General features: G+C 70.5%; 100 protein-coding genes, 1 tRNA gene and 1 pseudogene (1 of these 102 running past the window's edge). 56 read left to right on the top strand and 46 right to left on the bottom strand.

Annotated features, from left to right (window positions below):
* A protein-coding gene (locus AB0M36_RS08815; protein ID WP_364154547.1) for a hypothetical protein crosses the window boundary here: on the top strand, window positions 1-87 show its final stretch. 276 nt of this gene lie to the left of the window's left edge; only the last 87 of its 363 coding nucleotides appear in the window; the start codon falls outside the window, past its left edge; its stop codon occupies window positions 85-87.
* A 164-nt stretch (window positions 88-251) separates the two neighbouring features.
* Here the strand turns inward: AB0M36_RS08815 and AB0M36_RS08810 are convergent, their stop codons facing one another.
* On the bottom strand, window positions 252-1,550 hold the full coding sequence (locus AB0M36_RS08810) for an Ig-like domain-containing protein (RefSeq protein ID WP_364154545.1): 1,299 nt from the start codon (window positions 1,548-1,550) through the stop codon (window positions 252-254).
* A 554-nt stretch (window positions 1,551-2,104) separates the two neighbouring features.
* On the opposite strand from AB0M36_RS08810, the gene AB0M36_RS08805 reads away from it, so the two are divergent.
* Complete coding sequence (locus tag AB0M36_RS08805) at window positions 2,105-2,728, top strand: hypothetical protein (RefSeq protein ID WP_364154542.1); 624 nt, start codon at window positions 2,105-2,107, stop codon at window positions 2,726-2,728.
* 3,174 nt (window positions 2,729-5,902) lie between these two features.
* Here AB0M36_RS08805 and AB0M36_RS08800 read toward each other — a convergent pair.
* The 6 genes from AB0M36_RS08800 to AB0M36_RS08775 all read right to left on the bottom strand — a co-directional run bounded on the left by AB0M36_RS08800 (window position 5,903) and on the right by AB0M36_RS08775 (window position 10,850).
* Window positions 5,903-6,901: a UTRA domain-containing protein gene (locus AB0M36_RS08800; protein ID WP_364154539.1), complete on the bottom strand. Its 999-nt coding sequence runs from the start codon at window positions 6,899-6,901 to the stop codon at window positions 5,903-5,905.
* Complete coding sequence (locus tag AB0M36_RS08795) at window positions 6,861-7,784, bottom strand: DMT family transporter (protein WP_364154537.1); 924 nt, start codon at window positions 7,782-7,784, stop codon at window positions 6,861-6,863. Before AB0M36_RS08795 ends, AB0M36_RS08800 begins: the two co-directional genes overlap by 41 nt.
* A gap of 11 nt (window positions 7,785-7,795) precedes the next feature.
* The gene (locus tag AB0M36_RS08790; RefSeq protein WP_364154535.1) at window positions 7,796-8,575 is read right to left on the bottom strand and encodes a GntR family transcriptional regulator; all 780 of its coding nucleotides are present in this window, start codon (window positions 8,573-8,575) and stop codon (window positions 7,796-7,798) included.
* 647 nt (window positions 8,576-9,222) lie between these two features.
* Window positions 9,223-9,294: transfer RNA gene (locus AB0M36_RS08785), tRNA-Arg, on the bottom strand.
* Between the two features lie 75 nt (window positions 9,295-9,369).
* Window positions 9,370-10,041, bottom strand: a complete 672-nt coding sequence (locus tag AB0M36_RS08780) for a DUF305 domain-containing protein (RefSeq protein WP_364154532.1) — start codon at window positions 10,039-10,041, stop codon at window positions 9,370-9,372.
* Window positions 10,041-10,850, bottom strand: a complete 810-nt coding sequence (locus AB0M36_RS08775; protein WP_364154529.1) for a DUF3105 domain-containing protein — start codon at window positions 10,848-10,850, stop codon at window positions 10,041-10,043. Before AB0M36_RS08775 ends, AB0M36_RS08780 begins: the two co-directional genes overlap by 1 nt.
* A gap of 96 nt (window positions 10,851-10,946) precedes the next feature.
* Here AB0M36_RS08775 and argS point away from each other — a divergent pair, with 96 nt between their 5' ends.
* The 5 genes from argS (at window position 10,947) to thrC (ending at window position 16,800) form a co-directional block, all read left to right on the top strand.
* Window positions 10,947-12,611 carry an arginine--tRNA ligase gene (gene argS, locus AB0M36_RS08770; protein WP_364154527.1) on the top strand — a complete coding sequence of 555 codons (1,665 nt, stop codon included), beginning with the start codon at window positions 10,947-10,949 and terminating at the stop codon, window positions 12,609-12,611.
* Window positions 12,612-12,614: 3 nt separating this feature from the next.
* Window positions 12,615-14,000, top strand: coding sequence for a diaminopimelate decarboxylase (lysA, locus tag AB0M36_RS08765; protein WP_364154525.1), 1,386 nt, complete (start codon window positions 12,615-12,617; stop codon window positions 13,998-14,000).
* Window positions 13,997-15,310 (top strand): homoserine dehydrogenase, encoded by a 1,314-nt coding sequence (locus tag AB0M36_RS08760; RefSeq protein ID WP_364154523.1) that lies wholly within the window; start codon window positions 13,997-13,999, stop codon window positions 15,308-15,310. The genes lysA and AB0M36_RS08760 overlap by 4 nt, the downstream gene beginning before the upstream one ends.
* Before the next feature lies 1 nt (window position 15,311).
* On the top strand, window positions 15,312-15,680 hold the full coding sequence (locus tag AB0M36_RS08755; RefSeq protein WP_364154520.1) for a VOC family protein: 369 nt from the start codon (window positions 15,312-15,314) through the stop codon (window positions 15,678-15,680).
* Between the two features lie 70 nt (window positions 15,681-15,750).
* A complete protein-coding gene (gene thrC, locus AB0M36_RS08750; RefSeq protein WP_364154518.1) occupies window positions 15,751-16,800 on the top strand; it encodes a threonine synthase in 1,050 nt (349 codons plus the stop codon).
* Window positions 16,801-16,856: 56 nt separating this feature from the next.
* On the opposite strand, the gene AB0M36_RS08745 is transcribed toward thrC, so the two are convergent.
* Entirely contained in the window at window positions 16,857-17,324 is a 468-nt protein-coding gene (locus AB0M36_RS08745; protein ID WP_364154515.1) for a MarR family transcriptional regulator, read from the bottom strand.
* Window positions 17,325-17,434: 110 nt separating this feature from the next.
* Between AB0M36_RS08745 and AB0M36_RS08740 the strand changes: the two genes are divergently transcribed.
* Together AB0M36_RS08740 and AB0M36_RS08735 are read left to right on the top strand one after the other, a co-directional pair.
* Window positions 17,435-20,686, top strand: a complete 3,252-nt coding sequence (locus AB0M36_RS08740) for an efflux RND transporter permease subunit (RefSeq protein ID WP_364154513.1) — start codon at window positions 17,435-17,437, stop codon at window positions 20,684-20,686.
* A gap of 108 nt (window positions 20,687-20,794) precedes the next feature.
* Window positions 20,795-22,057, top strand: coding sequence for an MFS transporter (locus tag AB0M36_RS08735; RefSeq protein ID WP_364154510.1), 1,263 nt, complete (start codon window positions 20,795-20,797; stop codon window positions 22,055-22,057).
* Here the strand turns inward: AB0M36_RS08735 and AB0M36_RS08730 are convergent.
* Window positions 22,027-22,500 (bottom strand): hypothetical protein, encoded by a 474-nt coding sequence (locus AB0M36_RS08730; protein ID WP_364154508.1) that lies wholly within the window; start codon window positions 22,498-22,500, stop codon window positions 22,027-22,029. The genes AB0M36_RS08735 and AB0M36_RS08730 overlap by 31 nt on opposite strands.
* A gap of 99 nt (window positions 22,501-22,599) precedes the next feature.
* On the opposite strand from AB0M36_RS08730, the gene thrB reads away from it, so the two are divergent.
* The 3 genes from thrB to AB0M36_RS08715 all read left to right on the top strand — a co-directional run bounded on the left by thrB (window position 22,600) and on the right by AB0M36_RS08715 (window position 27,220).
* A complete protein-coding gene (thrB, locus tag AB0M36_RS08725; protein WP_364154505.1) occupies window positions 22,600-23,535 on the top strand; it encodes a homoserine kinase in 936 nt (311 codons plus the stop codon).
* A 299-nt stretch (window positions 23,536-23,834) separates the two neighbouring features.
* A complete protein-coding gene (rho, locus tag AB0M36_RS08720) occupies window positions 23,835-25,904 on the top strand; it encodes a transcription termination factor Rho (RefSeq protein ID WP_364154502.1) in 2,070 nt (689 codons plus the stop codon).
* Between the two features lie 161 nt (window positions 25,905-26,065).
* Entirely contained in the window at window positions 26,066-27,220 is a 1,155-nt protein-coding gene (locus AB0M36_RS08715; RefSeq protein WP_364154500.1) for a nitric oxide synthase oxygenase, read from the top strand.
* On the opposite strand, the gene AB0M36_RS08710 is transcribed toward AB0M36_RS08715, so the two are convergent.
* Genes AB0M36_RS08710 through AB0M36_RS08700 form a run of 3 tightly spaced genes read right to left on the bottom strand, consistent with a single transcriptional unit; the run spans window position 27,217 to window position 29,821 of the window.
* Window positions 27,217-27,849 (bottom strand): RNA ligase family protein, encoded by a 633-nt coding sequence (locus AB0M36_RS08710; RefSeq protein ID WP_364154497.1) that lies wholly within the window; start codon window positions 27,847-27,849, stop codon window positions 27,217-27,219. The genes AB0M36_RS08715 and AB0M36_RS08710 overlap by 4 nt on opposite strands.
* Entirely contained in the window at window positions 27,849-28,745 is an 897-nt protein-coding gene (locus AB0M36_RS08705) for an AAA family ATPase (RefSeq protein WP_364154496.1), read from the bottom strand. The genes AB0M36_RS08710 and AB0M36_RS08705 overlap by 1 nt, the downstream gene beginning before the upstream one ends.
* A complete protein-coding gene (locus AB0M36_RS08700; protein WP_364154493.1) occupies window positions 28,742-29,821 on the bottom strand; it encodes an RNA ligase in 1,080 nt (359 codons plus the stop codon). Before AB0M36_RS08700 ends, AB0M36_RS08705 begins: the two co-directional genes overlap by 4 nt.
* 226 nt (window positions 29,822-30,047) lie before the next feature.
* Here AB0M36_RS08700 and rpmE point away from each other — a divergent pair, with 226 nt between their 5' ends.
* Both rpmE and prfA read left to right on the top strand, forming a co-directional pair.
* Complete coding sequence (rpmE, locus tag AB0M36_RS08695) at window positions 30,048-30,272, top strand: 50S ribosomal protein L31 (protein WP_364154491.1); 225 nt, start codon at window positions 30,048-30,050, stop codon at window positions 30,270-30,272.
* Window positions 30,273-30,338: 66 nt separating this feature from the next.
* A complete protein-coding gene (gene prfA, locus AB0M36_RS08690) occupies window positions 30,339-31,430 on the top strand; it encodes a peptide chain release factor 1 (RefSeq protein WP_364154488.1) in 1,092 nt (363 codons plus the stop codon).
* Here prfA and AB0M36_RS08685 read toward each other — a convergent pair.
* Together AB0M36_RS08685 and AB0M36_RS08680 are read right to left on the bottom strand one after the other, a co-directional pair.
* The gene (locus AB0M36_RS08685; protein ID WP_364154486.1) at window positions 31,414-32,781 is read right to left on the bottom strand and encodes a PQQ-binding-like beta-propeller repeat protein; all 1,368 of its coding nucleotides are present in this window, start codon (window positions 32,779-32,781) and stop codon (window positions 31,414-31,416) included. The genes prfA and AB0M36_RS08685 overlap by 17 nt on opposite strands.
* A gap of 16 nt (window positions 32,782-32,797) precedes the next feature.
* Window positions 32,798-34,303 (bottom strand): GGDEF domain-containing protein, encoded by a 1,506-nt coding sequence (locus AB0M36_RS08680; RefSeq protein ID WP_364154483.1) that lies wholly within the window; start codon window positions 34,301-34,303, stop codon window positions 32,798-32,800.
* 96 nt (window positions 34,304-34,399) lie between these two features.
* Here AB0M36_RS08680 and prmC point away from each other — a divergent pair, with 96 nt between their 5' ends.
* From prmC to AB0M36_RS08660, 4 genes are read left to right on the top strand one after another with little or no spacing between them, the layout of a single operon-like run.
* Window positions 34,400-35,275 (top strand): peptide chain release factor N(5)-glutamine methyltransferase, encoded by an 876-nt coding sequence (gene prmC, locus AB0M36_RS08675; RefSeq protein WP_364154481.1) that lies wholly within the window; start codon window positions 34,400-34,402, stop codon window positions 35,273-35,275.
* A gap of 37 nt (window positions 35,276-35,312) precedes the next feature.
* A complete protein-coding gene (locus tag AB0M36_RS08670; protein ID WP_364155390.1) occupies window positions 35,313-35,957 on the top strand; it encodes an L-threonylcarbamoyladenylate synthase in 645 nt (214 codons plus the stop codon).
* A gap of 2 nt (window positions 35,958-35,959) precedes the next feature.
* Window positions 35,960-36,586, top strand: a complete 627-nt coding sequence (locus AB0M36_RS08665) for a phosphotyrosine protein phosphatase (protein ID WP_364154478.1) — start codon at window positions 35,960-35,962, stop codon at window positions 36,584-36,586.
* Entirely contained in the window at window positions 36,583-37,518 is a 936-nt protein-coding gene (locus tag AB0M36_RS08660) for an L-threonylcarbamoyladenylate synthase (protein ID WP_364154476.1), read from the top strand. The genes AB0M36_RS08665 and AB0M36_RS08660 overlap by 4 nt, the downstream gene beginning before the upstream one ends.
* Before the next feature lie 1,918 nt (window positions 37,519-39,436).
* Here the strand turns inward: AB0M36_RS08660 and AB0M36_RS08655 are convergent.
* On the bottom strand, window positions 39,437-40,897 hold the full coding sequence (locus tag AB0M36_RS08655) for an SDR family oxidoreductase (RefSeq protein ID WP_364154474.1): 1,461 nt from the start codon (window positions 40,895-40,897) through the stop codon (window positions 39,437-39,439).
* Between the two features lie 80 nt (window positions 40,898-40,977).
* Here AB0M36_RS08655 and glyA point away from each other — a divergent pair, with 80 nt between their 5' ends.
* From glyA to AB0M36_RS08590, 13 genes are all read left to right on the top strand, one after another.
* Window positions 40,978-42,267 carry a serine hydroxymethyltransferase gene (glyA, locus tag AB0M36_RS08650; RefSeq protein ID WP_364154472.1) on the top strand — a complete coding sequence of 430 codons (1,290 nt, stop codon included), beginning with the start codon at window positions 40,978-40,980 and terminating at the stop codon, window positions 42,265-42,267.
* Window positions 42,264-42,767 carry a hypothetical protein gene (locus AB0M36_RS08645; RefSeq protein WP_364154469.1) on the top strand — a complete coding sequence of 168 codons (504 nt, stop codon included), beginning with the start codon at window positions 42,264-42,266 and terminating at the stop codon, window positions 42,765-42,767. The genes glyA and AB0M36_RS08645 overlap by 4 nt, the downstream gene beginning before the upstream one ends.
* A gap of 210 nt (window positions 42,768-42,977) precedes the next feature.
* Window positions 42,978-43,211, top strand: a complete 234-nt coding sequence (locus AB0M36_RS08640) for an AtpZ/AtpI family protein (protein ID WP_364154466.1) — start codon at window positions 42,978-42,980, stop codon at window positions 43,209-43,211.
* 20 nt (window positions 43,212-43,231) lie between these two features.
* Window positions 43,232-44,014, top strand: a complete 783-nt coding sequence (atpB, locus tag AB0M36_RS08635) for a F0F1 ATP synthase subunit A (RefSeq protein ID WP_364154463.1) — start codon at window positions 43,232-43,234, stop codon at window positions 44,012-44,014.
* 70 nt (window positions 44,015-44,084) lie between these two features.
* Window positions 44,085-44,327, top strand: a complete 243-nt coding sequence (locus tag AB0M36_RS08630; protein ID WP_364154460.1) for an ATP synthase F0 subunit C — start codon at window positions 44,085-44,087, stop codon at window positions 44,325-44,327.
* Between the two features lie 24 nt (window positions 44,328-44,351).
* Window positions 44,352-44,900 (top strand): F0F1 ATP synthase subunit B, encoded by a 549-nt coding sequence (locus AB0M36_RS08625; protein ID WP_364154458.1) that lies wholly within the window; start codon window positions 44,352-44,354, stop codon window positions 44,898-44,900.
* Entirely contained in the window at window positions 44,897-45,718 is an 822-nt protein-coding gene (locus AB0M36_RS08620; RefSeq protein WP_364155388.1) for a F0F1 ATP synthase subunit delta, read from the top strand. The genes AB0M36_RS08625 and AB0M36_RS08620 overlap by 4 nt, the downstream gene beginning before the upstream one ends.
* Before the next feature lie 81 nt (window positions 45,719-45,799).
* Window positions 45,800-47,449, top strand: coding sequence for a F0F1 ATP synthase subunit alpha (atpA, locus tag AB0M36_RS08615; RefSeq protein ID WP_364154455.1), 1,650 nt, complete (start codon window positions 45,800-45,802; stop codon window positions 47,447-47,449).
* A gap of 3 nt (window positions 47,450-47,452) precedes the next feature.
* The gene (locus AB0M36_RS08610) at window positions 47,453-48,382 is read left to right on the top strand and encodes a F0F1 ATP synthase subunit gamma (protein ID WP_364154452.1); all 930 of its coding nucleotides are present in this window, start codon (window positions 47,453-47,455) and stop codon (window positions 48,380-48,382) included.
* Window positions 48,379-49,824 (top strand): F0F1 ATP synthase subunit beta, encoded by a 1,446-nt coding sequence (gene atpD, locus AB0M36_RS08605; RefSeq protein ID WP_364154449.1) that lies wholly within the window; start codon window positions 48,379-48,381, stop codon window positions 49,822-49,824. The genes AB0M36_RS08610 and atpD overlap by 4 nt, the downstream gene beginning before the upstream one ends.
* A gap of 300 nt (window positions 49,825-50,124) precedes the next feature.
* Complete coding sequence (locus tag AB0M36_RS08600) at window positions 50,125-51,177, top strand: LCP family protein (RefSeq protein ID WP_364155387.1); 1,053 nt, start codon at window positions 50,125-50,127, stop codon at window positions 51,175-51,177.
* Window positions 51,178-51,289: 112 nt separating this feature from the next.
* Window positions 51,290-51,571, top strand: a complete 282-nt coding sequence (locus tag AB0M36_RS08595; RefSeq protein ID WP_364154446.1) for a F0F1 ATP synthase subunit epsilon — start codon at window positions 51,290-51,292, stop codon at window positions 51,569-51,571.
* A 9-nt stretch (window positions 51,572-51,580) separates the two neighbouring features.
* A complete protein-coding gene (locus AB0M36_RS08590) occupies window positions 51,581-52,048 on the top strand; it encodes a DUF2550 domain-containing protein (RefSeq protein ID WP_364154444.1) in 468 nt (155 codons plus the stop codon).
* Window positions 52,049-52,142: 94 nt separating this feature from the next.
* Here the strand turns inward: AB0M36_RS08590 and AB0M36_RS08585 are convergent, their stop codons facing one another.
* Both AB0M36_RS08585 and AB0M36_RS08580 read right to left on the bottom strand, forming a co-directional pair.
* Entirely contained in the window at window positions 52,143-53,054 is a 912-nt protein-coding gene (locus AB0M36_RS08585; protein WP_364154442.1) for a hypothetical protein, read from the bottom strand.
* A 28-nt stretch (window positions 53,055-53,082) separates the two neighbouring features.
* Window positions 53,083-53,661 carry a cob(I)yrinic acid a,c-diamide adenosyltransferase gene (locus AB0M36_RS08580; protein WP_364154440.1) on the bottom strand — a complete coding sequence of 193 codons (579 nt, stop codon included), beginning with the start codon at window positions 53,659-53,661 and terminating at the stop codon, window positions 53,083-53,085.
* A 41-nt stretch (window positions 53,662-53,702) separates the two neighbouring features.
* Here AB0M36_RS08580 and murA point away from each other — a divergent pair, with 41 nt between their 5' ends.
* Complete coding sequence (gene murA / locus AB0M36_RS08575) at window positions 53,703-54,989, top strand: UDP-N-acetylglucosamine 1-carboxyvinyltransferase (RefSeq protein WP_364155385.1); 1,287 nt, start codon at window positions 53,703-53,705, stop codon at window positions 54,987-54,989.
* A gap of 23 nt (window positions 54,990-55,012) precedes the next feature.
* Window positions 55,013-55,552, top strand: a complete 540-nt coding sequence (locus tag AB0M36_RS08570; RefSeq protein WP_364154437.1) for a hypothetical protein — start codon at window positions 55,013-55,015, stop codon at window positions 55,550-55,552.
* A 15-nt stretch (window positions 55,553-55,567) separates the two neighbouring features.
* On the opposite strand, the gene AB0M36_RS08565 is transcribed toward AB0M36_RS08570, so the two are convergent.
* The gene (locus AB0M36_RS08565; protein WP_364154435.1) at window positions 55,568-55,924 is read right to left on the bottom strand and encodes a hypothetical protein; all 357 of its coding nucleotides are present in this window, start codon (window positions 55,922-55,924) and stop codon (window positions 55,568-55,570) included.
* A 136-nt stretch (window positions 55,925-56,060) separates the two neighbouring features.
* Between AB0M36_RS08565 and AB0M36_RS08560 the strand changes: the two genes are divergently transcribed.
* A complete protein-coding gene (locus tag AB0M36_RS08560) occupies window positions 56,061-56,918 on the top strand; it encodes a 3-hydroxyacyl-CoA dehydrogenase family protein (RefSeq protein WP_364154432.1) in 858 nt (285 codons plus the stop codon).
* A gap of 4 nt (window positions 56,919-56,922) precedes the next feature.
* Here AB0M36_RS08560 and AB0M36_RS08555 read toward each other — a convergent pair whose 3' ends face one another.
* The 6 genes from AB0M36_RS08555 to AB0M36_RS08530 are packed head-to-tail and all read right to left on the bottom strand — an operon-like array spanning window position 56,923 to window position 64,010.
* Complete coding sequence (locus AB0M36_RS08555; protein WP_364154429.1) at window positions 56,923-57,705, bottom strand: ABC transporter permease; 783 nt, start codon at window positions 57,703-57,705, stop codon at window positions 56,923-56,925.
* On the bottom strand, window positions 57,702-58,556 hold the full coding sequence (locus AB0M36_RS08550) for an ABC transporter ATP-binding protein (RefSeq protein WP_364154426.1): 855 nt from the start codon (window positions 58,554-58,556) through the stop codon (window positions 57,702-57,704). Before AB0M36_RS08550 ends, AB0M36_RS08555 begins: the two co-directional genes overlap by 4 nt.
* A 15-nt stretch (window positions 58,557-58,571) precedes the next feature.
* Window positions 58,572-59,306, bottom strand: coding sequence for a hypothetical protein (locus AB0M36_RS08545; RefSeq protein WP_364154424.1), 735 nt, complete (start codon window positions 59,304-59,306; stop codon window positions 58,572-58,574).
* The gene (locus AB0M36_RS08540; RefSeq protein WP_364154421.1) at window positions 59,293-61,938 is read right to left on the bottom strand and encodes an FtsK/SpoIIIE domain-containing protein; all 2,646 of its coding nucleotides are present in this window, start codon (window positions 61,936-61,938) and stop codon (window positions 59,293-59,295) included. The genes AB0M36_RS08545 and AB0M36_RS08540 overlap by 14 nt, the downstream gene beginning before the upstream one ends.
* Window positions 61,939-61,995: 57 nt before the next feature.
* On the bottom strand, window positions 61,996-63,387 hold the full coding sequence (locus AB0M36_RS08535) for a hypothetical protein (RefSeq protein WP_364154418.1): 1,392 nt from the start codon (window positions 63,385-63,387) through the stop codon (window positions 61,996-61,998).
* 11 nt (window positions 63,388-63,398) lie between these two features.
* Window positions 63,399-64,010 carry a DUF4126 domain-containing protein gene (locus AB0M36_RS08530; RefSeq protein WP_364154416.1) on the bottom strand — a complete coding sequence of 204 codons (612 nt, stop codon included), beginning with the start codon at window positions 64,008-64,010 and terminating at the stop codon, window positions 63,399-63,401.
* A 59-nt stretch (window positions 64,011-64,069) separates the two neighbouring features.
* Between AB0M36_RS08530 and nucS the strand changes: the two genes are divergently transcribed.
* Complete coding sequence (nucS, locus tag AB0M36_RS08525) at window positions 64,070-64,729, top strand: endonuclease NucS (RefSeq protein WP_364154413.1); 660 nt, start codon at window positions 64,070-64,072, stop codon at window positions 64,727-64,729.
* A 1-nt stretch (window position 64,730) separates the two neighbouring features.
* On the opposite strand, the gene AB0M36_RS08520 is transcribed toward nucS, so the two are convergent.
* From AB0M36_RS08520 to AB0M36_RS08495, 6 genes are all read right to left on the bottom strand, one after another.
* Entirely contained in the window at window positions 64,731-65,012 is a 282-nt protein-coding gene (locus AB0M36_RS08520; protein ID WP_364154410.1) for an NUDIX hydrolase, read from the bottom strand.
* 4 nt (window positions 65,013-65,016) lie between these two features.
* Window positions 65,017-65,784, bottom strand: a complete 768-nt coding sequence (locus AB0M36_RS08515) for a hypothetical protein (protein WP_364154407.1) — start codon at window positions 65,782-65,784, stop codon at window positions 65,017-65,019.
* 37 nt (window positions 65,785-65,821) lie between these two features.
* On the bottom strand, window positions 65,822-67,012 hold the full coding sequence (locus AB0M36_RS08510) for a benzoate/H(+) symporter BenE family transporter (RefSeq protein WP_364154405.1): 1,191 nt from the start codon (window positions 67,010-67,012) through the stop codon (window positions 65,822-65,824).
* A gap of 66 nt (window positions 67,013-67,078) precedes the next feature.
* Window positions 67,079-68,575: a DUF6297 family protein gene (locus tag AB0M36_RS08505; RefSeq protein WP_364154403.1), complete on the bottom strand. Its 1,497-nt coding sequence runs from the start codon at window positions 68,573-68,575 to the stop codon at window positions 67,079-67,081.
* Complete coding sequence (locus AB0M36_RS08500; RefSeq protein ID WP_364154400.1) at window positions 68,572-69,210, bottom strand: ATP-binding cassette domain-containing protein; 639 nt, start codon at window positions 69,208-69,210, stop codon at window positions 68,572-68,574. The genes AB0M36_RS08505 and AB0M36_RS08500 overlap by 4 nt, the downstream gene beginning before the upstream one ends.
* A gap of 23 nt (window positions 69,211-69,233) precedes the next feature.
* Window positions 69,234-70,727 (bottom strand): aldehyde dehydrogenase family protein, encoded by a 1,494-nt coding sequence (locus AB0M36_RS08495; RefSeq protein ID WP_364154398.1) that lies wholly within the window; start codon window positions 70,725-70,727, stop codon window positions 69,234-69,236.
* 57 nt (window positions 70,728-70,784) lie between these two features.
* Between AB0M36_RS08495 and AB0M36_RS08490 the strand changes: the two genes are divergently transcribed.
* Together AB0M36_RS08490 and AB0M36_RS08485 are read left to right on the top strand one after the other, a co-directional pair.
* The gene (locus AB0M36_RS08490; RefSeq protein ID WP_364154396.1) at window positions 70,785-71,111 is read left to right on the top strand and encodes a hypothetical protein; all 327 of its coding nucleotides are present in this window, start codon (window positions 70,785-70,787) and stop codon (window positions 71,109-71,111) included.
* A 29-nt stretch (window positions 71,112-71,140) separates the two neighbouring features.
* The gene (locus tag AB0M36_RS08485) at window positions 71,141-71,941 is read left to right on the top strand and encodes an alpha/beta hydrolase (RefSeq protein WP_364154393.1); all 801 of its coding nucleotides are present in this window, start codon (window positions 71,141-71,143) and stop codon (window positions 71,939-71,941) included.
* A gap of 43 nt (window positions 71,942-71,984) precedes the next feature.
* Here the strand turns inward: AB0M36_RS08485 and AB0M36_RS08480 are convergent, their stop codons facing one another.
* The 3 genes from AB0M36_RS08480 to mce all read right to left on the bottom strand — a co-directional run bounded on the left by AB0M36_RS08480 (window position 71,985) and on the right by mce (window position 75,756).
* Window positions 71,985-73,505 carry a Laminin subunit beta-1 gene (locus AB0M36_RS08480; RefSeq protein ID WP_364155384.1) on the bottom strand — a complete coding sequence of 507 codons (1,521 nt, stop codon included), beginning with the start codon at window positions 73,503-73,505 and terminating at the stop codon, window positions 71,985-71,987.
* 223 nt (window positions 73,506-73,728) lie between these two features.
* Complete coding sequence (locus tag AB0M36_RS08475; RefSeq protein ID WP_364154390.1) at window positions 73,729-75,048, bottom strand: DivIVA domain-containing protein; 1,320 nt, start codon at window positions 75,046-75,048, stop codon at window positions 73,729-73,731.
* A gap of 279 nt (window positions 75,049-75,327) precedes the next feature.
* The gene (gene mce / locus AB0M36_RS08470) at window positions 75,328-75,756 is read right to left on the bottom strand and encodes a methylmalonyl-CoA epimerase (RefSeq protein ID WP_364154387.1); all 429 of its coding nucleotides are present in this window, start codon (window positions 75,754-75,756) and stop codon (window positions 75,328-75,330) included.
* Between the two features lie 179 nt (window positions 75,757-75,935).
* Between mce and AB0M36_RS08465 the strand changes: the two genes are divergently transcribed.
* From AB0M36_RS08465 to AB0M36_RS08455, 3 genes are all read left to right on the top strand, one after another.
* Window positions 75,936-77,123, top strand: a complete 1,188-nt coding sequence (locus tag AB0M36_RS08465) for an acetyl-CoA C-acetyltransferase (RefSeq protein WP_364154384.1) — start codon at window positions 75,936-75,938, stop codon at window positions 77,121-77,123.
* Window positions 77,120-78,145 (top strand): methylmalonyl Co-A mutase-associated GTPase MeaB, encoded by a 1,026-nt coding sequence (meaB, locus tag AB0M36_RS08460; protein ID WP_364154381.1) that lies wholly within the window; start codon window positions 77,120-77,122, stop codon window positions 78,143-78,145. The genes AB0M36_RS08465 and meaB overlap by 4 nt, the downstream gene beginning before the upstream one ends.
* A 137-nt stretch (window positions 78,146-78,282) precedes the next feature.
* Window positions 78,283-79,842, top strand: a complete 1,560-nt coding sequence (locus tag AB0M36_RS08455) for a GGDEF domain-containing protein (RefSeq protein WP_364154378.1) — start codon at window positions 78,283-78,285, stop codon at window positions 79,840-79,842.
* Between the two features lie 12 nt (window positions 79,843-79,854).
* On the opposite strand, the gene AB0M36_RS08450 is transcribed toward AB0M36_RS08455, so the two are convergent.
* Window positions 79,855-80,505 (bottom strand): Pr6Pr family membrane protein, encoded by a 651-nt coding sequence (locus AB0M36_RS08450; protein ID WP_364154376.1) that lies wholly within the window; start codon window positions 80,503-80,505, stop codon window positions 79,855-79,857.
* Between the two features lie 98 nt (window positions 80,506-80,603).
* Here AB0M36_RS08450 and AB0M36_RS08445 point away from each other — a divergent pair, with 98 nt between their 5' ends.
* The 3 genes and pseudogenes from AB0M36_RS08445 to AB0M36_RS08435 form a co-directional block, all read left to right on the top strand.
* Entirely contained in the window at window positions 80,604-82,277 is a 1,674-nt protein-coding gene (locus AB0M36_RS08445) for a methylmalonyl-CoA mutase family protein (protein WP_364154373.1), read from the top strand.
* A 120-nt stretch (window positions 82,278-82,397) separates the two neighbouring features.
* A complete protein-coding gene (locus tag AB0M36_RS08440) occupies window positions 82,398-83,345 on the top strand; it encodes a tetratricopeptide repeat protein (RefSeq protein WP_364154370.1) in 948 nt (315 codons plus the stop codon).
* 18 nt (window positions 83,346-83,363) lie between these two features.
* A pseudogene (locus tag AB0M36_RS08435) lies at window positions 83,364-84,260 on the top strand (arginase family protein); the annotation flags it as partial.
* 541 nt (window positions 84,261-84,801) lie between these two features.
* Here AB0M36_RS08435 and AB0M36_RS08430 read toward each other — a convergent pair.
* Window positions 84,802-86,724: a penicillin-binding transpeptidase domain-containing protein gene (locus AB0M36_RS08430; protein ID WP_364154368.1), complete on the bottom strand. Its 1,923-nt coding sequence runs from the start codon at window positions 86,722-86,724 to the stop codon at window positions 84,802-84,804.
* 213 nt (window positions 86,725-86,937) lie between these two features.
* Here AB0M36_RS08430 and AB0M36_RS08425 point away from each other — a divergent pair, with 213 nt between their 5' ends.
* A complete protein-coding gene (locus AB0M36_RS08425) occupies window positions 86,938-91,911 on the top strand; it encodes an NAD-glutamate dehydrogenase (protein ID WP_364154366.1) in 4,974 nt (1,657 codons plus the stop codon).
* 139 nt (window positions 91,912-92,050) lie between these two features.
* Here the strand turns inward: AB0M36_RS08425 and AB0M36_RS08420 are convergent, their stop codons facing one another.
* Window positions 92,051-92,866, bottom strand: coding sequence for an alpha/beta hydrolase (locus tag AB0M36_RS08420; protein ID WP_364154363.1), 816 nt, complete (start codon window positions 92,864-92,866; stop codon window positions 92,051-92,053).
* A 342-nt stretch (window positions 92,867-93,208) separates the two neighbouring features.
* Window positions 93,209-93,964, bottom strand: a complete 756-nt coding sequence (locus AB0M36_RS08415; RefSeq protein WP_364154360.1) for an MFS transporter — start codon at window positions 93,962-93,964, stop codon at window positions 93,209-93,211.
* A 40-nt stretch (window positions 93,965-94,004) separates the two neighbouring features.
* Here AB0M36_RS08415 and AB0M36_RS08410 point away from each other — a divergent pair, with 40 nt between their 5' ends.
* Window positions 94,005-96,161 (top strand): heavy metal translocating P-type ATPase, encoded by a 2,157-nt coding sequence (locus AB0M36_RS08410; protein WP_364154357.1) that lies wholly within the window; start codon window positions 94,005-94,007, stop codon window positions 96,159-96,161.
* A 400-nt stretch (window positions 96,162-96,561) separates the two neighbouring features.
* On the opposite strand, the gene AB0M36_RS08405 is transcribed toward AB0M36_RS08410, so the two are convergent.
* The 4 genes from AB0M36_RS08405 to AB0M36_RS08390 all read right to left on the bottom strand — a co-directional run bounded on the left by AB0M36_RS08405 (window position 96,562) and on the right by AB0M36_RS08390 (window position 100,487).
* Complete coding sequence (locus tag AB0M36_RS08405; RefSeq protein ID WP_364154355.1) at window positions 96,562-97,533, bottom strand: TetR family transcriptional regulator; 972 nt, start codon at window positions 97,531-97,533, stop codon at window positions 96,562-96,564.
* Window positions 97,514-97,939, bottom strand: coding sequence for a DCC1-like thiol-disulfide oxidoreductase family protein (locus AB0M36_RS08400; RefSeq protein WP_364154352.1), 426 nt, complete (start codon window positions 97,937-97,939; stop codon window positions 97,514-97,516). The genes AB0M36_RS08405 and AB0M36_RS08400 overlap by 20 nt, the downstream gene beginning before the upstream one ends.
* Complete coding sequence (locus AB0M36_RS08395) at window positions 97,936-98,862, bottom strand: hypothetical protein (protein WP_364154349.1); 927 nt, start codon at window positions 98,860-98,862, stop codon at window positions 97,936-97,938. Before AB0M36_RS08395 ends, AB0M36_RS08400 begins: the two co-directional genes overlap by 4 nt.
* 104 nt (window positions 98,863-98,966) lie before the next feature.
* A complete protein-coding gene (locus AB0M36_RS08390; RefSeq protein ID WP_364154347.1) occupies window positions 98,967-100,487 on the bottom strand; it encodes a glycoside hydrolase family 3 N-terminal domain-containing protein in 1,521 nt (506 codons plus the stop codon).
* Between the two features lie 163 nt (window positions 100,488-100,650).
* On the opposite strand from AB0M36_RS08390, the gene AB0M36_RS08385 reads away from it, so the two are divergent.
* The 5 genes from AB0M36_RS08385 (at window position 100,651) to AB0M36_RS08365 (ending at window position 104,907) form a co-directional block, all read left to right on the top strand.
* The gene (locus AB0M36_RS08385; protein WP_364154344.1) at window positions 100,651-101,832 is read left to right on the top strand and encodes an ROK family transcriptional regulator; all 1,182 of its coding nucleotides are present in this window, start codon (window positions 100,651-100,653) and stop codon (window positions 101,830-101,832) included.
* Between the two features lie 88 nt (window positions 101,833-101,920).
* On the top strand, window positions 101,921-102,736 hold the full coding sequence (locus AB0M36_RS08380; RefSeq protein WP_364154341.1) for an ABC transporter ATP-binding protein: 816 nt from the start codon (window positions 101,921-101,923) through the stop codon (window positions 102,734-102,736).
* Between the two features lie 11 nt (window positions 102,737-102,747).
* Window positions 102,748-103,647 (top strand): ribokinase, encoded by a 900-nt coding sequence (locus AB0M36_RS08375; protein ID WP_364154339.1) that lies wholly within the window; start codon window positions 102,748-102,750, stop codon window positions 103,645-103,647.
* A 25-nt stretch (window positions 103,648-103,672) separates the two neighbouring features.
* Window positions 103,673-104,233 (top strand): SigE family RNA polymerase sigma factor, encoded by a 561-nt coding sequence (locus AB0M36_RS08370; RefSeq protein WP_364154336.1) that lies wholly within the window; start codon window positions 103,673-103,675, stop codon window positions 104,231-104,233.
* Between the two features lie 2 nt (window positions 104,234-104,235).
* Window positions 104,236-104,907 carry a hypothetical protein gene (locus AB0M36_RS08365; protein WP_364154334.1) on the top strand — a complete coding sequence of 224 codons (672 nt, stop codon included), beginning with the start codon at window positions 104,236-104,238 and terminating at the stop codon, window positions 104,905-104,907.
* 51 nt (window positions 104,908-104,958) lie between these two features.
* On the opposite strand, the gene AB0M36_RS08360 is transcribed toward AB0M36_RS08365, so the two are convergent.
* Window positions 104,959-105,327, bottom strand: coding sequence for a hypothetical protein (locus AB0M36_RS08360; protein ID WP_364154331.1), 369 nt, complete (start codon window positions 105,325-105,327; stop codon window positions 104,959-104,961).
* The gene (locus tag AB0M36_RS08355) at window positions 105,324-105,788 is read right to left on the bottom strand and encodes a DUF6232 family protein (protein ID WP_364154329.1); all 465 of its coding nucleotides are present in this window, start codon (window positions 105,786-105,788) and stop codon (window positions 105,324-105,326) included. The genes AB0M36_RS08360 and AB0M36_RS08355 overlap by 4 nt, the downstream gene beginning before the upstream one ends.
* Before the next feature lie 90 nt (window positions 105,789-105,878).
* Between AB0M36_RS08355 and AB0M36_RS08350 the strand changes: the two genes are divergently transcribed.
* From AB0M36_RS08350 to AB0M36_RS08335, 4 genes are all read left to right on the top strand, one after another.
* Complete coding sequence (locus tag AB0M36_RS08350; RefSeq protein ID WP_364154327.1) at window positions 105,879-106,652, top strand: enoyl-CoA hydratase-related protein; 774 nt, start codon at window positions 105,879-105,881, stop codon at window positions 106,650-106,652.
* Window positions 106,653-106,719: 67 nt separating this feature from the next.
* Window positions 106,720-107,253 carry a hypothetical protein gene (locus tag AB0M36_RS08345; RefSeq protein WP_364154325.1) on the top strand — a complete coding sequence of 178 codons (534 nt, stop codon included), beginning with the start codon at window positions 106,720-106,722 and terminating at the stop codon, window positions 107,251-107,253.
* A 35-nt stretch (window positions 107,254-107,288) separates the two neighbouring features.
* Complete coding sequence (locus AB0M36_RS08340; protein WP_364154322.1) at window positions 107,289-108,989, top strand: Hsp70 family protein; 1,701 nt, start codon at window positions 107,289-107,291, stop codon at window positions 108,987-108,989.
* A 64-nt stretch (window positions 108,990-109,053) separates the two neighbouring features.
* Window positions 109,054-110,676: an acetolactate synthase gene (locus AB0M36_RS08335; protein ID WP_364154319.1), complete on the top strand. Its 1,623-nt coding sequence runs from the start codon at window positions 109,054-109,056 to the stop codon at window positions 110,674-110,676.
* A gap of 9 nt (window positions 110,677-110,685) precedes the next feature.
* Here the strand turns inward: AB0M36_RS08335 and AB0M36_RS08330 are convergent, their stop codons facing one another.
* From AB0M36_RS08330 to AB0M36_RS08320, 3 genes are read right to left on the bottom strand one after another with little or no spacing between them, the layout of a single operon-like run.
* Window positions 110,686-111,021 (bottom strand): PLDc N-terminal domain-containing protein, encoded by a 336-nt coding sequence (locus tag AB0M36_RS08330; RefSeq protein ID WP_364154316.1) that lies wholly within the window; start codon window positions 111,019-111,021, stop codon window positions 110,686-110,688.
* A 57-nt stretch (window positions 111,022-111,078) separates the two neighbouring features.
* Complete coding sequence (locus AB0M36_RS08325) at window positions 111,079-111,393, bottom strand: DUF202 domain-containing protein (RefSeq protein WP_364154314.1); 315 nt, start codon at window positions 111,391-111,393, stop codon at window positions 111,079-111,081.
* Window positions 111,390-111,731 (bottom strand): DUF202 domain-containing protein, encoded by a 342-nt coding sequence (locus tag AB0M36_RS08320; protein WP_364155382.1) that lies wholly within the window; start codon window positions 111,729-111,731, stop codon window positions 111,390-111,392. The genes AB0M36_RS08325 and AB0M36_RS08320 overlap by 4 nt, the downstream gene beginning before the upstream one ends.
* Before the next feature lie 425 nt (window positions 111,732-112,156).
* On the opposite strand from AB0M36_RS08320, the gene AB0M36_RS08315 reads away from it, so the two are divergent.
* Window positions 112,157-112,936, top strand: a complete 780-nt coding sequence (locus AB0M36_RS08315; protein ID WP_364154312.1) for an electron transfer flavoprotein subunit beta/FixA family protein — start codon at window positions 112,157-112,159, stop codon at window positions 112,934-112,936.
* Between the two features lie 14 nt (window positions 112,937-112,950).
* Entirely contained in the window at window positions 112,951-113,910 is a 960-nt protein-coding gene (locus tag AB0M36_RS08310) for an electron transfer flavoprotein subunit alpha/FixB family protein (RefSeq protein WP_364154309.1), read from the top strand.
* Window positions 113,911-114,104 lie beyond the last annotated feature (194 nt).

The following is a 114,104-nucleotide window of genomic DNA, read 5'->3' as shown; positions in this document are numbered from 1 at the left end:
ATGTGGTGGCTGCACCGCCGCCGGTCAGCCCGCAAGGCCGCCCGGGCCGGTGCCGGTGGCTGCGCGAGCGGCAACTGCGGCTGCTGACCCGGCGCCTGGCCGGACGAGTCTGCTGCGATACCACTGTGACGATCATCCACTCGCTGCTGCTGTTCACTATCGCCGCGGTGGCCGAGATCGGCGGGGCCTGGCTGGCTTCGACGGTCAGGAACGCTGCCACGAGGCGATCCACCGTCGGCCGTCCATCGGTGTCAGCGGTACCAGGTGCGGGTCGCGGTCGTCGTCGAGTTGCCCGCCTTGTCGTAGGCGCGCAGCGCGACGGTGAACTTCTTGCCGTACCTGCTGGGCATGATCGAGAAGCTGTACGCCGACGTAGTGTCGCGGGCTACGACCTTGCCGTTGATCAGCAGCTCAACCCGGCTGACGCCATTGCGGTCGCCGGCCGATGCGTCGAGCTTGACCGTGCCGTTCACCTTAGCTTTGTTCACCGGCCCCTTGGTGACCTTCAGTGTGGGCTTCGTGTTGTCGACGATGACCACCCGGTGGGCGGTGGTCGTGTTGCCCCAAAGGTCGGCCAGGTGCCAAGTGAGGGTTTTTTTGCCATCGGGGCCCGCCGGGATCGACGAGGTGTACGGAGCCGTGCGGTCCGCGATCGCGCCGGCCAGAGACACCCAGTCAATGCTGGTCGCGTCTGTCGCCTGCACGGTGCTGGTGATCCGTGAGCCGCGGACGAGGGCGAGGTTCGCTGGCGTGATCGAGGTGACCCGGGGACTGTCAGCGTCGATGACGATGGGCAACTCGGTGACCGAGGCATTGCCCCACGGGTCCCAGGCGCGCACCTCGACCGGCACGGTACGACTGCGGGCGCCGAAGTCGTAGCGCAGTGTCCGGTCCGTCGACCGGAGCGCACCCTCTACCCACCACTCGATGCGGCTCAGCCCGGTGACGTCCTTGACGCTCGCATCCAAATAGTTCACACCGCGGGGCCAGGGGTCTCCCCATCCCGCCGAGCCCGAGCGGTACAGGGAGATCTGCGGACCCTGCTCGTCTACCCGGTAGCGGCCGGTGAACTGCGAGAGGTTTCCGGCCCGGTCGGTCACCGCGAATCGGACCTGGCCGGAGTGACCCCTCGTGTCCCAGGCCAGCGTCCACGGCGCGCTGGTCGCCCGGGCGATCTCACCGGAGGCGTCACTCAGCACGACCTGGACAACATCGTCCGGCACGGCGGCCGTGATCGTGGTCGGACCGTGCACGGCGGCGGTGAGCCCCGGAGTGAAGTTCGCGGACGGGCGCTCGGTGTCGACATGGACCCGGGTCTTCGCCTCACCGATCACCCCCGCCGCGTCATATGCCCGGACGGTCACGTCCGCGTCGAGGTCGTTCAGGGCGGGCGGTGGGTACAGGACCACGGGAAACGGCTTGGTCTGGGACCTCGCGACGATCTTGTCGCCGACCAGCACCTCGATCTTGACGGCGTCGGACCGCACCGCGGGGCGCACGATCTGCTTGATGCCGATCAGTTGGCCGTCGGCAAGCCCCGTGGAGCTCACGGCCGGCGCCGTGTCGGCAGCAGCCTGTGTCGCTCCTGTCACGATCAGTGATCCGACAAGCCCGGCTAGCGCGGCAGAACGTGCTTTACCCATGACCGAGCCCCCATGAAATCCTTGATGTCGCGCCGACAGTACGGGACCGATCCGCCGAAATCGATCATCCTTCCGGAGCGGGAACTATCTCGGTCCGGCCTACTAACCTCCAACGTTTTCGCAGCTCATTCCCCCTCGAGGACAGGAGGCACGGTGGCAAGCCAGAGACAATGTCAACCGCTGCGAGACGCGGACGCCAGCAACTGCCTCGGCCCGCAACAGCCACCTAGATGATCTTCGCTAAGCGCGGGAGCCGTACTTCGACGCCGCGAAGAAGCGGATCGCGGATGCGCTTGGGATTGTTCCTGGCGCGAAATCTCGGGGACAGCGACCCGAATTCAGCCTCCGACCGGTCGTGAGCGGCAGAAGATCGACGGCGGCCCGTCGGCCTCAAGCGTGGCAGGCCGCCGCCGCAAGATATTCAAGACCTCTCGACCATCGTCCAGTCGAAGCCTGAGCAGGTGCACTATCTGCGAGGCTTCATGGCCGCCCACTTCCCGTGTGGCGAATACGTCCGCGAGCCGGAGGGACCTCAGACGCACCGGATCTACCGATGGAAGCTAACCAGTGAGTTCTGGTGCGGCCTTGCATCGCGATCAAAGGCAAGCAAAGACGACGCCCTGAATTTCGTGTTGAGTCTGTCGGTATCGCAGCGCGAGGCGTTCGTCCGCGGGTTCCTATCTGCCGACGGCACGCGCGACCCGCGCACGCAGAACGACAAGCTTGGGTACGCAGCGTTCCAGGTGTCCGGACCGGTGGCCGAAGCGATCAAAGTTGCCGCCTACCTGGTGGGTTACCGGCCCGACACGAGGGTGAAGACCGAGTTCGACTCAGATCGGTTCGGCATGCAGCCGATGGAGCACATCGGGTTCCGTACGCCGATCGTCAAAGGGCGGAACCTTCCCGTCGTCGGCACGCGTACGGCTGACGTGTGGGGTCCCACCACAACGCTTGGAACCTGGACTGCGCGCCAGGACCAGGAGATTTTCCTGACCGGCAACAGCGGCCGGGCCGTCGACTGGATGGGTTACAACCAGGACCGGCTCGCGCGTCGTTCCTGGCCGCGCGGCGTCCGCTCGAGCTGATCCACCGCACCCGCAACCACGACTAGTACATGCTTTGATTGCAGAGGTCGAGCAGCTACATGAGATCGCCAGCGCCATCGAGAAGCTTGGCGGGCCAGCGTCGCGCGGGTGGCCAATTGGGTGACGATCGCAGCGAACATCGATGGACGGTCGTGGACGCTGACGAATTGTATGCGCTGCTCACCGTACACAAAGGCCGAGGTCGCAGGTGGCTGTTCGTTGCCTGGGGGTCAAGGGGTCGCCGGGCAGACGTCCGCGGGCCGGGGTTTCGCGATCGAGGTCAACGGACGTCGAGCCGGTCTACTGGCTGCTGGGAGGCGACGGTTTCGCCGCTGGGCTCTGAGTAGGCCTCGTGTCGAGCCTGAGCTGACCGATTCCAAGAATCGTTCGTCGACGTGGTGCGGTCCTGATCCGGCTGAAGCTTGCCTGGCGCCTTTCAGCGCTAGCTTCGTAGGTCAACTGAACGACCGCCAGCGGAGGAAGCTTCTTCGGGAGATGAGGGCTGCTACCCGTGAGCCCGTGGAACATCAAACGCACCGTTTGAGAAGGATGAATTAAATCCGGGCCCCTGCCAACCCATCCGACCGCGGACCAGTTGATTCCGGGTCTCCAACCGATCCACGCTGCCTCTTGGTGCAGCCCGTCAATCCGCGTATCGACAATGGGTGCGTTTGAGTCATTAATGATGTAGATGACCGTGCGACCTGCTTCCGCAGCGGCCCATACACGCACAGAGTTCCGCTCCGCCCGCCGCCGTCGCCCTACTTCGGTCATGTAGACCGTAAGGGCGACTATCGCCGCAGCTACTGTGCCGAGGGCTTCGAAGGCGCCCCACCCAGGCCATGACCAGAACCCTACGGACCACATGACTTTGACCATAATGGATGTGGCGCAACAGTAGCCGGGCTCTGGCAGCAACGGTGACAGCAGCCGGCCCGGTCGATGACGATCAGACCCAGGCAGCGATGGACGCCTGTCCGAGAGGTCGCGGCCACGGACGTACGACGCCGGACGAGTCGCCCAAGACTTACAAGCGAGGGCTCGTGTCTTTTCGGCTGGCCGCGCTGGCTGCCACACTTGGGCCTATGCCGAGGTCGCTACAGGACTGGTGGGACGAGCTGTCGACCGTTGATCAGCTGGTGTTGGTCCGGGCCCCTGGGACCGCAATCCCGTTCCACTCATCGTCGTCCAAGTGTTGCAAGGCTCGGAATGCAGGTTCAGAGCGGGCCGTGGCGGCTCCGTGAGGAGCACGGGCGGTTCTACTGGCATCCCAAGCTTCAGCGGTTTCTAGGGAACGTGCAGGCTTCGTCGATGAGATGCAGCGTCGAAGAGGCATGGCGTGACGCACGCATGCCGGGTGGTTGCAAGGCGTATGCGGCAGGTCGGGAAGGTTCCGCAGTAACCCGTTGACCAAGAGGCATGTTGACACAATGTGCAGATCAAGTATCCGGCCGTAAGCAGGTTCGCGCTCCTCGTCACCTTCGCGGTCCTCGGGTTTGTCGCCACGGCCGTGGTGGTCGGCGTGAGCTACGCGTCTTGGGGGTCTTCCGGTCCTCCAGGAATCCAAGGCCCTCCGGGTCCGGCAGGTCCCCAGGGTGTTCCTGGTTCCCCTGGACCAGCCGGTTCCCCCGGCGTCAAGGGCAAGACGGGCCCGAAAGGTGACCGAGGGCCTCGCGGGCCGGTGGGGCACGTATGAATCGTCGCGAGCTTGCGGCACTTGCCCTGGCTACGATCGCCTGGGGAGCTTTCGCCGGCGTGTCTCTGGTGACATTCTTCGGGACTTTGCCGCAGGGGCACCGTGGCTCCACTGGCTTGCCAGGCGTCCAAGGTCCGGCCGGTGTTCCCGGACCAGCCGGATCGAGGGGACCCCAGGGGCCGATCGGTGCGAAGGGACCGCGTGGTGACCGCGGCTCGATGGGCCTGTGCGATCCCGAGGCGCTCTTTCCAGACGGGCTCTACCCGTGCTCCGACGTCGCATCGGAAATCGATGCTGAAGCGATCTGCGGAGGGGGACAGGTAAACCATCCTCGCTACGATGAGCTGTGTGGGCCTCCTCCCGAGTAGGCCCTTGAGGTACTTTCCAACGGAATTCTGCAAGTAAGTGCGACAAAGCGACGACTGGACCGTCGTCGTGATACGGACGTTTGATGGACCGGCTTCTAGCCCACACCCCCTACGGCACTTCGGCGCCGAACGGAACTGAGTGACAATCACCCGAGCCCTTGCCGGACGTGCATGGACGAGCCTGGGCAGTTGTAGCAGCTCAGAGCGCGTATCGGTCCTGGCGTGACCCCTCCATCTGCCTGGGGGTCAAGGGGCCTCAGCATCCGTGATCATCAAGGCTAGGGCATCGCCTAGCTTCACGGCTTCGTCAAACGTTAGCCGTGCCGAACAACTGGTTCCCATCATCGCTGAGGTGACTGAAATCAATGTCGTCCCATCCACCTGCTGTACCAGGGCGACAGTGACCGTTCCTCGGATCTGACGGGGGTCTGCTGGTAGGCCGGTTTCTCCGACTGTGATCTGCCGGGGCTTCACAGCAACACCCGGCCACGCGCGATCAAGGCAGCACCGTGCGTTCCTGCGCGATAAGGACATCAACGGTGACCGTGAGATCTCGCCACTCGTCCGCTGTCAGCCATAGTGTGACCGCCTGAGCTCCGGTGACCGCCTCCACCACGACGAGAGTCTGATCTCCGTGGCGGCCCTGCATCCGCGCCAACTGTGCCCGCAACTCCCCGCTCGTTGCGTGCCCAGAAGCGATTACCGGAGAAAGGTGGCCACCGCGACCAAGGGCATGACATCCCAGCTCTGCCCGCCCGTCCGGCACGCACCATCCGGGATGTTGTCCAGAGAACCACGCCGTCGAAGCCGGCGACGTCACAAGATGCTCCAGGCAATGACGGTTCCGATCACGAGCAGGCCCGGGATGAGCGCAAGCAACCTCCACATCGTTCCGCGTCGTGGCGGCAGAATCACCGGCACCGTGTCCCCGTCGCTGAGTCGATCGCAACTGTTCCAGTGCGCTGCGGTGGCCGGACGCTGGCTGGGCTCTTGGTTCATGGTCGATGCACTCCTCGGTATGCCGTGAACGTGCGATGCCTGCTCAGACTTGCCGACTCACGGGTGGGAAAGGAGGCTCTGACTGTCAGCCATGCAATGGCGGACGAATGGTCAGTCTTCTACTGGCATCTCGTAATTGATGACAGTCAAGTCCGCTCGCATGGCGAAGCGGGTGACCTCGAACGGACGGCCATCTCCGTCGAAGCTCGTGTGTAGGACTTCGAGCACTGGCACCCCTGGAGACATCTTCAGGCTGGTGGCCTCATCTGGCTTGGGTAACCGGGCCAGGACGCACTCTCGGATTCGGACGACCGGGTATCCGAGATCCTCAAGGCGGGAGTAGAGCGAGCCGTGGCCCAGCGCCCTGGCGCTGACCATGGACGAGGGACCGGCGATGCTCACCGGGATGTAGGTGATTCCGATCTGGATGGGCTCGTCGTCGGCGTAGTACAGGTTCTCGCGGCGGATGACAGGCTCTCCTGGCCCAATCATCAGCCTCTCGGCGATATCGGCCGGCGCCGGTTGCTTGCCTACGGATCGGCACTCCGTACGCGGCGTGCGACCTTGCCGGAGAACCTCCATCCGGAACGGCGACTCCCCGCTCTCCTGGCGCATGCGGCGGGAGTATCGACTCGCCCCTAATCGGATCAGCGGAGGCCGGCTACGTACAAACGACTCATAGAGCCAGGTCGCGACATGAGCCCACCGCCCGGCAACACGTCGGGCGTCCAGGCCGCTGCTTGCTGACCATGCCGAACGGGCCATGGCTTCAAGGTCATGTCGGTGAGCTTCGAGCAGTCCCAACGCAACGGTCAGCGGACTTTGGTCGTCCTCGTCAGGCTCGTGATCGGTGATGAGCTCGACCAGTGCACCGTCCGCGCTCAACGCCGTGTCGAGCGCCGAGGCGACGTCCCGGGTTGGCTGTTTGTGCCCCGTTTCCAGGTCCCACAGGTAGCTGTGCGAGTAGTGGACCCTCCGCGCCAGCTCCCGCAATGACAGCCCACGGTCGCACCGAAGGTTCCTCAGCCGGCCCGGAAAGCGGCATCGACGCTGACCATCGCGCTCGGCCTCAACGCGGTGGGGAGCCGGCCTTAGCCGGCTCCGGCTCATCGTTCGTCGGGCGTCCGGGACGGCGTTGGACGAGGGCAACGCCACCGAGCACCACGACCATTCCGGCGATCATCGGAAGGGTGACCGCCTCCTTGACGACCAGGGCGCCGAGCACGACCGCGACCACCGGTAGCAGGTACGTGGTGGTGGAGGCGGCGGTCGGTCCCTCATCCCCGATGAGTCGGTAGTTGAGCACGTAGGCGAGGCCGGTACCGAGGAATCCGAGGATCAGCAGGCTGGCGACCGCATCGAACCGCCAGTGTGGGGCGACCAGGCCGCCGAGAGGTAGCGCCAGCACCATCAAGGCGGCGCCGGCCGAGAGCTGCGTGGCGGACAGCATGATGGGTGGGATTCCTCGGTTGGTGAGGAACTTGCCCATGTAGACGTAGGAAATTCCGTAGCTGGCTGACGCGGCCAGGATCGCCAGGCCGCCCCAACTGGCGATCTCGTTGGCGGCCTCCCAAGGCGTGAAGATGAGCAGCGTCCCGGCGAAGCCGAGCGCCAGCCCGGCGCCACGGCGCAGGCTTACGGAGCGGTCGGTGCCGGCGAGGAACGCGACCAGGACTGTCCAGAGCGGCGTGGTGGCGTTGATGACGCCAGCAACATTCGATCCCACGGTCCGCTCACCCACGCCGAAAAGCGTGTACGGGATGGCGTTGGCCACCAGTGCGGCTACGAAAAGGTGTGCCCACGTCGTGCGGCCGGTCGGGAGACGCATGCCGCGTGCCAGGGCGATGGGCATAAGGACCAGGGCGCCGAGAGTCAGTCGGATCAGCACGATCTGGGTGGGGGAGAAGCCGCGGAGTGCCAGCTTGATCCAGAGGAATCCGGAGCCCCAGAGCAGGGCGAGCAGGACGAGTCTTGCCAGGCTGCTGCGGCTCATGACGCTGCCTTTCAGTCTTCCACGGGCATGTCGTAGTCCAGGCCGTTGAGATCACCGCGCATGACGAACCTCGTCACTTCGAACGGTTGATGCTGTGCGTCGAGACTGGTGTGCACCACCTCGATGACGGGCACACCGGGCGGCATGCCGAGTCCGGTGATCTCCTCCGGATTCGGCATTCGTGCCGAGATCTCCTCACGAATACGCGTGATGGGATATCCCAGCTCCTCGAAGCGGGCGTAGATGCTGCCTTTGCCGAGCGTCTTCTCCGACGCCAGCGGCGAGTCACCAGCGACGTTGACGGGGATGTAGGTAACGCCGAACTGCACGGGTTCGTCGTCGGCGAAATACCAGTTCTCTCGGCGCACGACTGATGTCTGTGGGGCGAGGCCGAGACGATCGGCGACATCGGCGGGCGGTTGTTCCTTCGTCACGGATCGGCATTCGGTTCTGGGAGTGCGGCCCTGCTTCATGACCTCGATGCGGAACGGGGAGAGTCCCGTTTCCGCGCGTAGGCGTCGGGAGTATCGGTTCGCCCCGAGGCGCATGAGGGGCATGCGGGGACGGACGAAGACGCCCCGCCCGTGCTGGGCGACGACCAGGCCCTCACTTTGCAGGATGCTGATCGCCTCGCGGGCGGTGTTGCGCGCGGTGCCGTACCGGGCGGCAAGGTCCCGCTCGGAGGGCAGCTTGCCGCCGGCCGGCAGGTCACCGCTTTCGATGCTGGAGCGCAAGTCATCGGCTATGCGCCGGCTGGGAAGCCTCTTGTCGGGATCGGGCTGCTGGTTCATCGCCTCTGCCTGCCTGCTCGGAGTCTCCGAGCCGGCAGCGTATCGCAACTGGCTCAAGCCAGCACTTGCCAGGCATCATTGCCGGGCCAAACTGGCTCAAGCCAGCTGGACCGTTGGAGGCAACGCTGACTTGGGTGAAGAGGAACGCCCGCTCCGTCTCGGCGCTCGCCAACCCGGTCCTTCACTCGGTGCTGGATGGCCTTACCGTGCGGTTGGGCGGCAAGCCGGCGGCGCCGAGCGTGGTCAGTCGCCGCCGCCGTCGAGAAGAGGTTCCTCGACGCCAATCCCATCCCGGTTCTGAAATGGACCGCTCCGCGGAAGGGGCACGGTATAGACCGAACAGCCCGCCAGGCTGGATCGCGTCACGGCCGTGAGCTTGGCCGCGTATCTGCCGCGGACGGCCGTAGAGAACCGGTGACGGCCGGACACGGCCGGGCACAGCCGGACTGATGAGCAGAGCCGCCGACCCGTGTTAGCGCTGGTCACCAGCTCCATTGGCGCAGGCAGATCATGATGTCCAATTTGCGCGACCCGGCGGGATCCAACCAAGCCCGCCCCCCGGCGTGGGGTCTGGGGCTCGGGCCCCAGGTAGAAAAACAAGCGCCCCAGGTCCGCGTTCTTCAGCGGACATGGAGCGCCATAGCTTGTGCCCCCGGCAGGATTCGAACCTGCGCTTTCGCCTCCGGAGGGCGACGCTCTATCCCCTGAGCTACGGGGGCTCAGCGGGTGAAACTCTAGCAGGCCGCCCCGAAGCGCCGCCAATCGGTTCCGCGGCGCGTCGGGGCCGGCTGGTTTCAGGTTTGCTGGATCCGTTTCAGCATGGAGTCGATCAGGTTGATCTCGCTCTGCTGGCCGTTCACCATGGTGTCGGCGAGGTCGGTGACGTTTTGCTCGTCGGACTGCTTGAGGATCGCCTGGGCCATGTGGAGGCCGCCAAGGTGGTGCTGGCGCATGAGGGTCAGGTACTGGATGTTGAGGTCCTTGCCGGTGGCCTTGCGCAGGGTGGCCAGTTGGTCGGGTGTCGCCATGCCGGGCATCAGGCCGTTGCGGACCGAGCCCTGTGCTTCCGGCATCCAGGCCATCGCGGGTTGGGAGCCGGTTGGGCTCAGGTTCCAGTCGCGGAGCCAGGCCAGCATGGTGCTGATCTGGCCGTGCTGGGTCAGGGCGATGTCGCCGGCGAGGGTGACGACGTAGGTGTCTGTCGAGTTCGCGTGGGCGATCATCGACATTTCCACGGCTTGGGCGTGGTGGGTGCTCATGTCGCGCAGGAAGCCGGCCTCGGCGGAGTCGTCCTTGGGGGTGCCCAGCGTGGGGCCGAGGAAGCCGATGGCGGCGCCCACCAGGAGGCCGAAGGCCAGCACGAGGGCCAGCCAGCCCGCCCCGAACCGGCGGGTGCCGGTTCGGGAGGGGCTGTCGGTCCGGTCGGCGGTGGGGGCCGCCGGGTCCGGGTCCGTGGAGACGGTCATCAGCTGCCCTGCTGGCCCATGCCGGCGCCGGGGGCGGTGGCCGCTACCGGGCCCGTGGTGGTGTTGCCGCCGGAGCAGGCCGCGTTGGGTTCCTTGGTGGCGTTCAGGCGCAGGTCCTTGATGAACTGGTCGATGCGGTCGTCGTCGGCGCTGTCGACCTTGAGCTGGTAGCCCCATGCCTGCAGCGAGACATTCTTGTCCAGGCTGGCGACGGGGCTCATGAGCATGTAGTCCTTGCCCTCGACCCGCTTCTGGAGCTTGCTGACCTGGTCGGCGCCGAGTCCCTGCTTGTACGTCACCCAGACCGCGCCGTGCTCGAGGCTGTGGACCGCGTGCTCGTTCGCGATGGGCTCCGGGTAGACGTCGCCCATGCAGTTCTGCCAGACCTGGTTGTGCGCGCCGCCCACCGGCGGGTTCATCACGTAGGTCTGGGGGCCGTCCTTGTGTTCCTGGGAGTCGATCGCCGGGTTCTTCTGCTCCCGGTAGTTGACGATTCCCTCGATGTCGGCGGCGCGGTCTTCCCAGTTCCGGCTGCCCTTGACCGTGGCGATCACGGCGTAGGCGATGATGCCGGCGGCGATGAGCACGACGGCGCCCGCCACCGCGATCGGGCCCCAGTTGCGCCCTCCGCTGACCTTGACCGGCTGGATCGGCTTGCCTTTGCCGCCCTTGCCCTTGGTGCCGGGGCGCGGGGCGCCCGGCTTGCCGCCCGGCTTGGCGCCGCCCGCGGGCGGCTTGCCCTGTCCCGACGTCTTGTCGACCTTCACGGTGGACGGGACCCGCTCGGGCCCCGGTGTGCTCATACTCATCGTGCCTCGTCAATTCGTGAAGTTGGTCGGGCCGGGCCTGTGCGCAGGCCCCGGTACGCCGCCGGGCGCCAAAGTCTACCCGGATAGCATGGCTCAGTGACTCCCGCTGACCTCGCTGCCACCGTTCTCACAGCTGCGCGTGCCGTATTCGTCACCCGTGGCCTCGACGTCTCCCTGTTGCCGGAGTCGACGACGGTGGAGCGACCCCGAAATCCCGAGCATGGCGACTATGCCTCGACGATGGCCATGCAGCTCGGCAAGAAGGCCGGCGTGGCGCCGCGTGAGCTGGCCACCGCGCTTGCCGACGAGCTGAGCAGCCGTCCGGGGATCAAGTCGGTGGAGATCGCCGGTCCGGGGTTCCTCAACATCCGGCTCGACGCCGCCGCGGCCGGGGTGCTGGCGCGCGACGTGGTGCTGGCGGGGCAGGAGTACGGACACACCGACCGGCTCGCCGGTCAGCGCATCAACCTGGAGTTCGTCTCCGCCAACCCCACGGGTCCCGTGCATATCGGTGGGGTGCGGTGGGCGGCCGTCGGCGACGCGCTGTCGCGGCTGCTGCGGGCCTCCGGCGCCGAGGTCGGCACGGAGTACTACTTCAACGACGCCGGCTCGCAGATCGACCGGTTCGCCAAGTCGCTCTACGCGGCCGCCCGGGGGCTGCCGGCACCGGAGGACGGCTACGCCGGGGCGTACATCGCCGAGATCGCCGGCGCCGTTGTCACCGCGGCGCCGGGCGTGCTGGAGTTGCCCGAGGACGAGGCGCTCGAGACGTTCCGGGTCGAGGGCGTCACGCTGATGTTCGCCGAGATCAAGCAGTCGCTGGGCGAGTTCGGCGTGCACTTCGACACGTACTTCAACGAGAAGGACCTGCACGACCGCGGCGAGCTCCAGGAGGCGCTCGACCGGATGCGCGAGCAGGGCCACGTGTACGAGTCCGACGGCGCCACCTGGCTGCGTACGACCGACTTCGGCGACGACAAGGACCGGGTGCTGCGCAAGTCCGACGGGGACTGGACGTATTTCGCCGCCGACTGCGCCTACTACCTCGACAAGCGCAAGCGGGGCTTCGAGAAGGTCGTCATCATGCTGGGCGCCGACCATCACGGCTACATCGGCCGCATGAAGGCGATGGTGGCCTGCTTCGGCGACGATCCCGCGGTCAACCTGGAGATCCTCATCGGCCAGCTGGTCAACCTGGTCCGCGACGGCGAGCCGCTGCGGATGAGCAAGCGCGCCGGCACGGTGGTGACCCTGGAGGACTTCGTCGACGCCCTCGGTGTCGACGCCGCGCGGTATGCGCTGGCCCGCTATTCGTCCGACTCGCAGATCGACATCGACATCGACCTGTGGACCCGGGCGAAGAGCGACAACCCCGTCTACTACGTCCAATATGTCGCCGCGCGGTCCGCGAGTGTCGCCCGGCAGGCGGCGACGGTCGGGCTGACCCGTGGCGAGCCGGGCGACTTCCGGCCCGAGCTGCTCGTGCACGAGAAGGAGAACGACCTTCTCAAGGCGATCGGCGAGTATCCGGCGGTGGTCGGCAGCGCCGCCGAGCTGCGCGAGCCGCACCGGGTGGCCCGCTACCTCGAGGACCTCGCCGGCGACTATCACCGGTTCTTCGACAAGTGCCGGGTCACCCCGATGGGTGACGAGGCCATCACCGACCTCCACCGGGCGCGCCTGTGGCTGAACGACGCCACCCGAACGGTGATCGCGAACGGTTTGGGACTGCTGGGCGTCTCCGCCCCCGAGAGGATGTAGATCATGCGGGCACACGAGGCCGGGGCGCTGCACGGCGAGATGGGCAACCGGGGGCCGGCGTGGCTGCGGATGCCCGAGGACGTGAACGCGCTGGTGCCGCAGCTGTGGCCGCGCACGGTCACCCGTACCGAAGAAGGCGCTCTCGAGGTCGGCGGCGTGAGCGTGCTCGACCTGGCGGCGGAGCACGGCACCCCGGCGTACCTTCTCGACGAGGCCGACCTGCGGGCGCGCTGCCGCGACTTCGCGGCCGCGTTCGCCGGCGCGGACGTCTACTACGCGGGCAAGTCGTTCCTGTGCAAGGCCGTGGTCAAGGTGATCGACGAGGAGGGCCTCTTCCTCGACGTGTGCTCCGGTGGTGAGCTGGCGGTCGCGTTGTCCGTCGGCTTCCCGGCCGAGCGCATCGGCTTCCACGGCAACAACAAGTCGCTGTCCGAGCTGCGCCGCGCGCTGGAGGCCGGCGTGGGCCGGATCATCCTGGACTCGTTCCAGGAGATCGAGCGGCTCACCGAGCTGGCTCGCGAGACCGGCAAGCGGCCGGCCGTGCTCATCCGCGTGACGGTCGGCGTCGAGGCGCACACCCACGAGTTCATCGCGACCGCGCACGAGGACCAGAAGTTCGGCTTCTCGCTGGCCGGCGGTGCCGCGTTCGAGGCGGCGGTCCGGGTGCTCGACGAGGGCGTGCTCGATCTGCGCGGCCTGCATTCGCACATCGGCTCGCAGATCTTCGACACCTCCGGCTTCGAGGTCGCCACCCGGCGGGTGCTCGAGTTGCAGGCGCAGATCCGCGACGCGCGCGGTGTCGAGCTGCCCGAGCTGGACCTCGGCGGCGGGTTCGGCATCGCCTACACGACGCAGGACGATCCGTCGACGGCCGGCGAGCTCGCCAAGCGGATCAACAAGATCGTCGACGCCGAGTGCGCGGCCGAGAAGCTGCGGCGGCCCAAGCTCTCCATCGAGCCGGGCCGGGCCATCGTGGGACCGGCCGTTTTCACCCTGTACGAGGTGGGCACGGTCAAGGACGTCGACGGCATCCGCACGTACGTCAGCGTGGACGGCGGGATGAGCGACAACATCCGGACAGCCCTCTACGACGCCTCGTACTCCGCCACCGTCGCCGGCCGGGCCTCCCAGGCGCCGCCGATGCTCGCCCGCGTCGTGGGAAAGCATTGTGAATCCGGGGACATCGTCGTGAAGGATGAATTCCTGCCCGCCGACGTGCAGCCCGGAGATCTTGTTGCGGTGCCCGGCACGGGGGCGTACTGCCGGAGCATGGCGAGCAACTACAACCATGTGCCCCGCCCGCCGGTGGTCGCCGTCCGTGACGGTGCCTCGCGGGTGATCGTCCGCCGGGAGACCGAAGAAGATCTGCTCGCATTGGATGTGGGATGAGTTCTGGTAAGCCTGCGGTTCGTCTGGCCCTGCTCGGCTGCGGCACGGTGGGCAGCGAGGTCGTCCGTCTCCTGCACGCCCAAGCCGAGGATCTGACGGCCCGGATCGGGGCGCCGCTCGAGCTCGTCGGCATCGCGGTGCGCCGGCTGGGCCGCGAGCGCGGCGAGCTGCCCGTCGACCCGGCGCTGTTCACTACCGATGCGCTGGGCCTGGTCAAGCGCGACGACGTCGACGTGGTGATCGAGGTCGTCGGCGGCATCGAGCCGGCCCGCTCCTGGCTGACCGAGGCGCTGCGCGGCGGCAAGAGCGTGGTGACAGCCAACAAGGCGCTGCTCGCCGAGGACGGCGCTACGCTGCACGACGCGGCGGCCGAGGGCGGCGCCGACCTCTACTACGAGGCGTCCGTGGCGGGCGCGATCCCGCTGCTGCGACCGCTGCGCGAGTCGCTGCACGGGGACAGGGTCACCCGCGTCACCGGCATCGTCAACGGCACCACCAACTTCATCCTGTCGTCGATGGACGCCACCGGCGCCGGCTTCGGCGAGGCGCTCGACGAGGCCACCGAGCTGGGGTACGCCGAGGCCGACCCGACCGCCGACGTCGAGGGCTTCGACGCCGCCGCGAAGGCCGCCATCCTGGCCTCGCTCGCGTTCCACACCCGGGTGACCGCCGCCGACGTCTTCCGCGAGGGCATGACCGGCGTCACGGCGGCCGACATGGCCAGCGCCAAGGAGATGGGCTGCACGATCAAGCTGCTGTGCCTGGCCGAGCGGGGAGCGGACTCGTCGGGGAGTGAGTCGGTCAGCGTCCGGGTGCATCCGGCGATGATTCCGCGCAGCCACCCGCTGGCCGGCGTCGGCGACGCGTTCAACGCCGTCTTCGTCGAAGCCGAGGCCGCGGGGCAGCTCATGTTCTATGGCAGGGGAGCCGGGGGCACCCCCACCGCCAGCGCCGTGCTCGGCGATGTGGTGGCGGCCGCCCGCAACCGGTTGTCGGGAACCCGCGCGCCGAGCGAGAGCGCGTACGCCCATCTGCCGATCCGACCGATCGGCGAGGCGGTGACCCGTTACCACGTCAGCCTGGCCGTGGCCGACCGCCAGGGTGTGCTGGCCACGGTCGCGGGCGTCTTCGCCCGGCACGAGGTGTCGATCGCGACCGTGCGGCAGTCCGGCCGGGACGAGGACGCGATGCTCGTCATCGTCACGCACGGCGCGCCCGACGCTAATCTTGCGGCCACCGTGGAGGATTTGCGCGCGCTCGACATCGTCCGGTCGATCGCGAGCGTGCTCCGTGTCGAGGGAGGGGCCTGACATGCTCGATCACGTCGGTTTTCAGTGTGCGGATCTGGCCGCGAGCGCGGCTTTCTATGACCGGGTGCTCGCTCCGCTGGGCGTGCGCCGGATGATGGACTACAAGGTCGCCATGGGGTACGGCGTCGACTTCCCGGACTTCTGGATCGGCGAGCACAACTCGGGGGAGGGCTTCCGCGAGTCGCACATCGCGTTCAAGGCCGCCGACCGCGCGACCGTCGACGCGTTCTTCGCGGCCGCCGTGGAGGCGGGCGCCGAGGTGCTGCACGCGCCGGCGGTCCACCCGGAGTATCACGAGAACTACTACGGCGCGTTCGTGCGCGACCCGGACGGTAACAACGTGGAGGCCGTGTCCCACGGTCCCGCATAGTGGATGTGCAGTCTCGCCATTCGGCAGACTGAGGCATCCTTAGGCAAGTCTGCGGCGGAGAGGAAAGACCATGTGGCGGGGACTGATCGAGGCGTACCGTGACCGGCTCCCGGTCTCGGCGACTACCCCGGTGGTCACGCTGCACGAGGGCAACACGCCGCTGGTGCCCGCTCCCGTGCTGTCGCGCCGCACGGGTGCGGAGGTCTACCTCAAGGTGGAGGGCGCCAACCCCACCGGCTCGTTCAAGGACCGCGGCATGACCATGGCCGTGTCCAAGGCGGTGGAGGAGGGCTCCAAGGCGATCATCTGCGCCTCCACCGGCAACACCAGTGCGTCCGCGGCCGCTTTCGCCGCCCGCGCCGGCCTGACCTGCGCGGTGCTCGTGCCCCAGGGCAAGATCGCCCTGGGCAAGCTGGCCCAGGCTCTGGTGCACGGCGCCAAGCTGTTGCAGGTCAACGGCAACTTCGACGACTGTCTCGCGCTCGCCTCGAAGTTGTCCCAGGACTACCCGGTGTCGCTGGTCAACTCGGTCAACATCTTCCGGCTGCACGGCCAGAAGACGGCCGCGTTCGAGATCGTGGAGGCGCTCGGGACCGCCCCGGACATCCACTGCCTGCCGGTGGGCAACGCGGGCAACATCGCGGCGTACTGGATGGGCTACTCCGAAGACCACCAGGCGGGAAATTCCAAGGTCCTGCCGAAGATGTACGGCTTCCAGGCCGCCGGAGCGGCGCCGCTGGTCACCGGCCAGGTGGTGCCCGAGCCGTCGACCATCGCCACCGCGATCCGCATCGGCAACCCGGCCAGCTGGACCAAGGCGCTCGACGCCCGGGACGCCTCCGGCGGGCTGATCTCGGCGGTGACCGACCGGGAGATCTTGGCGGCGTACCGGCTGCTGGCCCGCGAGGTCGGCGTCTTCGTCGAGCTGGGCAGCGCGGCCAGCGTGGCGGGCCTGCTGCAGCAGGCCGAGGCGGGCGCGATCCCCGCCGGCGCGACGGTGGTCTGCACGGTCACCGGGCACGGCCTCAAGGACCCGGAGTGGGCCATCTCCACGGCCCCGTCACCCACCACGATCCACAACGACGTCCTGGCCGCCGCCCGCGCCCTCGACCTCGCCTGACCGCCCCTACCGCGTTCGAGGACGCCGTGGCCTGACCGCCCCTGCCGCGCCGGCCCCTACCGCGGGCCTGAGGGAGCCTGCGCGGGGGAGTCCTCGGCGGCGACCCGGACCATCGCCAGCATGGCGTCGCGTACCGTGCGCAGCTCTTCGTCGGTGAGCTTGCGCAAGAGCCTGGCGTGCTTCTCCGCGCCCGCGGTGATGATCTTCGACATCAGGGCCTGACCGGCCGGGCTCAGGCTGATGCGCCGCACCCGGCGGTCGTGCGGATCCTCGGTGCGTGCCACGAGATCCTGGGCCACCAGCCGGTCGATCATGCCGCTCAGCGTCGCCAGGCTCACCCCGAGCAGCCCGGCCAGCTCGCGGCCCGACGTGTCGCCCAATCTGAAGAGAAGCAGCAGAATCTTGAGCTGCGACATGGTGAGCTGGGACGTGAAGAGCGGATCCGAGCGGTCGTACGCGAACAGGTGCTGGAGCTGCTGTTGGGCGCCCATGATGTCGGCGATGAGTCGTTCGTTGTCGACCATCGCACCTCCCGCCTCGTGCGCCGATCGCCGCGGGACATCGACCCCGGCGAAAATCATTTGTTCGCGTCAGGCAAACTATATGCCTTAGACGAACTTTCTCGGGGGAGCACATGTCATTCCTGACCAGGCTCAGTCTCGCTAACCGGGGGCTGGTCGCCCTCATCGCGGTGGTGATCACCGGCTTCGGCGTCTACGCCATTCCGTCCCTCAAGCAGCAGCTCCTGCCGTCGCTGGAATTCCCCGGCGCGTTCATCGGCGTGGTCCTGCCGGGCGCCAGCCCGGAGATCATGGAAGAGCAGGTCACCAAGCCGATCGAGGACGCGGTCAAGGGCGCCGACGGTCTGGACACCATCCAGTCGACCACCCGCGAGGGCTCGGCCACGATCCTCGTCCAGTACGAGTTCGGCACCGACCTCGACAACGCGATCAACCAGCTCACGACCTCGGTCAACCGGATCCAGCCCACGCTCCCCGACAACGTCGAGCCGACGATCTTCGCCGGCGGCACCGACGACATCCCGGCAATCGTTCTCGCCGCGACCGGCGGCTCCGGCCAGTCCGACCTCGCGCAGCGGTTGCAGCGCAACGTCGTACCGGAGCTCAACGCGATCGACGGCGTGCGTGACGTGCAGATCACCGGGACCCGCAGCGAGCAGATCCTGATCAAGCCCGACCTCGCCAAGCTGGGCGCCGCCGGCGCCGATCCCCGCGCCATCGCCACCCTGTTGCAGAACAACGGCATCTCCGTCCCGGCCGGCGCCCTCACCGCCGACGGTCGCTCGCTGAGCGTGCAGGTCGGCACCCCGATCACCTCGGTGGACCAGCTCCGGGAGCTCTACCTCAACGGCAGCAAGGGTCCGGTCAAGCTCGGCGAGGTCGCCACGGTCACCAGCGAGCTCGCCACGGCGACCTCGTTCACCCGTACGGACGGCGTCGAGAGTCTGGGCCTGGCGGTCACCGCCGCCCCCGACGGCAACGCGGTCGCGATCTCGCACGCGGTCCGGGAGAAGCTCGCCGACCTGCAGACCGCCTCCGGTGCCAAGCTCACCGTCATCACCGACCAGGCGCCGTTCGTCGAGCGCTCCATCGAGAGCCTGACCACCGAGGGCCTGCTCGGCCTGGTCATGGCCGTGATCGTCATCCTGGTCTTCCTGCTGTCGGTGCGGTCCACCCTGGTCACCGCGGTGTCCATCCCGCTGTCGGTGCTGATCGCGCTCATCGGGCTGTGGATCGGCGACTATTCGCTCAACCTGCTCACCCTCGGCGCGTTGACCATCGCGGTCGGCCGCGTCGTGGACGACTCGATCGTCGTGCTCGAGAACATCAAACGCCATCTCGGGTACGGCGAAGCGAAGGTGCACGCGATCATGTCCGGCGTGAAGGAGGTCTCCGGTGCGGTGACCGCCTCGACGCTGACCACGGTCGCGGTGTTCGCCCCGATCGCCCTCGTCGGCGGCTTCGTCGGGCAGTTGTTCGCCCCGTTCGCCATCACCGTCACCGTGGCGCTCATGGCCTCGCTGTTCGTGTCGTTGACCGTCGTGCCCGTGCTGGCGTACTGGTTCCTGCGCCCCGCGGCCGGCGGCAGCGAGTCCGAGGCCGTGCGTCTCGCCGCCGAGGAGAAGGAGCTCCGCAGCCCGCTGCAGCGCTCCTACCTGCCGATCATCCGCTGGGTCACCCGCAGCCGGATGACCCGCTGGGTCACGGTGGCGCTCGGCGTGGTGGTGCTGATCGGAACGATGGTGCTGGCCGGCAAGCTCGAGACCAACTTCCTCGACGAGTCCGGCCAGGACACCATCACCGTCAACCAGGACCTGCCGGTCGGCACCAGCCTCGCGGTCACCAACGACGCCGCCAAGAAGGTGGAGGCCGTGCTCGCGGCCCGGGGCGACGTCGAGACCTACCAGGTGACCGTCGGCAACGGCGAGTTCAACCCGTTCGTCGGCTCCGGCGGTGCCAGCGGCGCCAGCTTCAACGTCTCCCTCAAGGATGACGCCGACGCGGTCAAGATCTCCGACGAGCTGCGCGAGAAGTTCAAGGGCATGACCGACGTCGGCGAGGTCACCGTCGGCGGTGACAACGGCTCCGGCTTCAACGCCAACGAGCTCGCGGTCGTCGTGCAGGCCGCCGACCAGAAGACCCTCGCCGAGGCGACCAAGCTGGTCGAGCAGGCGATGGCCGGCACCAAGGACGTCGCCGACGTGAGCACCTCGCTCGCCGCCAGCGTGCCCCGGCTGGAAGTGGTCGTGGACCGGGCCGAGGCGGCCCGCCGTGGCCTGACCGAGGCCGCCGTCGGCCAGGCGGTCGCCGGATCGTTCCGCTCGGCACCGGCCGGGCAGATCACGGTCGACGGGGCGAGCCGGGATGTGGTTGTCACGCTGGGCGCGCCGCCCGCCGACGCCGCCGCCCTGCGCAAGCTGCCGATCACGACGCCGGCCGGCCAGGCCGTGCCGCTGGACACCCTCGCGGACATCAAGGAGGTCGACGGTCCGGAGGAGGTCACCCGGATCGACGGCGACCGCAGCGCCACGATCAAGGGCACCGCCACCGGCTCCAACGTCGGCGCGACGACCAAGGACCTGACGAAGCGGCTCGACGCGCTCAAGCTGCCGGGCGGGGCGAAGAAGACGATCGGCGGCGTCAGCCAGGAGCAGGCCGAGGCGTTCGCCGACCTCGGGCTCGCGGTTCTCGCCGCCATCGCGATCGTCTTCGTCATCATGGTGGCGACGTTCCGCAGCCTGCTCCAGCCGCTGTTGCTGCTGATCTCGATTCCGTTCGCGGCCACGGGCGCGATCGCGTTGCTGCTCGCGACGGGCACCCCACTCGGTGTGCCGGCCTTGATCGGCGTCCTCATGCTGGTCGGCATCGTGGTGACGAACGCCATCGTGCTGATGGACCTCATCAACCATTACCGGGTCGCCGGCATGGGTGTGCAGGAAGCGGTCATCGAGGGCGGCCGGCACCGGCTGCGCCCGATCCTCATGACGGCCATCGCGACCATCTTCGCGCTGCTGCCGATGGCGATGGGGCTGACCGGAGAGGGCGGCTTCATCTCACAACCGCTGGCCGTCGTCGTCATCGGTGGCCTGGTGAGCTCCACGTTGCTGACGCTGGTGCTGGTGCCGACCCTTTACACGATGGTGGAGCACACCAAGTTGAAGGGTCGCGAGCGGCGGGAACGCCGGCGGGCCCGCAAGGCGGTCGAGGCCAGCGGGGCGTCGGACCAGCCGCCGGCCGCCGACCGACCCGACGCGCCGAAACACGCGGCGGCCGGGCCCGAGGACCCGGTCGCGGTGACAAATCTGGCGACGCCGGACTCCAGCGGCGGTGCGCACGAGGCGCCGGCGGGCAACCCGGCACACTGACCGGCCGTTCGTGGACCTGACCGGGTGACCGGTCGGGCCGCGGACCCTTACCAGCGGCGGTACTGGCCGCTCCGGCATGCGTCGGGGCGGCCGGTACTGTTCGCGTACGTGGCAACTCCGCTCTCGGTCCTTACCCGCAACCGCGACTTCCGCCGCCTCTTCGCCGCGGAGCTGGTCGTCTTCGGCGCCGACTGGTTCGTCATGGTGCCGCTGCTCGTGTTGCTGCCCGAGCTGACCGGCAGCGGCGTGTGGGGCGCGCTCGTGCTCGCCGCCGACACCGGGATCACCGCGGTGCTGTTGCCGTACGCGGGCACGGTCGCCGACCGCCGCGACCGTCGAACGATCCTCATCGCCGCCAACGTGGCCGCGCTCGTCGCCACGTCGCTGCTGTTCCTGGTCCAGTCGGCGGCCACCGCCCCGCTCGCCCTCGTCGCCATCGGCGCGGTCGCCGTGGCCAAGGCGTTCTACTCCCCGGCGGCGTCGGCGGCGCTGCCGAACGTGGTCGATCCCGAGGACCTCGCCGCGGCCAACGCGGTGGCCGGCTCGGCGTGGGGCACGATGACGATCGTCGGCGCGTCCCTGGGCGGCATCGTGAGCGGCGCGTTCGGGCCGTACGTGAGCTTCGGGGTGGCCGCGGTCGGCCTGCTGGCGGCGGCCGTCCTGACGTTCCTGATTAGGCGGCCGTTGCAGGCCCCGCGGGACGCGTCGGCCCCGACGCCCCGTGCCTGGCACGCGCTGATCGAGGCGCTGCGTTACATCGGTGGCCGGCCACGGATCCGGGCGCTGGTGACGGTGAAGTCGGCGGTCGGGCTCGGCAACGGGGTACTCACGGTCTTCCCGCTGCTCGCCGGCCTCTACGGGGCGGGCTCTATCGGCACGGGTCTGCTGTTCGCCCTGCGCGGGGCCGGCGCTCTGATCGGCCCACTGGTGATGCGGCGGGTGCTCGACCACCGCTCCTGGCTCCTACCCGGCCTGGCCCTCTCCATGGGCCTCTATGGCCTCGGCTACCTCGGCGTGGCGTTCGCGCCGTGGTTCCCGCTCGTGCTGGCGCTGGTCTTCGTGGCCCACTTCGCCGGTGGCACCAACTGGGTGCTGTCCAACTACGCGTTGCAGGGCGAGGTGCCGGACCGGCTTCGCGGACGGGTCTTCGCCACCGACATGATGCTGGCGACGCTGGCGATCTCGGTCAGCCAGCTCGGTGCGGCCCTCTTTGTGGACCACGTCGAACCGCGGGTCATCCTGATCGCCTGCGGCCTGATCACGCTGCTCTACGCGATCGGCTGGCGGGCGGCGACCCGCAACCTGTCCCTGGCGGACACCTCCCCGCCGGTGGAGGACGCCTACGAAGGACGGGCCCAGTCGGTCGACTGATCGGTCGTGGGCGGCTGATGACCGGCCGGACCCTGAACCGGGAAAGCGGTATTCTCCGGCGTCAGCGCCGACGGCACCGGTGCGCCGAAGGGCCCGGGCGTCGGCGCGCCGCCGGCTTGCGCGCGGGCGAGCACCGCGGCGATGAGCACAGCGAGGCCGGCTGCCGACAGAAGGGTGACCACGATACTCACCACCCTGGTCAGCCTCAGGTAATCCTGCTGCTCGAGATATACGGGGGAATACATGAGCAGCGGGAACGCGAGGTCCCAGAGCAAGCTGAGCAGCTTGCTCACCAGCAGCACGCTCAGCCCCAGCCGAGCTAGCGTCACACTGCGTGGTCCCAAGCGGGCGCGTCGGGCCGAGAGCAGGGCGAGCCCGGCGATCAGCACGGCCAGCAGCGGCGAGTGGCCGGCGATGGTCAACAGCACGAACTCGAGAGTCATGACTGCGACCGTAGCGGAGGCGTACGACGTTTCGGAGCCCCGCATTCGGTCGGGGCGGCTGGTGACGCGCCGTCATTGATCAAGGCCTAGCATGTGGCGATGGGCCTGACCTTCGTCTCCGAGCCGGTGCGGGTGCGGACCCCGGCCACCAGCGCCAACCTCGGCCCGGGCTTCGACGCGCTGGGTCTCGCGCTCAGCCTCCACGACGACCTGTCCGCCCGCGTGGCCGGTGACCGTTTCACCGTCGCCGTGTCGGGGGAGGGCGCCGGCGATCTGCCGGACGACGAGTCCCACCTGGTCGTGCGGGCGATGCTGCGCACGTTCGACGAGCTGGGCGGGCGGCCTAGCGGAGTCGCCGTCGAGTGCGTCAATCGGATTCCCCAGGCGCGTGGGCTCGGCTCCTCCTCCGCCGCGATCGTCGGTGGCGTGCAGCTGGCCCGGGGTCTGGCCAAAGGACAGCTGTCCGACGCCGACGCGTTGCGGATCGCCGCCGAGTTGGAGGGGCACCCCGACAACGTCGCGCCGTGCCTGCTCGGTGGCTTCACCATCGCCTGGACGGAGGCCTCCGGGGCGCGGGCCGTGCGGTTGGGCACCGCTGAGGGCGTACACCCGACGATCTTCGTTCCGCAGGAACGCGGCCTGACCTCGACGGCGCGGGCGGCGCTGCCGCCGAGCGTGCCGCACTCCGACGCCGCGTTCAACGCCGGGCGGGCGGCGCTGCTCGTGCACGCGCTCGGCGCCGACCCCAGTCTGCTCTTCCCGGCGACCGAGGACCGGTTGCACCAGGATTACCGGGCCGAGGCGATGCCGGGCACGGCCTCACTCGTCGCGTCGCTGCGGTCGCTCGGTGTGGCTGCCGTGGTCAGTGGGGCGGGGCCGACCGTGCTGGCATTGAGCCCGATTCCGGCCGATTTTAGCCCTGGATCGGCGTGGCGCGCCGAGACGTTGAGCGTGGATGTCGACGGAGCCCTTGCCAGAGGGAGTATGGTGGAACACGCCGAGCGGGACCCTGTTGCCGCAGGTCGTCAGAGTTGACTACGCTCAAGACCTAGCACAGCCGCGAAGCAAGCGATCTCTGCGGTTCGGCGCGCACCCCCGAGACATATGCCGATCTGGCTCGTCTCAATTCTTTTCAAGGCACACGCCGAGCAGCAGGTCATCAGATCGCTGCACTCGCCGAGACCTACCCGTCAATGGACGATGGGTCGGGAAACCGTCGAGCTGCCGTGCTGCAAAACTCCCGCCCCGCAGTTGCGAAGCGGGTTCCGAGGGCACCCGGCCACCAGGCTGCTGCAGACCCGGGTGGTCTTGGCTTTTTCGACGGAAGGAATCCATTGAGCGACACCACCGACGTGACGTCGGGTGTTTCTGACGTCGCTGACGACGGCGCCACCACCGCGGCTGTCACCAAGCGCCGCCGCGGCGGCACCGGGCTGTCCGCGATGCTGCTGCCCGAGTTGCAGAGTCTCGCCGCCTCCCTCGGCATCTCCGGCACCGCCCGGATGCGCAAGGGTGAGCTGATCGCCGCGATCTCGGAGCGTCAGAGCGGCGGGGCTCCGGCCGCCGCCGAGAACACTCCGCGCCCGCGCCGCAGCAACGGTGCCGCAGCGGCATCGGCAAACGCCGCTCCAGCGGCCGAGCCGGCCCGCACCGAGTCCGCCCCGGCCTGCGCGCCCGCCGCCACCTCCGCGGCCGGGCAGCAGGCCCCGGCGGCCGCACAGTCGGCCCCCGCGGCCGCGCAGTCGGCTCCCACGGCCGCGCAGTCGGCTCCGGCGGCCGGGCAGTCGGCCGGCGCTCCGGCGACCGAGCAGGCTCCCGCCACCGAGCAGGCCGAGCCCGAGCAGGGCCGCCGCAGCCGGCGCGACCGCCAGGAGCGTCCGGAGCGGCAGGAGCGCGAGCCGCGCGAGCAGGGCGACACCCGCACCGAGAGCGCCGAGAGCGGCGATCGGGCGGAGCGCACCGACCGGCCCGAGCGCGGCGATCGCAACCGCGACCGGCAGCGCAACCAGCAGCGCCCCGAGGGCGGCGACCGCAATGACCGCGGTGACCGTAACGACCGTGGTGACCGCAACGACCGGGGACCGCGCAACGACAGCCACGACGACGACGACAACGAGAACGGCGAGGGTGGCCGGCGCAGCCGGCGCAGCCGCTTCCGGGACCGTCGTCGCGGTCGGGACCGCGACGGGGAAGCCGTTCGTGAGGGCGGTCGCGAGAGCGGCGGCCGGGACGGCGGCCGCGAGCCGCACGTCAACGAGGACGACGTCCTCGTGCCGGTGGCCGGCATCCTCGACGTCCTCGACAACTACGCGTTCGTGCGGACGACCGGTTACCTCTCTGGCCCCAACGATGTCTATGTGTCGATGTCGCAGGTCAAGAAGCACGGGCTGCGCCGTGGCGACGCCGTCACCGGCGCCGTGCGGGCCGCCGCGCGCGACGGTGGTGGTGGCGACCAGCGGCGCGACAAGTACAACCCGCTGGTGCGTCTGGACACCATCAACGGGATGGAGCCCGAGGAGGCCCGCCGCCGCCCCGAGTTCTACAAGCTCACCCCGCTCTATCCGCAGGAGCGGCTGCGGCTGGAGACCGAGGCGCACATCCTGACCACGCGCGTCATCGACCTGGTGATGCCGCTGGGCAAGGGCCAGCGTGCCCTGATCGTCTCGCCGCCGAAGGCCGGTAAGACGATGGTGTTGCAGGCGATCGCCAACGCGATCACCCACAACAACCCCGAGTGCCACCTGATGGTCGTGCTGGTCGACGAGCGGCCCGAAGAGGTCACCGACATGCAGCGCTCGGTCAAGGGCGAGGTCATCGCGGCCACGTTCGACCGGCCGCCGCAGGACCACACCACGGTCGCCGAGCTGGCGATCGAGCGGGCCAAGCGCCTGGTCGAGCTGGGCCACGACGTGGTCGTGCTGCTCGACTCGGTGACCCGGCTCGGCCGGTCGTACAACCTGGCGGCGCCGGCCTCCGGCCGCATCATGTCCGGTGGTATCGACTCGACCGCGCTCTACCCGCCGAAGCGGTTCCTCGGCGCGGCGCGCAACATCGAGAACGGTGGCTCGCTGACGATCCTCGCGACCGCGCTGGTGGAGACGGGCTCGATGATGGACACCGTCATCTTCGAGGAGTTCAAGGGCACGGGCAACGCCGAGCTCAAGCTCGACCGGAAGATCGCCGACCGGCGGACCTTCCCGGCCATCGACATCCACCCGTCCGGCACCCGCAAGGAAGAGATCCTGCTCGGCAAGGAGGAGCTGGCGATCGTCCACAAGCTGCGCAAGGTGCTGAGCTCGCTGGAGTCGTCGGCGGCGTTGGACCTGTTGCTCGACCGGCTCAAGCAGTCCCGGACGAACATCGAATTCCTGATGCAAATTGCGAAGTCGACTCCGGGGGAGTGAGTAATTTTCCCGATGTCGGTTAAGTAAGGGTCAAAAGCACCCGAAAAGGGGCGGTCACCGCAAGGTGGCCGCCCCTTTGTCGCACATCGAGTGCGATTCGTCTCGTAAGGGGTCGTGCGAACCTCCGGTATCACCTACTCGATTTGGGGGAGGGGCGCTCGATGATCGTGCCTGGTTACCGGGACAATCCGCCGACTCGGTGGGACCCCGTCGCTCCTGTCGATCCGAACGAGGCGGAGGAATTCCTGCGCCAGTGCTACCTGGAAAATCCGCGGCTCGGCCCGGTCGAGCCGCGGCTGGCCATCGTTCGCGCGCAGATCGCCGCCACCGGCACCTACGTGCACACCCCCGACGAGCTCTCCTATGGCGCCAAGATGGCCTGGCGCAACTCGAGCCGGTGCATCGGCCGGCTCTACTGGCGCAGCCTGGTCGTCCTGGACCGGCGCCGCGCCCGGACCGCCGACGAGATCTTCTCCCTGCTCGTGCACCACCTCCAGGCCGCCGGTGGCGCACAGCGGGACGGTGGCAAGATCCGCCCGGTCATCAGCATCTTCGCCGCGGCGCAGCCGGGCCAGCCGTACGCGAAGGTCTGGAACGAGCAACTCGTCCGCTACGCCGGCTACCGCACGGACGGCGCCGTCGTGGGCGACCCGCGGATGGCCGACTTCACCGCGGCGATGCAGGGATTCGGCTGGCAGGGCAAGGGCGACGCGTTCGACATCCTCCCGCTCGCCGTGCAAGTTCCCGGAGAGTCCGTACGCCTCTACGAACTCCCGGAACGCGCGGTCCTCGAGGTTCCCGTCAGCCACCCCGAATTCGGCTGGTTCGCCGAGCTGGGCCTGCGCTGGCACGCGGTTCCGGCCATCTCCAACATGCGCCTGACCATCGGCGGCGTGAACTACCCGCTGGCACCCTTCAACGGCTGGTACATGGGCAGCGAGATCGGCGCCCGCAACTTCGCCGACGCGGACCGCTACAACATGCTGCCGACCGTGGCGGAGCGCATGGGGCTCGACATGAGCAGCGAGTCCACCCTGTGGCGCGACCGCGCCCTCGTCGAACTCAACCGCGCGGTGCTGTGGTCCTTCGAGAAGGCGGGCGTACGGATCAGCGACCACCACACCGAATCGCAGCGCTTCATGAGCCACCTGCGCAACGAGGAGAAAGCGGGCCGTCCCGTGCCCGCCGACTGGACCTGGATCGTCCCGCCAATCTCCGGAGGCATCACGCCGGTCTTCCACCGCTACTACGCGGAAATGGACCTGCGCCCCAATTTCTACCCACTAGAGAACACGTGCCCGTATTCGCAGAACTAGGCGAATTCGTTGACGGCGAAATCGTCGCGGTGGCGCCACGAGGCGTCCGTGCGGACGTGCTCCGCGCGTACCCATTTGAGGAGCTTGACGCTGAATTCGTCGGCCGGGATGCGGCCGGCGCTGCGCACGACGAAGCCCTCGGATGTCTCGGGCGTGTGCCGCCGCGCCCATGCCGAGCGCGCCTCGCTCAGGCTGCCGCCGCGGTAGAGGACCGGCACCACGGGCAGTTCGAGGCGCTGCGCCCAGTCGACCGTGTCGTCCCAGCCGAGCAGCGTGCCGGTCTCGTCCCAGATGCCGAAGACGATGAAGACGCCGGGCAGATCCCGGTAGGCGATGCTGCGCCGCGCCCACATGGACTCGCCGCAGACCCGCCAGTCGTCCGGGATCCGGTACGCCGTCATCGCCCACAGTGCCTTCGCCGGCCGGTCCCACGGCTGGGTGCCGGAGTCGAGGGACCGGGCGTACATGGCGTCGCGGGTGAAGGTGAGGTTGCCGCCGTCGAGCTTCTCCGTCACGACAAGCTCACCGTCCAGCCAGGACAGATCCTGCTGCACCTTGTCGTCGTCCGTGGCTCCGGGTGAGTCGGGCAGGTGGAAGGTCCGCGGATACTTTCCCGCCTGCCCGCTCATCAGAAGTCCCCCTCCGCCACCTGGAACACGGTCAGCCCCAGGGCACGCCACATGCGCACGACCTGCTGCCGGTCGTCGAAGACGCCGACGACCCGCCAGCGGTCCCGGATCTCCTCGTCGAAGATCTCCCGCTTGACGATCGCGTCCTTACGCGAATCGCCCTCGGGCCGCATGAAGAGTCCTTCGTACGGCACGCCGACGTAAAGGTCCAGCCAGGCCTCGGTCTCCGCCCGGCAGACCGCGTCGCGACCGGAGCAGAAGACGACGGCGTGGCCGGCCGCGTGCATCGCCCGGACCGCCGCGATGACGGCCGGGTTCGGCAGGTCCGAGCCGACCCGGGACCAATCGAAGGGGCTGCGGTCGTGCATCAGCGCGACCGTGCCGTCGATGTCGACCAGCACGACCGGCGGCAGGTCCTCCTCCGGCGCGTAGACGATCCCGGGGCCGCCCGGGTCGACCCACGGCACGGGCAGCGGCAGGTTCTTGCCGGCCAGGTAGCGCTCGTGCATGCGGCGGATCGCCGCCTCGCCGACCCGGTCGTCCGCCGCGCGCTCGGCGTCGCGGCGTACGCATTCCTCGACGGGTACGTCGGTGAAGTCGTGCACCTCGAACGTCGCCTGGAAGCGCGCGGCGAGTTCGGCCCACTCGCGGACCGTCTTGTTCCGCAGGTTGGTGTCGTCGACGATGACGTCGCTCCGCGAGCGCAGCAGCGCCTCGACGGCCGCTCGCTGGGCCTGGGTCACCTGGGCCTCGGCCCGTTGGGTGAAGAGCCGTTCCCCGTGCAGCATCCGCCGCAGGTCGTCGCGGTTGACCCGGACGACCTGGGGCTGGAGCTTGCGCGCGAACGTGGTCTTGCCCGAGGCGGGCAGTCCCCGCGTGATCAGCAGTCTGGTCATTCCTCACTCACCTGGTTTCCACCGGGGGTCACGTCGCCGGCCGGCTTGGCGAGCTGCCACAGGCCGGGACGGTAGTCCCTGCCGTCGAGGCGCAGGAACAGCGCGGCCCGGTGCCCGCTGCGCACAGCCTGGGCCGCGAACTCGCGCCGTCCCCAACCGTCGGGAAGCTCGCCCACGATCGCCGCGAACTCCTTCTCCACCTGGGCGGCCATCTCCTCGACGGCCGCCGTCAGTGCCGTGGCGACCTCACGAACCCACGCGTGGAATTCGTCGGGCAGCGGCGCCGTCAGCGCGTCCAGGTCGCCGCCGCAGGCCAGAACCTCCCATACCGTACGGGCGGTGAGCCCCGTCACGAGCTTGTGCAGCCGGACGTACTCGGCGTACTTGATCTTCACCCGCTCGTCGGTGTCGAGCAGGTGCACCACGAGCCCCTCGCGTCCGTCGCGCGGCTCGGCGGCCAGCGCCTCGGCGAAAGTGGCGTAAGCGAACGAGTCCACGCGCGGCCCCGGCCAGTCGGGCACGGCCGTGGGGCCGAACGTCCGACCGGTCGCGATCTCGACGGCGCCGAGCAGCACCAGGTCGTCCATGCCTTCGTAGTCGACGACGATCCGGTTCTCCGGGTAGATGATCTCTACCAGCACGGTGAACCCGGCCGGCGGTGCGAAGCTCGCGTACCGGGTGCGGAGCAGGCGCGTCGCGTGCACGGCCTGATCCGAGGCGAACGACCCCCGCGTCGCCACCGCGAGCTCGTCGCCGTCGCGATAGATGATGCCGAGCGACCCGTCCGCCTTGTCGGTCACCGCCACCGGGGCGTCCGGTCGCAGCGCCGGCGCGTGCCCCTCGGTGTGGTTGAAGAACTTGGGCAGGGGACGCGCGAGCACCGTGCCGGTGGTCGGATCCACCACGAGACCGCGGCACGCGAGGGTCACCGGGGTCCATGCGGCGGCGTACTGGCAGGACTCCGTGTAGTTGTAGATCACGTACGGGCGCGACGGGTGGCGCTGCTTGCGTACGTGCCCGTTTTCGACCGCGGTGGTCAGTCCGACCGGGTCGAGGACGTCGGCGAGCAGCGTCATGGCACGTTCCTTTCCGGGTGGGAATGCTCCGAGGGCCGCTCACGTTATCGACCACGGACCCGTCATCTCGCCTGGTTTTTTGATCGAAGTTGGGTGGGCAGGCCTCCTGATTTTCAGTTGGGGTCTGTGACATGGCAGACTGGTCCATCGGCCAGCAAAAGGTTCCGGTTCACGCCCCGAGCACCCGGCGACCCGGCGACCGCTTATCGAGAGAGACCGAGAAGACATGAAGAGCGGAATCCACCCGGAGTACACGACGACCGAGGTCGTCTGCTCCTGCGGCAGCACCTTCACGACCCGCAGCACCGCCAAGGGCGCCGAGATCCGCGTCGAGACCTGCAGCGCGTGCCACCCGTTCTACACGGGCAAGCAGCGCGTGCTGGACACCGCGGGCCGGGTCGCCAAGTTCCAGGCGAAGTACGCCAAGATCAACGCCGGCAAGAAGAAGTAACTGCCGCAACGGCGCCCGGTTCCGCGATCCCGCGGGGCCGGGCGCCGTTGGTATGTAGGGGGAACCGTGAGCACTGACCGGCTGTCCACGCTGCTGAACGAGTACGCGCAGCTCGAAAAGCAGATGGAGGATCCCTCCATCCACTCCGACCAGGCCCTGGTGCGCCGGGTCGGGCGACGCTTCGCCGAGCTGGCGCCGCTGAACGCCGCACACACCGAGCTCGAGGCCGCCCGTGCCGACCTGGCCGCGGCCCGGGAGCTGGCCGCCGAGGACCCCTCGTTCGCTTCGGAGGTCGAGGCGGTCGCCGCCATGCTGCCGCCGCTGGAGGAGAAGCTCGGCGAGATGCTGATCCCGAGGGATCCGCACGACGCCAAGGACGTCATCGTCGAGATCAAGGCCGGCGAGGGCGGCCAGGAGTCGGCGCTGTTCGCCGGCGACCTGCTGCGCATGTACACCCGGTACGCCGAGCGCCGCGGCTGGACGGTCGAGGTCATCGACGCGCAGGAGTCCGACCTCGGCGGGGTCAAGGACGTCTCCGTGGCCGTCAAGACGAAGGGCCTGCCCGAGGGCGGCCACGGGGTCTGGTCGCGGCTCAAGTGGGAGGGCGGCGTGCACCGCGTCCAGCGGGTGCCGGTGACCGAGTCACAGGGCCGCATCCACACCTCCGCGGCCGGCGTGCTCGTGCTGCCCGAGGCGGAGGACGTCGACGTGCAGATCGACGCGGGCGACATCCGGATCGACGTGTTCCGCTCGTCCGGGCCCGGCGGCCAGTCCGTCAACACCACCGACTCGGCCGTGCGCATCACCCACCTGCCCACCGGCATCGTGGTGAGCTGCCAGAACGAGAAGAGCCAGCTGCAGAACCGCGAGCAGGCGATGCGGATCCTGCGGGCCCGGCTGCTGGCCGCCGCCCAGGAGGAGGCCGACGCCGCCGCCTCCGACGCGCGCAAGGCGCAGGTCCGCACGGTGGACCGGTCCGAGCGCATCCGGACGTACAACTTCCCGCAGAACCGGATCACCGATCACCGCATCGGCTACACCGCGTACAACCTGGATCTGGCGCTGGGTGGCGAGCTCGACGGGGTGCTCGACGCGCTCGGGGAGGCCGACCGGGCCGCCCGCCTGGCGGGCGGGTCGGAGATCAGCCGACGTCCGTGACCGTGAGGCGTCCGTCGGTGGTGACGCAGGCGAGCAGGGCGTTCGCGACCTGACATCTGTCGTCCAGGACGGGCGCCATCACGCCGAGCAGCTGCACCTTGCCGGTGGGGTCGACCACACCGAGGGACGTCCGGTCCACCGGCTGGGAGGCGCGGGCCAGCAGATAGGGCTTGCTCTGTGGGTTCGAGTAGTCCCACACCACGGTGCCGATGCCCAGCTCGGCGACGTGCTTGCCGGTCGCGCTGTCGATCAGGGTGTTTCGGATGTTGGCCCGTTCCTCGGAGATGCCGTCGGACGCGTCCTCCGAGAGGACGAGCATGCCGCCGGGCAACGGCAGCCCATTGGTCCCCCCGGGGACTTTCCAGCGCAGTGCGCCGGTGTCCCGCTCGTAACCGGAGGTGCCTTCCGGACCGTTGACGCACAGCACCGGGCCGCAGGGGTAGAAGCCGCCGTAAGAGCGTGCCTCGACGCGCCATTTGCGCCGCATCGTCTCGGTGTCGTACGCCGTGAGCGAGCCCTTGCCCCGCTCCACACTCTCGACATACAAAGTGCGGCTTTCCAGGATGACCTGACTGTAGGACTCGTTCGACCCGTCCTGACCCAGCCACGGCACCACAGCTCCGGCCACGAGCCGCCCGTCGGCCATGTTGTAGACCTTCACCTCGCCGCGCTTGCTGACGGTGGCCAGGCGCTCGGCCGCCGGGTCCAGCGTGCTGCCGACCGCCAGGGTTTCCGTGCCAGCGCCCGGCAGGGCCCAGAGCCGCGCTCCGTCGCGCAGCCTGACGCCGTGCAGGGTTCGCATCTCGACGCCGTCGTCGGCTCGCTCGACGAGCAGAACGCGCTCGTTGTCGACGGCGTTGGCCTCGCCGGGCAGCTTCCAGACCTGCCGGCCGGTGGCCTCGTCGAGAGCGACGGTCTCGCTGGGGAACTCGTAGGAGGACTGGCCACCGTCCGGCTCGTCGATCTCCACGGTCCGGTTGGCGCCGGGCATCAGCACCATCCCGGACCCCACCGAGCTCATCCAGGACACGCCGATCAGCTGCTTGTTCGTCCAGCGCACCTCACCGTCTCGCGCGCCGTACGCGGTGAGCTTGCCGGTATCGCTGCTCAACACGTAAACCTGGTCGGAGCCCATGGCGAAGGTCTCGCCGCCGTCCTGGAACGCGATGCTCCAGAGCCGCTGGGGGCTGTGCGACACGGGCAGCGCCGAACCGGCGAGGGTCAGCAAGCAGAGCGCCGCGACCGCCGCCACGAGCAGCCGCCGGAGATCGACACGGCGCAGCGGCCGGCGAGCCGGCTCGACCGGGCGATCCCCGTCGTCCGTGATGAGCCCGAGCTCGATGACCGTCATGCCAGGCAGCGTACGGCTAAGCGGGCGAGCGTCGGCCCGCCGCCTCGGCGAGCGCGGCGCTCAGACCGTGCGCCTGGGCGCCGACCTCCGACCAGCCGGCGGCCAGCCCGATCGGGGTGCCGGGGACGAGGACCTGCCAGTTCTCGCCGGCCGCGGCCGCGCTGATCCGGCGCGACACCTCCGCCGCCTGGGTGGAGCCGGCGCCGGGCAGGACCACCACGAACTCGTCGCCGGCGAAGCGGGCCACGAAGTCGCCTCGGCGCATGACCCGGTTGAGAATTCCGGCGACGCGCTGGAGCACCAGGTCGCCGCAGTGCCGTCCGTGGCGGGCGTTGACCGAGCTGAAGCCGATGAGGTCGCAGACGCCGATCGCCGCGCTCTCGCCGCGCGACAGCATCGCCGCGACATAGCGTTCGAGCTGCCTGCGGTTGGGCAGGCCGGTGAGCGGGTCGGTGAGGGTCTCGTCGCCGTAGCGGCCGACGTCGCGATGCGTTTCCTGGGCGTCGAGGCGGGCCGAGACCCCGTCCAGGTAACCGTCGCGGAGTCGGTCGATGCGCTGGGCGGCGAGGCGGAAGGCGTACCGGTCGGCCCGGTGTGCGGCTTCGTGGTCACCGGCCGCGGCGTGGCAGATGCTGCGCAGTCGGGCCGGCTCGGCGGGCCCGAGAATCTCCTGCGAGACCGGTACGGCATCGAGCTTGTGCAGCGCCTCCGCGGGCCGCCCGGCGGCGATGGCCAGGCAGACCCCGCCGAGGTGGCGCAGGTCGCGCGAGCGGACGCTGTCGCCGCCACCGGTGAACAGGCTCGTGACGTCGGTGTCGGTGCTCTCGCCGAGCGCGGCGCGGCGGGCGAGCGCGTAGCCGTACACGGGGCGGCTGCTGGGCCGCAGCCGGGCGTCGGCCCCGGTCGCGACGTAGCGGGTGAGCTCGGCGTCGATGTCGCGCAGCACCCGCAGGCAGCCGTCGGTGTCGCCCTGATGGTCGAGCGCTACCGCGTTGCGCAGCCGGATGCCGGGGGCGGCGAAGAGCTCCGGCGCCATGCCGCCGGCCGCGCCGACCTGGCGGGCCTGCTCGATCGCCGTGAGCGCGTGGCCGTGAAAGCCGAGGTACGAATACGCCATCGCGAGGTCGTGCCAACCCCACGCCGTCTCGGCGTCGCCGTCCGTCACGGCCGCGAGGGCGCGGGCCGCCTGGATGAGGTGGGTGACGCCGCGGTCCAGGGCGCTCTGCAGATGGGCGCCGAGCGCGGCGAAGGCGTGCATCTGGCCGCGCAGATAGGGGTCCGAGCTCTCGTGGACGGCGTTGGAGGCGAGCGTCATGGCGGTGGCGAACTCGGCCACCCGACCCAGGTTGATGAGCGCCCCGAAGCGCTGGACCAGCGCATAGGCCCGGGTCAACGGGTCGCCGGTGAGCTCGAGGACCTTGTCGAGAATCGGCAGCGCCTCGGCGGACCGGCCACCCTGCTGGAGCTCACCGGCGCGTCGCAGGTCGTCGACGCAATCCGGGAGCTGGTCCAACCACGTCATGGCGCCGCCACGGGCATTCAGCTCTCCTGCCGACGTCGTTCATCGATGGATGACCCGGCCGGCCACCGTCGCGAAACGACGTCTCATGATTATGCCGTGACAGTCGCGCATGAACACCCCTGGAGAGGCACGGACCGGACGAGGTTGGCACCCGCCCTGGCCCGGGCGGCGGCCCAGCTCGCCGAGGCCGGGGTGGAATCACCGCGCGTCGATGCGGAACTGCTCGCCGCGCACGTGCTGGACATCGGCCGCGGTCGACTGTTGCTCGTGGACACCATCCGCGGTGACGAGCTGAGCCGGTTCGAGGATCTGGTGGCCCGGCGGGCCCGGCGGATTCCCCTGCAGCACCTGCTCGGCACGGCCGCCTTCCGGCATCTCGAACTGGCCGTCGGCGACGGTGTCTTCGTGCCGCGCCCGGAGACGGAACTGCTGGCCGGGTGGGGGATCGAGCACACCGCGCCGGGCGCCACCGTGGTCGACCTATGCAGCGGCAGCGGCGCCGTCGCGCTCTCCGTCGCGGACGAATCCGGTGCGGCCCGGGTCGTGGCCGTCGAACGCTCGCCGGCGGCGTTGGTCTTTCTGCGTCGCAACGCGGCGGCTTTTCCGACGGTACGGGTAATCGAGGCCGATGTGACGGCGCCGGGTCTGTTGTCGGAGCTGTACGGGCAGGTGGACGTGGTGCTGTGCAACCCGCCGTACGTGCCGGAGGGCACCGCCGTTCCCCCGGAGGTCGCGGAGCACGACCCGGCCGAGGCGGTCTTCGGCGGCGCGGACGGCCTGAGCGTGATCCGGCCGGTGATCGCCCTCGCCGCGGCCCTGTTGCGGCCCGGCGGGGTGGTCGGAATCGAGCACGACGACGTGCACGCCGAGGCGGTGCCGGCACTGCTCGGCGCGGACGGCCGGTTCACCGAAGCCACGGGCCACCCGGACCTCGCGTGCCGGCCACGCTTCGCGACCGCCCGGCGGGTATGACGGGCGTGGCGGGCGCCATGGCAGACTGCACCTCGTGATGCTCTACGACTGCCGTGCCGTGGCCGAGCGTGATCGCGGCATCGCCGCCGCCGTGGAGGCGATCAAGAGCGGCGAGCTGGCCGTCATGCCGACCGACACGGTCTACGGCGTCGGCGCGGACGCCTTCACCGCGCACGCGGTGACCGCGCTGCAGAACGCCCGCGGCGTCGACCGCCGGGTGCCCCCGCCGGTGCTGGTCGGCTCCCGGCACACCTTGGACGGCCTGGTCTACTCGCTGCCGAAGGCGGCCCGCGAGCTGGCCGACGCGTTCTGGCCCGGCGCCCTGACGATCCTGGTGGAGCACTCGCCGAGCCTGCAGTGGGATCTCGGGGAGACCGGCGGCCGGGTGGCCGTGCGCATGCCGCTGCATCCCGTGGCGCTGGAGGTGCTGCGCGAGGTCGGCCCGATGGCCGTCACCACCGCCAACCGGGCCGGTCAGGCCGCGCCGCTCACCGCCGAGGACGCCCGCGACCAGCTCGAGTACGCGGTCCGCGTCTACCTCGAGGCCGGCGTGGCGCACGACCCGGCGCCGAGCACGATCGTCGACGTCACCGGCGACGTGCCACGGGTGCTGCGCGACGGCGCGGTGTCCTGGGAGAAGCTGCGCGACGTGGTGCCGGACATCCTGCCCGCGGGCTCCTGACCATGCCGCCGTTCACCGTCCTGCACGTGTGCCTCGGCAACATCTGCCGTTCCCCGATGGCCGAGCATCTGCTTCGGCTGGTGGTGGGCCGGCGGCTGGCCAACCTCGACCCCGGCGCGGATCCGGGCGAGCTGCTGCGCAGCGTGAGCGCCGGAACGGGCGGTTGGCACGAGGGCGAGGAGATGAATCCGCCCGCGTCCCGCCAGATCGCGCTCCGCGGCGGCGTCGTGGCGGGCTTCACGGCGCGCAAGCTGACCGGCGAGCACCTGGCGGAGGCCGGCCTGGTCCTCACCGCCACCGCCGAGCAGAGCGACTACGTGGTCTCACTCGCGCCCGGCGTCGCGTGCCGTACGTTCGTCCTCGGGCAGTTCGCCCGGCTGCTGCGCGAGCTGGACCTCGCGGAACTGCCCCCGGCCGGCACCGATCCGCGGACGTTCACCGCCCGGGCCACCGCCCTCGTCGCGGCCGCCGACCGGCGTCGCGCGCACGAGGAGCCGCTGCCCGGCGACGACCTCGACGACCCGTGGGGCCGCGGCGACCAGACCTTCCAGCGCATCGCCGAGACCATCGACGAGTCGCTGTACGCCCTGGTCGACGCCCTCCTACCCGGAGCGCCGAGGCCGGCGTGATCGTTGCCGCGGATGCCGCCGGGATCCGCCGCGCGGCCGAGTTGCTGCGCGCCGGGTCGGTCGTCGCCTTTCCCACCGAGACCGTCTACGGGCTGGGCGCCGACGCCTTCTCCGCCGAGGCGGTCGCCGAGATCTACCGGCTCAAGAACCGCCCCTCGTGGAACCCGCTGATCGTGCACGTGGCACACGTGGCGGCGGCCCGCGCCCTGGCCGCCCGCTGGCCGGCGGTGGCCGACGAGCTCGCCGCGGCGTTCTGGCCGGGGCCGCTGACCCTGGTCGTGCGCCGGGCCCCGCATCTCACCCAGATCGGCGCCGACACGGGCACGATCGCCATCCGGGTGCCCGCGCACGAGGTCGCCCTGCGGCTGCTGGAGGCCACGGATCTGCCGCTCGCCGCGCCGAGCGCCAACCGCTCGGAGAGCATCTCCCCGACGACGGCCGAGCACGTGCTGCGCAGCCTGCCGGACGTACCGATGGTGCTGGACGGCGGCCCGGCATCCTGGGGCATCGAGTCGACAGTGCTCGACGTGACCGGCGAGGTGCCGCGACTGCTGCGGCCCGGCGCGCTGGGACTGCGCGAGATCCGTGAAGTGACCGGAACGCTCGCCCTGCCCGACGAGGTGCTCGACGGCTCGGCCCGCCCCTCGCCGGGCATGAGCAGGCGCCACTACGCCCCACGCGCCAAGGTGGTGCTGACCGACGTGGTGAACCCGGCCGACCTCGACGCCTCGGTGGGCGTGCTGACGTACGAGACCGCGGACGTGCCAGGCGCGGAGGTGCTCAGCGCCGATCCCCGGGAGTACGCCGCCGACCTCTACGCGGCCCTGCACCGCCTCGACGACGCCGGCGTCACGACGATCCTCGTGCGGACGCCTCCGCCGACCGAGGAATGGCTCGCGGTCCGCGACCGACTCATGCGCGCGGCGGCATAGTTGTGATGGCCAGGGTTGCGCGATGACTCGCTCTGAGCTGTAGACGTGTGAGTGCCCCGGGTTGTGAAGCGGAGCTGACCGAGAACCGTTCCACAACCAGGATGCGTTTTTGCTTACCGCAATACCGCTTTGAACTCACGCGCACGTCTGTGTCAGGCGCGTGTGCTTCTCGATGGGGTCGCCGGTCGCCCGGGCTGGGTACGCGATCCGATGTCCTGGCGTACACCCCGCAACGCTGGCCGAGCGCGACGTTGAACTCGGCGCTGATGGTATAGGCGGCGGTTGTCGCGGCCGTCACTGCCGGCCCGCCTTTCGCAAATACTCGTCCGCAAGCTCGAATATCTGCGGTGCAAGCAACGCCTTGAGGCGGTACCGATCGGCGGCCTGTGGGCGTGCCGACCTCGACTGTGCACGCCGTAACCTGATGTCGTCGGTTCGGTGTACTTCGTTTTCGCATAGCGAATTAGCATCTACAAGTGCCAATGAGACTACAGGCCGTAACGTTTGTGTGTGAGACATCCCACATCGGCGCCAGGCGAACAGGCGCACTATCTGGCTGATCGCATCAGGGGATGACCGAGAGTAGTTTGGGGTTGCGTGCAAGACAGTTGGATCGGTAGATTTGCCTTTGCCGGTTCTACTAAGGATTCTGATCCTAGAAGTTAAGCACAGCGTCTAATCATGGGGAGAGATTCATGGCGATTTCGATGAAGCGTGCCCGCGTATCGTTCGTTGCGGGGACGACGCTATTCGCCTCGATGGCGGTTGTGGGGGTTGCTGCAGAGCCGGCATTCGCGCGTGGATGCCTTTCCATTGCCAGCAAGGTCAACCAAGGCTCTTCGAGACTGGTTACGGTCAAAAACAACTGCTCGCGGGGTCTGGGTGCAAAGCTTGATCTTCGTTACCAGCAGGACTCCGCGTGCTATTGGGTATCGTCGCTCGGGACTGTCAAGATCACGACGTTTGCGTCAACGGGGAACATTCGCGACGCTTTCGAGTGCACGGACCTCTGATTGTAAGGGGCGATTCTTGTCGCTTAGTCTCCCCGTCCGCGCTCGTTGAATCCTCGAAGACGCATTCTGACGAGTGAGGCAATGGAGTCGAAGTGCATGCGGTGGCCTGCAATTCGGGGGGCAGGGCTCATCGCCCTGTCCCCCGCTCCTGCTCGCCCGAGTGCCGCGGAGGCTCGCGGTTAAGGGCGAGCTCGGTGCTTAGTCCCAATGGAATCCAGCAGAGTGCGTAGCCGCGCTGACGGTAGTGGCTGGCGCAGGCCATCGAAAACACCGCCAGACGTAATGTTTGCATTGGAAGCGAACGGCCGGTGCGGTGAACAGCCGTCTGATCTCGGGTACGGTAAAGTCGATCATCATGTGCTCGCCGGAGCTGCTTCCCTTTTTGCGGTAAGAGATTGCGACGGCGAGCCGGGCGTGTGCGGCCATCGACAAGGTGATGTGCGCGTACCGGGCTTTCGCCAGCCACGGACCTGGTATTCGCCGAGGACGGCGGTCTTCTTGGCTTGCTAAGCATTCCTCGATGGTCCAGCGGCTAAGGGTGATGCGGGCCTAGGTTTATCAGCCGGGTGCGGCAAGGTCCGTGGCAGCCTTGATAGGCGAGTTCGGCCGTGCTGATGGTGCGTTGGACGAGCGGCCGCCAGTGCCCGCGAACGGGTCGCCAGAACACCCGGATCGGCATTCGCGCACCGTGGTATTCGCGGGCCTCGTGAGCGCCTGACGCGGCCGAAATATTAGACCGGGCCCTGCAGCGCGGCGGCGCCGCAACGTCGCCGATCGTTGCATCAACTGGCTCGCAGCAATGATGCGACCTAGCCGTACGCACGAACAAATATCTCTTTATAGTTGAGCCGCACGTACCCGGCTGCATCCTGCTCGGGATCAAACCACGATGCGAGAAACGCTCCCTAAATCTGCTCGGCGTTCCGGGCGATGTTGCGGGCCATGCCGCTGAAGATGACGCCGTGGAAGGGCAGGACGCTGGCCCAGTACGCGTGCCCGGCCAGCCCTCGCGGCACGAACAGTGCCCGTTGCCGGTAGACGCTCGTGCCGCCCGGGCACGGGGACGCGGACATCTCGAGCCAGGCCCGGCCGGGAACTCTCATCTCGGCGCGGAGCCGCAGCAGTTCACCGGGCCGGATCTCCTCGACGCGCCACCAGTCCAGCGCCTCGCCCACATAGAGGCGGTGCCGGTCCCGGCGGCCGCGGCGCAGGCCCACGCCGCCGACCAGCCGGTCCAGCCAGCCGCGTACCGACCAGGCGAGGGGGAAGGAATACCAGCCGTTCTCGCCGCCGACGCCCTCGATGATCCGCCACAGGGCGTCCACGGGCGCGCCGACCTCGCGGCAGCGCACGTCCGTGTAGATGGTGCCGCCCGACCACGTCGGGTCGCTCGGCAGCGGTTCGGCGGCCGCGTCCCCGCCGGACGCGGTGGACCATCGGGTCTCGACCTCGGCGTCACGAATTTTTCCGAGGGCCAGGCGGACTGCCTGGTCGAAGCCGAGGAAGGAGCCGAGGGACTCTCCCGGGACGAGCTCCGCGAAATCGTTCTCGTGCGCGACGGCCTCGTGGATCAGGCTGCCGACCAGCGGCCGGGCGATCGTGTTCGGGACCGGGGTGACCGCGCCGACCCAGTGCGAGGAAAGCCAGGGGCTCAGTGGCCGCAGCGGCACGATGATCCGGCGGCGCAGGCCTGCCACACGGGCGTAACGTTGCATCATCTCGGCGTACGTGAGCACGTCGGGGCCGCCCAGATCGAAGCCGCGGTTGACGTCGGCCGGCAGGTCCGCGGCCGCGATCAGACACCGCAACATGTCGCGGACGGCGATCGGTTGGATGCGGTTGCGCACCCAGCGCGGCGTCACCATGATCGGCAGTCGCTCGGTCAGATAGCGCAGCATCTCGAACGACGCCGAGCCGGAACCGATGATCACCGGCGCGCGCAGCACGGCGGTCGGCACGCCGCTGTCGAGCAGGATCCGCGCGACCTCGGCCCGCGAGCGCAGGTGCGCCGACGGCTTCTCGTCCGCCGGCGGCTCCGGACCGCCCAGGTAGACGATCCGGCCGACGCCCTGCTCGGCGGCAACCCGGGCGAAGTTGTGGGCCGCCTCCCGGTCCCGGCGCTCGAAGTCGCGTTGACCGAGCGAGTGGACGAGGAAGTAGGCGACGTCGACGCCCTCGAGCGCGGGGCCCAGGGACGCCGAATCAGACAGATCGCCCTCGACGATCTCGGCGCGGGGCGTCCAGGGCACGTCCCGCAGCCGGCCGGCGCTGCGCGACAGCGCGCGGACCTCGTGCCCCGCGTCCAGGAGCCGGGGTGCCAGCCGGCCGCCGATATAGCCGGTGGCCCCGGTGACCAGACAGCGCATAACCCACACAGTGCCCCAGGTGGGGGTGGATAAGCCATATGCTCGTATTCCGGCGATGAGGCCGACGTGAGGAGCGCGCCATGGACACGTTCTGGGGTCCGGACTTCTCCGCGCTGCGGCGCGAGGACCCTGAGATCGCCGAGGTGATCTTGGGTGAGCTCGAGCGCCAGCGTGGCGGCCTCCAGCTCATCGCCAGCGAGAACTTCACGTCCCCAGCCGTCCTCGCGGCGCTGGGCTCGACGCTGACGAACAAATACGCCGAGGGCTACGCGGGAAAGCGTTACTACGGGGGTTGTGCCGAGGTCGACCGTGCCGAGGAGTTGGCCGTCCGGCGCGCCACGGACCTCTTCGGCGCGGAGCACGCCAACGTCCAGCCGCACTCAGGGAGCTCGGCGAACATGGCCGCGTTCGCCGCCCTCGTGCAGCCCGGCGACCCGGTGCTGGCCATGGACCTGCCGCACGGCGGCCACCTCACCCACGGCAGCAAGGTCAACTTCAGCGGGAAGTGGTTCCACCCCATCGGCTACCGGGTACGCCGCGACACCGAGCTGATCGACTACGACGAGGTGCGCGACCTCGCCCTGGCGCACCGTCCCAAACTGATCGTCTGCGGCGCCACGGCGTACCCGAGGCTCATCGACTTCAAGGCGTTCCGGGACATCGCCGACGAGGTGGGCGCCTACCTCATGGTCGACGCGGCGCACTTCATCGGGCTGGTCGCGGGGCGGGCGGTGCCCTCGCCCGTACCGTATGCCGACGTGGTGTCCTGCACCACCCACAAGGTGCTCCGCGGTCCCCGAGGCGGCATGATTCTCTGCCGTGAGAGTCTCGCCGCGCGCATCGACAAGGCCGTCTTCCCCTTCACTCAGGGCGGGCCGCTGATGCACGCCGTCGCCGCGAAAGCGGTCGCGCTGCGGGAGGCCTCGCTGCCCGACTTCCAGGGGTACGCCCAGCAGGTGGTCCGCAACAGCCAGGCGCTGGCCTCCGGGCTGGCCGCCGAGGGCATGCGTCCCGTCTCCGGCGGCACCGACACCCACCTTGCCCTGGTCGACCTGCGCGACCTCGGGGTGAGCGGGCGCGACGCCGAGGAGCGGTGCGACCGGGCGCGGATCACGCTCAACAAGAACGCGATCCCGTTCGACCCGGAGAAGCCGATGACCGCTTCCGGCATCCGGGTCGGCACGCCCTGCGTCACCACGCAGGGCATGCGCGAGGGGGAGATGCGGCAGATCGCCGGGCTGATCGCCGCCGCCGTGCGCGCCGATCCGGCGACGGCCAGCGGGGCGGGCACGCTGCGCGACTCCGCGGACGAGGTGAGTGCGCTTGTCCGGCGCTTCCCGGCGTACGCGGGGGAAGGTGTGCCCGCATGAAGAAGTCGCAGCGTGAGGACGTCGTGCCGGAGCAACGGTCCGAGTGGGACGACTATGTGCCCGAAGAGGAAGAAGAGAACCTGGGGCCGCTGCCGGACCTGCCGCCGCTGCCCGCCGATCCACGGTGGCGGGTGGAGCACCTGCCCCTGCTGACGGCGTTCTCCTTCGCGCTGATGATGTGCGCGGCCTCGGTGGGATTCCTCACCTCCGGCGTGCCGGCGGCGGTCGGCGCGACGGCCGGCGTCGCGATCGTGACCGTCAGTTACACAATGTCGACGCTCGTGCTGGCCTGGGCCGACACCGTTCGCCCGGCACTGCTGATGCCGCTCGGTATCACCACATACGTGGTGAAGTACTCGTTGCTCGGCGTAATCCTGGCATTTGTGATCTCCTCGGAGTGGCGGGGGCGCAGCGCGCTCGGCTGGGGCGTCGTCGCCGGGGTCATGGGGTGGACAGCCGCGCAGGTCTGGTGGGTGGCCCGGCTCAGCAAACGCCGGTGATCTATCGCACCGGCGTTGTGCCACGTCATCGCGCCTTTCGTGGGTTTTGATCCACGAATCGGTGACGGGAACGCGGCAAAGGTGTCCGGTTCTCGCGAAGGGGGAGTACCGTGCATGGCTAGCTGCGAGACCCCTGACGCCTGGACAACTGCGGTTGTGCGGGGGGTCTCGCCTCGCCGCGTTTCGCCGACTGATATCGTTCGGGCCGTCATGACCGGTCAAGAACCCCCAGGCAAGCCCCACGGCGACGACAGCCCATCCCCACCCAATTCGGGCTCGGGTATGACGGCGCTGTCCTACCTCATCGCGGGCATCTTGGTCTGGGGCCTGGTCGGCTGGCTGGTCGACCGGTGGCTCGGCACTGGGGGCATCGCGACGGGCGTCGGCGTGGTGCTCGGTGCCGCGGGCGGGGTCTACCTCATCGTGCGCCGTCTCGGCGCCTGACGCGACATGGAAGGGCAAAGGTGACCGAGCAGTCGACGATCCTCGCCGCGGAGTTTCCACCGAGCATTCAGGACTTCTTCCCGCCGAGCTTCGCCGGGGGCACTGACAACCCCTGGTTTACGAAGATCACCCTGATGCTCTGGATCGCCACGGCGGCGGTCATCATCTTCTTCCTGGTCACGTACCGGAACCCCAAGATGGTGCCCACCAAGCGGCAGTGGATCGCCGAGTCGATCTACGGCTTCGGACGCAACGCGATCGCCAAGGAAATGATCGGCCCGGACGGGGTGCGCTTCGCGTCCTACCTGACGTCGCTCTTCTGCTTCATCTTCATGATGAATCTGTTCGCGATTCTGCCGTTCTTCCAGATGTCGCCGAATTCGCACTTTGCGTTTCCGGTCGTGCTGGCCGTGATCAGCTACCTGCTATTCAACTACGTCGGCATTCGCAAGCATGGGCTCGGCAAATACCTGAAGACGGCGATGGTTCCGCCGGCTCCGTGGTACATCCTGCCCCTGCTGGTGCCGATCGAGTTCGCGTCGACGTTCCTCATTCGGCCGTTCTCGCTCTCGGTGCGACTCTTCGCCAACATGTTCGCCGGGCACATGCTGCTGCTGGTGTTCACGCTCGGCGGTTTCGCCATGATCAATGCCAACGCCTGGCTGGCCCCGGTCTCGGTGCTCTCCTGGCTGCTCACCATCGGGCTGACGTTCCTGGAGTTCCTGGTCATCTGCCTCCAGGCCTACGTCTTCACCGTGCTGACCGCGAGCTACGTGCAGGGTGCGCTCGCCGACTCGCACTGAAAGCTTTCGGAGTTCCACACCGTTTGTCGTCCCGCGTGAACGCCACGCGAGATACCAGGAGGAATCTGTAATGGGTGTTGACATTCTTGCCGCCGTTGAGGGCAGCACCGCCGCCATCGGCTACGGCCTCGCCGCCATCGGCCCCGGCATCGGCGTGGGCCTGGTCTTCTCGGCCTACATCCAGTCGACGGCCCGTCAGCCCGAGTCGTCGCGACTGACCCTGCCGTACGTCTGGATCGGCTTCGCCGTCATCGAGGCGCTCGCGCTGTTCGGCATCGCCTTCGGCTTCATCTGGATGGGCCCGATCAAGTAATTTTCGGCCTCGTTGGGAGGTGTCATGATCACCACTATCTTGGCCGCTGAAGGCGGGGAACACGAGATTAACCCGCTGCTTCCTGTGTGGCAGGAGATCGTTCTCGGGCTCGTCGCGTTCGGGCTGCTCTGCTTCGTGCTGATGAAGTTCGTCTTCCCGCAGATGGAGAAGATGTTCCAGGCGCGGGTCGACGCGATCGAGGGCGGCATCAAGCGCGCCGAGGCCGCTCAGGCCGAGGCGAGCGGGCTGCTCGAGCAGTACAAGGCACAGCTCGCCGAGGCTCGTACCGAGGCCGCGCGGATCCGCGACGAGGCCCGTGCCGACGCGGAGGGCATCCGTCAGGACGTTCTCGGCAAGGCCCGGGAGGAGTCCGACCGCATCATCGCGGCCGGTCGCGAGCAGCTCGCCGCCCAGCGCGAGAGCATCGTGCGCGACCTGCGTGCCGAGGTCGGCACGCTCGCGGTGGACCTGGCCAGCAAGATCGTCGGTGAGTCCCTCGCCGACGAGGCGCGCACCCGCGGCACCGTCGACCGGTTCATCACCGAGCTCGGCGCCGGTACGGGCGGGCGCTGATGGCGACCGTCAACCGGGAGTCGTACGCCGCCGCCGCGGAGAAGTTGACCGCGGGAACGCAGACGGACACCGCCGCACAGCTCGCCACGACCGCCGACGAGATCCTGTCGGCGGCGCGGCTGCTGCGTGGTGAGCCGCGGCTGCGGCGCGCGCTGACCGACCCGTCGCGTTCCGGTGCCGAGCGGGGGGAGCTGCTGCGCTCCCTGCTCACCGGCAAGCTCGGTGCGACTGCCGTGGACGCGCTTGCAGTGCTGGCGTCCGGCCGCTGGTCGGCGCCGCACGAACTGCTCGACGCCACGGAGCGGCTCGGGGTCGACACCGCGCTGGCGGCGGCCGAAAAGGCCGGCCGGCTGGCCGATGTCGAGGACGAGCTGTTCCGCTTCGGGCAGGTCGTCTCCGGTAGCCCGCAGCTTGCGGTCACTCTCAGTGACCCGACTGCGCCGGTAGATCGGCGGGCTAAGCTTGTCGAGGACCTGCTGACGGGCAAGGCCCAGACGGGGACGCTCCAGCTCGTGCGGGTCGCGCTGGAAGGACTCGGCGGCCGGAGCTTCGAGACGTCGCTCAGCAAGCTCGTCGAGCTGACCGCTGCCAAGCGTGACCGCCAGGTCGCGTATGTCACGGCTGCGAAGGTGCTCGACGACGCCGAGGAGCAGCGGCTCGCCGCGAAGTTGTCCGACATCTACGGTCGGCAGGTCTCGCTGAAGGTCGATGTGGATCCGAGCATCATCGGCGGCATCAGCGTCCGTGTCGGCTCTGACCTCTACGACGGCACGATCCTGCGGCGACTCAACGAAGCCCGGCAGGCGTTCGCTAAATAGTTTCTTCCCCTCGGTGGCGGCGACGTCCCGAGCACGCCCTCGGCGGCGGCGACGCCCCGAGCCGACTAGAGAAGGCAGAGGATGGCCGAGCTGACCATCTCCTCGGACGAGATCCGGGGGGCGCTAGAGCGCTACGTCTCGTCCTACACGCCCGAGGTCTCCCGTGAGGAGGTCGGCATCGTCTCCGATGCGGGCGACGGTATCGCGCACGTCGAGGGTCTGCCCTCGACGATGGCGAACGAACTGCTCGAGTTCGAGGACGGCACCCTCGGTGTCGCCCTGAACCTCGACGTCCGCGAGATCGGCGCCGTGGTCCTGGGTGACTTCGCCGGCATCGCGGAGGGCCAGCAGGTCAAGCGGACCGGCCGCGTCCTCTCGGTCCCGGTCGGCGACGCCTACCTCGGCCGCGTGGTCGACGCCCTGGGCAACCCGATCGACGACCGCGGCGAGATTCCCAACGAGGGCTTCCGCGAGCTGGAGCTGCAGGCGCCGAACGTCATGGCGCGCCAGCCCGTGAAGCAGCCGCTGCAGACCGGCATCAAGGCGATCGACGCCATGACGCCGATCGGCCGCGGCCAGCGCCAGCTGATCATCGGCGACCGCAAGACCGGTAAGACCACGGTCGCGCTCGACACGATCATCAACCAGCGCGCCAACTGGGAGTCGGGCGACCCGGAGAAGCAGGTTCGCTGCATCTACGTCGCCATCGGCCAGAAGGCGTCCACCATCGCCAGCATCCGCGGGACGCTGGAGGCGCAGGGCGCGCTGGAATACACCACCATCGTGGCCTCGCCGGCGTCCGACCCGGCCGGCTTCAAGTACATCGCGCCCTACACTGGCTCGTCCATCGGACAGCACTGGATGTACGCCGGCAAGCACGTCCTGATCGTCTTCGACGACCTGACCAAGCAGGCCGAGGCCTACCGCGCGGTGTCGCTGCTGCTGCGCCGCCCGCCGGGCCGCGAGGCGTACCCGGGTGACGTCTTCTACTTGCACAGCCGCCTGCTGGAGCGCTGCGCGAAGCTCTCCAACGAGCTGGGTGGCGGCTCGATGACCGGCCTGCCGATCATCGAGACGAAGGCCAACGACATCTCGGCCTACATCCCGACCAACGTCATCTCGATCACCGACGGCCAGATCTTCCTCGAGTCGGACCTGTTCGCCTCGGGTGTGCGCCCGGCCATCAACGTCGGCACCTCGGTGTCGCGGGTCGGCGGTTCCGCGCAGGTCAGGGGTATGCGTCGGGTCTCCGGCCGCCTGCGCCTCGACCTGGCCCAGTTCCGTGAGCTGGAGGCCTTCTCGGCCTTCGCCTCCGACCTGGACCGGGCGTCGCGGGCCCAGCTCGAGAAGGGCGTCCGCCTGGTCGAGCTGCTCAAGCAGCCGCAGTATTCGCCGCTGTCCGTGGCCGAGCAGATCGTCGTGATCTGGGCCGGCACCACCGGCCAGCTCGACGACATCCCGGTCGGCGACGTGCGCCGCTTCGAGGCCGAGTTCCTGGACTGGGTCAAGCGGCACCGCAGCGACACCTTCACCGCCATCGAGGCCGACGGCAAGCTCGAGGACGAGCAGGTCGAGGTCTTCGAGAAGGCCGTGCAGGAGTTCAAGCCGCTGTTCAAGCAGGGCGCGACCACCGGCGGCCCCAACGAGGCGCCGGCTCAGCCGCTCGCCGAGGGCAGCGAGAGCCGCGAGACCGTCACCCGCGAGGTCCGGTCCTCCACGGACGAGAAGTAAGCCATGGCCGGTCAGGTACAGGCCCTCCGGCGGCGCATCCGCACCGTCCGGTCGACCAAGAAGATCGCCAAGGCGCAGGAGCTGGTCGCGACCAGCCGCATCGCCAAGGCTCAGGAGCGGGTCACCGCCTCCAAGCCGTACTCGGAGGCGATCACGCGGGTCCTCACGGCGCTGGCCTCCAACGCGTCGGTGGACAACCCGCTGCTGCAGCCGCGTGAGCGGGTGCGGCGTGCGGGTGTCCTGCTGATCACCAGCGACCGGGGCCTGGCCGGCGCCTACAACGCCAACGCGATCCGCACCGCCGAGCAGCTGATGTCCCGGCTGCGGGCGGACGGCAAGGACGTGGCGCTGTACATCGTCGGCCGCAAGGGCGTCGGGTACTACAAGTTCCGCAACCGGCCGATCGAGACCAGCTGGACCGGTTTCTCCGAGCGGCCCTCCTTTGAGGACGCCCGGCGGATCGGCGAGTCCCTGCTGGAGGCGTTCGTCGCCGGCGCGGACGACTCGGACGCGAACCACGGCCCGGACGGCATCCAGGGTGTGGACGAGCTGCACATCGTCAGCACGCAGTTCAAGTCGCTCATGACCCAGGCGGCGGAGGCGCGTTTCCTGGCGCCGATGCAGGTCGAGGACCGTGAGCGGGAGCCCGGACTGCGGCCGGCGTACGAGTTCGAGCCCGAGGCCGAGGAGTTGCTGAACGCTCTGCTGCCGAAGTACCTCAACACGCGGATCTACGCGGCGTTGCTGGACTCGGCGGCGAGCGAGTCGGCGTCGCGGCGCCGGGCGATGAAGAGCGCGTCGGACAACGCCGACGACCTGCTCAAGCGGTACACGCGGGAGATGAACTCCGCGCGCCAGGCCGCGATCACCCAGGAAATCAGTGAAATCGTCGGCGGCGTCGAGGCGCTGTCCGCAGCGGGAAGTGATGTGTGATGACTGCTGTAGCTGAGCCCACCAAGACGGAGACCGGTGTCGGCCGCGTCGTCCGGGTCATCGGCCCGGTCGTCGACGCGGAGTTCCCGCGGGACGCGATGCCCGCGATCTTCAACGCGCTGCACGTCGAGGTGACTCTCTCCGAGGGCACCAAGACGCTGACCCTCGAGGTCGCCCAGCACCTGGGCGACAACATGATCCGCGCCATCTCGATGCAGCCGACCGACGGTCTGGTCCGCGGCGCCGAGGTGAGCGACACCGGCGCGCCGATCTCGGTGCCCGTCGGCGACGTCACCAAGGGCCACGTGTTCAACGCCCTCGGCGAGGTCCTCAACGTGGACCCGAGCTCGATCCAGGTCACCGAGCGCTGGCCGATCCACCGCAAGCCCCCGGCGTTCGCGGACCTCGAGCCGAAGACCGAGATGCTGGAGACCGGCATCAAGGTGCTCGACCTGCTCGCGCCGTACGTGCGCGGTGGCAAGATCGGCCTCTTCGGCGGCGCGGGCGTGGGCAAGACGGTGCTCATCCAGGAGATGATCATCCGTGTCGCCCGCAACTTCGGCGGTACGTCGGTGTTCGCCGGCGTCGGCGAGCGCACCCGTGAGGGCAACGACCTCATCCTGGAAATGGCCGAGGGCGGCGTGCTCGACAAGACCGCGCTGGTCTTCGGCCAGATGGACGAGCCGCCGGGCACCCGCCTGCGGGTCGCCCTGACCGCGCTGACCATGGCGGAGTACTTCCGGGACGTCCAGAACCAGGAGGTGCTGCTCTTCATCGACAACATCTTCCGGTTCACCCAGGCCGGTTCCGAGGTGTCCACGCTGCTCGGCCGCATGCCGTCCGCCGTGGGTTACCAGCCCACGCTGGCCGACGAGATGGGCGAGCTCCAGGAGCGCATCACCTCGGTCCGGGGCAAGGCGATCACGTCGCTCCAGGCGATCTACGTGCCCGCCGACGACTACACCGACCCGGCGCCGGCGACCACGTTCGCCCACCTGGACGCGACGACCAACCTCGAGCGGTCGATCTCCGACAAGGGCATCTACCCCGCCGTGGACCCGCTGGCCTCCAGCTCGCGGATCCTGGCGCCGGAGTTCGTCGGCGCCGAGCACTACGCGGTGGCCCGTGAGGTGCAGCGAATCCTGCAGAAGTACAAGGACCTGCAGGACATCATCGCCATCCTCGGCATGGACGAGCTCTCCGAAGAGGACAAGGTCACGGTGCAGCGGGCTCGCCGCATCGAGCGCTTCCTCTCGCAGAACACGTACGCCGCCGAGCAGTTCACCGGCGTTCCGGGCTCGACGGTTCCGCTGAAGGAGACCATCGAGGCCTTCAAGAAGATCAGCGAGGGCGAGTACGACTCGTTCCCCGAGCAGGCCTTCTTCATGTGCGGTGGCCTCGAGGACCTCGAGAAGAACGCGCACGAGCTCATGAAGGGCTGATCTGCAGCCTTGCGTCACGGGGCCGCTCCGACTCAGGTCGGGGCGGCCTCGCGCGTTTCCTCGTGACCGTTATGTCCGTTGTCTCGGCGGCGGCGTCGTCATCGGACGTGAAGGTTTCTTGCCTTGTTCGGATATTCTTTGGCGATGCCGGTGGCACGGCCCTGCGATCATGGTTGCTTTGGTCGCGGGTGAGGACCATCGACGACGGTTGGGGTACGGGTGGCGAAGAGCGAGAAAACCAAGTCCAAGCGGCGTTCGCCGCTCTGGGCGCGGCTGTGCGCGATCTTCGGGTGCGTGCTCATGGTCCTCAGTGGCGGCGCGCTGATCACGAGTCAGGCACTCGTCGCCCGCTACGCCGGCGCGGTGGAGACCAAGGACCTTTTCGGCAAGGCCGCGGTGGGCGCGACCAAGGAGCCGGTCAGTGATATCAAGGGCCCCCTCGACATCCTGCTCGTGGGCATCGACCCGCGCGACGCGTCCTCCCCGCCGCTGTCCGACTCGATCATCGTCGTGCACATCCCCAAGGACCTGAAGCAGGCGTATCTCTTCTCCATCCCGCGCGACCTGCGCGTGGAGATCCCGCCGTTCCCCAAGGGCAACTTCGCGGGCGGCACTGACAAGATCAACTCCGCGATGTCGTACGGCAGCCGGCTCGGCAACGGCAAGTACGACGCCGCTCAGGGTTTCGACCTGCTCGCCAAGACGGTCAGCAAGCTCACCGGCATCAAGGAGTTCGACGCCGGGGCGATCATCAACTTCCACGGCTTCAAGGACATCGTCGACGCGATGGGCGGCGTCACCATGACGATCGACCAGAACGTGAAGTCGGAACACCTGAAGCCGGACGGCAAGACCCGCGACCGCCGGCCCGAGTGCGCCGACCACAGCTGCGAGCACCCGTACATCGGGCCTCAGGCCGAGTACAAGAAGGGCACCTACCACCTCGAGGGGTGGCAGGCGCTCGACTACGTGCGCCAGCGCTATGGCCTGCCCCGCGTCGACTACGACCGTCAGCGGCACCAGCAGCAGTTCATCAAAGCCATGGCCGAGCAGGCGCTGAGCAAGAACGTGGTCACCAACCCGATCAAGCTCGACCAGGTGCTGCGGGCGGCGGGCGACGCGCTCATCTTCGACGGCAATGGCCACAACGTGGTCGACTGGGGTCTCGCCCTGCGCAACCTGAGGTCCGACGACATGACCCTGGTGAAGCTGCCGGGCTCGTCGCTGACCTCCGGAGGAAGCTACCTCGGCGAGCAGTTCGACGCCTCCGCGGAGGAATTCTTCGCCTCGGTCCGGAACGACTCGGTAGCGTCGTTCCTGGTCGACAACCCGGGTTTCCTGCAGAAGCTCTGACCGATCGCGGAGAGTGGCGGTTGCCACCCGGGGCACCGGCGTGTCACCCGGTGCGTTTAGACTTCTACCCCAGAGGAATCGCGAGGTTCCGCGGGCTTATCAAGGAGACAGCGTGGCCAAGCCGTTGCACGTTCAGGTCGTCGCCGTCGAGGAGAAGGTCTGGTCCGGCGACGCCGAGATGGTCGTCGCGCGCACCACCGAGGGTGAGCTCGGCGTCCTGCCCGGCCACTCGCCGCTCCTCGGCCTGCTCAAGGAGCCGTCCCAGGTGCGCGTGAAGCTCGCGGGCGGTGAGCAGCTCACCTACGACGTCGCCGGCGGCTTCCTCTCCGTCGACGCGGACGGCGTGACGGTCCTCGCCGAGAGCGCTACCGCCGCCACCCCCGACGCGCACTGACGACGCGCGATGCGGGTTCTGGTGACTGTTGGAATCTGCGTCCTCGCGCTGCTCGTCCTCCTCTCCGCCGTCTTCTTCCGCCGCCGGTTGCTTAACTCCGGCGGCGGCACCATTCGCCTTCAGGTCCGGGTCAGCACGATGGTGCCGGGCCGGGGCTGGTCGGCGGGGATCGGCCAGTTCGTCGATGACGAGCTGCGTTTCCACCGGTTCTTCAGCTTCGCCGTCCGACCCAAGCGCGTCCTCGACCGCCGCGCGATGATCGTGTGCCGCCGCCGGCTGCCCGAAGGCCCCGAGCGGCTGACCATGCCCGGGCACTGGGTCGTGCTGGTGTGCCGCCAGGCCGGCATCGACCTCGAGATCGCCATGGCCGAGTCGACCGTCACCGGCTTCCTCTCCTGGCTCGAGGCAGGGCCACCCGGCCAGCCCGGCAGCGTCGCCCCGCGCCCGGCGATCACCCCCCGCCCGGCCGAAAACTGACCTCTGCCCGGCGATCACCCTCCCGCCACCGAAGCTGACTCTCGGCGGCGATCGGTCCGCCCCCGCCGAGAAGTCCGCGCTCGCTGCGGGCTCGTCAGAATGCGGCGAGGACCGCGAGGCGCTCCGTGGCGAGGCACGAGACCAGGCAGCGTTCCTTGGCGTCGTTCATGAGCCGACCCGTCCACGTCGTGAAACCGCCGTCCCCCAGCTCAACCACCTGGGTTCCGTCATCGGCGGTGATCCGCAGCGCCGCATTGGTGTAGTAGCCCCGCCCGCGCTCCCGCCCCGGATCCTCGACCACGGGCACCGCGGCGGCCGCCCCGGTGAGGGCCGGCAGGACCGTGTCGTGGAAGCGCTCACGAACGACGGGGCTGTCCATGACCGTGACGTGCAACCGCGAGGCGACCCCCGGCACCAGTTCGGCGAGAACCCTCTGCCAGAAGCCGAGATGCAAGACGAGCAGGCGTGCCTCGGTCGCGCCCGACCCGCCGTCGCGGGCGCTGGACACCAGCGTGAAGAGACGGAAGTGCGCCGACCTTCCCGCCCCGAAGTCCTGCGCCCGCAGATTCCGATGGCTGGCGGCCACGTGCACCTCACCGCCACCAACGCGCCGGCGGGCGGCCTCCACCGCCAGCGCGTTGGAGGCGTCGCTGAGGACCTCGGAGCCCCGGATCGTCGCGACGATCCTGTTCTGGCTCACTGGCGCCACGGCTGAGCAGGTGCCAAGCGGCACCACCGGCGACAACTCGACGCCGTCGAACTCCGCCGGCAGGAGCTGCCAGATCCGGGCCTCCACGGCGGCCACCGCCCGCGGGTCGCAGGCGGCCGGGCGCACGAACCGGTCTTCGCGCCAGCGGCGCATCAGATCCGCCGGCTTCACCGTCGCGGCCCGGGCTCGCGCTACGGACAGGAGCAGGGTCTGAAGGTCCGTTCCGGGCAGCTTGGCAAGCGCCTCACGAGTGCCCTCCGGCAGATGGGCCCACACCCGCTGCTCGGCCGTCGACATCCGCGGCTCAGGAGGCGGTGCCACCGGCTCAGGAGGCGGTGCCACCCGGGACCCATTTGATGTCGCCGGTCGGGCCGTTGGCCGTACGGGCCAGGATGAACAGCAGGTCCGACAGCCGGTTCAGGTATTTCGCGGGCAGCGGCCCGGTCCGCTCCGGATCGGCCTCGACCAGTGACCACGCCGAGCGTTCGGCGCGCCGGGCCACCGTGCGGGCGACGTGCAGCAGGGCGGCTCCGGGCGTGCCGCCCGGCAGCACGAAGGAGTCGAGCGCGGGCAGCTGCTCGTTGTATTCGTCGCACCAACCCTCGAGGCGGGACACGTACGTCTCCTTGACCCGCAGCGGCGGGTACGGCGGGTCGTCGCTCAGCGGGTTGCACAGGTCGGCGCCGACGTCGAAGAGGTCGTTCTGCACGGCGGTCAGGACGCTGCGGATGTCCGGTGCCAGGGCGCCGAGCGCGAGCGCCACGCCGAGCGCGGCGTTGCACTCGTCGACGTCGGCGTACGCGGAGATCCGCGGGTCTGTCTTCGCGGCCACCTCGTTGTTGCCGAGGCGGGTCGATCCGGCGTCGCCGGTGCGGGTGTAAATGCGGGTGAGATGCACGGCCATGGCCCCCACCCTACGGAGGTGGCCGGGACTCGCCCCATACGATTGCCCGCGTGGATGTCATCAGGGTCAAGGGCGGCGCGCGTCTCAGCGGCGATGTCACGGTGGTCGGCGCCAAGAACTCCGCTCTCAAGCTGATGGCGGTCGCGCTGCTCGCCGAGGGGCACAGCGTGGTGGCGAACGTTCCGCGGATCACCGATGTCGCGATCATGGGCGAGGTGCTGCGCCGGCTCGGTTGCGACGTGTCGTTCGACGGCGGCGAGGCGCTCATCGACGTGCCCGCCGAGCCCGGCAGCGAGGCGGACTACGACCTGGTCCGGCGCCTGCGGGCCTCGATCTGCGTGCTGGGGCCCCTGCTTGCCCGCCGGGGCTACGTGCGGGTGGCGCTGCCGGGCGGTGACATGATCGGCTCCCGGGGCCTCGACATGCACGTCTCAGGGCTGGCGCGGCTGGGCGCGGAGATCTCCGGTGAGCACGGCTTCGTCATCGCCTCCGCGCCGGCCGGGCTGCGCGGATCGAGGATCTGGCTCGACTTCCCGAGCGTCGGCGCCACCGAGAACATCCTGATGGCCGCGGTCCTCGCCAAGGGCGTCACGGAGATCGACAACGCGGCCCGGGAGCCGGAGATCGTCGACATCTGCCAGATGCTCACCACGATGGGCGCGCGCATCGAGGGCGCGGGCACGTCGACGCTGACGATCGAGGGCGTCGACGCGCTCAAGCCGGTCCGGCACGCCACCGTCGGCGACCGGATCGTCGGCGGCACCTGGGCGTACGCGACCGCGATGACCCGCGGCGACGTCACCGTCCATGGCGTACGCCCCGAGTACCTCGAGATCGCCCTCGACAAGCTGGTCTCGGCGGGCGCGGTGGTGGAGCCGGGCGACAACTGTTTCCGCGTACGGATGGACGACCGTCCCAAGGCCGTCGACATCGTGACCCTGCCCTACCCGGGTTTCGCGACCGACCTGCTGCCGATGGCGTTGGGCCTGGCGGCGGTGAGCTCCGGCTCGTCGTTGATCACCGAGAACATCTTCGACGGCCGGTTCATGTTCGTGAACGAGATGGTGCGGCTGGGTGCGGACATCCGTACCGACGGCCACCACGCCGTGACCAACGGCCGTGAGCGGCTCTCCGGCGCTCCGGTGCGGGCGACCGACATCCGGGCCGGTGCCGGCCTGGTGATCGCGGGGCTGTGCGCCGACGGCGTGACGGAGGTCGGTGAGGTGCACCACATCGACCGGGGCTACCCCGATTTCGTCGCGGACCTCGCGAACCTCGGCGTCGAGGTGGAGCGCGCCGTGGTCACCGAGCCGACCTTCGACTTCTGACGACAGCCCACTAGGATGCCTCGATGATCATGAATAGCGCCGGGGATAGTAGCGGGATGTCGTACGGGGGAATGCCTGACGCCCAGCAGCGGCCGAGGCCGCGGATGGTGGAGATCGGCGCGAGCCTGCTCGCGATCATCGGCGTGTCCGGCGTCGGCCGGGTCGCCTACGGCGTGCTGGTCAACCTGTCCGAGGACGGCTGGAGTTCCGGCGCCCGCGCAATTTTCCTGGTGCTCAACTCGATCACGCTGGTCTTCTCGGTGTTCCTGCTGGTGCTCGCCGATCAGGTGCGGCGGGGCAGGATGTGGGCCTGGATCGTGAGCCTCGTGATGCTGTCGTTCACGATCCTGTTCGCCGGATTGGCTCTGCTCATCACCGTGGTGAACGGCGGTTTTCCGTTGCTCGGCGCCGGTGTCGTGGCGGCCTCCCTGGGCGCGCTGCTGGTGCTGACCGTGCCGCGCACGGTCCGCGGCTACATTCTGCGCAAGCCGGTCCCGGCGGGACCGATGCGGGCAGGGGCCGCGCCGGGATATCCGTGGGGGCCTGGCCACCCGCCGGCATAGGCACTGCCGCGACGGTCAGAGCGCGGGGGAGCCGCCGACCAGGCGCCGGGCCTCCTCCACAGCCTCGGGGAAGACGAGCACCAGTAAGCGGCCGTCCGGACGCGTCGCCGAGGTCGAGCGGATCCCGGCCGCTCTGAGCAGCACGCGGATCTCCTCGGCGATGACCGGGTCGCGGGTGGCCGCGGCGGGACACAGCAGTCCGTAGTCCTCCCCGTGGTCGAAGATGGTGAGGCCGTCGTAGAGCTCCCGCAGCGGGTCCTCGCCGGCCCGGGTCCATTGCAGGCCCATCCGCCAGAAGATCGCGCCGAGGAAACCGACGAGTGCGACGGCGATGAAGGGCCCGAGGAGGTACCAGCCGTCGCTTGGTGGCATGGGCACAGTCTGGCAAAGGCGGGACCGGTTTTCCGGGGATTTGCCCCGATAGAGAGCCCTGAGCCTGCGTTCAGCGTTCCCGCTAGTCTGGGGGCACGCTCGACGACGAGTGAGACACACAGAAGGAGAGGCACACATGGCGGGTCGGCTCGCGGTCATCGGCTCCGGTCTGATGGGTTCCGGTATCGCCCAGGTGGCGGCGCAGGCGGGATGGCAGGTCACCATGCGCGACCTGGACGAGTCCTCGCTCCAGCGCGGCGTCGCGGCGATCAGGGACTCCCTCGGCCGTTTCGCCGCCAAGGGCAAGATCACCCAGGAGGACGCCGACGCCTCCCTCGCCCGGGTCACCACCACGACCGAGCTGGAGGCGGCCGCCGACGCCGACGTCGTGGTCGAGGCCATCTTCGAGCGGCTCGAGGTCAAGCACGAGGTCTTCCGGGCCCTCGACAAGATCTGCAAGCCCGGCGCCGTGCTCGGCACCAACACCTCCGCCATCCCGATCACCCAGATCGCCGCGGTCACCGAGCGTCCGGAGTCCGTGGTCGGCATCCACTTCTTCTCGCCGGTGCCGATGATGAAGCTGGTCGAGCTGGTCCGCGGCTACCAGACCTCGGACGAGACCCTGGCGGCCGCCCGCAACTTCGCCGAGGAGGTCGGCAAGACCTGCGTCGAGGTCAAGCGGGACGTCGCCGGCTTCGTCTCCAACCGGCTCTTCTCCGCGCTGCTCGTCGAGGCGATCAAGCTGGTCGAGTCGGGCGTGGTCTCCGCCGCCGACCTGGACACGGTCATGAAGCTGGGCTTCGGCCACACCATGGGCCCGCTCGCCACCCTGGACATGACCGGGCTCGACGTCATGCTCAACGCCGCCGGCAACATCTACCGCGACACCGCGGACGAGAAGTTCTTCCCGCCGGAGCTGCTGCAGCGCATGGTCACCGCGGGCGACCTCGGCCGCAAGACCGGCAAGGGCTTCTACACGTACGAGAAGAAGTGATCGCTTAGCCGTCGCGCTTGGTGGTCCATCGGAACGTGGTCAGACACAGGACGAGGGCCACCAGGCACCACGCACCCAGCACCAGCGCCACCATCGGCAGGTTGTAGGAGCCGCCGGGCTCGCTCGTGCCGAAGGAGGCGGGCAGGAAGACCGAGCGCAGGCCCTGACACATCCACTTCAGCGGGAACACCGAGGCCACGTTCTGCATCCAGGCGGGCAGTTCGGTGAAGACGAAGAACACCCCCGAGGTGAACTGCAGGATCAGTGCGACCGGCGTGACCACCGCCGGGGCGCTGCGGCCGGTCCGGGCCAGCGACGAGAAGGCGATCCCGCAGAGGGTGCACGCGGTGATGCCGAGCGCGCAGACCCACAGGAACGTCAGCCACTTCCCGACGGTGTCCGGCAGCTCCACGCCGAAGAAGAGGGTCGCCACGATCAGCAGGATGACCGTCTCCAGCACCGCGATGAAGCCGACCATCAGCACCTTGCCGGCGAAGTAGACCCACCGCGGCATGGGCGTGCCGAGCAGGCGCTTGAGCACCCCGCGGTCACGCTCCATCGGAATCTGGATGGCCAGCGCCTGGAAGCCGGCGGTCATCAGCCCGGTCGCGATCATGCCGGTCACGAAGTACTGGGTGAGGTTGACCCCGCCGCCGATGTCGGCCTTGAAGATCGACCCGAACACGATGATCATGATCACCGGAAACGCGAGCGTGAACACCACCTGCTCGCGGCTGCGCAGAAACTGCCGGACCTCCAGCGCCCCCTGGCGAAGACCCAGTTTCATGACGCTCCGATCATGTCCAGATAGATGTCCTCAAGCGTCGGCCTGGTCACCGTCAAGCCCGGTACCTCGCCGCCGAACCGCTCGGCCAATTCGTTGACCAAGGCCGTTGGCGTCTCACTCTGCTTGCGCTCCCAAACCCCTTCAGGGGTACGCCAGGAGACGGTCGCCAACGCGGCGTCCCGGTTACCGAGGCGCTGCGGGGTGTCCACAGCGACCAGTCGCCCGCCGGCGATGACGGCGACCCGGTCGGCAAGTGCCTCCGCCTCTTCCAGGTAGTGCGTGGTGAGCACGATGGTGGTGCCGGTGGCGGCGAGATCGCGGATCAGGCCCCAGAACTCGCGGCGGGCCTCCGGGTCGAAGCCGGTGGTGGGTTCGTCGAGGAAGAGCAGCTCCGGACGGCCGACGATGCCGAGTGCCACATCCAGTCGGCGTTTCTGCCCACCGGAGAGCGTATGGGTGCGGGCGCGGGTCTTCTCGGTGAGGCCCACCCGCGCGATGACCTCGGCGGGATCGTCCGGCTCCGGATAGAAGCGGGCGAAGTGCGAGACCACCTCGCCGACGGTCAGTTCGTCGAACTCGCCGGTGCCCTGCAACACGATGCCGACCCGGGTGCGCCACCGCTGCTTCGCCTCGTTGTCGACGCCCGGATCGATGTCGAGGACCCGAACCTCGCCGCCGTCCCGCTTGCGGTAGCCCTCGAGGATCTCGACCGTCGTGGTCTTCCCGGCGCCGTTGGGGCCGAGCAGCGCGAAGATCTCGCCGCGCGCGACCGTGAGGTCGAGGCCGTCGACCGCGGGCTTACCCCCGTAGACCTTGCGCAGGGCCCTGACTTCGATCGCGGCGTCCCCCATGGAGGGGAGCGTAACTCAACGCGTCGAAGCGAAGGTGACCGATAGTAGGGTCGCCGCGACCATGCCGCCGAGCAGCGTCAACCCGATCCCGCCGATGTCCAGGCGGGCGTGCAGCCGCCGGTGCGCGAAGAGCGCGCCGACCGGCACCCCGGCCGACGGCGCGATCAGGAACGCCAGCCAGCCGAGTCCCCGGATCACGGCCGCTCCGGGCAGGGTTGAGCTGCCGACCGTCACCAGCCCGGCCGCCACCAGCCCGGTCAGGGCCGCCACCAGCGCGCCGACCACCGGCAGCAACGGAAGCACCCAGCGGGGCAGGGCGCGGCGCTCGGCCGGGCGTACGGTCACATCGATGCGTTCCGCGGCCCGCGCCAGCAGGGTCCGCGCCGACTGGCGCGGCGCCGGTGCCATCGCCGTGGAGCCCGAGCGCTCCAGCGCCACCCGCGGCAGCGCCTCGACCGCCGCGGGCTCGGGCACCTCGCCCAGCGCCCGGACCCGCATGCCGGGCGCCCGCCGCAGCTGATCCCACAGCCGGCCGGCCTCCCGGTCCACGTCGAGCACCTGGGCGGCCGCCGCGCCCGCCCAGCGGTCGGCGGCGACCGCGTCCCCCTCCGCCCGGGCGAGTTCGCCGGCGGCCTGGGCGGCGCTCGTCTGGTACGCCTGCTCGGCGTTCTCCAACTCGGTGTCCCGCCGCCGGGCGACGTCGGCGAGCGCGGTCATCATGAGCTGGTAGTCGCGGTCACGTGTGGTCACTGTTCACCTCGTACGGGATGATCACTTCCGGATGGCGGTGCACCGAGCGGTCGAAGAACAGCGCCCTGCGCTTGCGCGGGTACCAGAGCGGGCCGCCGGGCTGCGGCGAGAGCGGACTGAGTTCGGGGCCCTGCACATCGAGGGCGACCCAGGCGCCGATCGTGTCCAGCCGGGCGCCGATGCCGCCGAGGTCGTCGCGCATGCGGGCCACCGAGCGCCACCAGCCGAGCACGTGCAGCCTCCGCTCCGGGCCGTCCGCGAGCACGGCGCGCAGCCGCTCTCGATACGCCGGACCGGCCGCGTCGAACGCGTACCCGATCAGGTAGTGCGGAATGCCGTCGGGCGTGAGCCCGGCGAACAGATCGTCGAGGTCGCCGAGGCCGAACCAGTCGGCCTGGGGCAGCTCGGCGACCAGCCGGGCGGCGGGCCGCTCGGCGCTCGCGTCGAGGCAGGCGATGCTGAACCGGGCGGGCCCCTGTGCCGCGAGCGACAAGGCCGCCGCCGCTAGCACGTCGCAGGCCTCGTCGGTGCGGGTACCGAGCACCGCCAGGTTGCGCCCCGGCATCCGGCCCAGCCGCAGCCGCGCCGGGCGGGCGGCGACGTCGATGCGCTCGCCGAGCACCGCGCCCGGCGACGAGCCGACGTCCGCGCTGCTGTCCGGCACCCGCCCCGCCGGCCGGTACGCCTCCGGCAGCCGCGGCACGGCGTCGCCGTCGAAGAGCCTGGGCGGCACGCAGGTCTCCGGCCGCTCCTGCCAGAGTTTGCGCTGCAAGGGCCGCCAGACCGAGCGGTCGCTCGCATCGGGCAGGCGCACGACGTGGTTGGCGCCGGCGACCCCGGAGTCGGCGTTGACGACCGCGTGGAAGCGGGGGATGACAGCGGCGGCCAGGTTGGCGTCGGCCAGGATGCGTCTCGCCTTGGGCAGCGCGATCCGCAGCGTGAACTGTCCGATCAGGCCGGAACGACCCCACAGCGCCTCGATGCCGGACACGTCCTGGCTGGCGAGCACCAGGTGGATGCCCTGCGACCGGCCGCGGCGGGCGAGGTCCTCCAGCAGCGTGACGGCCTCGTCGGCGAGGGGGTCGCGGCCGGCGAGCAGCACCTGGAACTCGTCGATCACCGCGACGATCCGGGGCCAGTGCCCGCCCGGGTCCTCCGCGCGCAGCTCGGCGAGCTTCGTGGCCTCGTACCGTTTCGCGGCCTGGGCCCTCAGGCGCAACTCCTCGCCGAGGTGGCGCAGCATCGCCAGGCCGAACTCGCGGTCGCCGTTGACGTTGATGCCGGCCAGCCGGACCTGCGGCAGCCAGCTCGGGTCGCGCGGGCCCGGCGTGAACCGGGCGAAGGACACGCCCTCCTTGAAGTCCAGCAGATAGAGGGCGAGCTCATCGGGGCCGTAGCGGGCGGCGAGCGAGCCGATCCACGCGTAGATCAGGTTCGTCTTGCCCGATCCGGACGGCCCGCCGATCAGCGCGTGCGGCGGATCGTCGCCCAGCGGCACGGAGACCAGCGAGCCGTCGGTGCTGTCGCCGATCGGTGCGACCAGGCCGTGCGTGGAGGACTCGGTCCAGGTCTTCTCGGGGGTGAGGTCCGCGAAGCGCGCCGGGGGAGGTCCCTCGCGCAGCCGCTCCGCGGTGGTCCGGCAGAAGGCCGCGATCCGCTCCGCCGGTGGCGGAGTGTCGAGGCGGACCAGCAGGCCGCCGGTGGTGTCGCAGGAGGCCGTCTCGCCGCGCACCGCGATGCGCTCCACGGTGGGGTGCGGCGCGAGCTCCAGACCTCGGACCACCAGGTGTACGCCGCAAGCCACGCCGGTGCGCACCACCCGGTCGAGCTGGGCCCGCTGGGCGTCGCTCAGGTCGCCGGTGCGATCGGGGTCGAACAGCAGCACCACCACCCGCCACGGCTCGGGGCGCGTCCCGGTGCTCGCCGCGGTGAGGTCTGCCAGGGATACGTACTCGCCGGCCAGCACGCTCTCGTTGACCCGGCAGATGTGCTCGACGAGGTCGTCGAGCATCGCACCGAGGCCGCCGGGGCTGACGAACGACAGCATGCCCGCGTTGCCGAGCGGCGCGAACGCGGCCAGCGTCCCGCCGAGCTGCTCGGGGTCGTAGACGCTGAGCCGGATGTCGCCGGGGCGGGTGGTGCCGAGCGCGCGCAGCAGCAGGCCGGAGACGACGCCGTCCACGGCCGCGGGATCACCCAGCACGTTGACGTGCGCGTGGTCCAGGAACGGCACCAGGGCGGGCAGCTTGGTGCGCTCCTCGCCCGCCTCGTACGCGACCGTCCCGATCCGCAGCATCCCGGGCCGGCCCACCCGGTCGGGCTCGATCGGCGTCCAGTAGCGCCATGACGTCCCGGCGGCGCCCGAAGCGGTCAGCGCCGCGAGCGACTCGACGTTGCGGGTGAGGCTGGCGGCCTCCGCCTGGGTGCGGCGCAGGATGTCCTGACGCGCGCTGTCGCGGGCCTCGGCGAGCTGGGCGAGACAGGTCGCGTAGGCGTCCCGGATCAGCTTCTTCCGGCGCTGGGCCTCGCTGCGGGCCGACTCGGCGGCGGCCAGCACGGCCCGGGCGGTGCCGCGCGCCTCGGCCAGTTCCTGCCGGACGACGGCGACCAGCGCGTTGCGGTGGCTACCCACTCAACCCCCCGGAATCCACGTGGGGGGATTTTAGCCACTTTGAGGGGTTTGCCGACCTTATGGACGGCGTGTCGCATTCGAACGGTCAATCCGCGCGACGGCGACGCCCTCCCCGGCCCGGGTCAGCCAGCGCGGATCGGTGCTCACGAGGTCGCGCCAGAGCCGGGCGGCGATCAGGTCCGCACCCTCCACGGTCCAGCGGTGCAGCGTCTCGCGCGGCACGTACCGGCGGAACCAGTCGAGGGCCCGGCGAGCGTCGCCGTCCAGGCCGTCTGTCTTCGGCACGCGATCGTACGGACGGATTCCCAGCACGCGGCAGTAGTGCAGCGCGTTGTAGTACTGCCACTCCTCGGTGGTGCCGAATCCCCCGGCGGGCTTCAGCCTGCGCACCTGATCCTCCAGGACCGCCCGCAACTCGGTGGCGCGGACCAACGACTGATCCGCCACGCCCGGCCCCCGCGCGTGCAGCCGGCGCTCCACCGTGGGCAGCTCGACGAGCGGGCTGCGCAACAGCCGCGCGACGTCACCGAAGTCGTCCAACGCGCGCCGCGTCAACCGCCGGAACTCGTCCTCGTCCAGCGCGATCATCCGGTGCCGCTCGCGCCGCCGGGGCAGTGCCTCGGCCGCCATCAGCAGCGCCGCGCGGTTCAGCCGCAGCCGATCCTGATGCAGGAACGCCAGCCGATCCAGCCCGGCCCGCACCGGCGCGGCCAGCCCGACCGCACCCAGCACCACCGCCACCAGCACGAACTGCGGCACGACCACCGCACCCTTGTGGGGCGCCGCGAGCATCGTCAGCGTGGCCGGCCCGGCACAGAGCAGGGTGGCCGCCACGGCACCGACGAACGAGCGCCGCAGGTGGGTCATCAGCCGCTCACCCGCCTCCACCGCGTCCGCGACGGCGACAAGAAATCCGAACATCAACAGGTCGAGACCCATCGCGGCGATCACCGGCTCGCCCGCGCCGAGGCCGATGGGGGCGAGCACCACGGTCAGCCCGACGGCGTAGAGCACGGCTGTGGCGCTCAGCGCGACCGGCAACGGGTGCGGCCTGACCCGGTCGCGGTGACGCATCAGCAGGGCCGTCGCGCCGGCCAGCGGCGCGAGGGCGACGAGCTTGCCCACGCCGGGCAACACCACGGCGAGGATCAGGAACAGCCCGGACGCGTACGCCCAGCCGAGGTTGACCAGCCGCCGCTCCGGAGCGTCGCGTGGCAGCAGCGCCGTCGCCACCCCGGACCAGCACAACACCGGCACGCAGAGCAGCACCTCGGCCGCCGCCGAGCCGGGTGCGACGCTCCAGACGGCGACCGCCAGAGCGTACGCGGCGAGCGCCCCGCCCGAGCGCCACAGCACGACCCGAGCCGGATCCCGTGCGACGAGATAACACCCGAGCCACCACGTGAGGGCGAAGGCGGGTACGGCGAGCGCGGGCACCGGGGCAGTCAACCAAACGGACGCTAAGTCCCGACACCCTCGAAAGGCGCCCGTGCCCTCCCACGCCGCCGACGTCGCCTGATCACCCACATGGCGAAAAGAACGAGCGCCACGAGGGCGAGCAGGACGAGCACCGGCAGCAGAATCGCGAGCAACGACAGCAGCACGCTCGTGATGTCCTCGGCCGTACTGACCACGGGAGCGCCGACCCCCGCCGTGGTGGCGTTGACCACCGGCCGCGAAGCGGCCTTGAGCGCGTGGACACAGAACGCGATGAACACACCGGCGGCGACCGGCACCCACTGGTGCGACCCGAAGAACGCACCCGGATCCGCGACGGTCACCGTCTCGGACGACGCCCCGGCGCCGAACGCCAACCCGCCCGCGGTGGGCCGGACCACGGTCTGCACGACATCGTTCACATGGTCGACCACGGGCACCTTGTCGGCGACGACCTCCACGGCGAGCAGCACCGCCAGGATGAGCAGAACCCACCCGTTCGAGAGCCACTGCCATCCGCTGGGCAGGTCGACGGCGGTGGTCCACCGCGCCAGCACACCCATCACGAGCAGCGGAACGTACGCGTTCAGCCCGGCGGACGCCGCCAGGCCACCACCGGTAAGGACCTCGAGCACGAACTCAGCATGACACCGCCGCGCTCGCCCCGCCCGGGAGCGGAGGCTACCCTCGTGCGGTGCGCCTGGTCATCGCGAAATGCTCCGTCGACTATGTCGGCCGTCTCTCCGCCCATCTACCGCCGGCTGTGCGCCTGCTGATGGTCAAGGCCGACGGGTCGGTGTCCATCCACGCCGACGACCGCGCCTACAAGCCGCTGAACTGGATGAGCCCACCCTGCAAGCTCCAGGAGGCGCCGGGCGTCTGGAAGGTCGTCAACAAGGCGGGCGAGGAACTGCGGATCACCCTCGAGGAGATCTTCCAGGACACCTCCTACGACCTGGGCGTGGACCCGGGCCTGGTCAAGGACGGCGTGGAGGCCCACCTCCAGGAACTGCTCGCGGCCCACCCGGAAACCTTCGGCGAGGGCTGGACCCTCGTCCGCCGCGAATACATGACCGCGATCGGCCCGGTCGACCTCCTCTGCCGCGACGCCAACGGCGCCGCCGCCGCCGTCGAAATCAAACGCCGCGGCGAGATCGACGGCGTCGAGCAGCTCACCCGCTACCTGGAGCTGATGAACCGCGACCCGCTACTCGCCCCGGTCCAGGGCATCTTCGCGGCCCAGGAGATCAAACCGCAGGCCCGAGTCCTGGCCACCGACCGCGGCATCCGCTGCGTCGTGGTCGACTACGACAAGCTACGCGGCATGGACCGCAACGAACTGACCCTCTTCTGAGTCAGGCGACGAAGAAGCCGTTCTCCAGGTAGACCGTGGTGCCGTCCGCGCGGGCCTGGACGGCCGCCATGATCCGGCGGGTCAGGAGGTTGGAGAGGCGCTCGTCGACCTCGCGCATTGCCGCGGCGTACGGCGACTCGTCGGCCTCGACCGCACCACCCGGGATCTCCCAGTGGTCCTTATAGGTCGGCTCGACCAGCAGCACCCGGCCGCGATCGTCCGACAGCAGCACCGCGGCCCCCATCCGCTTGCGAGGCAACGTCGTGGTGAAGTCGTGGGTCACCGGTTCAGGCTAGCCATCCGACGTCCGGCACCCATTGATCACCGAGTAGGCCGTTCAGCACGGAGACGACGACGCTGAGCAGGAAGGAGGCCAGGATGCCGGTCAGCAGGCCGAGCCATCCGCGGTCCCGTGAATCGGTGTCGGACTTTCCGGCGGGCCGGGCGGTGCGTGACCACGGACGGTCTCGAAATAACCAGAACATCAGGCCCAAGCCGTACGGGGCGGTCCACGTCAACCAGAACCAGTACCAGCGGGTGCCGAGCACCGGTGCCGGCCCGGTAACGACGACCGCGAGGAAGGCGAGGATGAGGAGGGCCTCCGCGCCGGTGACCCACGGGGGTTGGGCGTCGACGGCTCCGGATCGGTCCTCCAGTCCGGCGGCTGCCAGGTCCTGGGCGATGCTGGCCGCGCCGGGCCCGGAGTAGCCGTCCTCGTCGACGGTGCCGGTGAGCGTCGCATCCCCGAGGTCGTCCGTGTCGGTCCAGTGGATCCGGCCGTCGTCGGTACGCCACGCGAAGATCGGACCTTGGGTGCCCGCGGACCGCAGGGTCGGGTTGCCGAACCAGCGGCGCGGGCCGTCGGAGTCCCACGAGTCACCCCACCGGTATTCGGTCAGGTGCTTGCCGGCCACGGCTGCCCGCGCCTCGTCGTAGCCGGCCTGCCGGGGCGCTGACCACCAGCTCAGCGCTGCCGCGACCAGCCACATCACCAGCAGGGCCGCGCGGAACACGCTCCACCACCGACCGGGTCGATCCGGGGAGTCCACAGCCATGATCACATCGTGTCAGGTGCTTGCCGCGAGCCGGCGGCTAGTGAGCCTGGCGGGGTCCGCGGCGGGTGACCAGGGCGGTGAGTACGCCGGCGAGGAGGCCCCAGAAGGCCGAGCCGATGCCGAGCAGGCTCACCCCGGAGGCCGTCGCGAGGAACGTCACCAGGGCCGGCTCGCGCCAGCGTTCGTCGGTCAGGGCGGACGCCAGGGAGCCGCCGATCGTGCCGAGCAGGCCCAGGCCGGCGATCGCCAGCACGAGGAACGCGGGCAGGGCGGTGAGCAGCGCCGCCACCGTGGCGCCGAACAGGCCGACGATCAGGTAGAAGGTGCCGGCCCAGACGGAGGCGAGGTAGCGCTGACGGCGGTCGGGGTGGGCCTCCTCGCCGGTGCAGATGGCCGCGGTGATCGCGGCGAGGTTGAGGCCGAAGCAGCCGAACGGGGCCAGCGCGACGTTGACCGCGCCGGTCCATCCGATCAGGGGCGAGACCGGCACCTGGTAGCCGGCGTTGCGCAGGACCGCGACGCCGGGCAGGTTCTGTGACGCCATGGTGACGACGAAGAGCGGGAGGCCGACGCTGACGATCACCTGGGCGTCGAATGTGGGCATGATGAAGACGGGTTCGGCCAGGGCGACGCGTACGGCGCCCGGGTGCAGTGAGCCGTCCAGGGCGGCCGCCACCACACCCACGGTGAGGGCCACCAGCACCGCGTAGCGTGACAGCCAGCGGCGGCTCACCAGGTAGGCGAGGAACATCGCCACTACCACGACGAAGTGGTCGTCGAGCGCGGCGAACAGCCCGGTGCCGAACTGGACCAGCACCCCGGCGAGCAGTCCCGCCGCCAGCGGCACGGGAACCCGGTCCATCATCCGCTCGAACCAGCCGGTCAGCCCGCTCAGGGTGATCAGCAGGGCGGAGACTCCGAAGGCGCCGACCGCCTGTTCCATGGTCGCGCCGTCCAGGCCGGTCACCATCAGGGCGGCGCCGGGGGTCGACCAGGCGGTGACCACCGGGGCGCGGTAGCGCAGCGAGAGGCCGATGCAGGTCACACCCATGCCGACGCCGAGGGCCAGCATCCACGAGGCGATCTGTTCGGGTGTGCCGCCGGCGGCTTCCGCGGCGGTGAACACGATGGCGGCCGAGCTGGTCACGCCGACGAGCACCGCGACCAGGCCCGCGGTCATGGCCGACGGCGCCATCACCCGTCCGGCGCCGCGGAGGGCGGCCTTCACCGTCGGTTGCCGAGGGACAGCTGAGGCAGTAGCACCCGGTGACTCTACTGTCGCCGCGGATCCGGCCTATCGGCCGCTCAACTCGACGCGGTCGGACTCCGTGGTGCCGCTGAGGTAGGCGCGGGCGCCGAACACGCCGACCGCCGCCTGTACCACGACTGAAGTCCAGGCCAGCGGTTCACCCTGGGCGATCTGCACGATCGTCGGCACGCCCAGCAGCAGTACGTCGAACCCCGCGACCGCCGCGATCAGCGGGCCGGTCGCCACCGATCCCATCGGGGTCTCTAGCGGCATCAGCGAGTTGTCCACGAAGCCGGTGCGGCCCTTGCGGACCGCGGCCACGGCGCCGACCGGGCCGAGGGCCAGGCCCAGGGCCCACCACGGGCCCGGCGGCAGGTGGCCGAGGGCGTGCAGCAGGGTGAGGGCGGCGGCGTACCAGGCCGCCGCCAGGACGCCCGGCACCCAGAGCCGTTGCAGGACCACCGTTCGCGAGCTCAGCCCGAGCATGCGCAGCATCCACGGGTTGCCCGCGTCGGTGCGGATGTTCGCGGCCGTCACGCCGCCGGCGAGCAGACCGCCGGCGAGGGCCGCCATGGCGAGGATCCAGGCCGGTGCGTTGCCCGCCAGGGCCGGCAGGGCCGTCGCCCCGGCCAGCCACAGCAGACGCCGGGGGCGGCGGCGCAGCGCCAGCAGGTCCTGGGCCACCAGCACGGGGAGGCGGGCGGGCAGCCGCGTCGACCGCAGCTTCCGGTGCGCCCAGTAGCGGCGCTCGACCATCTCCGTGACGAACGACGGCTCCACGCCGTACGCCGAATCCCAGAGCGTGCCGGCCGTGCGGGAGGCCTCCAGGATGCGGTCGTTGGGGGTGCGGTCCAGGCCGCGTACGGCGATGAGCAGGAATGCCGTCACGATCAGCGCGAGTGCCACCGCAGCGCCGGCCACGACGGACATCGCGGGCCAGCCGGGGGGCGCTCCGGGCGCGAACCCGGCCGACTCCGCGACCAGGCCGGCCAGACCCGCCGCGAGCAACAGGCTCGCGAGGTCGTCCGAACGGGCCGACCACCAGCGGTCCGCCTGCGCGGCGAGCGCCAGAAGCAGCAGCGCGGCGCCGGACAGCGCGCCGATCAGGGGCAGCAGCGCCGCCGGTTCCGGCACCGGGCGGGCGGTGGCATACCCGAGGACCGCGACGCCGCCCAGCGCTCCCACGGCGGCCGCGCCGACGACCGCGACCAGCAGCGAGGGCAGCAACAACCGGCGGCGGCCGACCGGCGCCGTGAGCAGCCAGGAGGCGGCCGGGCGGCTCAGACCCAGCGGGCCGAGGCGGCGCAGGATCAGATAGACGGCGCCGGTCAGCGCCGCGGCGAGCGCGGTGCCGGTCAGGACGGAGGCGTGCGGTGTGCCGGGCCAGACGACAGCCATGAGCCGCTCGTGCAGCATGCCGCCGACGATCACGACGAAGAGGGCGGCGAAGTAGACGTTGCCGAGCGTCTCGCCGCGACCGCGGTGCGCCGACTGCGTGCGCCGGATCCAGCGGCGTACCCCGGGGAGACCGACCGTGGTCATGCCGAGACCAGATCGGCCATGCCCGTCACGTCCGTGCCGGCCGCGGCCGCGAAGGAATCGTCGTGGCTGGCCATCAGGAGCGTCCCGCCGTCCTTACGGTACGCCGCGAGCAGCGCCGCCACCTCCGCGCGGCCCTCGGGGTCGAGCCGCTGCTCGGGCTCGTCGAGGATCAGCAGCCGGCTCGGGCGCAGCAGGGCCAGCATCAGGGTGAGGCGCTGCTTCTGCCCGGACGACATCGACGGCGGGCTCGCGTCGGCGTGCGTGGCGATGCCGAACCGCTCGAACGCCTCCTCCACTCCGGCTTGCGCCGGATCCTGGCCGTGCGCGCGGCACACCAGCTCGGCGTGCTCGCGCGCGGTCAACCCCGGATACCAGCTCGGCGGCTCCACCGTGGTCGCCACGGCCCGCCAGAACTCCGGTGTGGACCCGGGCGGGCCGCCGAACACCTCGATCTCGCCCGCGTCGGGCCGCTGGAGGCTGGCGACGCAGCGCAGCAACGTGGACTTGCCGATGCCGTTCTCGCCGGTGACGCAGACCCCGGCGCCGACCGGGACGGTCAGGGCGACGTCGACCAGCACCGGGTTCGAGCCGTAGCTCACCGACAGGCCGCGGACCTCGATCGCTGGTTGATCCACTCCGGTGACGCTAACAAACACGCTCAGGGGCGGCGGCCGTACAGCAGCTTCAGCGCCTTGACGATGCGCTGGACCTGGGCCGGGGTGCGTTCGAAGGTCATCGCGGGCAGCATCGAGGGCGCCCGGCGCACGGTGATGGCCTTGGGCACGCCGAACTCGCGCAGTCCCTCCTCGCCGTGGATGCGCCCGAAGCCGGAGTCGCCCACGCCGCCGAACGGCAGGTTCGCCATGCCGACGAAGCTCAGCGTCGAGTTCACCGACACCATGCCGGTGCGCAGCCGCCGGGCGATCCGGATGGCGTTGGCCTTGCCGAAGACCGCTCCGCCGAGACCGTACGGCAGGGCGTTGGCCTTCTCCACCGCCTCGTTGGCATCGGCGACCTTGGTGATCGTCAGCGTCGGCCCGAAGGTCTCCTCCCGGATCGCGGCCGAGTCCTCGGGCACGTCGACGAGCACCGTGGGGGAGACGTGCGGCGGCTGCACCGCGTCGGCCCCGCCCAGCACGGCCCTGCCGCCGCTCTTCAGGGCGTCGTCGATGTGCCGGCGCACCACGTCGATCTGGCCGGGCATGGTCATCGGGCCGATGTCCTCGCCGATCTTCAGCTTGCCGGCCTTGGCGACCACGGCCTCGACGAAGGCGTCGTAGACCGGCGCGACGGCGTACACCCGCTCGATGCCGATGCAGGTCTGCCCGGCGTTGGTCATGGCGCCCCAGACGGCGGCCTCGGCCGCCGCGTTGACGTCGGCGTCGGCGTCGACGATCAGCGCGTCCTTGCCGCCGGCCTCGATGATGACCGGGGTCAGCGTCTCGGCGCAGGTGGCCATGACCTTCTTGCCGGTGGCGGTCGAGCCGGTGAAGGCCACCTTGCCGACGCCGGAGCGGCAGAGCAGGGCGCCGACGTCGCCGAGGCCGTGGATGGCCTGCAGGACGGGCTGCTCGGGGACCACCTCCGCGAACGTGTCGACCAGCCATTGACCGACCGCGGGGGTGTACTCGCTGGGCTTGAGCACCACGGCGTTGCCGGCGGCGAGCGCGCCGGAGATCGGCCCCAGCGGGGTGAGGATCGGGTAGTTCCAGGGGCCGATGACGCCGACGACCCCGTACGGCTGGTATTCGAGGTGACCGGCGTGCTCGGCGAGCAGCAGCCGCGACCGCGTCCGGCGCGGGCCGAGCACGCGCCGCGCATGACGGGCGGCCCAGTCGGTGTGCTCGATCGCGGCGCTGGCCTCGACGATGGCGTCGGCGACCGGCTTGCCGGTCTCGGTGTGCGTGAGCGCTGCCAGCTCCTCCAGCCGCTCGGCGAGCAGGGCGCGCCAGCGCAGCATGCGGACCTTCCGCTCGTCGAAGCCGAGGCCCGCCCACCACGCGCCGGCCGCGCGGGCGCGCTCGACCGCGGCGGTGACTGCCGCGGCGTCGGCGACGGGCACGCGCCCGGCCTCCACCCCGGTCGCAGGACTGGTCGAGATGAGGAAGCCGTCCTCGACCACGGGGACACCGGGAGTACGCGTAGCCGTCATGAACGCGAGTCTATGTCGCATTCATGGTTCTGCACCTCACACGTACGCTTGATAATCATGAGTCCTCGCCGAAATCGCCCCCGCCGTGACGAGTCGCCCCTCGTCCCGGACGAGCGCGTACGCCGGGGCGTGGAGGGCGTCCAGCAGTATCGCGACGGCGAGTGGATGGTCCGGTCGATCTTCGGCGGGGCGGCGGTCAAGACATATCGGTGCCCGGGCTGCATGCAGGACATCAGGCCCGGGATCGCGCACATCGTGGCCTGGCCGGCCGACGACCGCGGCGACGAGTCGGATCGCCGGCACTGGCACACCGGCTGCTGGCAGGCGCGCGATCGGCGCGGCCCGGGGGTGGAACGCTCCCGCAACGCGCCCCGCTACGGGTGACCTGCCGTTCCTGGGGAAAGATCGAGGACGTGACCAACCAGATCCGCGCGAACTCCGTCCTGCCGGCCCGCCGGGAGGACATCGAACTGCACACCGCCGACGGGCTGACCCTCGTCGGCGAGCTGGCCCGGCCGCTCGACCGCGATCCGGTCGCCACGCTGGTGTGCCTGCATCCGCTGCCCACCCACGGCGGAATGATGGACAGCCACGTGTTCCGCAAGGCGGCCTGGCGCCTGCCGGCCCTGGCCGGCGTCGCGGTGCTGCGCTTCAACACCCGCGGCACCTCCAGCGTCCGTGGCACGAGCGAGGGCGCGTTCTCCGCGGCGGTGGACGAGAAGTACGACGTGGCGGCGGCCATCGAGTACGCGGAGTTCGCCGACCTGCCGCACGTCTGGCTCCTCGGCTGGTCCTTCGGCACCGACCTCACTCTTATGCACGGCCTCGACCCGGTCGTCGAGGGCGCCGTCCTGCTGTCGCCGCCGCTGCGCTTCTCCGGACCCGAGCACCTCGCGGCGTGGGCCGACGCCGGCAAGCCGGTGACGGCGCTGGTCCCGGAGTTCGACGACTACCTGCGCCCGGACGCCGCCCTCGAGCGGTTCCGGGCCATTCCGCGGGCCGAGGTCATCGGCGTGCCCGGCGCCAAGCACCTGTGGGTCGGCGACGCCGAGACGGTCCTCGACGAGATCGTGCGCCGGGTCGCCCCGGGTGTGAGTGTGCCGCTGCCGCGCGAGTGGGACGGACCGATCGAATCCGGGGACATGAACGCGTACGCGGACCGCACAGTGGCCGCCTTCGCGGACGTCCCCGTGCCGGGACCGACCACCGAGTAGGCGCTGACGCGCCGTGCCCGTTGGCCGGGGGCGTCGTGGCCGGTCAGTCCGCCTCGGCGCCGACCCGGCTCCCGGCGGGCCGGGTGGTCACCTTCGCGGATGCGGTGATCTTGCCGGGGCTGGCGACCGCGCCGGGAGCGGGCGGCAGATCCGGCCCGCGCTGTCCGGCCTGCTGTGCGACCGGGGCAGTGCCCGTGGCCGATCCCGCCTCGGGCGTGCCCGCGCCGGGGTTGGGAGCTCCCGCGGCTGAGCCCGAGGAGGTCGGGCCGGTCGCGGCGGTCGGCACGTCGTCCGGGTCGTCGTTGTCGTCCTCGGGGGAGGCCGCGGCCGCGAGGACCGCCGCCGCGGCGAGCTCCGCCACGCGCTTGGCTTCCTTCTGGACCTGGCGGCGGACGTCGGTGGCGTGGCGCTCGGCCGCCTCGCCCGCGCGCTTCGCCTCCGCGACCTTCGTCAGCTCCGCCTCGAGCTCGCGTTGAACCTCGGCGAGGCGCTGTTGCACGCGTTCCGCCTCGCGTTCGCCGGCGGCCCGGCGATCGGCGGCCTCGGCGGCCTTCTTCTCCGACTCGGTGACCTTGGCCCGAGCGGCTTCGAGGTCCCGGCCGGCCGCGGCAATCTTGTCGTGCTGGCTCGCGATCTCCTTGCGGACGGCCGTGGCCTGCTCGTCGGAGCGGCGAAGGACCTCTTCGGCGTACTTGTCGGCCTCGCTGCGCAGGTCGGCGCACTGCTTCTCGACGGAAGTGCGCATCTGCCCGAGCTCCTGGACGACCTCCTGGCGGCGCTGGCCCACCTCGCGCTCGACTTTGGCCTTCAGCTCGGCGTGCTCGCGGTCGGCGTCGGCGCGCTGCTTCGCGATGTCCTGCTGAGTCTTGTCGCGCAGTGCCTTGATCTCCTGCTCGGCCTGCAACCGGGTGGACTTGGCATAGCCGTCCGCCTCGGCGCGGACCCGCTGGGCCTCCTGGGCGGTGGCCTCGGTGAGCTGGCGGGCCTCGGCCCGGGCGCGGGTCAGGGTCGACTCTGCCTCGGCGCGCATCTGCTCGGCGGACTGGCGGCTGGCGGCGAGCGCCTTCTCCGCGGCGGCGCGGCGGGCGACGTCGGCCTTCTCCTCGTCGGCGCGACGGGCCGCGAGGGTGATCTCGAAGTCGCGGATGCCGTCGTGCGCGTGCGCCTCGGCCTCGGCCCGGATGCGCTCCGCCTCGGCCAGGCGCGCGGCGATGTCGTCGGTGGCGGAATTCTTGATGTCCGCCGCGACCTCTTCGGCCTTGGCGAGGATCTCCTCCACTTTGGGCCCGAGGTGGCGGAACGACACCTCGGCGCCGACGCCGGGCTGGCGGCGCGCCTGGGACAGCTCCTGCTGGATCCGGTCGAGCTGGCCCATCAGCGCCTGGTTCTGCAGCTGGGCGCCGTCACGCTCGCTGATCAGCGTGGCGATCTCGGTCTCGGCGCGGGCGACGTAACGCTCGACCTGTTTCTTCTCGTAACCCCGCAGGGCGGTCTCGAAGCTGGGCTCCGGTGGCGTCTCTCCACCGAGACCGAAGATTTCCCCGCCGTGCGACATGCTGTCCATCCTCACATACGCATCGTCCCGTGACGTGTCGATACACACCGGCCTGGCGGGACTGTGCGTCTGGTCGCAAATTGTCTGGTGTCGGGCGTTGTGCGAGAAGCGAAGGGCCGTACCGGGAAGGTCTCCGGTACGGCCCATACACAGGTCTCGTACAGCCGGCCCGGTCCTCTAACCGTTACGCACCCCTCGGGGTGGCGCAACCGGGGACCGAGTGGCGAAAGACTCAGCTCGTCTTGGCGGCCGCCTCGGTCTTGCCCGCGTCGGCGCCGCCCTCGGCGGCCCGCTGTGCGGGGGTTTCCGGCCTGGCCTCGCCCTTCTGGCCGGTCTCGGCCTTCTGGACGGTCTCGGCGGCCTTGGCGGCGGCACCGACGGTGGGCACCAGGCCGGACAGGCCGGAGAGCATCTGGCCGAGCTGGTTGGTGACGGCGTCCTTCTGCCGGGTGAGGTCCTCGACCTCCCGCTTGGCGGCCTGCGTGGTGAGCTCGGCCTCCTGGCGCGCCTCGCTCAGCAGGCGCTGCGACTCGGTGCGCGCCTCGGTGACCGTCTTCTCGGCGAGGGCGCGGGCCTTCTCCACCTTCTCCACCGCGGTGCGCTCGGATTCGACCCGGCGCGTCTCGGCGCGCTGCTCGATCTCCTTGGCGCGGTCCTCGGCGGCGCGGGCGCGCTCCTCGGCCTCGGCGACCATCCGCTGAGTCGCGTTGACCTGGGCGGCGTGCCGCTCGGACTCCTCGCGCTCGGCCTTCTCGCGGCGCTCCGCGATCTCCAGCGCCAGGGCCTGCAGGTCCTTGTCGCGCTTGTCGCGGGCGTCGGTCAGCAGCTTGGTCGCCTCGGCGCGCTTCTCCTCGGCCTCCCGGGCCGACTTGGCCCGCAGTTGGGTGATCTCCCGCTCGGCGGTGGCCCGCAGCGAGGCCACCTCCCGCTCGACGGTCGATTTCAGCTCGGCGACCTCGTGAGCGGTGACCGTACGCAGCTGCTTGGTCTCGCGGTCGGCGTCGGAGCGCAGCGTGTCGGCCTCGCGCCGGGCCTGCACCCGGGCCTCGGCGGACTCGCGTTCCGCGTGCGTGCGAACCTGCCCCGCCTCGCGCTCGGCCGTCGCCTTCATGGCGGCCGCCTCGGCGCGAGCCTTGTCCGTGATCTCCCGTGCTTCCAGCCGCGCCGCGGAGAGGATGCCCTCGGACTCCCGCTTGGCCTCGCTCCGGTGATCGTTCGCCTGTTCCTCGGCCAGCCGCAGGATCTGCTCGACCCGGGTGCCCAGCCCGGAGAGCGTCGGCCGATTGTTCTCTTCGAGCAGTTTGTTGCTGTCCGCGAGTTTTTGCTCTAGCGCGTTAAGACGCTGCTCCGCCTGCCGCAGACGGCGCTGCGCGTCGTTCATCCGCTGCTCGGCCTCGCCACGGGCCAGCTCGGACTGATTCAGGGCGGCGACCAGCCGACCGAGGTGGGCATCCACCTGCCCGCGGTCGTATCCACGCAGGACAACCGTGAAGTCGTGCTGCGAATTTGCGGCTTCGAAGAACGCGAGATTGGCATCCGGCTGCTGGGGCATTGCGACATACTGGCAGACCCCCCAGGGGGATACGCAAGACCGTACGGCCCGGGTAAACGGGCAAAAGATCGGCTTCGGCCCGCCCGTCGAGGGGTCGGGCCGGCCGTTCGGAGGGCCCCGGAGGGGTCGTCCGCGCACAGTGTCGTCGCACCGCTACCTGCTGTGCAGCGGCCGAAGGGAGATCATCGCACAGCGGCCTCTTGCGGCGCTCCTCGATGCCGACGATCCTGCCAGTCCGCGGCGGCGGCGTCAGGACGTTTCACCCTGAAGGCTGACGAATCAGGCGGGCTCCACGAGCTCCACGAGCACTCCGCCGGCGTCCTTGGGGTGAACGAAGTTGATGCGGGATCCGCCCGTTCCGCGCTTCGGCTCGGCGTAGAGCAGCCGGAGCCCCCGGGCCCGCAGCGCGGCGCTCGCCGCGTCGACGTCGCGCACCGTGTACGCGAGCTGTTGCAGTCCCGGCCCGTTGCGGTCGAGGAACTTGCCGATCGCCGAGTCGGGGCGCAGCGGCGCGAGCAACTGGATGCGTGCGCCGTCGGCGTCGGCGGCCATCATCGCCTCGCGGACGCCCTGCTCCTCGTTCGTCTCCTGGTGCACGCAGCGCAGCCCGAAGGTCCGCTCGTAGAAGGCGATCGCCTCGTCGATGTCCGCTACGGCGATGCCGACGTGATCAATATGCAGGACGCCGACGTCAGGGAGATCTTCCATGCCGGAGAGTGTGACATTCTCCCTGCGGTCCCCTCTGGGTGGCGTAGGGCTCGTCCCGCTAGTCTGTGCTTAACCATCGTTCAGGCGTCGCGGCCGGTCCCCCACGAGGGGCGCTGCCGCGTCCCTTGCCCACCCCGTCGTAGCCAACCGACGTTGCGAAATGCGAAAGCGGAGCCACCGTGACCAGTTCGGTGATCGTCAGCGGCGCTCGTACCCCCATGGGCCGCCTCCTCGGAAACCTCATGAACGTGCCGGCCACCGCCCTCGGCGGCTACGCGATCGCCGCGGCGCTCGAGCGTGGCGGGGTCAGCCCCGAGCAGGTGCAGTACGTGATCATGGGCCAGGTGCTCCAGGCGGGCACCGGGCAGATCACCGCGCGTCAGGCCGCCGTGGCCGCGGGCATCCCGATGACCACCCCGGCGCTGACGGTCAACAAGGTCTGCCTCTCCGGCATCGACGCGATCGCCCTGGCCGACCAGCTGATCCGGGCCGGCGAGTTCGACATCGTGGTGGCCGGCGGCATGGAGTCGATGACCAACGCCCCGCACCTGCTCATGGGGCAGCGCCAGGGCAAGAAGTACGGCGACATCCTCGTTCGCGACCACACCGCCTACGACGGCCTGATGGACCCGTGGGACGCCATCTCCATGGGCGACTCGACCGAGCGCAGCGGCAAGGAGCTCGGCATCACCCGGGCCGAGCAGGACGCTTTCGCCGCGCTCAGCCACCAGCGTGCGGCGGCGGCGCAGCGCAACGGCCACTTCGCCGAGGAGATCGTCCCGATCAAGTCGGGTCAGCGCGGCGTCGACACCCTGATCGACACCGACGAGGGAGTGCGCCCCGACGCCACCGCCGAGTCGCTGGCCGGCCTGCGCCCGGCCTTCGACAAGGACGGCACCATCACCGCGGGCAGCGCGTCACCGATCTCCGACGGTGCCGCGGCGGTCATCGTGATGAGCAAGGCCAAGGCCGAGGAGCTGGGGCTCACCTGGATCGCCGAGATCGGCGCACACGGCAACGTCGCCGGACCGGACAGCTCGCTGCAGGCCCAGCCGGCCAACGCCATCAAGCACGCGTTGAGCAAGGCCGGCATGACCGTCGCCGACCTCGACCTCATCGAGATGAACGAGGCGTTCGCCCAGGTCGTCATCCACTCGATGCGCGAGCTGAAGGTCAACGAGGACATCGTCAACGTCAACGGCGGCGCGATCGCGCTCGGCCACCCGATCGGCATGTCCGGCGCGCGGCTGGTCCTGACCCTGGCGCTGGAGCTCAAGCGCCGCGGCGGCGGCACCGGCGCGGCGGCGCTCTGCGGCGGTGGCGGCCAGGGCGATGCTCTGATCATCAAGGTACCCTCGGCAGCATGAGTGGTGGCGTCGGCGGCGAGGCCGCGGTGACCACGGCCTCCGCCGCCGGCGCACGCCGCAACCGCATGCGCGATGTGCCCACCCTGGTCGCGGGAGCCCGCGAGGGCGACCCGCGATCGGTGGCGCGGCTGATCAGCATGGTGGAGAACGGCGACCCCAAGCTGGCCGAGGTCGCCGCGGCGCTGGCACCCTATGCGGGCCGCGCCCAGATCGTCGGCCTCACCGGCTCGCCCGGCGTCGGCAAGTCCACCACCACCAACGAGCTGGTCCGCGCCCTGCGCCGGGCCGGGCACCGGGTGGGCGTGCTGGCCGTCGACCCCTCCAGCCCGTTCACCGGCGGCGCGATCCTCGGCGACCGCGTCCGCATGCAGGAACACACCACGGACCCGGGCGTCTACATCCGCTCGATGTCGAGCCGGGGCCAGCTCGGCGGGCTCGCCGCGGCCACACCGCAGGCGGTCCGCGTGCTCGAGGGCGCCGGCTGCGACGTGGTGCTCGTCGAGACGGTCGGTGTCGGCCAGGCCGAGGTGGAGATCGCCTCGCTCGCCGACACCACCCTGGTGCTGCTCGCACCGGGCATGGGCGACGCCATCCAGGCGGTCAAGGCCGGCATCCTCGAGATCGCCGACGTCTTCGTCGTCAACAAGGCGGACCGTCCCGGCGCCGACGCCACCTACCGCGACATCCAGGGCATGCTCGGCCTCGGCGAGCGCGGCCCGGGCGACTGGCGCCCGCAGGTGGTGCGTGCCACCGCGGTCAAGGGCGAGGGCATCGACGACGTGGTGGCGGCCATCGAGAAGCACCGCGACTGGCTCAAGCAGTCCGGCTCGCTGCGGACCGCGCACGAGAAGCGGGCCGCCGTGGAGGTCGAGGCGATCGCGCTGGGCACGCTGCGTGCCCGGATGGGCTCTCTGCACGAGGGTACGGCGCTCGGCAAGCTCGCGGCCCAGGTGGCGGACGGCCTCATCGACCCGTACGCGGCGGCCGACGCCCTTCTCACGGAGCTCGGCGACCGCCGCTGAGCCCGCGCCGCGCCGCCGTCGCTTGATCTTCACGCACCAACCGGTTCAAGTTCCTCAAGTCTGTGCCCAGGTGGCCGATGGGAGGAGCCAACACTCTCGCCTCTCCCGGCGGGCGGTGGGACCGGAAGAGGGTAACGATGGGCCGACATTGGGAAGCGCAGCCGCGGTGGCGCGCCGACCCGGTGCTGACGGGCCTGATCGTCCTCACGCTCGGCTCGGTGGTCGGCTTCTGGCCGGGAGTCGCTCCGGTCGCCGGCCAGGTCACGGTCTTCTGGCTGCTTCTGCTCGTCATCCACAGCAGTTTCGTGCGGTCGTCCTGGCGCGTCGCGCGGTTCGCCGGTCCGGCGCCGGGCGCCGGTCGTCCCGAGGCGGAGCGGGCGCGCGCGGGGCAGAGCATGTGGCGCCTGTTCGCGGTCGCCGGCGGTGTCATGATGGCCGGCAGCGTGGTGCAGCTCGTGACGGTCGTCGGAAACCCGCTGGCGCCGGTGGCGTCGGCGGGAACCGGGGCCCAGGTCGGCTCCATCGCCGTCGCCCTGGGGATCGTCGTCGTCGGGATGCTGCGCCATCCGCTCGGCGTCATGAGCATGGCGGAACGGTTCCGCCTCCGCGTCGACGTGGCCACGGTGATGGCGGCCGCGCTGACCTTCGGACTGTGGCTCACCGAGCTGCCGCCCGGGACCCGCGACTTCGCGTGGGCGGCCCGGGCCTCGTTGTCGCTGCTGGTCCAGCCCGGCCTCTTCCTTGTCGTGATCTTCGCGGTCATCAAGGTCGCCCTGGGCGGCCAGTCGCCCTTCACCCGGGCGGTCGGCGTTCTCGGCGGAACCGCCGCGGCGCTGCAGGCGCTGCTGCAGGCGCTGCCCTTCTCGATGTACGTGCAGCAGCCCACCCAGTCGTGGCTGTTCGCGGCGAACATCCTGACGAGCGCTCTGCTCGCGACCGCCGTACGGGTCCAGGAACGCCGCGTCCGCGCCGCCGAGCCGATCGCCGCGCACGAACCGATTCGCCCCTACAGCCTGTTGCCGTACGCCGCGATGGGCGCCGTCTGGTCACTGTCCGCCCTGGTGCTCGCGCTCCACGGGCTCGACGCCCGGACGTGGGTCGTCGCGGTCGGCGCCATGGTGACCACGACACTGGTCGTCGGCCGGCAGGTGGCCGCGTTCCGGCACATCGCGGAGCTGCTGCGCGAGCGCGACGAACTCGCCGCCCAGCTTACCCAGCTCGCGTTCTACGACGGGTTGACCAAGCTCGCCAACCGCGGCCTGTTCATGCGGCGCCTGCACGACGCCCTCGCCGCCGGTCCGGTGACCGTCTTCCTCGTGGACCTCGACGACTTCAAGCCGGTCAACGACGCGCACGGGCACGCCACCGGCGACCAGTTGCTGATCGAGGCGGGACGGCGGCTGAAGGCCTGTGCGCGCGAGGGCGACACGGTCGCCCGGCTGGGCGGCGACGAGTTCGCCGTACTGATGGCCGGGCTGAGCGCCGAGCGGCGGGCCGAGCTGGCCGACGTCCTGGCGCGGGCGCTGAGCGGGGAGGTCCGGATCGGCAACGCCGTCGTGGAGCTGCGGGCCAGCATCGGCATGGCCACCGGGCGGCACGGCGTGCACGATCCCGACAGCCTGCTGCACGAGGCCGACATGGCGATGTACGCGGTCAAGAACCGCCACCGCGCGCTCCTCGACAGCGAACGCGCGTAGGGAAAAGCGGCGTCAGGGTCGCTCGCCGACAATCTCCACACCGGTCGTGGCCGGCTCGTCGGTCGCGGCGGCCTTCCGCCGGGCGGTGAGCCGGTCGATGCCGACGAACGCGAGGCCCAACAGCCAGAACGCGACCGCGAAGAACACCGCGCTGAGCGCCACGCCGCCGTAGCCGAGGTCGTTCACGTCGAGGAACGGGTACGGATACTTGTTCTTGATCAGCCCCCGGATCAGGGCGAAGACCAGATAGCCCAGCGGGAAGGCCAGCCAGTAGGCGGCGTAGCGCACCTTGAAGCGTCCGCGTTCGTCGAAGAGCAGCCAGTCCAGGACCGCGAGCAGCGGAACCACCGTGTGCAGCAGCTGGTTGCCGACCGCCTCGGCGGGCGTGCGGTCGTACGGGGCGTTCGCGAAGCCGCTGGCCGGGTTCGCCAGCACGAGGTGGTAGACGAGCCCGGTGATGGTCACGTAGAGGGTGACGGCACCCTTCACCGCGGCCGGCACGGCGCGGGTCCGGAACACCGTCCAGGCCGCGAAGACGGCGTACGCGATGTTGCTCTGGTTGGTGAAATAGGGGAGCAGGCCGGTCAGGGTCTGTGGCCCGGAGGCGTTCAGTGTCACGCCGGAAAAGACGGCCAGCATGCTCACGATCCGTACGATCTTCACGTACGGCAGGGTAGATCAGGCGCCGTCCGGGCGGGAGTACCAAGATCAGCGGCGCCAGGCCTTAGCGATCGTTCAGCTTTGCGCATACGATGTGCGCCATGGACGCAGCCGACATCGCCGCCGGTCGCGAGCGCTGGCAGAAGCGCTACGACGACGCCCGCAAACGGGACGCCGACTTCACCACGCTGTCCGGGGTGAGCCTCGACCCGGTCTACGGACCCGCGCCCGGGGACACCGTCGAGGATTTCGAGCGGATCGGCTGGCCGGGCGAGTTCCCGTACACCCGGGGTCTCTATCCGACCGGATATCGCGGACGGACCTGGACGATCCGGCAGTTCGCGGGGTTCGGCAACGCCCAGCAGACCAACGAGCGCTACAAGATGATCCTGGCCGCCGGCGGCGGCGGGCTGAGCGTCGCGTTCGACATGCCGACGCTGATGGGCCGCGACTCCGACGAACCGGAGTCGCTCGGCGAGGTCGGCCACTGCGGCGTCGCCATCGACTCGGCCGCCGACATGGACGTGCTCTTCGACGGCATCAAGCTGCAGGACGTCACGACCAGCATGACGATCTCCGGGCCGGCCGTCCCGGTCTTCTGCATGTACCTCGTCGCGGCCGAGCGGCAGGGCGCCGACCTGAGCAAGCTCGACGGCACCCTGCAGACCGACATCTTCAAGGAATACATCGCGCAGAAGGAATGGCTCTTCGCGCCCGAGCCGCACCTGCGGCTCATCGGCGACCTGATGGAGTACTGCGCGCGTGAGATCCCCAAGTACAAGCCGCTGTCGGTCTCGGGCTACCACATCCGCGAGGCCGGGGCGACCGCCGCGCAGGAGCTGGCCTACACGCTGGCCGACGGCTTCGGCTACGTCGAGCTCGGGCTCAGCCGGGGCCTCGACGTCAACCAGTTCGCGCCCGGCCTGAGCTTCTTCTTCGACGCACACGTCGACTTCTTCGAGGAGATCGCCAAGTTCCGCGCCGCCCGCCGCATCTGGGCCCGCCATCTGCGCGACGAATACGGCGCCACCAGCGAGAAGGCCCTCTGGCTGAAGTTCCACACCCAGACCGCGGGCGTCTCGCTCACCGCGCAGCAGCCCGTCAACAACGTCGTGCGTACGGCCGTCGAGGCGCTCGCCGCGGTCCTGGGCGGCACCAACTCGCTGCACACCAACGCCCTCGACGAGACCCTCGCGCTGCCGACCGACGAGTCCGCCGAGATCGCCCTGCGGACCCAGCAGGTGCTGATGGAGGAGACCGGCGTGACCAATGTGGCCGATCCGCTGGGCGGCTCCTGGTATGTCGAGGCGCTCACCGACCGCATCGAGGCGGAGGCGGAGGAGATCTTCGCCCGCATCCGCGACCTCGGCGAGGACGGCTCGATGACCTCGGGCATCCTGCGCGGCATCGAGGACGGCTGGTTCACGGCCAACATCGCCGAGGCGGCGTTCGTCTACCAGCAGGCCCTGGAGAAGAACGACAAGCGGATCGTCGGGGTCAACGTGCACACCGGCACGGTCGCCAAGGACCTCGAGATCCTGCGCGTCTCGCACGAGGTCGAGGTGGTGCAGCGGCGCGAGCTGATCGCCCGCAAGACCGATCGCGATCCCGTACGCGTCCAGCAGGCGTTGGCGCGTCTGGTCGAGACCGCGCGCACCGGCGACAACATGATCCCCGCGATGCTCGACGCGGCCCGGGCCGAGGCGACCCTGGGCGAGATCTGCGGCGTGCTCAAGGACGAGTGGGGTATCTACCGGGAGCCGGCCCGCTTCTAGGGCCGGCCCCGCCGGTGCTGACGGCCGGCGACAGGCCCCGAGGCAGGGCGGTGTGACGTCCGATATCGCCTGCCCGGCGGCGCGGCGGACGGCGGGCGGTGCGTGCGAGACTAGGTAACCATGAGCGACCCACGGACCACTCCGTCGATCTTCACCCGCGGCGCGGTCGACCTCGGCGCGCTGCGGCCTGCGAACAAGCCCGCGCCCTCCGGTCCCGCCGGCCCCGGTGCCGGTGCGGCACCCGCCGGGCCGGCCGGACACACCGCGCCGCCGGCGCCCGCCAGCCCCGGCGCCGCGAGCGCCGCGGTGATCGACGTGACCGAAGCGAATTTCCAGACGACCGTGCTCCAGCTGTCGATGACGACCCCGGTCATCCTCGACTTCTGGGCCGACTGGTGCGAGCCGTGCAAGCAGCTCTCACCGGTCCTGGAGAAGCTCGCCGCCGAGGGCGGCGGCAGCTGGGTGCTCGGCAAGGTCGACGTGGACGCCAACCCGCGGCTCGCCCAGGCGCTGCGCGTGCAGGGCATCCCGATGGTGGTCGCGCTGGTCGGCGGGCAGCTCGTCGAGGGCTTCACCGGCGTACTGCCCGAGGTGGAGATCCGCCGCTACGTCGACGCGGTGCTCAAGGCCGGCGGGGTCGAGGTCGCGCCGCTGGAGGACCCGCGGATGGACGCGGCCGACGACGCCCTGATGAGCGGCGACCTAGACGCGGCCGAGGCGGCGTACAAGAAGATCCTCGCCGAGTCGCCGCAGGACCACGCGGCCGAGTCCGGGCTGGCCCAGGTCGAGCTCTACCGCCGCGTTTCCGGTGCCGACGCGGCGAGCGTGATGGCCCGGGCCGCGGCGGATCCCGACGACCTCGACGCCCAGCGGCTCGCCGCCGACATCGAGGTCCTCAGCGGACAGGCGCCCGAGGCCTACGAGCGGCTCGTCGCCGCCGTCAAGCGCTCCACGGGCGACGACCGTGACGCCGTACGCAAGCATCTGCTGTCGCTCTTCGCCGTCGCCGGGCCGGACGACCCGGCCGTCGCGGGCGCCCGTCGCGCGCTCGCCCGCGCGCTCTTCTAGGTAGGTCGGAGGGGCTCCATGCGCCGCATAGCCGTGCTCGACGCACCGTCCAATCTCGGTCTGCGCCCGCCGACCGCGACGTCGGTGCCGGGCTGCGCCAAGGCGCCTGGAGCCCTGCGCGACCAAGGCCTGCTGCGCCGCCTCCACGCCCGCGACGCCGGCTGCCTGACGCCGCCGCGCTACGACCCCGGCGAATGGCGACCGGGCGACGGCGTCTGCCATGCCCCGGAGATCGCCCGCTACTCCCGGCGCCTCGCCGACCGCATCGGCGAGATCATCGACGAGGGCGAGTTCCCGGTCGTGCTCGGCGGCGACTGCTCGATCGTCCTCGGCTCGGCTCTCGCCATGCACCGCCTCGGCGAGGCCGTGGGCGGCCGCATCGGCCTGGTCTTCGTCGACGGCCACTCGGACTTCCGCCACCCCGGCAACGCCTCCTACGTCGGCGCGGCCGCCGGCGAGGACCTCGCCCTGGTCACCGGCCGGGGCCAGTCCGACCTGGCGGCGATCGAGGGACGGCGGCCCTACTACCGCGACATCGACGTGGTGGTGATGGGCATCCGCGCCCAGGACGAATACCGCCTCGACCTGCAGGCGGCCGGCATCGTGACCCGTCCCGTGCCGACCCTGCGCGTGGAGGGCGCGGCCCGCAGCGCGCAGTGGGCCCGGGATCAGCTCGTGGACTGCGCGGGTTACTGGGTGCATCTCGACGTGGACGTGCTCGACCCGGCGGTCATGCCGGCGGTGGACGCGCCGGAGCCGGGCGGCATCGCGTTTCCGGAGCTGGAGCTGCTGCTGGCCGGCCTCGTCGAGTCGCCGCACTGCCTGGGCGTGGAGATCACGGTCTTCGACCCCGACTACGACCCCGACGGCTCCTACGCGGAGGAGATCACCGAGGCGATCGTGGCGGGGCTGAAGTCGGCGCACACGGTGGACGCCCGACCGGACCTGATCGCCGCCCGCGCCGACCTGCTGGCGCCGGGGGCGCCGGGCCTGCTCGCCCCGCCTGCGGCAGATTTGGCACCTGTAGCTGAGACAGACGCGGCCCTACCGTCGTCCGTCGTCGCTGAAATCGACGCTGAAACGGATGTCGACGCCGACGCGCATTCCGAAGCCGCCCTCGATGCCGCGATCGCGGACGTCTCTCCGGACGCGGACGCCGTCGACGAGGTGGAGGGCGAGGCGGATCCGACGCTGACCGAGGATGACGGCGTTGCCGCCGAGCACGCGAACGGCTCCGCTCTTCAGGGCACGGCGGCAGACGAGCCGGTGGACGCGGAGCTGGTGGAGGACGAGCCCGCCGAACCGCCGCTCCGGCCGCTCGGCGCCGCGCCCCTGCTCGACTCGCGGCCGCTGCCCGCCACGATGCCCGGCATGCTGCGCCCCCGGCCGACCGAGGAGTTCTCGCTGCCGGTTCAGCGCCCCGCGTTCGAGCTCGGACCCGAGACCCGCGCCGACATCACTTGACGGCCTTCAGGAAGCGCTCGGCGACCGGGACCGCCGCTTCCGCGCCGGCGCCGCCCTTCTGCACCATCACCGCGAACGCCAGGTCTCCCTGCCAGCCGATGAACCACGCGTGCGTCTCCGCCGAGCCGTTCGCGAACTCCGCCGTACCCGTCTTGCCGTAAACCGGGTCTCCCGGCACGTCCCGCAGCGCTTCTCCGGTGCCGGCGGTGACCACCTCGCGCATCATCGTCCGCAGCGGCGTCACCGATGACTCCGCGAGCGGAGGCCCGTCCGGCAGTGCGTTCGGCGGCGCCGGCTCCAGCACGAGTTTCGGCTGGATGAACCGACCGCGGGCGACCGCGGCCGTCGCGCCCGCCATCGCGAGCGGGCTCACCGCGGTCGCGCCCTGGCCGAACGACGCGGCCGCCAGCTCGGTCGGGGTGTCCGCCGGGGAGATCTTGCCGGTGAACGAGTCGGCTCCCAGGTCCCACTTGGCGCCGAGGCCGAGCTTCGCCGCCGCGCCCTTGAGCCCGTCGGCGCCGAGCTTGGGGGCGAGGTTGACGAACGCGGTGTTGCACGACTTGGCGAAGTCCGTGCGGAACGGCACCGAGCCCAGTTCCATGTCGTGGGAGTTCTTGAACTTGCGACCGTCCACCGTCTTGGTCTTCGGGCAGTCGACGCGGCCGTCGAGGGTGACCGCCTTGGCGTCCAGCAGCCCCAGCGCGGAAACCATCTTGAAGGTCGATCCGGCCGGGACCTGGCCCGTCAGGGCGGTGTCGGCGCCGCCGCCGTCGGGGCCGTTGGCCACGGCCACCACCGACGCGTCGCTGATCCTGATCACCACCAGCGCGCTGGGCTGCTTCACCGAGGCGACGGCCTTGTCGGCGGCGTTCTGCGTGCGGACGTCGAGCGAGGTCTTGACCGGGGTGCCCGCGACCGGCTCGATGCTGTAGATCTGCGAGTCCTCGACCTGGTTGTCCGGGGTCTGGCGGGCGATCACCACGGACTGGCCCGGCGTGCCGCGCAGTTGGGTGTCATAGCGCTGCTGGAGCCCGCCGTGCCCGACCTGGTCGCCCTGGGCGAGCGTGTCCGGGTTGGCGTCGAGATCCTCGCGGGTGGCCGCCTCGACCGTGCCGATCGAGGCGCGGGCGAACTGCCGGCTGGGGGCGAGCTCCCGCACGTCCTCGCGGCTGAGCGTGCCCTCGAGGGCGAGGATCCGGGTGCGGACCTTGTCGAAGTCGGGCTGCCGCAGGGTGATCACATCGACGAAGGCGTCCGGCTTGGAGCCCTCGATGCGCGTCTCCAGGTCCTTCAGGTCGAGGGTGACGTTGACCTTCTTCAGCTCCGCGGCCAGGTCCTTCAGCAGCTCGTCGCGCTTGGTGATCCGCTCGGGGCTGACCCCGATGACGGTGACCGGGCGCTGCGTCACGATCGGCTTGCCGTCGGCGCCGAGGATGTCGGCCCGGTCGGCCACCTTGCGGCGCAGCTCGAGACGGTCACCGTCGGTCAACTCGCTGTGCACGATCGCCGGCTCCCACACCACCCGCCAGCCGTCGGAGCCGGCCTTCGTCAGCCGTACGGTGCTCTGGTAGGACCACGCCGCGCCGCCCGGCAGCGTCCAGTCGAGCTTGACCGGGGCCGAGGCGATGTCCCCGGTCTCCTGGAGCTCGCCCTGCCTCGACAGCAGCAGGGTCGACTTGGCCAGGTCGCCGGTGAGGCCCCGGAGCTGGGTGTACGTGTCGTTGGAGGAGATTCGGCCGCCGGCCGCCGTGACGAAGCCGACCTTGCTGAGGTCGCCCCCGCGCCAGCCGTCGAGGAACGCGTCGAGCGTCGTGCCGGGCCCGTCGGAGGCCGAGCACGCGGCCACGCCGGAGGTGGCCAGCGCCAGGCACCCCAGTGCCGCGAGAACTCGGCGAGCGCGTCCGCTCGGGTGCATGATGCGCCCCTCCTCGGGTAACAACGTCGGGAAACGTACGGAACGGTAGCCGCTCGTTGGCCGTTCCGATGAGCCGGCCTGCGTGAGATGTATGAATTCGTTGTCGGATCGTGCCTGGGGGACCCCGGGTGCGCCCGGGCCGTCGGAGCCAGGCTCTAGGCTGTTGTCGACACGTCGAACCCACAATGTCGTGGGTGAGGGGAGCCGTCCGCCATGCCAGTCTCCGACGAGGCAGCCACCGAATCCGATCCCGAGCTCGACTTCGGTCCGGGCCCCGGCCTGGCCCTCACGGGCCGGTTGGGCACGTCCGACGACGAGCTCGACGAGCCGCTGCCGAACGCCGAGCGCCTGGTCACTCAGGCCGTGGCCCTCGCGGGTGAGGACCACGCCACCGCCGCCCTGGTCGGCCGCTTCTGGCGGTTCGCCCCGGACGAGGAGCTGGTCGGTTACACCGCCGAGGAGATGTTCGCGGCCGCCTGCCGGCACCGCGAGCTCGCCGCCACCCGGCTGCCGGGCGAGCTGAAGCTCGACATCAGCGCCCCCTGCGAGGGCCAGCCGCACACGGTCATCTCGATCGTCACCGACGACATGCCCTTCCTGGTCGACTCGGTGACCGCGCTGCTCACCGCACACCAGCTCCAGGTGCACCTGCTCGTGCACCCGCTGATCGTGGTGCGCCGGGAGCCGCTCGGGGCGCTGACGCAGGCCGAGGCGGACGTCGAGCCCGACGACGCGATCGACGGCGACCTGGTCGAGAGCTGGATCCGGGTGGAGATCGACCCCGTGCGCACCGTGGAGGCGCGCGAGCAGCTGCACAACGAGGTGCGGCGGATCCTCACCGACGTCCGTGACGCGGTCGAGGACTGGCCCCGGATGCGTCAGCGCGCCCTCGTCATCGCCGACGAGCTGGCCGCCGCGCGCGGTTCGGAGCACAAGCTGCCGGTGCCGGACAAGGACGTCACCGACTCGATCGAGCTGCTCAAGTGGCTCGCCCACGACCACTTCACGTTCCTCGGCTACCGCGAATACCAGCTCGGCGGCAACGACGGCGACGAGTTGACGTCCGTGCCGGGCAGCGGTCTCGGCATCCTGCGCGGCGACCAGAGCACGCCACGCAAGCTGTCGTCGATGGCGCCCGAGGCGCACCAGCGCGCGCTCGAGAAGCGACTGCTGGTGATCACGAAGGCCAACTCCCGGGCCACCGTGCACCGCTCGGCCTACCTCGACTACATCGGCGTCAAGGTCTTCAACGACCACGGCGAGGTCTGTGGCGAGCGCCGGTTCCTCGGCCTGTTCTCCAGCTCCGCCTATCGCACGAGCGTTCGCGAGCTGCCGGTGGTGCGCCGCAAGGTCATGGAGGTGCTCGACCGCTCCGGCCTGTCACCGCGCGGGCACTCCGGCAAGGACCTGTTGCAGATCCTCGAGACCTATCCGCGGGACGAGCTCTTCCAGATCAAGACCGACGACCTCTACGAGGCCGTCGTCGGCGTGCTGCGCATGGCGGGCCGCCGGCAGCTGCGGCTCTTCCTGCGCCGCGACGGGTACGGCCGCTTCATCTCCTGCCTGATCTACCTGCCCCGCGACCGGTTCACCACCGGAAACAGGCAGGCGATGCAGGAGATCCTGCTGCGCGAGCTCAACGGCGTCGGTGTCGACTACACGACCCGGGTCACCGAGCGGATGCTCGCCCGCGTGCACTTCATCGTGCGCACCGACCCGGCCGACCCGCCGGGCGTCGTGGACCCCAACACGCTGGCCGAGAAGCTCGCCGACGCCACCCGCATGTGGGACGACGACTTCTCCCTGGTGCTCGAGCGCAAGCTCGGCGAGGAGCCGGCCAAGGGGCTGTTCCAGCGCTACGCGGCCGCGTTCCCCGACAGCTACAAGAACGGCCACACGCCGCACGAGGCGGTGCAGGACATCGCCAAGCTGGAGCTGCTGGAGGAGTCCGGCCAGCTCGAGATGCACCTGTACCGCAAGCGGCGGCTCACCCGGGACGGCGACTCCGAGCCCGACGACCACGACGTGCGGTTCAAGGTCTTCCGGTACGGCGAGCCGATGATGCTCTCCGCCGTCCTGCCGGTGCTGCACTCGCTCGGCGTCAAGGTGGTCGACGAGCGGCCGTACGAAGTGCGTCGCACCGACGACACCGTCTACCTCTACGACTTCGGTCTGCTCCCGCCGGCGTCGCACCGCGAGCTGTCCGAGGTGCGTCCGCAGGTCGAGAACGCGTTCGCCGCCGCCTGGCAGAACGAGGCCGAGGTGGACGGCTTCAACGAACTGGTGCTGCGCGCCGGCCTGACCTGGCGGCAGGTCGTGGTGCTCCGGGCGTACGCGAAGTATCAGCGGCAGACCGGCGCGGTCTTCTCCCAGCGCTATGTGGAGTCCACCTTCATCGCCTATCCGGAGATCGCCCGGCTGCTCGTGCGGCTGTTCGAGGTGCGCTTCGCGCCGAACCTCGAGATGGGCGAGGAGGAGCGCTCCCGCCGCTCGGACGAGTTGGTCGAGCAGATCACCGGACTGCTCGACGACGTGGACAGCCTCGACCAGGACCGGATCCTCCGGTCGTACCTGACGCTGATCCAGGCGACCCTGCGCACCAGCTTCTTCCAGCGCGGCAGCGACGCGCGACCCAAGTCCTACGTCGCGTTCAAGCTGGACCCGCAGGCGATCCCGGATCTGCCGCAGCCCCGGCCGAAGTTCGAGATCTTCGTCTACTCGCCACGGTTCGAGGGCGTGCACCTGCGCTTCGGCGCGGTGGCGCGCGGCGGTCTGCGCTGGTCCGACCGGCGTGAGGACTTCCGCACCGAGATCCTCGGCCTGGTCAAGGCGCAGATGGTCAAGAATGCGGTGATCGTGCCGGTGGGCGCCAAGGGCGGCTTCGTGCTGAAGCAGAAGCCGGGCGACCGCGACGAGGCGGTCGCGTGCTACCGGCTCTTCATCACCGCGCTGCTCGACGTGACCGACAACATCCTCAGCGGCAAGATCATCCCGCCGCGTGACGTCGTGCGGCACGACCCCGACGATCCCTACCTGGTGGTGGCGGCCGACAAGGGCACCGCGACCTTCTCCGACATCGCGAACGAGATCTCGGTCAGCAAGGACTTCTGGCTGGGTGACGCCTTCGCCTCCGGCGGGTCGGCGGGCTACGACCACAAGAAGATGGGCATCACCGCGCGGGGCGCGTGGGAATCGGTCAAGAAGCACTTCCGCGACCTCGGCACCGACACCCAGACGCAGGACTTCACCGTGGTCGGCGTCGGCGACATGTCCGGCGACGTGTTCGGCAACGGAATGCTGCTCAGCGAGCACATCCGGCTCGTGGCGGCGTTCGACCACCGGCACATCTTCCTCGACCCGACGCCGGAGGCGGCCACGTCCTTCGCCGAGCGGCGGCGCCTCTTCGACCTGCCCCGCTCCTCCTGGGCCGACTACGACGCGTCGTTGATCAGCCAGGGCGGCGGCGTCTATCCGCGGACGGCGAAGTCCATCCCGGTGTCTCCGCAGATCCGCGAGGCGCTCGACCTGGGCGACGCCGCGGCGGTCAGCCCGGCCGAGCTGATGCGCGCCATCCTCGCCGCGCCGGTCGACCTGTTGTGGAACGGCGGCATCGGCACCTACGTCAAGGCGACGTCGGAGACCCACGCCGACGTCGGCGACAAGGCCAACGACGCCATCCGGATCAACGGCCGCGACGTGCGGGCCAAGGTGGTCGGCGAGGGCGGCAACCTGGGCCTCACCCAGCGCGGCCGCATCGAGTACGCCCGCGGCGGCGGCCCCCGCGACGACGCGGGCAACGGTGGCGGCGGCCGCATCTTCACGGACTTCATCGACAACACCGCCGGCGTGGACTGCTCCGACCACGAGGTCAACATCAAGATTCTGCTCGGCGGGGCGGTGACCGACGGCGAACTGACCCTCCCGGAACGCGACGAGCTGCTGGCGGTGATGACCGACGAGGTCGCGATGCTGGTCCTGCGCGACAACTACGAGCAGGCCACGGCGCTGGGCAACGCGCGGCAGCAGGCACACTCGCTGCTGCCCGTGCACCGCCGGATGCTGACCGCCATGGAACAGGCCGGCCAGCTCAACCGTGAGCTCGAGGCGCTGCCCACCGACAAGGAGCTCGGCGTCCGGCACGAGAACGGCGAGGGGTTGACGCCGCCCGAGTTCGCGGTGCTCCTCGCGTACGTGAAAATCCTGCTCGAACGTCAGGTCCTCGCCGACGCCATCGTCGACGAGGAGTGGACCACCGGGGTGCTCGCCCGCTACTTCCCGACCCCGCTGCGCGAGCGGTTCGCCGCCCGCATGGCCGGCCACCGGCTGCGCCGCGAGATCATCTCGACCGCCCTGGTCAACGAGGTGGTCAACCGCGGCGGCACGTCCTTCGTCTTCCGCGCGATGGAGGAGAGCGGCGCGTCGGCGGCGGACGTCATCCGGGCGTACGTGGTGGTCCGCGACGTGTACGGCATGCAGGAGCTGTGGGACGCCGCGGAACGGCTCGACAACGAGGTGCCGACCTCCGCGCAGACCGCGGTCTACCTGGAGACCCGGCGCCTGCTCGACCGCGCGGTCCGCTGGCTGGTCAGCAACCGCCGCTCGCCGATCGACGTGCCCGCGGAGATCGAGCGCCTGCGTCCCGACATCGCCGCCCTGCTGCCGCAGCTGCCCGAGGTCGTCGTGGGCGGCGAACGCCGCTCGATCGAGGCGCACGTCGAGGCGCTCGAGAGCAAGGGCATCCCCGAGGATCTCGCCCGCTCGGTGGCCCGGGTCGTCTACGGCTTCGGCATGCTGGACATCCTGGAGACCGCCAAGTCGACGGGCCGGGACGCGACCGAGGTGGCCGACGTCTACTTCGTCCTATCGGAGCGCTTCCAGATCGACCGCCTGCTGTCGCACATCTCCCGGCTGCCCCGGGGCGACCGCTGGCAGACCCTCGCCCGCATGGCGCTGCGCTACGACCTGTACGCGGCGCTCGCCGGCCTGACCGCGGAGGTCCTGCAGTCGACGCCGGCCGACGCACAGGCCGAGGACCGGGTCTCGGAGTGGGAACAGGTCAACGCCGCGTCGATCGCCCGGGCCGGCAACGCGATGGGCAACGTGGACGAGTCCCCGGCCGACCTCGCGGCGCTGTCGGTGCTGCTCCGCCAGATCCGCACGCTGGTCAAGACGTCGGCCGCGGGCTGACCCGACCCGACAACACCCCGGCGCCCCGGCGCCGGGGTGCCCGGTCTCTCTCCGCGCCGGTCTCACCGTGCCGGCCTGGCCGGTCTCACCGTGCCGGCCTGGCCGGTCTCGCCGTGCCGGCCTGGCCGGTCTCTCGCCGTCAGGAGCCGGCTTGCCTGTCGGCCCTTTCGGCGTCCGGCTCCAGGCCGTCCATGAAGGAGGCGATCGCGGTGGCCAGGCGGTCGGGCGCCTGGCGCTCGGCGTTGTGCCCCTGGCCGTGCATCAGCAACCGCCGGGACTGAGGCAGCACCCGCTCCAGCGCGTCCAGCCGTTCCCCCAGGTGCCGGGGTGACCTGTCCCCGCCGATCAGCAGCATCGGCAGCTTCAGCGTGGCGTACTCGCCCAGCCGGTTCCCCAGTTCGTCGATCGCGTCGCTGTCGTCCAGTTGCTGGACGATCCGGTCGCGAAGGTGGCCGTGGCCGCCGACGACGCCTCCCGCGATGGCCGCCGCCGGCGGCAGCTGGACCACGTCGCGCAGGAAGATCGTGAGCGCTCTGCCCGGCCTTCCCTCCGCCAGGGCCGCCCGGGCCGGAACCAGGCGCTTCCCGCCCAGCGGAGCGTCGATCACCACCGGGGGCTCGTAGAGGACGGCGCCCGCGTAGCACCCCGGGTCCGCGACCATCGCTTCCAGGGCCAGGACCGCCCCCGACGAGTGCCCGACGAGGACGGGGCGCTCCAGCTCCCCGGCGATCGCCGCGACGTGTTCCACCTCGTCCGCCATGCTGACCGGGCGCGGCAGGTCCGACCGGTACTGACGGCGGTGCAGCCGTACGGTCCGGAAGCGGTCGCGCAGCCGGTCGGTGACCCGGGACCATGCCGTGCTGTCGCCCATGCCGCCGTGCAGCACGAGAATCGGGTCGCCGATCCCCTCGTCCTCCGCCTGCGCCACCGTTCTGTCGATAGCCGTCGCCCGCATCGAGCCCCCTCCTCGGCGCCGGCCCGCGAATCCGGCACTCCACGGACAAATGTAGGCGTCGCCGCGTCGGTGCGTGCCCCACCGCGGCGTGGTTAGACCCCACCGGGGGTCAATGAGGGGTTAGTAAAACCCGCCGCCGGCTCGCGGTACTCGGTGATCGACAGGCTGCTCGGCGAGGAGGCCGTCAACGGCCGGGCCCGTCGCTACTGCCGCCTTACCGAGGACGGCCATGCCGTGCTCGCCGAGGAGGCGGACCGGCTCGCGCGGGCCGCTCGCGTCGGCTCGACCGGCTGCCGAAGCGCAACGATCTGCCGCTCGGAGAGGCACCCGCCGGCGGACGGCTCACCTGGACGGAGTCGCCGCCGGCCGCAGCACCCGGGCGCCCAGGCCCATTGTCACGGTGAGCGCGGCCACCAGGACGAACGACGCCGTCAGCGACGACAGGTGGGCGATCCCGCCGATGATGCCCGGCGCGACCAGGCCGCTTCCGTACGCGATCCCCGCCACCCCCGCCAGGTTGCGCCCCGGATGGTCGTCGATGCGCCCGGCCTTGGCGAAGACCAGCGGCACCACGACGGCGATGCCGACACCCAGCAGGCCGAAGCCCAGGACGCCCAGCGCCACCCGGTCCCCGAGCACCACGGTCACGGCGCCGGCGCTCGCGCAGAGGCCGGCGAGCCGGACCGTCGTCACCGGGCCGAGGCGTTCGATCACCCTGTCGCCCGCGAACCGGGCGATCGCCATACTGATCGAGAACACCGACACCGTCAGCGCCGCGGTGCTCGCCGTGCCGCCCAACACGTCGCGGACGTAGACCGCGGCCCAGTCGAGGCCGGCGCCCTCGGCGAACACCGCGCAGAGCGCGACCAGGCCGATCGGGAGCACCGCTCGTGACGGCAGGGCGAACGCGGGTGGCGCGCCGACCCCGGGGGCGGGGCGGTGAGGCAGCAGCCAGGCGGACGCGACGAGGGCGATCGCGGCCAGCACGACCGCCGTGAGCAGGAAATGGGTACGGCCGTCCAGCCCGTCGCGGGCCGCCAGCGCCGCGACCGCCGAACCGGCCAGTCCGCCGACGCTCCAGTCTGCATGACGCGTCACCCTAATCGTCGCGTACCCCCAGGGGGTATATGCTCGGGTCATGACCCGGCAGATCGAGCTCGAGATCGGCGGCATGACCTGCGCCGCCTGCGCCAACCGCATCGAGAAGAAGCTCAACCGGCTCGAGGGCGTCACCGCCACGGTCAACTACGCGACGGAGAAGGCCCGCGCCACCGTCCCGGTCGGCCTCACCGCCGCCGACCTCATCGCCGTGGTCGAGAAGACCGGCTACACCGCCGCCGAGCCGCGAGCCGAGGAAACGCCCGAGGCGCCCGACACCCCCGTCGCCGATCCGCTGCGTACCCGATTGATCGTCTCCGCCGTGCTGACGGTTCCCGTCGTGGTCCTCGCCATGGTGCCCGCGTGGCAGTTCGACTACTGGCAATGGCTGTCGCTCACCCTCGCCGCCCCCGTCGTCGTCTACGGTGGCCTGCCGTTCCACCGCTCCGCCGCGGTCAACCTGCGCCACGGCGCCGCCAGCATGGACACCCTCGTCTCGCTCGGCACGCTCGCGGCCTTCCTCTGGTCGCTGTGGGCACTGTTCCTCGGCGACGCCGGCATGCCCGGGATGACCCATCCCTTCGAACTGAAGGCCGGCGGCACCGGTGACGCGATCTACCTTGAGGCGGCCGCCGGCGTCACCACGTTTCTGCTGGCCGGCCGCTATGCCGAGGCCCGCGCCAAGCGACGCGCGGGCGACGCGCTGCGCTCACTGCTCGAGCTCGGCGCACGCTCGGTCACCCTGCCGGACGGGCGCGAGATCCCCGTTGACCAGCTCGTGGTGGGCGACCTCTTCCAAGTGCGCCCGGGGGAGAAGGTCGCCGCCGACGGTGAGGTGGTCGACGGGGCCTCCGCCCTCGACCAGAGCCTGATCACCGGCGAGTCGGTCCCGGTGGAGGTGACCGCCGGAGACCCGGTGACCGGGGGTACGGTCAACGCCGGCGGCCGACTCATCGTCCGCGCGACCCGCGTCGGCGCCGACACCCAGCTCGCGCAGATGGCCCGCCTCGTCGAGCGGGCGCAGGACGGCAAGGCCGCCGTGCAGCGCCTCGCCGACCGGATCTCAGGTGTCTTCGTGCCCGTGGTCATCGCCCTGGCGGCGTCGACGCTGGGCTACTGGCTCGGCACCGGGCGGGGGACGACGGCCGCGTTCACGGCCGCTGTGGCCGTACTCATCATCGCCTGCCCTTGCGCCCTCGGCCTGGCCACGCCGACGGCCCTGCTGGTCGGCACCGGCCGCGGCGCCCAACTCGGCATCCTCATCCGCGGCGTGGAGGCGCTCGAGTCGACCCGCCGGGTGGACACGATCGTGCTGGACAAGACCGGCACGGTGACGACCGGCGCGATGACGGTGACCGAGGTGGTCCCGGAACCCGGCAACGACGCCGCGGAGTTGCTGCGGCTGGCCGGCGCGGTCGAGGCGGCGTCGGAACACCCGTTGGGACGCGCCATCGCCAGGGCGGCCGCCGAGCACGGCCCGCTGCCAACGGTCAGGGACTTCCAGGCCACGGCTGGCGTCGGCGTCCGGGGCGTGGTCGACGGCGCCGAGGTCGAGATCACCCGCGGCGAGGCCGCTCCGGAAGCGGCCCGGGACGCCCGGACCTGGGTCGAGGTCCGCGTCGGCGGCACGCTGCGCGGACGCCTGGCCCTGACCGATCCGGTACGCCCGACGAGCGCCGCCGCCATCGCGAGCCTGCGCGAACTGGGCCTCGACCCCGTCATCGTCACCGGCGACGCCCCCGCGGTGGCGGAGCGGGTCGCCGCCGAGGTCGGCGTGACCCGGGTCGTCGCCGGCGTCCTCCCCGCGGAAAAGGTCGACGTCATCAAGCGGCTCCAGGCGGAAGGCCGCTCGGTGGCGATGGTGGGCGACGGCGTCAACGACGCTGCGGCCCTCGCCCAGGCGGACCTCGGCGTGGCGATGGGCGCGGGCACCGACGTGGCGATCGAGGCATCGGACCTCACCCTGATGCGCGACGACCTGACGGCCGCCGTCGACGCGGTGCGCCTCGCCCGGCGAACGGCGCGGATCATCCGCGGCAATCTGTTCTGGGCCTTCGCCTACAACGTGGCGGCGCTGCCGCTCGCGGCGATGGGCCTGCTCAACCCGATGATCGCGGGTGCGACGATGGCGCTGAGCTCGATCTTCGTGGTGATGAACAGCCTGCGGCTGCGCCGCTTCAAGCCGGCGGCGCGCTGATCCACTTGCCGCGGGCCGGCTTTCGCGTGCGGCGGGCCAGGCTTCCGCCCGTCGGGGCCGGCTTCCGTCGGCCCGATCCAGGCAGTGTGAGCCGGGCGCTTGTTCCCGTCGGTTGCTCCCGAAACCAACGGGGCGCCCGGCTCACTATCTGAACCACCGCGGAATCCCTTCGGACTGGTCCCGAAGCCTGAAGGTCCGCGGCGGCTTCCCCAGATCCACCTGCGGACATGACGCTATGTGATGATCGCCCACCTACGGAAGCGCAGCGTACGCAAATTAGCCGTTCGGTCGGCTTTCTAGGGCGACAGATCCGACTCGCCGCGCCACACAAGATCCCCGCAGTCCCACTGATCACTCGGTCATTACTCCGCGTAATAATCCGGCGAAGTGCGGAGGGTGATCAGTCGTCGTCGCGGATCGTGTCGATCAGGCCCAGGACCTGCCGCAACGCCGGCCGCAGCACCCGAAGCCGGGACAGCGAGACGAGCCGGTCGATGAGCGGCACGACACCGTCGATCAGCCGGCGGGTGCGCCGACGGTCGGGCGAACGGTCGTACACCCAGAAGAGCACCACGCCCATCCAGCCGAGCCACAGCAGCTCGGGCAGATCCTTGCGAAGCTCCGGATCGAGCTTGGCCGTCGAGCCCTCGACCACGTCCCGGAAGATCGCGATGGCGGCCTCCCGCGCGGGCGACGACTCCCGCGAAAACGGACTCAGCGGCGACGACGGCTCGGCAGCCGTCTTGAAGAACGTCGCCGCGAACGAGTGGTAGGGATCGTTGACATCGACCCCGGCATGCAACACCCCCCGCAACCGCGCCGCGAAGTCCTTCTCCCGCGCCAGCACGGGCCCGACGGCGGCGCGGTGCGCGGCCTGATTGTGGTCGTAGAACCCCTGAATCAGGTGTTCCTTGGAATCGAAGTAGTAGTACGCGTTCCCGACCGCGACCCCGGCCTCCTTGGCGATGGCCCGCATGGTGGTCTCGGTGTAGCCCCGCTCCCGGAACAGGCGCAGCGCCGTCTCGAGAATGAGCTGCCGGGTCTGCTCTCCCCGCGCCCGACGCGGCCGCTCCTCCCCGCCGCCGCCATCCCCATCGACGTCGGCACCGGCGCGGCCGTTTGGTCCGGCGTCTGCGTTCGAGCCGGCGCTTGCTCCGGCGTCCTGGCTCGGGCCGCCGTTGTGCCCGGTGTCCGCGTTCGGCCCGGCAGTTGCGGGGGATCCGGCCAGGCGGTCTGTTCCTGGGACGGAAGATCCGGCCGAACGCTCGGGATCCGTGGCAGCGGCGTTGGCCCGGCGACCCGACCCCGACGCGGCGCGCGCGGCGCCGGTGTTCGGTTCGTCCCCGGCGGAATCAGCGGCAGCTGTCGTCACACACGTCACCGTAGTCGCCCGCCCGCATCGACTCCCGAACGGCCGACGCGGCCGCGATGAAGCGTCGCGCCGCTGGCAGCAGCGACGGTGTGCTCAGCCGGTCCGCGACGCCCCGGTAGTCCACCAGCGCCCAGAGGCAGGCCAACCACGCGCCGTCCGAGACGTACACCAGGCCGTTGTCGGCGATGACCGTCAGATCCCGCAAGGTCGCGGAATGGTCCAACCCGGGAAAGCGCTGCCGGGCCGTCGCGGATCCAGCCGGCACAAACCGCAGGGGTACGAGCTGAGCCCGGCTCTCGAGCCACCGATGGGCGGTCCGGCAGATGGGGCAGCCCTCGTCATAGAGCACGGTGAGACAACCGACCCGGCCGGCCCCGAACCCGGTCGGATCGACATCCCCGTTCATGACAGCGCGGGCGGCGGAACGGGCCCCTGCATGCCCTGCCCCGGCCAATCCGGCCACCCGCCCGTCCTCGGCCCACCCGGCGCGCCGCCCCCCGACGCGCCGGCCCCTGACGCGCCGCCCCCGGGCGCGCCTCCTCCCGACGCGCCGCCCCAGGGCACGCCGCCGCCTGACGCGCCGCTCCCGGGCGCGCCTCCTCCCGGCGCAGAATCGCCTGAGGTAGGACTGTCGGACGCAGGACCGCCCTGCCCAGCGGCACCCGCCCCTCCGGCACCGTGATGCCCAGCGCCGTGATGCCCAGGGGTGTGCGGCCCCGCCTCGGTCGGGTGCCCAGCGCCGCCCGGCCCAGCGCCGCCCGGCCCAGCGCCGCCCGGCCCAGCGCCGCCCGGCCCAGCGCCGCCCGGCCCAGCGCCGCCCGGGTGGCCAGCAGCGCCCGGGTGCCCACCAATCCCCGCATGCCCACCAACCCCCGCATAGCCGGCAGCGCCCGGGTGACCACCGCCGGCAGGCCCCACGGGTCCGATTCCCGGCGGGAACATCGGCATCCGCCCAGCCGGCGGCAACGGCGGCAGTGCCTGCTGCTGCCGAAGCCGGCCGCGCCGATACCGCCCAAGGAAGAACACGTTGAGCACGTGCAGCACGCCCAACACCAGCAGCACAAACCCGATCTTGGCCGAAAGCGTCTCCAGCGCCCGGGCGGGGTCCGGCACCCGCGAGTCGGATCGCATGGCCACCGCCACGTAGCCGAGGTTGAGCAGGTAGAAGCCCATGACGAGGAGGTGGTTGACCGCTTTGGCGAGCCGGCTGTCGTCGAAGACGTCCTCGAGGAAGACCAGGCCGTTGCGGGACAGGGTCGTCGCCACCCAGACCGTCAGGCCGACACTGGTCACCAGGTAGACGAGATACATCCAGATCTTGTGATCCATCAGCCCGCACCCCTTCTTGAACGCGTTCAACTGAAGTCGCCCTCAGCCTACGACTTCTGTTGAACGCGTTCAAGGGAGATGTGGGGCACACCTGGAGCCAGGCTTCAACGCACCAGACCGAGAGCCTCCGCGGCCGCCCGTCCGTTGGCGTGGCTGGCTCCGAAAGTGGTCACGAAGGCCCGCACTCCGGCCGGGCGCCACCGAGACGGCCAGCCCATCTCCACCACGGTGACGGCGTGGTGCGCGCCGAGCGACTCGATCAGCGCTCGCGTCTCCTCGGTGCGGTGGAGATGCCGCCCGACCACCACGATGGGCCGCGAGCCGGCCTGGGCGGTGAGCCGCTCGCGCGAGATGTCCGAGGGCTCGACGATGACCTGTTCCGTGCTGGTCAGGTGGGGCGACAGCCCCCACAGCATCCGGCCCTCGGGGATCGAGTGGCCGGCCACGAACTGCACCACGAGCGGATCGGCCAGATCGGCCAGCGAACCCTCGACCCGCACCGCCCGCCGAGCCGCCACATAGCCGAGCGCCGCACAATCCGGCGACTGGGAAGGCGACTGGGAAGACGATTGAGAATCGGAAGCCGTCACGTCAGACGACAGTTCGGGCTGGCGGGTCGGCGCCCGCCGCGCGGTCCAGGCGGCCAGCTCCGCCGTGCGGCTCGCCGCGTCCTCCAGCCGGCGGCGGTCGAGGCGCCCGTCGCCGACGGCGGTGACGATCTCGGCCGCCACCCGCTCGACCAGGCCGGCGTCGACCCGGGCGCCGATGCAGAGCAGGTCCGCTCCCGCGGCCAGCGCGCGTACCGCCGCCGGCCCGATCCCGCCGGCGGCCTCCCGGGCGCCCTCCATCTCCAAGGCGTCGGTGATGATCGCGCCGGTGAAGCCGCATTCGCGGCGGAGCAGGTCTCGCAGCACGGCGGCGCTGAAGGTGGCGGGGTCGGTGCGGGTCAGGGCCGGAATGCGGATGTGGGCGGTCATGATGGCCCGGGCGCCCGCGGCGATCACCGCGGCGAACGGCGGCAGATCGCGTTCGCGCAGGATCTCCGGGGGTACGTCGACCGTCGGCAGCGCCAGATGCGAGTCGACGAGCGTCGCGCCGTGGCCCGGGAAGTGCTTCGCGCACGCGGCGACGCCCGCGGACTGGAGGCCGTGCACCGCGGCGGCGGCGTGCCGGGCCACGTGTGCCGGGTTCGCGCCGAAGGAGCGCGTACCGATGACAGGGTTGTCTTCCGCGGTGTTGACGTCGACGGTCGGTGCCAGGTCGAGGTTGATCCCGGCGGCCGCCAGCTCCTGGCCGATCGCCGCGTAGATGGCGCGGGTGAGGTCCGGGTCGTCCACCGCGCCGAGCGCGGCGTTTCCCGGGTACGGGCTGCCGGTGCGGTGCGCGAGTCGGGTCACGTCGCCGCCTTCCTCGTCGGTGGCGACGAGGACGTCCGGCCGTACGGAACGCAGCTCGGCGGTGAGCCGTGCGGCCTGATCCCGGTCGGCGACGTTCGCGCCGAAGAGGGTGTACCCGGCGAGGCCGTCGGCGAGCAGCTCGCGCGCCCAGGCGGGCGGTGACGTACCGGCAAAAGCCGCGAGCAGCGTGTGCAGGGCGAGGCGGCGCAGTCCCGGGTCGATCCCCATGGTTTCCTTCCTCGGGGCGGCTCTGTCCTCGGCCGGGGCGAGCTGCCATGATCGCTGAACGTCTATCGGACACGCCGAACAGTCAGTATGTTCGCTGACCGTTACGCTGCGGCTACGCAAGAGTGCGGTACCGCATGGGAAAACTTGATCAGTAGGGGAAGTAATGGCTGCCACTCGCCTGCCGGGGACCCCCCGGCTGCTGCGCGCGCTCAACGATCGCGCGGCACTCGAGCTGCTGCTCACGAAGGGGCCGCTGACCCGCGCGCAGCTCGGCGAGATGACCGGGCTGAGCAAGGTCACCGCCTCGCAGTTGGTCGAGCGGCTCGAGGAGCGTGGACTCGTCCAGCGCGTGGGCGAGCAGGCCGGCGGCCGGGGGCCGAACGCCCAGCTCTACGCCGTCACTCCCGGTAGCGCCCATGTCATCGGCGTCGAGGTCCTGCCGGACCGGGTCGTCGCCGCCTGCGCCGACATCACCGGCGAGATCGTCGGCCGCAGCGAACGATCCACCCAGGACAGCGACGATCCCGTACGCGCGGTGCACGCCGCCGTGATGCAGGCCGCCACCGAGGCGGGCACCGACCTCGACTCGATCCACCGCGTGGTGCTCGGCACCCCCGGCCTGGTCGACCCGAAGACCAGCGAGGTCTCGTACGCGTTCGATCTGCCCCGCTGGCACCGCGGCATGCTGGCCGAGCTGCGCAAGGACCTCAGCACGCCGGTGGTCTTCGGCAACGACGTCAACCTCGCCGCCATCGCCGAGCAGCACGCCGGCGCCGCCAAGGGCGTCGACGACTTCGTACTCATCTGGGTGGGCCGGGGTGTCGGACTCGCGATGGTTATCGCCGGCCGACTCCACCAGGGCAGCACCGGCGCGGCGGGCGAAATCGGCTACCTGCCCGTCGCCGGGGCGGATGTGCCGCACAGCGCCTCCAAGCGCGGCGTGAAGGGCGCCTTCCAGACCCTGGTCGCCTCGGACGCCGCGAAGGCGATCGGCAGACAGTACGGCTTCGAGGGCGAGGAATCCGCCGACGTGGTCCGCGCCGCGGTCGCCGCCGGGAAGGCGGGCGAGCCGGTGCTCGACGAGCTGGCCCGCCGGCTCGCTCTCGGCGTGGCGGCCACCTGCGTCGTCCTCGACCCGCCCCTGGTGGTGCTGGCGGGTGAGGTCAGCCTCGCCGGCGGCACGGCGCTCGCCGAGCGGGTCGAAGCGGAGGTCGCCTCGATCACGCTGGTGGCACCGAAGGTGGTGATCAGCGAGGTCGCCGGCGAACCGGTCCTGCACGGCGCCCTCCTGACCGCCCTCGACGCCGTCCGCGACGAAGTCTTCGGCTCCACCACCGAGCGATGAAGCTCCACCTTTAGACCCGTCGCCTGAGGTGACTGGTCGGTGCGGCATGCCGTCGGGCGTCGAAGGCGGTGCGTGGTTGGATGGACGCGTGCTCGAGGCAGAGACCCCCAGACCCCCTGACGACGACACCGTGATCTCCTTCGACCGGGTGGGTGTCATCCGCGGCGGCAATTTCCTGCTGCGCAACCTCTCCTGGCAGGTCGAGCTGGACGAGAGGTGGGTGATCCTGGGCCCGAACGGCGCGGGAAAGACCACATTGCTCAACCTCGCGTCCGCCCGGATGCATCCCTCGCGGGGTGTGGCGTGGGTGCTCGGCGAGCGGCTCGGGCGTACCGATGTCGGCGAGCTTCGTACCCGGGTCGGGATCACGACCGGGCAGCTTGCCGACCGGGTGCCGGCGGAGGAGCGGGTTCTCGACGTGGTCGTCACGGCCGCGTGGTCGGTGGTCGGGCGGTGGCGGGAGAGCTACGACCCGCAGGACGAGCGCCGCGCTCGGGCGCTGCTGGACCAGCTGGGCATGGGCGCGCTGATCGATCGGGAGTTCGGCACCCTGTCCGAGGGGGAGCGCAAGCGCACCCAGATCGCGCGGGCGTTGATGACCGATCCCGAGCTGATGTTGCTGGACGAGCCCACCGCGGGCCTCGACCTGGGCGGCCGTGAGGATCTGCTGGCGCGGTTGAGCGAGCTGGCCGAGGATCCGGACGCACCGGCGATGGTGCTGGTCACCCATCACGTGGAGGAGATCCCGCCGGGCTTCACGCACGCCATGCTGCTGCGGGAGGGTTCGGTCGTCGCGTCCGGTCTGTTGGGCGAGACGATGACCGCGGACAACCTTTCCAAGACGTTCGGCCTGCCGCTGGTGGTGCAGCGAACGGGTGACCGCTACACCGCCCGAGCCGCCTGAGGGTGAAGAGGATGGTCGACTCGCCGCCGCGGATCGTGGTCGTCGGCAGTGCCAACATGGACGTGGTGGGGCTCGCGGAGCGGTTGCCGCGGCCGGGCGAGACGGTGCTCGGCGACGACTTCGTGATGGCTCCGGGCGGTAAGGGCGCCAACCAGGCGATCGCGGCGGCGCGGGCCGGCGGCACCTGCACGATGCTCGGCGCGATCGGCTCGGACGCGTTCGGCGTGACTATCAAGGCCCGGCTGAACGCCTCGGGGGTGAACACGGACCACCTGCGGACGAGCTACGGCGCCTCCGGCGTCGCGGTGATCATGGTGGACCGGGCGGGGGAGAACGCCATTCTCGTCAGCCCCGGCGCGAACAGTACGTTCGCGGGGCTGACCGCCGCGGAAAGCGCGGTGATCGCCGATGGTGACGTGCTGCTGTGCCAACAGGAGATTCCGCTGGACACCGTCGTGGCGGCGGCCCGGGTGGCCCGCGCGGGCGGCACGCGGGTGATCCTGAACGCCGCCCCGGCCCGGGAACTGCCGGTGGAGCTGCGGGAATGCGTCGATCTGCTGGTGGTGAACGAGGGTGAGGCCACCGCGATCACCGGGTCGTCGGAGCCGGACCTGGCGGCCCTGCTGGAGCTCGTGCCGCGGGTGGTGCTGACGTTGGGCGCCGAGGGTTCCCGGTTCGCCGACCGGGAAGGCCGTGACGAGCGGATCCCGGCTTTCGCGGTCGACGCGGTGGACAGCACCGCGGCCGGCGACGCCTTCACCGGGGCGCTCGCCGTGGCGTGGGGCGAGGGCCGTGACCTTGTCACCGCCGTACGCTGGGCGAACGCTGCCGGAGCGGCCTGCGCCCGGACCGTGGGCGCATCCGGCTCGCTTCCGACCCGCGCCGACATCGACGCCCTCTACGCTCCCTGAGGCGACGGCATCTTCTGCCGGTGGCATGCAACCTCCGGCGGTGGATGGCGGTCATGAGGGGTGTGAGACAAAAAGAGGACCGGGCGAGAGCGAGCGTGACCGGCAGTTCCGCAATTTCGTGGCCGAGCGGCGGGGGCGACTGCTCCGCACCGCCCGGCTGCTGACCGGGGGCGACCCGCATCTTGCCGAGGACCTCGTTCAGGCAGCGCTGACCAAGCTGTACGTCTCGTGGTCGGCCTTCCTCCGGGCGGACAACCCGGACGGATATGTACGACGCGCTCTCGTCAACGCCCTGACCGACGAACGCAAACGGATCTGGCGGCGCTTCGAACGGAGCGTCCCCGACCTTCCCGATCATCCCGGTGACGACACCGCGATCATGGGCGATCCCGAACTCGCCCACGCGCTGCGCCAACTCCCACCGAAGATGCGCGCGGCGGTCGTGTTCCGGTTCTTCCACGAGCTGGACGTCGCCGAGACCGCCGAAGCTCTCGGTGTCTCCACCGGGACGGTCAAGAGTCAGACGGCGCGAGCCCTGGACAAATTGCGTTCCATCCTGCGCCCCACCCCACAAGGAGTGAACTGACCATGGATCTCCACGACAGGCTCGAGCGTCTCGGGGGACCGATCACCCCCGCATCGGACGAGGACATCGCCGCCGATCTCGGCCGTGGCCAGAGCGCCGTGCGCCGACGCCGCAACATCCAGACCCTCGCCGGTGGTGTCTTCGGTGTCGCCGCGATCGCCGCTGCCCTCGCCTTCGTGGGCGGCGGCCATGCCCCGGACTCCGTCCCGGACCGGGTGCCGGCCATCGCCGAGGCGTCACCCGGGAAACTGACGCTCGTCAAGTACCGCGGGCCGCAGCCCAAGAACTTCACGGTCGACAAGGTGCCCAACGGCTTCTTCATCCAGGTCAGCGACGAGGCCCAGCTCATCATCGCCCCCAAGCCGGGCTCGGCCGCCAGCCCCACGCCCCTCCCGTCGGCGAGGCCGGTGGAGACGGAGGAGATGACAAACAAGATCGGCATCTACCTGGAGTCGAAGGAGTACCGCGGTGAGCTGGAAGGCGAGAAGCTGACCGTCGGCAAGTACCAGGCCATCCTGGACCCGCCCTCCGTGAGCCGACAGCTGCACCTGTCGGTGTCCCCCCACACCTGGGCCACCGTCCAGGTCGCCGTCGACCTGAGCAAGGACCAGATCATCGAGCTCGGCGCCGGCCTTCACATCAACCAGGAGCTCATCGACCGCTACGGCAAGTAGCAGCGAAGCAAGATCACGACCACCTCACCGGGCCGGCGGATGCCGATCCGGTCAGGTGTTTTGAGTAGCCGAAGATGCGACGCGGAGACCCCACAGCACCAGCGGCACCTGCAGGGGCAGCCGGCCGTACGCGATGGCACGCCGCGCCGGGGAGGCATGCCGCCAGTCGACGGCCATCTTGACGTTCGCCGGGAAGATCGCGGCGAAGAGGCCGGCCGCGGCCAGCCCGCCGAGCCGGCGGGTCCGCGGATGCGCCACCGCGGCGGCGACCGCGAGCTCCGCGACGCCGCTGAGGTAGGTCCAGGTGCGCGGGCCGCCCGGCAGAGAACGCGGGACGAGGCTGTCGTAAGGGCGCGGCGTGGCGAAATGCAGGACGCCGCTGACGCCCAGGACGCCGGCGAGAGCGTGTGCCGATCTCATCGTGGCACGGTGTCATGATCGAGTGCGCGCTGCAAGGCCCGGTAGATCTGACCGAAACGCTGCGCGTTGTCCGTACGCAGCAGCAAGGTCCGTTGGCCGCGGATGTCCGCCCAGATCTCCATCCGCCGGCTGCCGCGGTCGTAGGAGCGGTCCATGAATTCGAGCAGCACGTCGGCGAGCGGTGCGGCAGCCAGGCCGATGAGGATGCCGCCGCCGGCCAGCGCGACGGTTGTGCCGGTGGAAGCGTCGAGGACCACGGCGAGGAGCACGCCGAACGCGCCGATCACCAGCGGAGCGATGATCGCGATGCTGATGGCGCCCCGACCGGCCACCGCGCTCCACTGCCGGCGCCCGCGCTCGTGCCAGACCTGCACGAAGTCGCGTAGCCGGTAGTCGTGACCGCCGATCCGGACACCGCCGGACGTGACGAGCACCTCGCGGTCCCGGTAGTAGGTGACCATGTCCCCTCCCTGTGCGTGCAATGGTACTTACCCAGCGGCGTACGCCTTACGCTGTCCGCACTTTGAACGATCGATCAGGAGGCAGTCCGGGTGAGTGAGTTCGTGAAGCTGGAGATCGGCGACGGCATCGGCACGATCCGTCTTCAGCGGCCGCCGATGAACGCCCTCAACACGCAGGTGCAGGAGGAACTGCGGGAGGCAGCCCAGGCCGCCACCGCGTCCGCCGACGTCCGGGCGGTGATCGTGTACGGCGGGGAGAAGGTGTTCGCCGCCGGCGCGGACATCACCGAGTTCACGACCACCACCTTCCAGGAGATGACCGTACGGGCGGCGGCGCTGTCCAGCGCGTTCGACGCGGTCGCGCGCATCCCGAAGCCGGTGGTCGCCGCGATCACCGGTTACGCGCTCGGCGGCGGCTGTGAGCTGGCGCTGGCCTGTGACTGGCGGGTCGTCGCCGACGACGCGAAGCTCGGCCAGCCGGAGATCAAGCTGGGCATCATCCCGGGTGCCGGCGGCACGCAGCGGCTGGCCCGGCTGGTCGGCCCGGCCAAGGCGAAGGACCTGGTCTTCTCGGGCCGGATGGTCGACGCCGAGGAGGCGCTGCGCATCGGTCTCGCCGACCGCGTCGTGCCCGCCGCCGACGTCTACACCGCCGCCGTCGAGCTGGTGCGGCCCTTCGTGAACGGCCCCGCCATGGCCCTGCGCGCCGCGAAGCAGGCGATCGACGGCGGTCTGAGCATGGATCTCGCCTCCGGTCTGGCGTTGGAGAGCCACCTGTTCGCCGGGCTCTTCGCCACGGAGGACCGGATCGAGGGCACGACGGCGTTCGTGGAGAAGCGCAAGCCCGGGTTCACCGGACGGTGATCGCTGCCTCGAAGGCCGTACGAACGGATCTCGCGGATATCGATCTGTTGCCATAAAGTTCCTCTCTGTGACGTTGCCGGGGCTGCGGGGTACGCCGGTACGCCACACCGTGATCGTTGCGGTGGGGCTCGTGACCGGGCAGGCGCTGCTGTGCGCCGTGATCGGCTTTCTGACGTTCGACGGACGCGGGGATGCGCCATCGGCGCGTTCCCGCGTCGCCGCACCGCTGCTCGACCCGCCGATCGTCGTCATGTCCACCCTGCCGGCGCCGGTCGATTCCTCCCGGGTTCCGTCCCGGCACGTCGGCGCCCAACTCTCGAGGAGCGCCCGACCGGTCCGTTCCGCCACGCCGGGACCGAGCCGGGCGACCACCGCGCCGGCGCCCCCGACCACAACGGTTGCCGCGCCGGTTCCCTCCACGGCCCCCGGTTCCCTGCCGCCCACGGTCCCGGAAGACCGCCGTCCCAAGCGGCCCGAGGTGGGAGCGCCTTGCGAGGAGGAGGGCCTGACCGGCGAGAGCGGCGACGGCCGCGAGCTGCGCTGCGAGTGGGACCGGTACGGCCACCTGCGCTGGCGTACGGTGGACCGGCGTCGTCCCTGATCAACTTGTGCGGGGCAGCGCCTACACTGGCGCGCATGTCCAGCGACCAGGGTCGGCACTCGCTCGGGGTCGACTTCGGCACCTCCAACACCGTCGCGGTCGCCCGCTGGCCCGACGGCAGGGCGCGGCCGATCCTCGTCGACGGCTCCCCGCTGCTGCCCTCGGCCGTCTACGCCGAGCCGGGCGGCCTGATCCTGGTCGGCCGGGACGCGGTGCACAGCGCCCGCCGTGACCCGGCCCGCTTCGAGCCGAACCCCAAGCGCCGCATCGACGACGGGCTCGTCCTGCTCGGTGAGCGGGAGCTGCCGGTGGTCGACCTCATCGCCGGCGTCCTGGTCCGGGTCGCCGAGGAGTGGCACCGGGCGGTCGGCCCGGTGCGTCCCCACGTGACCCTGACCTGCCCGGCGACCTGGGGCGCCACCCGGCGGGGCCTGCTCGCCGAGGCCGCCGCCCGCGCCGGGCTCGAGGGCGTGCGCCTGGTCGCCGAGCCGGTCGCCGCCGCCACGTACTTCGCCGAGGTGCTGGGCCGCGACGTACCCATCGGGTCGGTCGTCGTGGTGCACGACTTCGGTGCCGGCACGTTCGACGCCAGCGTGGTCGCCCGCACCGCCGAGGGATTCGAGGTGCTGGCCGTGGACGGCCGCGACGACCTCGGCGGCCTCGATGTCGACGCGGCCCTGGTGGAGCATCTCGGCGTCCTCTGCGCGGAGCAGGACGAGCAGGCCTGGAAGCGGCTGACGGAGCCGGCGACCCTGGAGGACCGTCGCGCCCAGCGGCAGCTGTGGGACGACGTCCGCATCGCCAAGGAAAGGCTCTCGCGCACCCAGTCGGCGGACGTGATGGTGCCGCTGCTCGATCTCGAACTGCATGTGACCCGCGAGGAGTTGGAGAACCTCGCCCGCCCGATCCTCGACCAGACCGTACGGGTGACGAACGACCTGCTGCGCTGGGCGAACCTGCCGGAGGGCCGGCTGGCCGGGGTCTTCCTGGTCGGCGGGGCGAGCCGGATCCCGCTGGTGGCGACGCTGCTGCACCGCGAGTTGGGTGAGGCCCCGGTGGTGATCGAGCAGCCCGAGCTGGTGGTCGCCGAGGGCAGCATCCTGGCGGGCGCGGCCCTGCTGGCATCCGAGCCCGCGGCCCCGGGTCCCACGTCGGAGATGCGGCTCGTCTCCCGGGCGGGCCTCGGTACGGCCCCGGACCCGATCCCGGTCCCGGTCGCCGCGGCCGATCCGCCGCCGAAGCCGCCCGCGCCGTCGGGCGTCTCCGCTGACGACGTGGAGACGGTACGGACGACTCGCCGCGACCTCGCCGGCGCGCTTCCGCCCGCGGTGGACCCGTGGCCCGACGCACCAGAGCAGTGGGTGCGCGATCCCGAGGCGACCGTGGCGGTGTCGCCGGCGGTGAAACCGGTTTCTCCCGCCGTGAAGCCGGTGTCTCCCGCGCGGGGAGTGTCGTCGCCGCCGGCGCCGCCCAGGAAAACCGACCGGCCCACCAAAATCGAGCGGCCCGCCAAGAAGTTCACGCCGGCCACGAAGAGCGCGACGCTGGAATGGGAACAGCGGCCGCCGCGCCGCACCGGCCGGGGTCTGCGGGCCGTGCAGGTGTTCCTGAGCATCGTGCTGCTGGTCACGATGCCGATCGTCGCGTTGGTCGTGGCCTACAGCATGTCGGCGGGGTTGACCGTCGAAGCCGGTATGGATCAGCTCATCGAAGATCTGGGACGCCTCGTGGGGTGAGCCTCGTTCACGTTTCGCCGTCTGGCCGGTAGCGTGCTCGGCAGGACCGACTGCGGAGGCGTGCATGGCGGACATGATCGAGGGGCACGGCGGGGACCTGGCGCTGGCCGCGCTCCGGGCGTACGGAATCAGGGAGATGTTCACCCTCTCCGGCGGTCACGTCTTCCCGATCTACGACGCCGCGCACAAGACCGGCTTCGGAATCTACGACGTGCGCCACGAGCAGTCCGCGGTTTTCGCCGCCGAGGCCGTCGCCAAGCTGCAGCGCCGTCCGGGTCTCGCCGTTCTCACCGCCGGCCCCGGCGTGACCAACGGCGTCTCGGGCCTCACCAGCGCGTTCTTCAACGCCTCGCCGGTCCTGGTGCTGGGCGGCAGGGCACCCGCCTTCCGCTGGGGTTCGGGCAGTCTCCAGGAGATCGACCACGTCCCGCTGGTGGCGCCGGTGACCAAGTACGCGGCGACCGTGACGGGCACCGAGCAGATCCCGGCCGAGATCGGCCGGGCGCTCACCGCCGCGCTCACGGCCCACCGCGGCCCGTCCTTCCTCGACCTGCCGCTGGAGGTGCTGTTCTCCAGCGAAGACGTCACGGCGCCCGACGCCCCCGCCGTGCCGGTGATCGAACCGGATCCCGACGAGGTGACCCGTGCCGCCACGCTGCTCGCCGAGGCGCGGCGTCCGGTGATCATCGCCGGCTCCGACGTGTGGGGCGGCGACGCGGTCGCCGAGCTGCGCGCCGCCGCCGAGACCCTGCAAATCCCGGTCTTCACCAACGGCATGGGTCGCGGCGCGCTGCCGCCCGGTCACCCGCTCGCCTTCGCCAAGGCCCGCCGCCCCGCGCTGGGCGGGGCCGACGTGATCGCCGTCATCGGCACCCCGCTCGACTTCCGGCTCAACTTCGGCGAGTTCGACGCGGCCCAGGTGATCCACATCGTGGACGCGCCGAGCCAGCGCGCCACCCACGTCCAGGCTGCCGTCTCGCCCGCGGGTGACCTGCGGCAGATCCTCGCCGGAATCGCGAACCACCAGGGAAAGCACGCCGACCACACCGAGTGGATCGACGGCCTGCGCGCCGCCGAGGACGCCAGCAAGGCCCGCGACGCCGAGGCCATGGCCGCCGAGAGCGACCCCATCAAACCCGCCCGCGTGTACGGGGAACTGCGCAAGGTCCTGGCCCCCGACGCGGTCACCATCGGCGACGGCGGCGACTTCGTCTCGTACGCGGGCCGCTACCTCGAGCCCGCCCAGCCCGGCACCTGGCTCGACCCGGGCCCGTACGGCTGCCTCGGCACCGGCATGGGATACGCCATGGGTGCCCGGGTCACGTACCCGGACCGGCAGATCTGCGTCCTCATGGGCGACGGTGCGGCGGGCTTCTCCCTGATGGACGCCGAGTCCCTGGTCCGGCAGAACCTGCCGGTCGTCATCGTGGTGGGCAACAACGGCATCTGGGGCCTGGAGAAACACCCCATGCGGGCCATGTACGGATATGACGTGGCCGCCGACCTGCAGCCGGGCCTGCGCTACGACGACGTGGTCAAGGCGCTCGGCGGCGCCGGGGAGACCGTGGAGAAGTCCGGGGACCTGGGCCCGGCGCTCGCGCGGGCCTTCGCCTCGGGCGTGCCCTACCTGGTCAACGTGCTCACCGATCCCGCGGACGCCTACCCGCGCTCGTCCAACCTGGCGTGAGCGGTCCGGTCAGCTGTCGTCGTTGAGGTCGCGCTCCCACTGGTCCAACAGCTCGCGGTCGCGGCGGGACTGCTCGGTGTCCATCGAGCGCAGGAAGTCCGGATCGTCGTCGGGTGACGCCGGGCGTGGTCCGGGTCGGCGTGCCGAACCACCCTCGCGCGGCGGCGGCAGCGGACGCCCCCAGAGGAAGTACGCCAGCGGGCCCAGCAGGGGCACGAGAAGGATCACCAAGACCCAGAGGACGCGCGGCATGGCGCGTACCCGATCGGCCGACAGTGAGCCGATGAGCGCGAGCGCCAGGAGAACGAGCTGCACCGCAGCCAGGAAGACGAACAACCGGACCATGTGGCAATGATGACTCGCCAGGCCCGCAACGGCGACGGCCGGCCGGGTCGGGCTGCCCTACAGGAGCACGAGCGCCGTACCCAGGAGTGAGAACGCGGCGGTGACCAGCGCGTAGGACGTCACGCTGCGGCGTCCCGGGCGGGGCGGCCAGCTGGCGAGCCAGTGTGCCCGCCGGTAGGCGAGCGCGACGAGCACCGCCCAGCCGAGGATCGCGAGCGCCGCCAGCAGAATGACCCTCGGCCGGGCGTCGGGTGCGAAGGCGGGGCGAGCGGCCAGGAGGGCGACGGCGGTCGCGGACATTCCGGTACGCCGCCAGGCCAGCCGGGTGCGCTCCGCGGAGGCTCCCGGGTCGCGGGCCGACTCCGGCGTCACCGCGCCGCCTTGATCAGCACCGCGACGATCAGCAGGAGCGCTCCGACCGCCACGATCAGGGCCAGGACGGCGGGGAAGCGGGAGCGGGGGAGGTCGGCGCCGAGGCGCATGGCTCTCTCCGTACGCGACCAGTGGTCCACCGCCCGGACCGCGACCACACCGCCCAGCAGGAGCAGCACCACCGAGATGATCTCCCGTAGGTGGCTGATCGGCAGGGGCGGCAGGAACTGGGCGCAGGCCAGGCCGCCGGCGACCAGGGCCAGGGCGGTGCGGATCCAGGCCAGGAAGGTGCGTTCGTTGGCCAGCGAGAAGCGGTAGTCAGGCTTCTCCCCGGCCATCGGGGTCCGGTGCGGGTCGAACCACTGAACGAGCACGGCTTGATTATCGACCGTGGCGGTCAAGAAGGCGGCCGCGAGTGCGCCATCTCATGGTCGGTCAGCTCGCTCCACAGCCGGCGGATCTCGATGCTGACGCAGGCCTCGCGGGGCTTGCCGCACGTGCACCAGGCTCCCTCGGGCCCGGCCGGGGCATGCGGTGAGGGAGGATGGGTCCGGAGCGGGGTCGACCCGCTCGACGAAGGAGTGATCTGTCCGGACATGTCTTACACCTCCTCGCCTCGACTGTAGCGATCGCGAGATCCTCGCGGGTGAGGTGAGTCACCCTCTGTGGCGGAGACCCGTAAGCTACCGACGGGTAACCTCTGGAGGGAACGTGAACCCGGCTGCAGGCGTGCGTCCATAAACAGGAGGGTCGTCGAAGCGCGATGAACATCGTCGTACTGGTCAAGCAGGTGCCCGACTCCGGTGCCGAGCGCACCCTGAGTGCGAGCGACAACACCGTCGAGCGCGGCTCGGCGAACAACGTCATCAACGAGATGGACGAGTACGCCATCGAGGAGGCGCTGAAGATCAAAGAGGCGCACGGTGGCGAGGTGACCGTCCTGACGATGGGCCCCGAGCGCGCCACCGAGTCGATCCGCAAGGCCCTCTCCATGGGCCCGGACAAGGCCGTGCACGTGCAGGACGACGCCCTGCACGGCTCGTGCGCCGTGGCGACGTCCAAGGTCCTCGCCGCCGCCCTCGGCACGCTCAACGCCGACCTGATCCTCTGCGGCTCCGAGTCGACCGACGGCCGCGTCCAGGTCATGCCCCACATGCTCGCCGAGCGCCTCGGCATCGCGGCGCTGACCGGCGCCCGCAAGCTCACCGTCGACGGCTCGCAGCTCACCGCCGAGCGCCAGACGGACGAGGGCTACGAGGTCGTCACGGCGGCCACGCCGGCCGTGGTCAGCGTCTGGGACACCATCAACGAGCCGCGCTACCCGTCCTTCAAGGGCATCATGGCGGCCAAGAAGAAGCCGGTGCAGACCCTGTCGCTCGCCGACCTGGGCGTAGCGGCGGACGAGGTCGGCTTCGCCGGCGCGACGTCGACCGTGGTCGAGTTCGCCCCGCGCCCGGCGCGCAGCGCCGGCACCAAGGTCACCGACGAGGGCAACGGCGGCGTGCAGCTCGTCGAGTTCCTCGCCACCGAGAAGTTCGTCTGAGAAGGGGCCCCACAATGGCTGAAGTACTGGTCGTCGTCGAGGCCTCGCAGGCTGCCGGCGTCAAGAAGGTCACGCTCGAGATGCTGACGATCGCCCGCGGTCTGGGCGACGTCTCCGCCGTCGTGCTCGGTGGCGCGGGCGCCGCCGCGCAGTTCGCCGACAAGCTCGGCGAGTACGGCGCCACCAAGATCTACGCGGGCGAGGGCGACGAGGTCGACGGCTACCTCGTGGCCCCCAAGGCCACCGTGGTCGCCGAGCTGGTCAAGCGCGTCCAGCCGGCCGCCGTCCTGCTCGCCTCCACCCAGGAGGGCAAGGAGATCGCCGGCCGCCTCGCGGTCAAGCTGGACAACGGCCTGCTCACCGACGCGGTCGAGCTCGCCGCCGACGGCACGGCCACCCAGGTGGTCTTCGCCGGCTCGGCCATCGTCAAGTCGAAGGTCACCCGCGGCCTGCCGATCGTGACCATCCGCCCCAACTCGGTGACCCCGGCTTCGAGCCCGGCCACCGCGGCCGTGGAGCAGCTCACGGTCACTGCCACGGACGCGGACAAGCTGACGAAGGTCGTGGAGCGCGTCGCGGAGCAGAAGGGCTCCCGCCCGGAGCTGACCGAGGCGGGAATCGTCGTCTCCGGCGGCCGAGGCGTCGGCAACGCCGACAACTTCAAGCTGGTCGAGGAGCTCGCCGACCTCCTTGGCGGCGCGGTCGGCGCGTCCCGCGCGGCGGTCGACTCGGGCTACTACCCGCACCAGTTCCAGGTCGGCCAGACCGGCAAGACGGTCTCGCCCCAGCTGTACGTCGCTCTGGGCATCTCGGGCGCCATCCAGCACCGGGCCGGCATGCAGACCTCGAAGACGATCGTCGCGGTCAACAAGGACCCCGAGGCCCCGATCTTCGAGCTGGCCGACTTCGGTGTCGTCGGCGACCTGTTCAAGATCGTGCCGCAGGCGGGCGAAGAGATCCGCAAGCGTAAGTAGCTTTTGGTACGCGACGGCCCGGTGTCCTTTGACGCCGGGCCGTTTCGCGTGGGTTGCGGTTCGCGGTGGGTTGCGCTGGGGGGCTTCAGGGGTAGGGGATGACCCACTCCGGGCGGATGCTCCTATGGTCGTCAAGTGGTGAGCAGGGTGTAGATCTCGCGGGCGATGTAGCGCTTGAGGCAGCGGAAGATTTC

The sequence above is a fragment of the Actinoplanes sp. NPDC051346 genome (assembly GCF_040682215.1).
Lineage (GTDB): Bacteria > Actinomycetota > Actinomycetes > Mycobacteriales > Micromonosporaceae > Actinoplanes.
Note: the sequence above shows the minus strand (reverse complement) of the source record. Positions and strands in the feature narration are given on the sequence as shown.

Coding starts and splice junctions, on each gene's coding strand:
- AB0M36_RS08800 (WP_364154539.1), bottom strand. CDS start 6,901: ATGAGCCGGAGCCGGCTAAGGCCGGCTCCCCACCGCGTTGAGGCCGAG.
- AB0M36_RS08795 (WP_364154537.1), bottom strand. CDS start 7,784: ATGAGCCGCAGCAGCCTGGCAAGACTCGTCCTGCTCGCCCTGCTCTGG.
- AB0M36_RS08790 (WP_364154535.1), bottom strand. CDS start 8,575: ATGAACCAGCAGCCCGATCCCGACAAGAGGCTTCCCAGCCGGCGCATA.
- AB0M36_RS08780 (WP_364154532.1), bottom strand. CDS start 10,041: ATGACCGTCTCCACGGACCCGGACCCGGCGGCCCCCACCGCCGACCGG.
- AB0M36_RS08775 (WP_364154529.1), bottom strand. CDS start 10,850: ATGAGTATGAGCACACCGGGGCCCGAGCGGGTCCCGTCCACCGTGAAG.
- lysA (WP_364154525.1), top strand. CDS start 12,615: ATGCGGGCACACGAGGCCGGGGCGCTGCACGGCGAGATGGGCAACCGG.
- AB0M36_RS08760 (WP_364154523.1), top strand. CDS start 13,997: ATGAGTTCTGGTAAGCCTGCGGTTCGTCTGGCCCTGCTCGGCTGCGGC.
- AB0M36_RS08755 (WP_364154520.1), top strand. CDS start 15,312: ATGCTCGATCACGTCGGTTTTCAGTGTGCGGATCTGGCCGCGAGCGCG.
- thrC (WP_364154518.1), top strand. CDS start 15,751: ATGTGGCGGGGACTGATCGAGGCGTACCGTGACCGGCTCCCGGTCTCG.
- AB0M36_RS08745 (WP_364154515.1), bottom strand. CDS start 17,324: ATGGTCGACAACGAACGACTCATCGCCGACATCATGGGCGCCCAACAG.
- AB0M36_RS08740 (WP_364154513.1), top strand. CDS start 17,435: ATGTCATTCCTGACCAGGCTCAGTCTCGCTAACCGGGGGCTGGTCGCC.
- AB0M36_RS08730 (WP_364154508.1), bottom strand. CDS start 22,500: ATGACTCTCGAGTTCGTGCTGTTGACCATCGCCGGCCACTCGCCGCTG.
- thrB (WP_364154505.1), top strand. CDS start 22,600: ATGGGCCTGACCTTCGTCTCCGAGCCGGTGCGGGTGCGGACCCCGGCC.
- AB0M36_RS08715 (WP_364154500.1), top strand. CDS start 26,066: ATGATCGTGCCTGGTTACCGGGACAATCCGCCGACTCGGTGGGACCCC.
- AB0M36_RS08710 (WP_364154497.1), bottom strand. CDS start 27,849: ATGAGCGGGCAGGCGGGAAAGTATCCGCGGACCTTCCACCTGCCCGAC.
- AB0M36_RS08705 (WP_364154496.1), bottom strand. CDS start 28,745: ATGACCAGACTGCTGATCACGCGGGGACTGCCCGCCTCGGGCAAGACC.
- AB0M36_RS08700 (WP_364154493.1), bottom strand. CDS start 29,821: ATGACGCTGCTCGCCGACGTCCTCGACCCGGTCGGACTGACCACCGCG.
- rpmE (WP_364154491.1), top strand. CDS start 30,048: ATGAAGAGCGGAATCCACCCGGAGTACACGACGACCGAGGTCGTCTGC.
- AB0M36_RS08685 (WP_364154486.1), bottom strand. CDS start 32,781: ATGACGGTCATCGAGCTCGGGCTCATCACGGACGACGGGGATCGCCCG.
- AB0M36_RS08680 (WP_364154483.1), bottom strand. CDS start 34,303: ATGACGTGGTTGGACCAGCTCCCGGATTGCGTCGACGACCTGCGACGC.
- AB0M36_RS08670 (WP_364155390.1), top strand. CDS start 35,313: ATGCTCTACGACTGCCGTGCCGTGGCCGAGCGTGATCGCGGCATCGCC.
- AB0M36_RS08665 (WP_364154478.1), top strand. CDS start 35,960: ATGCCGCCGTTCACCGTCCTGCACGTGTGCCTCGGCAACATCTGCCGT.
- AB0M36_RS08655 (WP_364154474.1), bottom strand. CDS start 40,897: ATGCGCTGTCTGGTCACCGGGGCCACCGGCTATATCGGCGGCCGGCTG.
- glyA (WP_364154472.1), top strand. CDS start 40,978: ATGGACACGTTCTGGGGTCCGGACTTCTCCGCGCTGCGGCGCGAGGAC.
- AB0M36_RS08645 (WP_364154469.1), top strand. CDS start 42,264: ATGAAGAAGTCGCAGCGTGAGGACGTCGTGCCGGAGCAACGGTCCGAG.
- AB0M36_RS08640 (WP_364154466.1), top strand. CDS start 42,978: ATGACCGGTCAAGAACCCCCAGGCAAGCCCCACGGCGACGACAGCCCA.
- AB0M36_RS08630 (WP_364154460.1), top strand. CDS start 44,085: ATGGGTGTTGACATTCTTGCCGCCGTTGAGGGCAGCACCGCCGCCATC.
- AB0M36_RS08625 (WP_364154458.1), top strand. CDS start 44,352: ATGATCACCACTATCTTGGCCGCTGAAGGCGGGGAACACGAGATTAAC.
- atpA (WP_364154455.1), top strand. CDS start 45,800: ATGGCCGAGCTGACCATCTCCTCGGACGAGATCCGGGGGGCGCTAGAG.
- AB0M36_RS08610 (WP_364154452.1), top strand. CDS start 47,453: ATGGCCGGTCAGGTACAGGCCCTCCGGCGGCGCATCCGCACCGTCCGG.
- AB0M36_RS08600 (WP_364155387.1), top strand. CDS start 50,125: ATGGTCCTCAGTGGCGGCGCGCTGATCACGAGTCAGGCACTCGTCGCC.
- AB0M36_RS08590 (WP_364154444.1), top strand. CDS start 51,581: ATGCGGGTTCTGGTGACTGTTGGAATCTGCGTCCTCGCGCTGCTCGTC.
- AB0M36_RS08585 (WP_364154442.1), bottom strand. CDS start 53,054: ATGTCGACGGCCGAGCAGCGGGTGTGGGCCCATCTGCCGGAGGGCACT.
- AB0M36_RS08580 (WP_364154440.1), bottom strand. CDS start 53,661: ATGGCCGTGCATCTCACCCGCATTTACACCCGCACCGGCGACGCCGGA.
- AB0M36_RS08570 (WP_364154437.1), top strand. CDS start 55,013: ATGATCATGAATAGCGCCGGGGATAGTAGCGGGATGTCGTACGGGGGA.
- AB0M36_RS08565 (WP_364154435.1), bottom strand. CDS start 55,924: ATGCCACCAAGCGACGGCTGGTACCTCCTCGGGCCCTTCATCGCCGTC.
- AB0M36_RS08560 (WP_364154432.1), top strand. CDS start 56,061: ATGGCGGGTCGGCTCGCGGTCATCGGCTCCGGTCTGATGGGTTCCGGT.
- AB0M36_RS08555 (WP_364154429.1), bottom strand. CDS start 57,705: ATGAAACTGGGTCTTCGCCAGGGGGCGCTGGAGGTCCGGCAGTTTCTG.
- AB0M36_RS08550 (WP_364154426.1), bottom strand. CDS start 58,556: ATGGGGGACGCCGCGATCGAAGTCAGGGCCCTGCGCAAGGTCTACGGG.
- AB0M36_RS08515 (WP_364154407.1), bottom strand. CDS start 65,784: ATGGCTGTGGACTCCCCGGATCGACCCGGTCGGTGGTGGAGCGTGTTC.
- AB0M36_RS08505 (WP_364154403.1), bottom strand. CDS start 68,575: ATGACCACGGTCGGTCTCCCCGGGGTACGCCGCTGGATCCGGCGCACG.
- AB0M36_RS08495 (WP_364154398.1), bottom strand. CDS start 70,727: ATGACGGCTACGCGTACTCCCGGTGTCCCCGTGGTCGAGGACGGCTTC.
- AB0M36_RS08490 (WP_364154396.1), top strand. CDS start 70,785: ATGAGTCCTCGCCGAAATCGCCCCCGCCGTGACGAGTCGCCCCTCGTC.
- AB0M36_RS08480 (WP_364155384.1), bottom strand. CDS start 73,505: ATGGACAGCATGTCGCACGGCGGGGAAATCTTCGGTCTCGGTGGAGAG.
- AB0M36_RS08475 (WP_364154390.1), bottom strand. CDS start 75,048: ATGCCCCAGCAGCCGGATGCCAATCTCGCGTTCTTCGAAGCCGCAAAT.
- mce (WP_364154387.1), bottom strand. CDS start 75,756: ATGGAAGATCTCCCTGACGTCGGCGTCCTGCATATTGATCACGTCGGC.
- meaB (WP_364154381.1), top strand. CDS start 77,120: ATGAGTGGTGGCGTCGGCGGCGAGGCCGCGGTGACCACGGCCTCCGCC.
- AB0M36_RS08455 (WP_364154378.1), top strand. CDS start 78,283: ATGGGCCGACATTGGGAAGCGCAGCCGCGGTGGCGCGCCGACCCGGTG.
- AB0M36_RS08445 (WP_364154373.1), top strand. CDS start 80,604: ATGGACGCAGCCGACATCGCCGCCGGTCGCGAGCGCTGGCAGAAGCGC.
- AB0M36_RS08440 (WP_364154370.1), top strand. CDS start 82,398: ATGAGCGACCCACGGACCACTCCGTCGATCTTCACCCGCGGCGCGGTC.
- AB0M36_RS08430 (WP_364154368.1), bottom strand. CDS start 86,724: ATGCACCCGAGCGGACGCGCTCGCCGAGTTCTCGCGGCACTGGGGTGC.
- AB0M36_RS08425 (WP_364154366.1), top strand. CDS start 86,938: ATGCCAGTCTCCGACGAGGCAGCCACCGAATCCGATCCCGAGCTCGAC.
- AB0M36_RS08420 (WP_364154363.1), bottom strand. CDS start 92,866: ATGCGGGCGACGGCTATCGACAGAACGGTGGCGCAGGCGGAGGACGAG.
- AB0M36_RS08410 (WP_364154357.1), top strand. CDS start 94,005: ATGACCCGGCAGATCGAGCTCGAGATCGGCGGCATGACCTGCGCCGCC.
- AB0M36_RS08400 (WP_364154352.1), bottom strand. CDS start 97,939: ATGAACGGGGATGTCGATCCGACCGGGTTCGGGGCCGGCCGGGTCGGT.
- AB0M36_RS08395 (WP_364154349.1), bottom strand. CDS start 98,862: ATGGATCACAAGATCTGGATGTATCTCGTCTACCTGGTGACCAGTGTC.
- AB0M36_RS08390 (WP_364154347.1), bottom strand. CDS start 100,487: ATGGGGATCGACCCGGGACTGCGCCGCCTCGCCCTGCACACGCTGCTC.
- AB0M36_RS08385 (WP_364154344.1), top strand. CDS start 100,651: ATGGCTGCCACTCGCCTGCCGGGGACCCCCCGGCTGCTGCGCGCGCTC.
- AB0M36_RS08375 (WP_364154339.1), top strand. CDS start 102,748: ATGGTCGACTCGCCGCCGCGGATCGTGGTCGTCGGCAGTGCCAACATG.
- AB0M36_RS08370 (WP_364154336.1), top strand. CDS start 103,673: ATGCAACCTCCGGCGGTGGATGGCGGTCATGAGGGGTGTGAGACAAAA.
- AB0M36_RS08365 (WP_364154334.1), top strand. CDS start 104,236: ATGGATCTCCACGACAGGCTCGAGCGTCTCGGGGGACCGATCACCCCC.
- AB0M36_RS08360 (WP_364154331.1), bottom strand. CDS start 105,327: ATGAGATCGGCACACGCTCTCGCCGGCGTCCTGGGCGTCAGCGGCGTC.
- AB0M36_RS08355 (WP_364154329.1), bottom strand. CDS start 105,788: ATGGTCACCTACTACCGGGACCGCGAGGTGCTCGTCACGTCCGGCGGT.
- AB0M36_RS08340 (WP_364154322.1), top strand. CDS start 107,289: ATGTCCAGCGACCAGGGTCGGCACTCGCTCGGGGTCGACTTCGGCACC.
- AB0M36_RS08335 (WP_364154319.1), top strand. CDS start 109,054: ATGGCGGACATGATCGAGGGGCACGGCGGGGACCTGGCGCTGGCCGCG.
- AB0M36_RS08330 (WP_364154316.1), bottom strand. CDS start 111,021: ATGGTCCGGTTGTTCGTCTTCCTGGCTGCGGTGCAGCTCGTTCTCCTG.
- AB0M36_RS08320 (WP_364155382.1), bottom strand. CDS start 111,731: ATGGCCGGGGAGAAGCCTGACTACCGCTTCTCGCTGGCCAACGAACGC.
- AB0M36_RS08315 (WP_364154312.1), top strand. CDS start 112,157: ATGAACATCGTCGTACTGGTCAAGCAGGTGCCCGACTCCGGTGCCGAG.
- AB0M36_RS08310 (WP_364154309.1), top strand. CDS start 112,951: ATGGCTGAAGTACTGGTCGTCGTCGAGGCCTCGCAGGCTGCCGGCGTC.